This is a genomic window from Pseudomonas sp. NFACC08-1 (assembly GCF_900106735.1).
Classification (GTDB): domain Bacteria; phylum Pseudomonadota; class Gammaproteobacteria; order Pseudomonadales; family Pseudomonadaceae; genus Aquipseudomonas; species Aquipseudomonas fluorescens_Q.
Genome location: NZ_FNNL01000015.1, coordinates 50,781 through 160,775 on the forward strand (window position 1 = coordinate 50,781; position 109,995 = coordinate 160,775).

Below are 109,995 nucleotides of genomic sequence, written 5' to 3' on the forward strand. Positions count from 1 at the left end.
GCTTTTGAGCTTTTGAGCTTTTGAGCTTTTGAGCTTTTGAGCTTTTGAGCTTTTGTGGCGAGGGAGCTTGCTCCCGCTGGGCTGCGCAGCAGCCCCCTCTCAAGCTCACTCAATCGACCTGATCCACCGCGTCGCCGGGTTCTAGGGCCGCTGCGCGCCCCAGCGGGAGCAAGCTCCCTCGCCACAGGGGGCTTCGTTTACCTGCTGGGTTATTCGTTGTCCAGGTCCTTACGCCGATACGGGAACACGTCGATCACCTTCCCCGCCCGGATTGCCTCTTGCAGGCCTTTCCAATAGTCGGCGTTGTACAACTCGCCGTGCAACTGGTCGAACAGCTTGCGCTGCCCGGCGTCGGCGAACAGGAACGGTGGAAATTCCTCGGGGAACACGTCCAGCGGCCCGATGGAATACCAGGGCTCGGAGGCCATTTCGTCTTCCGGTGTACGGGGCTGGGGGATGTGGCGGAAGTTGGCTTCGGTCAGGAAGCAGATTTCATCGTAGTCGTAGAACACCACGCGGCCGTGGCGGGTCACGCCGAAGTTCTTGAGCAGCATGTCGCCGGGAAAGATATTGGCCGCCGCCAGTTGCTTGATGGCCAGGCCATAGTCTTCCAGCGCCTCGCGCACCTGGTCCTGGTTGGCGTTCTCCAAATACAGGTTCAGCGGTGTCATGCGGCGCTCGGTCCAGCAGTGACGAATCAGCACCGTGTCGCCTTCCACCGACACCGTGGACGGCGCCACTTCCAACAGCTCCTCCAGGCACGCCGGCTCGAACTTGCCCAGGGGAAAACGGAAATCGGCGAACTCTTGGGTATCGGCCATGCGCCCGACCCGGTCGACGCTCTTCACCAAGCGGTACTTCTCGATCACCGTGGCCCGGTCAACGTTTTTCGACGGCGAGAAGCGGTCCTTGATGATCTTGAATACGGTGTTGAAGCCCGGCAGGGTGAACACGCTCATGACCATGCCACGCACACCCGGGGCCATGATGAACTGGTCGTCGGTGTTCGCCAGATGGTTGATCAACGCTCGGTAGAACTCGGACTTGCCGTGCTTGTAGAAACCGATGGAGGTGTACAACTCGGCGATGTGCTTGCCCGGCAGGATGCGCTTGAGAAAGCCGATGAATTCCGCCGGCACCGGCACGTCCACCATGAAGTACGAGCGGGTGAACGAGAAGATGATCGACACCTGCGCCTCGTCGGTGATCAGCGCATCGATCTGGATACCCCGGCCCTCACGGTGCAGCAGAGGAATCACCAGCGGCCATTGGTCGTCGCGGGTAAAGATCCGGCCCACCAGGTAAGCGCCCTTGTTGCGATAGAGCACTGAAGAAAACAACTCCACGGTCAGCTCCGGGTCCTTGCAGACCCAGTCCGGCAGGTTCTCGCGCAACTGCGCTTCGAGGCGCTGCAGGTCGCCTGGCAAGTCGCCGTAGTCCTCGCTGAAACGGTAATCGGCGAACACGCTCGCCAGCATCCGGTCCAACTGCCCCAGGGGTTTGTAGGTGCGGGTCTGGGCGGCACGGGCGCGGCGCAGGCTGGGCCGGGTGGTGTGGATGAACATGGTGCCATCGCTGATCAGGTCGTGGCTGAACAGCCCGCAAAAGATCGAGTTGTACCAGGTTTCCGACAGCTCATCGTCGAAGCGCAGGTCGATCAGGCTGATGTAGGCGCTCTTGACCAGCGGCCAGCAGCTCACGTCCATCAGGGTTTCGTCATCGAAGGCCTTGTGCAGCTTGGCAACGGTTTCGAAGACTTTTTCTTCATACAAGTTGATGCGCGCCGCCGAAGCCGCTTGCGCCTCCAGCCACAGCGCCTGTTCGAACCGGGCGCGGGCGCCGTCGGTGATCTGCCGGAAATGCTCACGATAATCGTCGAAGCCGTCGAGGATCGAACGGGCGATTTCGATGGCGGGCCATGGCTGCGGCATAGGGTAAACCTCGGCGGGTCATGCTTGTTATTGGCGACTGAGCTTAGAGGCCAATCACGCGCCAACGCAACCATTGCCATCGCTATTCAGGACGGCGACACTTGCCGCCCAATCAAGGAAGGAATGACTCGTGAACCTCGTCAATATCCTGCGCTTACTGTCACTGGCCGCTATCTGGGGCGCCAGTTTCCTGTTCATGCGCATTATCGCCCCCGTCATTGGCACAATCCCCACTGCCTTTTTTCGCGTGTCCATCGCCTTCGTCGGGCTGTTGGTGATCCTGGCCCTGATGCGCATCGACTGGAATTTTCGCGGCAAGCTCAAAGTCGTGATGGGGCTGGGCCTGATCAACTCGGGCATTCCGGCCACCTTCTATTCGTTGGCCGCCCAGGTGCTGCCGGCCGGTTATTCGGCGATCTTCAACGCCACCACGCCGTTGATGGGGGTGCTGATCGGCGGCTTGTTCTTCAGCGAAAAACTCACCCCAGCCAAGGTCAGCGGTGTCTGCCTGGGGTTGTTCGGCGTCGGCATCCTGACCCGCGCCGGCCCGGTGGCGTTCGACCTGCAATTGCTGATGGGCGCCCTCGCCTGCCTGCTGGCCACGACCTGCTATGGCTTTGCCGGTTTCCTCACCCGTCGCTGGCTCGATCAGCAAGGTGGCTTGGACAGCCGTCTCTCGGCCCTGGGCAGCATGTTCGGCGCCACGGTGTTCTTGCTGCCGCTGTTTGGCTACAGCGTCATCAGCCAACCACCGGCCAGCTGGGGTGGCTGGAGCGTCTGGTTGTCACTGTTGGGGCTGGGCCTGGTGTGTACCGCGCTGGCGTACATCCTTTATTTCCGCCTGCTCAGTTCCATCGGCCCGGTCAAATCCATGACCGTGACCTTCCTGATTCCGCCGTTCGGCGTGCTGTGGGGGGCGTTGCTGCTGGATGAGCCGTTGGGGATGGCGCATTTGTATGGCGGGGTGTTGATTGCGGCGGCGTTGTGGTTGGTGTTGAAACCTGGGGCGGCGAAACCGGTTCAAGCGTCCGCCCGGTAGTTCATCGGCGCGGTTAAAAATGCCTTCGCGAGCAAGCCCGCTCCCACAAGGCCTGTACATAACCTGTGGGAGCGGGCTTGCCCGCGAAAGCAATGGTGCAGTCACTAAATATCTAAGGGCTAACGGCTTTTACGAAACACAAACACCAACCCCACGATGATCAGCACCATCCCCAACAAGCTCAACAACGCCAGCCGATTGCCAAACACCAGGTAGTCCATGATCGCCGTCACCGCCGGCACCAGGTAGAACAGGCTGGTGACATTCACCAGGTTGCCCCGGGCGATCAGTCGGTACAGCAGCAACGTCGCCAGCACCGACACCACCAGCGCCATCCACAACACCGGCACGATGAAACCCGTGTTGTACTCGAAGTGGAACGGCTGGAAGGGCACGAACACCGCGCACAGCACCAGCCCGGCCAGGTACTGCACCGGCAGCGTGCCCAGTGGGTTGTCGGTGATGCGCTTCTGCATGATCGAACCGGCCGTCATGCTCACCAGTGCCAGCAACCCACAGAGCATCCCGGCCAGGGACATGCCGGCCAGGCCGATGCCCTGGTACACCACCATGACCAACCCGACCAACCCCAGCGCCAGGCCGAACAGCCGCGACCAGGAACGCTGCCGTTCCATGAGCACCACGGTCAGGATCGGCTGCACGCCCATCAGGGTGGCCATCACCCCGGGGGTGACGTTCATTTGCAGCGCCAGCAGATAAAAAATCTGATAGGCGCCCAGCAGCACCAACCCGGTGGTCGCCGCGTACAGCATCGGCTTGCCAGTCTTGGGCAGCTTGAACTTGAGCAACGGAATCAACAGCACCAGCGCCGACAGGGCGATGGCAAAACGGATCAGCAGAAAAGCGAAAGGTGAAGCATGGGCCAGGCCCAGCTTGGAAAAGATCGCCCCACTGCTCCACAGCAAAACGAACAGGCTCGTGGAAGCCGCCGCCAACAAGGCGTTTTTAGAAAGGGAAAACATGAATACCACCTGTAGTCAGGCAAAAAGCCAACTCAGCCGAAGCTGAAGTCCAGTAGTTTTTTCAGGCAGGCACAGGGGACGGCAACCGTTGCCGATCAGCCCTGAACGCCAACACCCGGCGGTGATACGACGGCGTACACCGGTGGGCTACTGACAGGTGGAGGGTATTGACCGATCTGCGCAGGCTGCTGACTCCCACACGGCACGACGCCAGCGTTGAACGCTGGAACCACGACCGCGATGACAGGGGATGCAGGCATGAGCCGATCTCTTGAAGGGTGGGTTCGAAAACCCGAAGAGCGCCGACTATAACCAGCGCTCGATGGACTACGCAATATTTAAACGAACAACCAGTAGCCAAGCGCCGTCAGCACCGCCACCGCCAACACTGGCCGCATCACCCGGTAGGCCTTGGGATGCTTGCGCTTGAACTGCTTGACCCGGCCGCTGATGCCGTCACTGAACGACTTGCTCCAGGCATAGGCCCGGTTGATACCACCGACGTGTTCTTCCTCCAGGTTCTGCGGCGCGGTGGCGCGCCCGAGGAACGCGCTGATGCTGCGGTTGAGGCGGGTCATCAACCGGCTTTTCAGGGGCCGCTCGACATCGCAGAACAGGATCACGCGGGTCTGCGGGGTTTCGTTCTTGACCCAGTGCACATAGGTTTCATCGAACATGACGTCTTCGCCGTCGCGCCAGGCGTAGATCTGACCGTCGACGAAGATCCGGCAGTCGTCGGAATTGGGGGTGGACAAGCCCAGGTGATAACGCAACGAACCGGCGAAGGGGTCTCGGTGGGGATTGAGATGGCTGTCACCCGGCAGCAGGGCAAACATCGCGCCCCGGACATTGGGGATCTGGCTGACCAGCGCGACCGTCCTGGGGCACAACAGCTCAGCCGACGGCAGCGGTTTGTCGTACCACTTGAGGTAAAAACGCTTCCAGCCCTTTTTGAAGAACGAGCCGAAACCCGCGTCGTTGTTCTTCTCGGCAGCGCGAATGTAGCCCTCGTCGAACAGGTGCATGGCCTCGTCGCGGATGACTTGCCAATTGTCCTTGAGCACATCCAGTTCGGGGAACTTGCTGCGGTCCAGGTAAGGTCTCGAGGGCACGCCGGAGAACAGGTACATCAAGGCGTTATAGGGGGCAAACAGCGCCGAATGGTTGACGAACTGGCGCAATACCGGCAAACGCGCCTTGCCACGCAGGTGCACGTACAGCGTACTGCCCAGGAACAGCAGCAACACCGAGGCCTTGGCGACAAACGAAACGGTCATTTTTACAACTCCTTGTCCAAAAACAACTGACGCAACGCCTACTGCCCGACGTAGCCGAAGGCCATGTTAACCACTCCAGGCCCGGGTAAAAACCATCTGACGCAACATTCTCTGTTGAGTGAAACGCAATAAACACTTTCTAACATGCGCCGCCTGAACCTTGGCTGACGCTGATCAACTTCCTGCTCACCACCCTGTGGCGAGGGGATTTATCCCCGTTGGGTTGCGAAGCGACCCTGAAACCTGACGGCCCAGCTATCGAGCCGGCTGAGTTGCTGGGGGACTGCTGCGCAGTCCAGCGGGGATAAATCCCCTCGCCACAACAAGATCCCTCTACCATCAAGGTCCCTCCAACCTCGCAGTCCACTCACCGTTACTGCTGAATCTCCTGCTCGGTAAACAAATCACTGAACAACATGCTCGACAAGTACCGCTCGCCCGAATCCGGCAGGATCACGACGATGGTCTTGCCCTGCATCTCCGGTTTTTCCGCCAGGCGCACGGCCACGGCCATCGCCGCGCCACAAGAGATCCCGCAGAGGATGCCCTCCTCCTGCATCAAGCGCAGGGCCATGGCCTTGGACTCGTCGTCAGATACCCGCTCGACCAGGTCAACGATCGACAGGTCAAGGTTCTTCGGCACGAACCCAGCGCCAATCCCCTGGATCTTGTGGGGGCTGGGCTTGATCTCCTGGCCCGCCATCGCCTGGGTAATCACCGGCGAAACCTCGGGCTCGACCGCCACCGACAAAATCGGTTTGCCGCAGGTGTTCTTGATGTACCGCGAAACGCCGGTGATGGTCCCGCCGGTGCCCACACCCGCCACCAGCACGTCCACCGCGCCGTCGGTATCGTTCCAGATTTCCGGGCCGGTGGTTTTTTCGTGAATCGCCGGGTTCGCCGGGTTATCGAACTGCTGCGGCATGAAGTATTTGGCTGGATCGCCGGCCATGATCTCGGCGGCTTTGTCGATGGCCCCTTTCATGCCCTTCGCCGGTTCGGTGAGCACCAGTTCCGCGCCGAGTGCCTTGAGTACTTTGCGGCGCTCGATGCTCATGGAGGCGGGCATGGTCAGCATCAGCTTGTAGCCACGAGCGGCGGCGACGAACGCCAGGCCGATCCCGGTGTTGCCCGAAGTCGGTTCGACGATGGTCATGCCCGGCTTGAGTTTGCCCGAGCTTTCAGCGTCCCAGATCATGTTTGCGCCGATCCGACACTTGACCGAATACCCTGGGTTCCGCCCCTCGATCTTGGCCAGGATGGTCACGCCGCGCGGGGCAATGCGGTTGATCTGCACCAGCGGCGTATTACCGATGGAATGGGCGTTGTCAGCGAATATACGGCTCATGGCTGGGTCCTTGATGCAGCGGGAATGTAAGCCTTTAAAGGTATGCCTCTTGCCCATGGGCGTCCAGTTGCACCGAACGTTCCCATTGTTGCGACAGTCAATGGCATTAGAAGGCGCTCCCTCAACAAACGCTGGAGACTGACTGACATGAAGCGTCGATATCGCTGGCCATTGTGGGTGTTCGCCGCCCTCGTCGCGGTGCTGGTGGCCCTGCATTTCGCCCTGCCTTACCTGGTACGCGACTACCTGAACGACAAACTGGCCAACATGGGCGATTATCGCGGCCAGATCACCGACGTGGACCTGGCCCTGTGGCGCGGTGCCTACCGGATCAACGGCCTGGAAATCGTCAAGGTGGACGGCAAGGTTCCGGTGCCGTTCGTCACCGCACCGCTGGTGGACTTGTCGGTGAGCTGGCACTCGCTGTGGTACGACCATGCGGTGGTCGCCGAGGTGGAGTTCACCCGCCCGGAAGTGAACTTCGTCGACGGCGGCGCCAACCGACAGAACTCCCAGACCGGCCGGGGCACCAACTGGCGCGAGCAATTGGGCAAACTGCTGCCTATCACCTTCAACGAAGTGCGCATCCGGGATGGCAAGGTCACCTTCCGCAATTTCAACTCCAAGCCACCGGTCAACCTGCGGGCCACCGACGTCAACGCCAGCTTCTACAACCTGACCAACGTGGTCGACACCGAAGGCAAGCGCGACGCCCGTTTCGAGGGCAAGGCCCTGGTGGCCGAACACGCGCCATTGGAAATGCAGGCCACCTTCGACCCGTTGAGCAACTTCGAGGATTTCGACTTCCGCCTGCGAGCCAGGAACATCGAGCTCAAGCGCCTGAACGATTTCGCCGCTGCTTATGGCAAATTCGATTTCAATGCCGGTCACGGCGACCTGGTGATCGAGGCCGAAGCCGACAACGCCAAGCTCAGCGGCTACATCAAGCCATTGCTGCGCGATGTCGATGTGTTCGACTGGCAGCAGGACGTGGAAAACCAGAACAAGAACATCTTCCGCTCGGTCTGGGAAGCGCTGGTCGGCACAGGCGAAACGGCCCTCAAGAACCAGCGCAAGAACCAGTTCGCCACCCGGGTGGAACTCAGCGGCAATGTCCACCAGCAGGACATCAGCGCCTTCGAGGCCTTCCTGCAGATCCTGCGCAACGGTTTCGTCCAGGCCTTCAACGCCCGTTATGAACAGCCACCGCCTTCGACCGACTAGGGTTTGCGCGTGACGGTGTAGCGGCCGATCGGTTCCGCCGCCGCGATGCCCGCGCCACGCTGCAGCGAGTCCCATCCCAAGCACGCGAGGGCCAGCGAACGAGGTACAGCCTCGCGCCCACTGCTATAGCGGCTGATGCTGCGAGCGCTGACCCCCAGTGCTTCAGCCGCCTGGTTCAGCGGTAGGCCGGTGCGGGCACGCCAACCAATGAAAATGCGGGTATTTTCATCCACGGCATTCTGCGCCAGCGCATCCAGATACAAGGTATCGGCACCGATCTGGATATCCAGTTCGGGCCATTCCACGCTCCAACCATCATCCCCCACGCTCGCGCCTCCAAACGCTGCCTCTTTCAGCAAAGGCTGCAAGCCTGGGTAACGTTGCACGTCGGCACTCAAGTCCAGCGTCAATTGCTGCCCGTCGATGAACGTCAGTTCAAGACTGAACGGTAATAAAGCCTGCACGGCCAATAGCCGCGGCCGTTTCATGGGTAACATCGTTTCCAATCCTCCAACAGTTGCGCCTGGTGGACCCTGACCCAGTCCAGCGCTTCCTTGATGATCAACGGCGGCGCACGGCCCATCATCACTTTCCACGGTTTCCAGGCTCAACATCACATCCAGCCCACCACCCGTCAGGTGTACATGGGGCGGTGGATGGTCTCGTTCACGCAGTTGAATGCGGTAAGTATTTTTAAATCGATATTTAGTAGACATACACCAAACATATCGCCAAATTGGCGATATGCAATACTGGCAAGCCGCCGAGACTGAGTCAACATGTGACGCTCCATTCAGAGACTGAATACAGCGTCTGCGTTCACAGTCGGCGGGGCCTCGCGGTATAGTCGGGCACGCTCTTTATTTTCGCGCGCCCCGCCTCGCCAGGCCGGCGACACCGTTCGAGGAATTGCAGATGAAGTTCGAAGGCACCAGCGCCTACGTGGCCACCGATGACCTGAAACTGGCCGTGAACGCCGCCATCACCCTGGAGCGGCCGCTGCTGGTCAAGGGCGAACCGGGCACCGGCAAGACAATGCTCGCCGAGCAACTGGCCGAGTCCTTCGGCGCGCGCCTGATCACCTGGCACATCAAGTCCACCACCAAGGCTCACCAGGGCCTGTACGAGTACGATGCGGTCAGCCGCCTGCGGGACTCGCAATTGGGCGTGGACAAGGTCCATGACGTGCGCAACTACCTGAAGAAGGGCAAGCTCTGGGAAGCGTTCGAGTCCGAGGAGCGGGTGATCCTGCTGATCGACGAAATCGACAAGGCCGACATCGAGTTCCCCAACGACCTGTTGCAGGAACTCGACAAGATGGAGTTCTACGTCTACGAGACCGACGAAACCATCAAGGCCAAGCAACGGCCGATCATCATCATTACCTCCAACAACGAAAAGGAACTGCCGGACGCGTTCCTGCGCCGCTGTTTCTTCCATTACATCGCCTTCCCCGACCGCGTCACCCTGCAGAAAATCGTCGACGTGCATTACCCGGACATCAAGAAGGACCTGGTCAGTGAAGCGCTGGACGTGTTCTTCGACGTGCGCAAGGTGCCGGGCCTGAAGAAAAAGCCTTCCACTTCCGAACTGGTGGACTGGCTCAAGCTGCTGATGGCCGACAACATCGGCGAAGCGGTACTGCGCGAACGTGATCCGACCAAGGCCATCCCGCCGCTGGCCGGCGCCCTGGTCAAGAACGAGCAGGACGTGCAACTGCTCGAGCGCCTGGCGTTCATGAGCCGTCGCGGCACCCGCTGATCCTCTTCGTCTAACAAGAGCGAGGGCGATTGCCATGCTGCTTAACCTGTTCAATGAGATGCGCGCCGCCAAGGTGCCCGTGTCGGTGCGTGAACTGCTGGACCTGATCAACGCGTTGAAACAGCGGGTGATCTTCGCCGACATGGACGAGTTCTATTACTTGTCCCGGGCAATCCTGGTGAAAGACGAACGGCATTTCGACAAGTTCGACCGGGCGTTCGCTGCCTACTTCAACGGCCTGGAAAAACTCGACGATCACCTCCAGGCGCTGATTCCCGAGGACTGGCTGCGCAAGGAATTCGAGCGTTCGCTGACCGATGAAGAGCGGGCGCAGATCCAGTCCCTGGGTGGCCTGGACAAGCTGATCGAAGAGTTCAAGAAACGCCTGGAAGAACAGAAGGAACGCCATGCCGGCGGCAACAAATGGATCGGCACCGGCGGCACCAGCCCGTTCGGCTCCGGCGGCTTCAACCCCGAAGGCATCCGGGTCGGCGACGCCGGCAAGCGCCAGGGCAAGGCTGTGAAGGTCTGGGACCAGCGCGAGTACAAGAACCTCGACGACCAGGTGGAATTGGGCACCCGCAACATCAAGATCGCCCTGCGCCGCCTGCGCAAGTTCGCTCGCCAGGGTGCGGCCGAAGAGCTGGACATCGACGGCACCATCGACCACACCGCCCGGGACGCCGGCCTCTTGAACATCCAGATGCGCCCGGAACGACGCAACACCGTCAAGTTGTTGCTGCTGTTCGACATCGGCGGCTCGATGGATGCCCACGTGAAAATCTGCGAAGAACTGTTCTCGGCCTGCAAGACCGAGTTCAAGCACCTGGAGTATTTCTACTTCCACAACTTCGTGTACGAGTCGGTGTGGAAGAACAACCTGCGCCGCACCTCGGAACGCACATCGACCCAGGACTTGCTGCACAAGTACGGCGCCGATTACAAAGTGATCTTCATCGGCGACGCGGCCATGGCCCCTTATGAAATCACCCAGGCCGGCGGCAGCGTCGAACACTGGAACGAAGAAGCCGGTTATGTGTGGATGCAGCGTTTCATGGAGAAGTACAAGAAGCTCATCTGGATCAACCCTTACCCGAAAGACACCTGGGGCTATACCGCCTCGACCAATATCGTGCGCGAGCTGGTGGAAGACCGGATGTATCCGCTGACCTTGCGCGGGTTGGAGGAAGGGATGCGGTTTCTTTCCAAGTGATCTTTGGCGCCCTTTAGGGCCTCATCGCAAGCAAGCTCGCTCACACAGGGGATCTCAGTGTGACGAAGATCCAGTGTGGGAGCGAGCTTGCTCGCGATGCTTTTAGCGGTCGAGAAAACTACGCAAACACTCCACCTGCTGCCGATGCGCAACCTCCTGCACCACCGGCCGCAACCGCACCTGCGCCCCCGGCAAGCATTGCGCCAACCGGGCCAGGGCCAACGGAGTCAAGGCCCCCAGGCGTGGATAGCCACCGATGGTTTGCCGGTCGTTGAGCAGCACGATCGGTTGGCCATCCGGCGGCACCTGCACCGCACCGAGCGGAATGCCCTCGGAAATCATCGCCGGCCCCTGATACGCCAACGCCGTGCCCAGCAAGCGGATGCCCATGCGGTCGGCGCGACTGTCCAGTGTCCACGGGGTGTTGAACGCGTCGAACAGACTCTGCCCGCTAAATGCGCCATTCTGCGCCCCCAGGATCAGGTCCAGCGGCTGCGCTTGCTGGAAGTCCAGAATCCGCGTGTGTGGCATGGGCCGAGGCGTCGCCGCGCCTGAATAGCTCAGGCGCTCGCCACGACTCAGCGCTCGCCCTCGCCCATCCAGGCCACCCAGTTCCTCGCGCACTACCGTCGCCCGGCTGCCCAGTACCGCAGGCGCATTGAATCCGCCAGGGGCCGCCAGATAGGCCCGGGCACCGAGCACGGGCTGGGTGAGCGCCAGCACCTGGCCCTTGCGCAGACTGAAGAAGCGCCACGATGCCACGCCCTGGCCGTCTATTCGCGCGCCCAGGTCCGCCCCAGCCAGCGCCAGCACGCAATCCTCTTCGGCCACTACGGTAAAGCCGCCGAGGGTAATCTCCACCACCGCCGCGTCCAGGCCATTGCCGAGCATCCAATTGGCCCAGGCCATCGACAGCCAGTCCGCCGCCCCGCCCTGGGTCACACCCAGGTGCCTCACGCCGAAACGGCCGGCGTCCTGCAACAGGCACAGCGGTGTGCTGGCCTCGATCAACAAGCGGCTCATGCCTGGGTCTCCAGCGGTGTGTCGTCGCCACCCAGCGCGATGAATTCGGCATGGTCCACGGGGGCGAAACGCACCGTGTCCCCCGGCTGCATCAGGCTGTAGCCATCGCGCTCGCGATCAAACAGTTTGGTCGGGGTGCGACCGATCAGGTTCCAGCCACCGGGCGACACCACCGGATATGCCGCGGTCTGGCGCTCGGCAATGCCGACACTGCCGGCGGCCACGCGCTTGCGCGGCGTGTCGAGGCGCGGTGAAGCCAATTCTTCATCCACCAGCCCCATGAAGGCGAAACCGGGGGCGAAGCCCAGGGCAAACACCTGGTACTCGCGTTCACTGTGGCGACGGATCACCTGGGCGACCGTCAGCCCGCTGCGGCTCGCCAGCAGCTCCAGCTCCGGCCCGACACTGAGGTCGTACCACACCGGCAGCACGTGGCATTGGCCGGCGGACCGGGCATCCGGTGAAAGGTTATTCAACGCCTCATCGATCAATTCACGAGCCTGCACCGGGTTCAGGGCGAGCAAATCGTAGTGCACCATCAACGTGGTATAGGACGGCACCAGGTCAATCAGATGCTCGGCAAACACCGCTCGCAGGCGCTCGCTGGCGGCGAGCATCCAGGGCATGTTGGCCTCGGCGATCTCATCGAACAGGCGCACCATCAAGCAGTCCACCGCCACCACTTCCAAGCGTGGTCTCATGGTGCACTCTGCCGGTCCAGGGCTTCGCGGATGCGTTGCACGGCCGCCACGGAGCTGGCGTTGTCGCCGTGTACGCACAAGGTGTTGGCAACAAGGTGCAAGGCGCTGCCGTCACTGGCGGTCAACGCATTGCCGCGGGCGATAGCCAGGGCCTGCCCGACAATCACCTCGGGATCGTGGTGCACGGCACCCGGTGCTTGCCGCGAAACCAGGCGACCGGCACTGTCGTAGGCGCGGTCGGCAAAGGCTTCAAACCACAGGGTCAGGCCGTACTCATCGCCCAGGGCCTGGGCGGCGCTGTTGTCCCGGGTCGCCATGAGCATCAGCGGCAGTTGCCGATCATAGGCCGCAACAGCCTGGATCACCGCGCGCAGTTGCGCCGGGTTGGCCATCATGTCGTTGTACATCGCGCCGTGGGGCTTGACGTAGCTGACCCGTCCGCCTTGCGCCCGGCAGATGCCGTCGAGGGCACCGATCTGGTAATGCAGCAGGTCCTGCAATTCCTGGGCGCCGTAGGCCATGGAACGGCGGCCGAAGCCCGCCAGGTCCTGATAGGCCGGGTGCGCGCCGATTCGCACGCCATGGCTCAGGGCCAGGCTGACGGTCTTGCGCATGATGCTCGGGTCGCCGGCATGAAAGCCGCAGGCGATGTTGGCGCAATCGATGAAGGGCATCACCTCGGCGTCCAGACCCATGGTCCAGCTGCCGAAGCTTTCGCCGATGTCGCAATTCAATAGCAGGCGGTTCACGGTGAACGCTCCTGTAGGTTCTTTCTTTGTTTAACTGTGGGGCACGCGCACCACAGGTTATCAGTTACTCGGCTTCCAACTGCTTGCCTTGGGTTTCCGGCAGGCTCAGGGCCGCCAGGATCACCACGCCATAGGACACCGCGGCGAACGCTCCGATACCCACGCTCAGCGGCACCTTCTGGCTCAAAATACCAATCAACAGCGGGAACAATGCCGCCACCGCCCGGCCAATGTTGTAGCAGAAGCCTTGGCCCGAACCACGAATGCGCGTAGGGAACAGTTCGGTGAGGAACGAGCCCATGCCGCTGAACATGCCCGACGCGAAGAACCCCAAGGGAAAGCCCAGCCAGAGCATCACGTTATTGCTCACCGGCACCTGGGTATACAGCAGGACGATGGTGAAAGAGCCGACGGCGTACAGGACAAAGTTCTTTTTGCGCCCCAGGATGTCCGACAGGTACGCACTGATGACATAGCCCACGTAGGAACCGACGATCACCATCGCCAGGTAGCCGCCGGTACTCAATACGCTCAGGCCACGCTCATTTTTCAGGAACGTCGGCAGCCAGGACGTGATGGCGTAGTAACCGCCCAGGGCACCGGTGGTCAGCAGCGAGGCGCGAAAGGTGGTGAAAAGGATGCCGGGGGCAAAAATCTCGTAGAACTTCGCTGGGTTTTCCGGCGTCAGCCGGGCCTTGGTCTGGTTATAGACGTCCGGATCCTTGACCAGCCGGCGAACGAAAATAACGAACACCGCCGGCACGATGCCGAGGATGAACAGTGCGCGCCAGGCGTCCTCCGGCGGCAGCACCGAAAACAGCAGCGCATACAGGATCGCCGTCATGCCCCAGCCCAGGGCCCAACCCGACTGCACCATGCCCACCGCCTTGCCGCGATCCTTGGCGCGAATCACTTCACCCATCAACACGGCGCCGGCGGTCCATTCGCCGCCAAAACCGAAGCCCATCAATGTGCGGGCGATCAGCAGTTGTTCGTAGTTCTGGGCAAAGCCGCACAAAAAGGTGAAGAAGGCGAACCACAGCACCGTCAGTTGCAGGGTGCGCACCCGCCCGATGCGGTCCGAGAGAATGCCGGCCACCCAGCCGCCAATGGCCGAAGCGATCAAGGTACTGGTGTGAATCAGGCCTGCCTGGCCAGTGGTAATGCCCCACATCGCGATCAGGGTCGGCACCACGAAACTAAGCATCTGCGTGTCCATGCCGTCCAGGGCGTAGCCGATCTTGCAGCTCCAGAAGGTGCGACGTTCCTGCTGGTTGATGTTGCGATACCAATCGAATGGGCCGGAACGGGCCTGGGGTTGGGGGACGCCGAGCGTGTCGGGTGCACTCATGGTGGTTCTCCGCAGTTTTATTGTTGTAAGTCTCGACGACGCTGACGTGGAGACCGATGCGTCGATTCTTGAGCGCGCGGCCGATCCCGTCCAACGAATAAAACCTCGGTTGGGTCATAAGAAAAATTTGATTGGGTAACACGCAAGGCCTGGCTGAACACCGTTGTGGCCTAGCTGAACACCATTGTGGCGCGGGAGCTTGCTCCCGCTGGGCTGCGAAGCAGCCCCAAACCTGCTGGATACCATCTACCTGACACTGCGCGGTGTCTGGTTTTGGGGCCGCTTCGCGGCCCAGCGGGAGCAAGCTCCCTCGCCACGGGGTTTGTGTTTGGCGATGGGCTGGGTGAGTCAGACCGTTCGAGCCACTTTACCAACCACGAACCTGTGGCGAGGGGATTTATCCCCGCTGGGCGTGAAGCAGCCCCAAACCTGCTGGATACCATCTACCTGACACTGCGCGGTGTCTGGTTTTGGGGCCGCTTCGCGGCCCAGCGGGAGCAAGCTCCCTCGCCACAGAAGCCGGTTGCGGTTTCGATCAGTCGTGCAATCAGAGCCCGCGCAAATCCCGCTCTTCAATCGGCCGGCTCTGGCGCAGGCGCTTGCCGCCCAGCACCACCCAGTCGATCAGGCGGAACAGGCACTCCAGGCCGAACGACAGCAACAACGCACCGCTGATGCCCCAGATCATGGCCTCGGGAGTCAACAGGATCTGGTAGCTGTAGCCGTTCCAGGTTTCCTTGCGGATGTCCGGATCGGCGGCCAGCGCCACTTGCAGCAAGCGGATGTACCACGGGCCTTGCATGGCCTGGAATTGCTTGTCGAGGGCCTGCTGGCGCACGAGCAAGGTGTTCAGGCTGTCGGCGTCGCTGCGAAAGATCGGGTCTTCGCTGGCGCGGTAATGGGCCACCAGGGCTTGCATGTCGCCCTTGAAGAACTGGTTGGCGGTGCCCTGGAACCCTTGCAGGCCGGTCTGCGCCTCGATCAGGTGGGCCTCGACCCGCTTGGCGTAATCATTGATGAAGCCCGGCACCTGGACCCCAACCAACAGGCCCACCGCGAACAACACCAGCCGTAGATAACTGAGCAACATAACGTGACGTCCTTATTCGGTCCGGCCGTGGCTGACGCATTCGCCGCGTCGCCACAGGCTCCATTGGCCCGGTTCGTAGCGGGTCCAGGTTTCGTTTTCGGTCAACGGTTCGGTGGCGATCACCGTGACCACGTCGTTGGGCGTGGTTTCAGCCTGGAAATCGACTATCACATCCACATCCTTGAGCCGAGCCGGGCCGAACGGCGCGCGACGGGTGATCTGGGCCAGTTTGGTCGAGCAATAGCAGAACAGCCAGTCGCCATCGCTGAGCAAGCAATTGAACACGCCTTTGCTGCGGTATTCGGCGCAGGCCTCGATCAGCGACGGTAGCAATTGTTCCACCTCCACCGGTTCGGGGAAGGCCTGGCGCACACGGTTGAGCAGATCGCAGAAAGCCGCTTCGCTGTCGGTATCGCCCACCGGGCGGTAGAAGCTCACGCCCGGCTGGAAATCGGCGAGTTGGCCATTGTGGGCAAAACACCAGTTGCGGCCCCACAACTCACGCACGAACGGGTGCGTATTGGACAGACAGACCTTGCCGACGTTGGCTTGGCGAATATGCCCGATCACCACTTCGCTCTTGATCGGATAGCGCTGCACCAGGTTCGCCACTTCCGATTCGCTGCTGGCGGCCGGGTCCTGGAACAGGCGCAGGCCACGGCCCTCGTAGAAGGCGATGCCCCAACCGTCCCGATGCGGCCCGGTCTTGCCGCCGCGCTGCATCAGCCCGGTGAAGCTGAACACGATGTCGGTCGGCACATTGGCGCTCATGCCCAATAACTCACACATGCTCGAACTCTCGCTTCAAGGGGCAGGCCCGGTTACAGGCGCGGTTCGATACGCGAACGCTGGGGGTTGCTCGGCACGGGCGGGCGACCGTAACGGTCATCACCGGCCACGCCAAACGGTGGCTCGTCCTCCGGCTCATCGACCGCAGCGGCGGCTTTTGCGGCGGCGGCCCGTTCCTTGCGAGCGTTGGCGGCCCGCTCGATGGGAAAGCGGATCAGCACCAAAATGAAGTAGAGACCGAAGGCGATCATGCCGTACATGAGCAGATCGGAAGCCGCCCGCCAGACGTTGTTGCCGACTTTGAACAGCACGTCCAGGGCAACAATAGCCAGGGCCGGGGCGACCTTGTCCTTCACCGGATCTACGATGGTAGGGCAAAACAGCAGCACCGCCAGCAGCAACCGCAGCGATTCGCGCAACCAGCGCCACATCCAGCGGGTCATGCGCATCCATACCAACAGGCAGCCCAGGGCGGCGAAGGCGTAGAGGCCCCAGGCGATCAGATAGTCATTCTCGGTCATGGTGTCCATGGCAAGGCAGGCAAAGAGGCGCTTATAGTAACGGCTTTTCGCTCGTCAGGCTGCCCCGGCGTCTGGCGAATGGCCTGTGTGGTTGGTTCTGTCCAGGCCATGTGTCCCTTTTCGTACAACGTTCGAGAGCCTTTCATGTCCCTATCTGCCCACGTTTCCAACGCCCCGATTGCCCGCAAGGACCCCGGTGTTGACCCATACGCCTGGCTGCAGGAACGCGACACCGACGCCGTGCTCGACTACCTCAAGGCGGAAAACAGCTACCAGGAGGCGCAACTCGCCGACCAGGCCGAACTGCGCGAAACCCTGTTCCAGGAGATCAAGGGTCGGATTCTCGAGACCGACCTGTCACTGCCCTCGCCTTGGGGCCCGTACCTGTATTACACCCGTACCACGGCCGGTGACGAATACCCGCGCCACTACCGCTGCCCGCGTCCGGCCGATGACAGCCTGAACGTGGATGAAAGCCGTGAACAACTGTTGCTGGACCCGAACGTGCTGGCCGGCGGCGGCTTCTTTTCCCTGGGCGCTTTCAGCATCAGCCCTGACCACCAGCGCCTGGCCTACAGCCTGGACACCACGGGCGATGAGATCTACACCCTGTTCGTGAAGGAATTGTCCAACGACAAGGTCAGCGAACTGTCCTTCGCCGATTGCGACGGCAGCATGACCTGGGCCAACGACAGCCTGACGCTGTTTTTCGGCGAGTTGGACGACACCCATCGCCCCCACAAACTCTGGCGCTATCGCCTGGACGGCACTGCCGCCGAAGAGGTGTTCCACGAGCCGGACGGGCGTTTCTTCCTGCATTGCTATCGTTCGAGTTCGGAAAAGCAGTTGATCCTGTCCCTGGGCAGCAAGACCACCAGCGAAGTCTGGGTACTGGACGCTGCGCAACCGCAGCGCCCCTTTACCTGCCTGGCGCCCCGCGTGGAAAACCATGAATACGACGTCGACCACGGCCTGCTCGATGGCCAATGGACCTGGTTGATCCGCAGCAACCGCGACGGAATCAACTTCGCCCTGTACCAGGCCGCCGACACAGGCGTGGCGCCGACCGAGGCCGACTGGCAGAACCTGATCCCCCACAGCGACATGGTGATGATCGACGGCCTGAGCCTGAACGCCGGGGCCATGACCTTGAGCCTGCGCGAAGGCGGCCTGCCGATCATCGAGGTTCACCCGCAAGGCTTGCCGGCCTATCGGGTGCAACTGCCGGACGCGGCCTACAGCCTGCATGTGCAAAACAGCCTGGAGTTCGTCAGCGAGCGCATTCGCCTGCGCTACGAGGCCCTGAACCGTCCGGCGCAGATCCGCCAGTTGGACCTGGCCAGCGGCGCACAGGTCGTGCTCAAGCAAACCCCGGTACTGGGCCCGTTCGATGCCGATGCCTACGTCAGCCAACGGCTGTGGGCCACGGCGCCAGACGGCACACAAGTGCCCATCAGCCTGGTGGTCAAGCGCGAAGCCCTCGGTCGGCCGGTACCACTGTACCTGTACGGCTACGGTGCCTATGGCGAAAGCCTCGACCCGTGGTTTTCCCATTCGCGGCTGAGCCTGCTTGACCGCGGCGTAGCGTTTGCCATCGCCCATGTGCGCGGCGGCGGCGAGCTGGGTGAAGCCTGGTATCGCGCCGGCAAGCAGGAACACAAGCACAACACGTTCGGCGATTTCATCGCCTGTGCCGAGCATTTGATCGCCAACGGCTTCACCACCGCCGAACAACTGGCGATCAGCGGCGGCAGCGCCGGTGGCCTGCTGATCGGCGCGGTGCTCAATCAACGCCCGGAGCTGTTCAAGGTTGCGATTGCCGAGGTGCCGTTCGTCGACGTGCTCAACACCATGCTCGACCCGGACTTGCCGCTGACCGTCACCGAGTACGATGAATGGGGCAATCCAGAGGAGCCGGACGTTTATGATCGGATCCGAGCCTACGCCCCGTACGAAAACGTCAGCGCCCAGGCGTACCCGGCGCTGCTGGTGATCGCCGGTTACAACGACAGCCGTGTGCAGTACTGGGAAGCGGCCAAGTGGGTGGCGAAATTGCGCGCAACCAAGACCGACGACCACCCCCTGCTGCTCAAGACCGAACTGGGCGCCGGCCACGGCGGAATGAGCGGGCGTTACCAGGGATTGCGTGACGTAGCGCTCGAATATGCATTTGTCTTGAAGGTTTTGGGGGTGGTCTGAGGAACTCTGTGGGATGGCCGGGTCTTAGCTCCATGCGCCGGGCATCCCGGATCAAATAACGGTGGGAGCAAGCTCGCTCCCACAGGGGATCTACCATGGATCTTTTTACACCCGGGCCAAACTGAACCTGCAACACACACAAGAAAAAGACCGTGCCAACATGTCAGAACCGACCTTACTGAACAAAGAAATCCGCGACTGGCTGATGGACTGCGGTCTGTTCGACCAGTTGCTACCTGTGGACTTCGCCGCGGCGTCGGGCTATTTCAGCATCAGCGCCATCGCCCAGGGCGAAGCGATTTTCCACGAGGGCGATGCCGGCAGCTTCATGTGCATCATCCACACCGGCCAGGTGGCCGTGCAGAAAACCGGCCCCGACGGCCAACCCGTGACCATCGCCACGCTGCGCAGCGGCCGGGCATTCGGCGAAATGGCCGTGCTCGACGGCGAACGGCGCTCGGCCAGTTGCATCGCCGCCAGCGATTGCCAGTTGCTGAACCTGGGCAAGGACTCCCTGGAAAAAATGCTCAACGACGCCCCCAAGATCGCCGCCAAGATCATCCGCGCCCTCGCCGTCTCCCTGTCCAAGCGCCTGCGCATGGCCGATGGTCAGTTGCTGTCGCAGCAGGTCTGACAGCCAAACCACAATACCTGTGCGAGCTTGCTCGCGATGGCGGCGGATCAGCCAGCATTGAAGCCGACGGACACACCGCTATCGCGAGCAAGCTCGCCCACAGGTTAATGCGTCGTCTTGTCGATTTACCCCCCCGGCGACTTGGCCTTCACTGGCTTGGGCTCCATGCCCGGTATCGGCTGGTCCTTGGGCGGCTTGGGCATTTCGATGGGGGGCAGCAAGGGCGGTCCGCCGCTTCCGGGGCCAACCTTGGGCACCCCGTTGGGCGTGACCGGCGGATAGGGCATGGGAGTGGCGGTGCCAGGCGATCCGGGGATGCTGGGCGGGTTGACTGGAATCGTCGGTTGTTGAGCCTGGGCGCAACTTATTGAGAGCGCCGCCAGGGCAATGGCCGTTAGAATGATGCACTTCATCAATGGCTCCGTGGCTATTGTCTGCTTTAAGGCTAGTCGTTACCGCGCGGTTTGCCCTCCTACGAGATTTCCATGAAACGTTTCGTTCTACTCGACACCACGCCCATCCCTGATAACGGCGGTGCCCTGTGCCTATTCGAGTACGGGGAAGACTTCGTCATCAAGATCCAGGGCGGTGACGGCGGGCAGTTGATGAACACCCGCATGCACGGTTCCGAAGATGCCCTGGCAGAGATTCCTTGCCGCAAGGTCGCCGGTCGTCCCGGCTCGCGCGTGCTGATCGGCGGCCTCGGCATGGGGTTCACCCTCGCCTCGGCCCTCAAGCACCTGGGCAAGACCGCCGAAGTGGTGGTGGCCGAACTCGTGCCCGGCGTGGTGGAGTGGAACCGTGGCCCCCTGGGTGAAAAGGCCGGGCGGCCGTTGTCGGATCCACGCACAGTGATCCGCATGGAAGACGTCGCCAAGGTGCTGCAAGCCGAGCCCCAGGGGTTCGACGCGATCATGCTGGACGTCGACAACGGCCCGGAAGGCCTGACCCAGAAAGCCAACAGTTGGCTGTATTCGGCTGGAGGCCTGGCCGCCTGCGCCAAGGCCCTGCGGCCCAAGGGCGTGCTGGCGGTGTGGTCGGCCAGCGCTGACCGGCAGTTTTCCGACAAGCTGAAGAAGGCCGGCTTCAAGGCCGAAGAGGTGCAAGTGTTCGCCCATGGCAACAAAGGCACCCGCCACACCATCTGGATTGCCGAGAAGCTCAAGGGCTGAGCTAAACTCTGTCCAACCGTCATCCGTCTTGTCTACAAAGGTGAACCCATGAGTTCGTCAACGCCACCGTCCAACACCGCCAAGCTGGACCGCATCCTCGCCGATGCCCAGCGCGACCGGGAGATGGGCTACCGCGACAAAGCCCTGAAAATGTACCCCCATGTCTGTGGCCGCTGCGCCCGTGAGTTTTCCGGCAAGCGCCTGAGCGAACTGACCGTTCACCACCGCGACCACAACCACGACAACAACCCGCAGGACGGTTCCAACTGGGAACTGCTGTGCCTGTACTGCCACGACAACGAACACTCGCGCTACACCGACCAGCAATATTTCGGCGACGGCTCCCTGAGCACTCCGAAAATCGCCAAGGCGACCCACAACCCCTTCGCCGCACTGGCCGGGTTGATGAAGAAGGACGAGTAATTAGCCGTTGTGCGAGTGGGTTTATCTTGCGCTGCAAAGTGTTGCTCCACAGATCAAATCCCCTCGCCAAAAGTGGCCTGCTCGACTGTGGGGCGGCTGCCTGTGCCGCTTTCATGGTCCAGCTGACAAATCTGCAATGCCCCCGTCAGGTCGCTGACAGCTTCGCACCTTTAGCATGCCCGCTACTTCCCTCATTTGCAGGTCAAGTAAGCCAAGGTTGATGAATATCAATCTGCCAAAGCCCTCCCTGCCTATTCTGTGGTTATCGATGGCGGTGGCTCGCCCGGCCTGAAGGAGCGACACCATGAACACTCATCAACCCCCTGCGGGTGCTACGCCATTCTGGCGGGGCAAGACCGGCATTGTATTGATCATGTTGTTGGCCATCGGCCTCTTCTATCTGGCGCGAGAACACTTCAGCCACATCGCGGCGAATTGGCCGTACCTGATTCTCCTGATATGTCCCTTGATGCATATCTTCGGCCACGGCCATGGCGGTCATGGACGACATGGCCAACCACCCGTCAACCGCAGGGATCAGGAAGGCCCCTAGCCATGCCAGACGTTCCAGCGCACCTTCACCACAGTGCTCCAGCGCCCAGCGGCGACATGGCGACTGAATACACCTGCCCCATGCACCCGGAAATCCGCCAACCCGGCCCCGGCACCTGCCCCAAGTGCGGCATGACGCTGGAGCCGGTGATGCCCGCGCTGGAAGAAGAGGACAATCCAGAACTCAAGGACTTCACGCGCCGCTTCTGGTGGTCACTGCCGTTGACGGTGATCGTCACGGTGCTCGCCATGGCGGGGCACGCTTTGTCGCTGTTTCACGGTGCAACGCAAAATCTCGTCGAGTTTTTCCTGGCGACACCCGTGGTCCTGTGGGCAGGGTGGCCGTTTTTTGTACGGGCAGTGGCCTCTGTTCGCCAGCGTAGCCCGAACATGTGGACCCTGATTGGCCTGGGCACCGCGGCGGCCTATCTCTACAGCGTCGCCGCCACGTTTTGGCCGGGAGGATTCCCCACCACATTCGTGCAAGAGGGGCGTATCGGCGTCTACTTTGAAGCCGCCGCAGTGATCATCTCCCTTACCTTGCTGGGGCAGATGCTGGAGCTCAAGGCACGCTCGCAGACGTCGGCCGCCATCAAGTCGCTGCTGGGGCTGTCCCCCAAAACCGCGCGCCGGATCAATGCCGATGGCCAGGAACAAGACATTCCCTTGGCCCACGTCCATCAGGGTGACCACCTGCGGATCAGGCCCGGTGAAAAGGTCCCGGTCGATGGTACGGTACTCGAAGGAGAAAGCGCCGTTGACGAGTCGATGCTCACCGGCGAGCCGGTTCCGGTGAGCAAACGCGCCGGGGACAACCTGATCGGCGCCACGATCAACTCCCACGGTAGCTTGGTGATGACGGCGCAGAAGGTCGGCGCCGAGACCGTCCTGGCGCAAATTGTCCAGATGGTCGCCCGGGCCCAGCGCTCGAAAGCGCCTATGCAGCGCATGGCCGACGTGATCGCTGGCTATTTCGTCATGGGCGTGATTGCCATCGCCGTACTGACCTTTTTCGGCTGGGGGCTGTTAGGCCCCGAACCTGGCTGGGTCTTCGGGCTGATCAACGCCGTCGCCGTGCTGATCATCGCCTGCCCCTGCGCGCTGGGACTCGCAACCCCCATGTCGATCATGGTGTCCACCGGCAAGGCTGCCAGCCTGGGCGTGCTTTTCCGGGACGCCAGCGCCATCGAGAACTTATGCAGGATCGACACGCTGATCGTCGATAAGACCGGCACCCTGACCGAAGGGCGCCCGGCCTTTCACAGCGTGAAAGCCACCCAGGGCTTCGACGACCGCCAGGTGCTGCTGTTGGCCGCCAGCCTCGACCAGGGCAGCGAACATCCCCTGGCCCACGCCATCGTCGATCACGCACGAGCCGAGCATCTTGAACTGATCAAGCCGGCTTCATTTGAATCCGGCAGCGGCATCGGTGTCAGTGGCCAGGTGGACGGCAAACAGATCCACTTGGGCAATACCGCCCTGATGAACGCCGCCAGCATCAGCGTCAGCCCACTGCAACAGCAGGCCGAGCAGCTACGCGCGCAAGGCATCAGCATTATCTACATGGCGGTCGACGGAGTACTGGCCGGGCTGCTGGGCGTCTCGGACCCGATCAAGCCAACCTCCAGGGAAGCGGTCAGCCGGCTCAAGGCTCACGACATCACAATCATCATGGCCACCGGCGACGGCCTCACCACGGCACGCGCCGTGGCCAGGGAGATGGGCATTGAAGAGGTCCATGGCGAAGTCAAACCCGAGGACAAGGAACGTCTGGTGGCGGACCTGCAGCGCGATGGCCGCCAGGTCGCGATGGCGGGTGACGGAATAAACGATGCGCCCGCCCTGGCTCGGGCGAACGTAGGCATTGCCATGGGTACAGGCACGGACGTGGCGATGAACAGCGCCCAGCTGACCTTGGTAAAAGGCGATTTGATGGGGATCTTGCGGGCCCGCACCCTTTCGGTGGCAACCGTTAGAAACATGCGCCAGAACCTCGGCTTTGCCTTCCTCTATAACTCGATGGGTATTCCGTTGGCGGCCGGCCTGCTGTACCCCCTGACCGGTCACCTGCTCTCGCCCATGATTGCCGCCATCGCCATGAGCGTGAGTTCGGCATCGGTGGTGTTCAATGCCTTGAGGTTGCGTAACACGCCAGCACAATAATCCGGCGCCCATAAAAAACAGGCGCCACCAGGGCGCCTGACCGTCTCAAAACCAAAGGAGAACAAACGAGACGGTAATCAGCCGCCATTCGGACAGTTATCACCCAGGAGCCTATATTCCAGGGTATTGAGCTTGCCGTTCGAGTCTTCGTAGGTCATGCGCGACGGTCCGACACCACAGCCTTTATTGGCCGGTGTAATGCTCACCACTTTTTTAACATCGAGTTTCATGCCGTATTCGTAATGAACGATTTCGGCGATGGCTTTGCCGTTTTCGACGGCGTATTGCGCCATGGCTTGTTGATTGTTCTGGATCATCTGGCCATAAACCCGGTCACCTCCGCCTTCCGCCAAGGCAAGGGAAGAAAGGGACAGGATCGAAACGGCGAGCAAGGCATCAAGGGTTTTCATGAGGAACTCCGGCAGTCATTTGTCAGGCAAACCATAACGACTGGTGCCTGTCACGACGCTGGCGGGGACGTTACCGATTGGTCAGGTTCGTGAACAGGTAACCGACCATCACCCCCCACTCACAAACTGAACACGCAGCCCCATTCCCCGTATAATCGCGCCTTTTCCCCAAAGGCACCCCGCCCGTGGCCAACAAACGCTATAGCTGCATCGGTCTGTTCAACCCCAAGTCACCGGAAAACGTCGGTTCGGTCATGCGTGCCGCCGGCTGCTACGGCGTGGCGTCGGTGTTCTACACCGGCAAGCGCTATGAGCGAGCCGCCGACTTCGTCACCGACACCAAGAAAGTCCACTACGACATTCCGCTGATCGGTATCGACGACCTGAAGAAAATCCTGCCCCTGGGCTGTGTGCCGGTGGCCGTGGAACTGGTGGAAGGCGCTCGCCCACTGCCGGAATACACTCACCCGGACCGAGCGCTGTACATTTTTGGCCCGGAAGACGGCTCGCTGGACAAGGACATTCGCGATTGGTGTGAGGATGTGGTGTACATCCCCACCACCGGCTGCATGAACCTGGCCGCCACCGTCAACGTCGTGCTGTATGACCGCATGGCCAAAGGCAACAACACCCGTTCGGGGCCGCAATTCCGCTGATCGGTGCAACATTCGATTGAACAAGGCAATCGCTCGGGCAGTCAGCTTTATACCAATCCCCATACTGGAGACAGATCATGAGCGATAACAATCCGTTCGAGCCGATTGAGACCACCCCTTTCCAATCCCATCCGCCACAAAACGTGCATGGTTGGGAACGCATTGGCTCGCTGGCCGGCGGTGTGCTGATGATGGGCAAGGGCTTGCGCCGTGGCGGTGTGCTCGGCCTGGCTCAACTGGCGATCGGCGGCATGGCGCTGGCGCGGGGGATCACCGGGCATTGCTCGGCCAAGGCCTTGTTGGAAAAGAACCGGCAGAACCTCAGCAACGCCCGCGCTCGCATCGAACAGGCCGGTGATGAGCTGAGCCGCCTGAAGGCCAATGCCGAGGCGGCAACTGGCACGGCTACGGTGACGGGGAATGATTCGTTGGATTCGCCGAAGGTTGGGCTCTGATTTTTGCAGCGCCGCTGATGGCCCCTTCGCGAGCAAGCTCGCTCCCACATGTTTTGTGAACGCCGAAAACCCAATGTGGGAGAGCTTGCTCGCGATGGCGGTGTCACTGAAGTAACCGGGTATCCAGCACAGTAGAGGCCCCACCCAGAACGCTCTCACTGAGCTGCACAAACTCTTTGGTATCGACCGTTTCCAACCGCATCGCCGCCTGCAACACATCATCCAGCGAACGTTTGTTACGGGTTTTCAGGCGAATCTCGCGGTCCAGTTCCTGCAACAGCAACACCGCCTGGGCCACCGCCGCCGAGCTGATCTGTTCGCCGCGCAAGGTGGTGATGCCCTTGCTGTCGCGGGCGAGCCGGTCGTTCAAGGTCTGATAGCGCTCATCACTCAGGCCGCCGGCGCGGCGCAGCAGTTCGATGGCGTAGTACTCGGTCAGCCCTTCGCTGATCCAATCGCTGCGATCATGATCGTTGACCCGGGCGAGCGCCTGCACCAACTCCCGCAGCAATGGGCTACTGCCCCGCTCGCTGACCAGCGGCGGACGGCTGTGCAGGTAGATCGAGTCATGACCGGCCTGGGCGCCACGCCACAACGGATCGCCGGCGCCGACAATCAGCAACTTGGCCGGATGGCGCGGCACCAGTGCTTGTACCTGCGGCCAGACGAATGTCAGCAGCGTCAGCACATCCATCCGGCGCATGCCTTGGCCCTGGGGCGAGGCGACCGTCACCTCAGTTTCGCCCAGGCGGGTGCGGCGGCTACCCAGTTTGCCGGCGAGCATCCAGCCCGTAGGGCGGTCGAACAGGCGCGAGGGGTTGTCGATGCGAAAGCGTTGCTTGCCGATGCGCGGCCAGGGCGTCTCGATGCTTTTCCAGCCATTGGGCAATTCAACTTCAAGACGGGCCACCAGTTCGACGCCGTCCTGCTGGTCGAGCCTGGCCGACGGCACCAGGTCGTCGCCGCGCAGCAACGCCCACGTCGGGGTCATGCGGGTTTCGAAGGTGGCGTTCTTGCGCGCATGGCTGATGCGCACGCGGTAGCTCAGGCTGGCCTTGTCCGCTGCCGGCCGCCAGACACCTCGCGCCTCTTTGCCGGGAGTGAGTTGCCATTGGCCGTCGGCCTTGAAATCGCTGTAGCGACTGCCGTCGCCGAGGTCGAAATCCAGGCTACGCACCGCCGCCCCCCGGGCCAGGGTCAGACGCACCTCGGCCTGATCGCTCAGGGGCAACAGGTGCACGTGATAATCCAGATCGACTTTCTGCGCCGCCCACAGCGGCCCGCACATCGCCAGCAGCCCGGCGGCCAGCATCCGTTTCAATCCTGCAGCCATGGGTTCTCCCTGGGGCGCGCCGCCCGACGGCTCAGCCGGCGCGGAAAATCAGATGATCTTCCCAATCGTCTTCCGGCACGCTGCCTTCGGCCAGCATACGCCCGGACTGGGAAATGCGTTCGTGGTGCACCGCATCGCGATCACCGCAGACCAGGTGGTGCCACAACGGCAAGTCCTTGCCCTCGCTGACCAGCCGATAACCACAGGTCGGCGGCAGCCATTTGAACTCATCGGCCTTGCCCGGCGTGAGCTGGATGCAATCGGGGACAAAGTCGCGGCGGTTGGGATAGTCGGAGCACTGGCAGGTTTTCAGGTCCAGCAGTTTGCAGGCGATGCGCGTGTAGTAAACGCTGTTGTCGTCTTCGTCTTCGAGTTTTTGCAGGCAGCACAGGCCACAGCCGTCGCACAGCGATTCCCATTCCTGCAGATCGAGCTGATCGAGGGTTTTGCGTTTCCAGAACGGTTCGACTTTGGCGGCCATGGCTCAAGCATCAACATCAGGTGGTGAAAAGGCCGACAGTCTAGTGCCCGGGCCTCTTCAGGCCAAGCATTGGCGACTGTCGGTAGGCCGGGACTTGTCAGCCCGGGCGGCGGGACGTAGGTTGTTTCATTGACTTTCCAAACCCCAGCCAGGTAAGCCCATGAGTGCCAATCCCCGCATTGCCGATTACGCGATTCACCCTCAATTCATCGAGCGCTGGTCGCCCCGTGCCTTTACCGGCGAGACCATTGCCGAAGAAACCCTGCTGGGCTTCTTCGAAGCTGCACGCTGGGCGCCGTCGGCGTACAACTCCCAGCCATGGCGCTTCCTGTATGCGCGTCGCGACACGCCGAATTGGGAGCGTTTCCTGGGCCTGCTCAATGAATTCAACCGCAGCTGGGCCCAACACGCCTCGGCACTGGTGATCATTGTTTCGAAAACCACCTTCGCCGTTCCCGGCGCCACCGAAGAAACCCCTGCGCAGTCCCACACTTTCGATACGGGGGCGGCCTGGGGCCACCTGGCGCTGCAAGCCAGCCTCAGCGGCTGGCACACCCATGGCATGGCCGGTTTCGACCAGGCGTTGACCCGCAAGGAACTGAAGATCCCGGAAGGCTACGCCCTGCACGCCGCCGTGGCGATTGGCAAGCTGGGGGACAAATCGACACTGGCCGAATACCTCCAGGCCCGCGAAACCCCAAGCCCGCGCCGGCCGTTGAGCGAACTGGTGGCTGAGGGCGACTTCACCCTGTAACCCTGCCCCTTCATGTGAACAAACTATTCACATAAGAACGGCACTTCCCGTGGCGAGGGAGCTTGCTCCCGTTGGGCTGCGCAGCAGCCCTGAATCAGCCGGCTCGGACAATCTGATGCACCGCGTGCTTAGGTTTTGGGCTGCTGCGCAGCCCAGCGGGAGCAAGCTCCCTCGCCACAGGGTTGGGTTCACACAAACCTTAAGTGAACGGCGTAACCCGGAGCGGGAAGAAAGTCAGTAACCCCGGCTGAAATCCACTTCCCCGCGTAGCGCCTCACCGGCCTGATAGGCCCGCAGGTTTTCCAGGAACAACTGCACCATCATCGGCGGCGAGGTCGGTGCCGAGCTGTGGCCGGTCAGCAGCAGGCCCCAGGCGGTCCAGAAGGGGTGGCGCTGTGGCAATGGCTCCTGACGGCAGACGTCAATCACCGCACCGGCCAGGTGCCCATCCTTCAGGGCTTGCACCAGGTCCGCATCCACCACCGCCACGCCACGGCCGACGTTGATGAACAACCCGGTCGGCTTGAATTGCTTGAATAGCGCCGCGTCGTACACATCATGGGTATCGGGTGTGTTGGGCAGCAAATTGATCACGTAATCCGCCTCACCCACCAAGCGCGGCAGATCCTTCAGCGCCCCGACTTCGATGAACGGCGCCAACGCTCGCGCTTCACTGGCCACACCGTACAGTTGCACACCAAACGGCACCAGGAACTGCGCTACCCGCTGACCGATATCACCGGTCCCGACGATCAACACCTTGCGCCCGGCCAGGCTTTGCCCCTGGCGGTTGTCCCACTTGCGCTCGACCTGGCTGACCAGCCGCGCCAGCACCTCACGCTCGTGGCCGAGCATGTAGGTCAGCACGTATTCGGCCATCACCTGGCCGAAAATGCCCACCGCACGGGTCAGGCGGTAGTTGCGCGTCAAGCCTTCGGCCAACAACGGCGTGATACCCGCCCAGGTCGATTGCAGCCAGCTGGGTCTATGGCCCTGACGCAACAAGGTGGCCAGCAGATCAGGCTGGCCGAGCCAGACCGGGCAATCGGTGGCCAGTCGCGACAATTCGGCGGAGTCGCCGCTGGTCAGGACTTCAATATCGGGTGCCGCCTGACGCAGAAGCTGGGCGTACACCGGGTGGTCGTGTTCGGCAATCAGAACGCGCATGAGTCAAACCTTTCAAAAACAGTGCAGACAACCGCCGATAGAGTGTCGCTCCATCCATACGATCGTCGTCAATAAACCCTTCCAGTGTTTTTCCAGAGGCACCCAGAACAGGTGCCTCAGAGACCTTCAGACCGGGTCGTTGCGGCGCAACAACTCTTCGGGCAAATGCTCGATGTACTCGTCTTCGGCCGGCGGCATTTGCAAGTGATAGCCCTGGGTGTCGAGGTTTTCCAGCACTTTGTTGATGTCCTCCCGTGACAGCGCCCGCTCGGGGCTCAGGACCAGGTCGAAGGCATGGATCGCCTTGCCAAAGGCGGCCATCAACGGCTCAGGCACGCGCTCCAAGGCATCGCTCTTGAGCACATACAGGTACATCTCGTTTTTCTTCGAGCTTCGATAGATGGAGCAGATACGTTTCAAGGCTGTTCTCCGGCAGTGGCCAGGCTGTCGAGCAGCGCCTGGCCCATCAATTCGCGGCGCCAGCCACGCAGCGAATCGGGCAATTGGTAAGGGCCCTCGGGGAAGCCGCTCTTGATCAGCGCTTCGAGGGTTTTCTTGCGCAGCATCAGCTCCGGGGCGATTTCCAGGCGCTCGGCTTCAGCCTGCCCCAACGCCCGCAGACGCTTGACCAGGGCCGAGGCCTCGATGGGCAGTGGCTCGGCCACGGCCGGCGGCCATTGCTCGGGCGGCACGCTGGCGGCGCGCTGGATCAGGTCCAGCAGAAACTGGCCGTCCTGGCGCACGGTGCGCGGGTGCATGTCTTCGATCTTCGCCAACGCGCCAAGGTTATCCGGCTGGGTACGGGCCAGGGGCCACAGCGAATGCTCGCGAATGATGCGATTGCGCGGCAGGTCACGGGCCCGCGCCTCGCGTTCGCGCCAGGCGCACAGCTCGCGCAGCACGGCCAATTGGGCGCGGGACAGTTTCCAGGCGAGCTTGGCCTCGCGGTAGACCTCGTACGGGTCGACCTCGCGACGCAGGTTGGCCACCAGTTCGGCGCCGTCTTCCAGGACCCAACGGTATTTTTCGTCGGAAAGCTTCGGGCGCAGCAGTACGAAAACTTCTGCCAGGTGCACGGCGTCCTCTGCCGCGTAGCTGATCTGCGTCTCGGACAGGGGCCGTTGCAGCCAGTCGGAACGGGTCTCGCCCTTGGGCAACTCGATACCCAGCACTTCCTGCACCAGCCGCGAATAGCCCATGGAGAAACCCAGGTTCAGGTAAGCGGCGGCCAATTGCGTATCGAACAGCGGCGCAGGCAGGCTGCCGGTCAGGCGCAGCAGCACTTCAAGGTCTTCGCTGCAGGCGTGCAACACCTTGAGCACCGCCGGGTTTTCCAGTAGTGCGGCCAAGGGTTGCCAATTGTCGATGGTCAAGGGGTCGATCAGGTAGGCACGCTTGCCGTCGCCGATCTGCAATAAACCGGCAATAGGGTAAAAAGTGTCGACCCGCATGAATTCGGTGTCGAGGGCGACGAATGGCAACTGCTGCCACTCGGCGCAAAACTGACCGAGGCTATCGTTGTCGCGAATCCAGTGAATATCGATGGCCACACGGCTCTCCCTTGAAGAATGGCGCGCAGTATATATCGCCGCCGGCGATTGCGAGCATCCATAGAGCAGCCGCCTGAGAGAAATCGCCTGCGAAAAAGCAAGAATAGTCCTACATCAAGACTTAACCGGTCTTACGCAACACATAAACACGCGTCAGGGCAAAACCGGGCAGGAAATCCTGGTACCAAAGCACGCTGAAACCGGCCTGGCGGAACTCGGCTTCCACATCAGCCTTGTCGGCCAGGTTCCGTCGCGGCGCCTGGCCGATCTTGAGGCGGCCTTCGATTTGCACCGAAACGATCACCGTGTCGCGACTGACCCGATGAAATTCGCGCAACAGCGCCAGGCGATGCTCGCTGGTGCTGACGTGGCGAAACAGTTGCAGACAACAAATACAATCCACCGCGTTGGCCGACAGCCCGATGGTGAACGCTGAACTCGGGAAGGTCTTGACCCGTTGGAGCAACGCACCGCCATGGTGAGTGAGCGCATGTTCGAGCATGTCCGGCGACGGGTCCGCCGCCAGGATCACCCGGTTGGCGTGCTCGGCCAGCACCGGCCAGAATCGTCCCGCGCCACAGGCCACATCCAGCACCAACCCGGGCTCGCCCGCCACCTTCAGGGCATTGCGTACCATGTGCTCGTCGCGCCAGAACGCCAGGCGCAATCGTCGAGGCGTCGGCCCACAGCAGACCTGTGCATGCTCCTGGTCATGCTGCCTGGCGAACTCAAGCTCGACGGTGGATGGGGGTAGCCCGGACATACGAACGGCTCTTGGAAAAGATTGAATGACAGGTTAACCAACACTGCGTGAAAAAAAGGTCCAGGCCATCACTCTCGTGCCAGGACACCGTCAATCACCGCGCCGCGACAGCTGGCGAACAGGTCCAGGTCCCGGTTGTAGACCTGGCTGTTGACTTCCAGCAGCCCGAGCATCGAATGAAACAGGTTGTCCTGGCTCAAGGGCTTTTGCCGACTCAGTTGCAGGCAATGGGTGTCGACCGAGAAAGATTTCTGATAGCTGTCGGAAAACCAAGCAAGCATTGCCACGTGTTTCTGTTGCTCCGGGGCGAGCATGTAGGGCGTGCCATGGAGAAACAGGTTGTATTCGCCCAGGGACTCGCCATGATCCGACAGGTACAGCATGGCCGTGTCGACCTTGTCCTGGTTGGCCCGCAACAGATCGATCAGGGTCGAGAGCACATGATCGGTGTACACCAGCGTGTTGTCGTAGCCGTTGACGATGCTCTCGCGGCTGCAATTGTTCAGCGCGTTGCTTTCGCATACCGGGGTGAAATGCTCGTATTCCTTGGGATAGCGCTTGAAGTATTCCGGCCCGTGGCTGCCCATCTGGTGCAGTACCAGCACCGTGTCCTTGTCGAGTGTGTCGATGAAATGCTGCAAACCCTGGAGCAGGATTTCATCACGGCACTCACTGTTGGCGCACAGGGCCGGGTCCTTGAGATTGCTGACATCCTGCAGCGTGACCCGATCACAAGTGCCCTTGCAGCCGGATTGGTTGTCCCGCCAGATCACCTCCAGCCCGGCGTGCTTGAGCACGTCCAGCAAACCCTCTTCATTCTTGGCCTTGCTGGCGTCATAGTTCTTGCGCCCCATGTTGGAAAACATACAGGGCACCGACACGGCGGTTTCCGTGCCGCAGGAATGCACATCGGTAAAGGCGATCAGGCCGGCCTCTTTGTCCAGTGTCGGTGTGGTATCGCGGTCATAGCCGAGGATGCCGAAGTTCTCGGCCCGGGCACTCTCGCCCACCACCAGTACGGTCAGGGATTTGCGGCCGTGGGTTTGCCAGGCCGGGTTGCGGCTCGCGTCCTCGCCCAGGGTGATGAACGGCTGCTTGGCCGACGCGACCTGCTCACGCAAATAGCCGAGCGACGCACCGATGTAGTTGCTCGGCACGACCATCAAACGCAACTCGTGGTGGTTGCGAAACAACGAAGACAAACCTTGGTAGTTGGCCAGGGCGACCATGCCGATTACCGCGGCCGACGCCACGCCGACCAGCAACTTACTTAATAACTCTTTGGGCCAGCGACGGTAGCTGATCGGGGTCTTGAATAATAACCAGCAAGGCAACACCCCCAATAACCCGAGGTAGATAAACAACTTCAGCGACAACAGATCACGAACTTCCGTGGCATTGGTTTCAGCAAAGTTGCGCAACATGCCCGCATCGATCAATACACCGTATTGGGCCATGAAATACGCCACGCCAGCACTGATCAGGAACAATAGCATCAGCACGGGCTTGAGCAGCGGACGGAAGGCCACGAGCGTCAACACCAGGTTGAACGCGCAGAAAATCATCAGGCCAAACGCCACGCACATCAGCAGGCCACGAGTGTCAGCCGTGGTGATCGCCAGCAAGTGTTGCCAGAGAACGAGGTTGAAACCCACTAACAAAAAGGCACTGGCGGCCAGTGTCACCCACTCGGGGCGCACGGCTTTAAGGGTCAGCATGATGGTTGACGACTTCCTGAAAGTTGCTCTTTGAAAAAGAAGTGCCGCAGGAAAATGTGAAAAGTTCATTTCCTACGGCAACACAAACTTTAGGTAGTCCACCATCAATTTTTCGTGAAAAAGTTGCTATTAAATAATTATTTAAGCGGCAAGCTCGACCCAGCTTGCAGTGCTAAAGAAAAGTGATGCGTGGCGAGGGAGCTTGCTCCCACTGGGCTGCGTAGCAGCCCCTTTTTGTGAGTGCTTCGCACTCAAGCGGGAGCAAGCTCCCTCACCACGTTTTTTCGGCTGCCCTAAGTGAACAGTCTTTCTTTGCCAATCAGCTTGCAGCTTGAAGCTGTTCTTAAGCCTGATTCAGATACCAACGCCAGTCCTGCTCCCCGACTTCCGCCATGAATTGGCGGTATTCGGCGCGCTTGACCGCCAGATAAACGCCAAGAAACTCATCGCCAAACGCTTCCCGCGCCCAGGCCGATGCCTCAAGGGCACGCAGGGTAGTGAGCCAGTCGGTGGGCAGCAACTCGGCCGCCTGGGCGTAGCCGTTGCCTTCGACAGGTTTCCCGGGATCGCACTGTTCACGTAGGCCGCGATGAATGCCGGCCAATATCGCCGCCGCAGCCAGGTAAGGGTTGGCATCGGCACCGCAGATACGATGCTCGATGTGCCTCGACAACGCCGGGCCGCCCGGCACCCTCAGGCTCACGGTGCGATTGTCCACGCCCCAGGTCGCCGCCAGCGGTGCGTAGCTGTTGCTTTGGAATCGCCGGTAGGAGTTGGCGTTCGGACAAAACATCAACAGCGAATCGAGCAAGGTGTCGAGCATCCCACCCACCGCATGGCGCAACAGCGGCGTGCCGTCGGCGGCTTCACTGGCAAACAGATTGTGGCCATCGCGGTCCGCCAGGCTGACATGCATGTGCATGCCGGAGCCCGCCAAGTGATCGAACGGCTTGGCCATGAAGCAGGCCTGCATGCCGTGCTTGTGGGCCACGCCCTTGACCAGTCGCTTGTAGCGCACCGCTTCATCCATGGCTTGCAAGGCATCGCTGCGGTGTTCAAGGGTGATCTCCACTTGTCCCGGTGCGTATTCGGAAATGGCGGTCCGGGCCGCAATGCCTTGCAGCTTGCACGCAGCGTACAGGTCGGCCAGGAACGGCTCGATCTGCTCCAGCTCGCGCAAACCGTAGACCTGGGTGGCACGCGGTCGGCCACCGTCGGCGTCCCGCGCTGGCTGTGGCCGGCCTTGGCTGTCGCGTTGCGCGTCCAGCAGATAAAACTCCAGCTCCGCCGCCATCACCGGGTAATAGCCGTCGGCCTGTAAAGCCTCGATCACCTGGCTGAGCAGATAACGCGGATCGGCGATGGTCGCCGGCATGCCCTCCTGGGGATGCATGCTGACCTGCACGGCGGCCGTAGGAATCAATCGCCAGGGCATACGTTGCAAGCTGCCGCTGAGGGGGTAGGCACGGCAATCGATGTCGCCGACGTCCCAGACCAGTCCGGAATTTTCCACATCATCGCCATTGACGGTGAGCCCGAGAATCGTACTGGGCAGTGGCCGGCCACTTTCGAAAACCGCCAGCAACTCGTCCCGATGCAACAACTTGCCCCGGGGCACGCCGTTGTTGTCGAGGATGAACAGCTCGAACAGTTCGATATCAGGGTTCTGCGCAAGGAACGCCTCGGCGTGTTGCACGGGAGCGAAAGAAATCTTGGCAAGGCTCATGAGAAGGCTCGTATTTCCATGTCGGACGGGCGACAAGGCACCGTCAGTCTGTGCTCGCCATTGAGCGAGCACTGCGAATGATCAACAGGTAATACGAGTATCTGGAGGACGGGCGTGACGGCAATGCCAGAGCGCCCAAAAGGCCAGCTCGGAGGGCAACGCACTGAGGGTTGGGGCCATGGCAGGCGTGAACCGGCCGACCGGATCGACCGCGGCAGATGAAGGGTATTGGAATGCCAGGGGCCAACCGTTCATGAGCGCATCACAGGAAACACATCGGACAAGCGTCCCACGCTACCCTGGGAGGTTAAACCTGGATTTGATGGAGCTTGGATCGCAGCCAACTAAACATAGGCAAACCAAACAGTCGTTGATCGACACGTCGTGTTCCCTACATTATCTGTCCCGTTCCCGACCATGAAAGCGCCTGCCTGGCATTCTCTTGGCACGATCGTTCCGTTAGGATCATCGGCCTGGTTTGCGCAAAATCCGCGCAAGGAGCACAGCGAGAGACAGAACGGATGCTGAACAGTAACTCCCTCAGAAAGCTCGACATGCAAGACCTCATGGTGTTTAGCGCCGTGTACGAGCAAAGCAGTGTCACCGGCGTGTCCGAGGCATTGTGCGTCAGTCAGTCAACCGTCAGTTATTGCCTCAAGAAACTGCGAACCTGTTTCGAAGACGAGCTATTCATCAACACCCGCACCGGCATGCGCCCCACCTATAAGGCCGAGGGCATGTACGAGCATGTGCGCGCCATTTTGCAAAGCATCAACCTGTGCCATGCCGGTACACCCACCTTCGATCCGACCCGGCAAGCCATTACCTTCAATATTTGCGCACCGGAATATTTCGAACAGTTGATCCTGCCGCAACTGCTGCAAGGCTTCGATTACGCCAATCTGCCGGTGGTGGTGAACGTGCACAAGCTCGAAGCCGACATCCCCGCCGAAGAGTTGCGCGACGGCAGCCTGGACCTGGTGATCTGCTTCGGCCCGAACTTCCACAGCAACCATGCCGATTTCAAATCCCGGCAGTTGCTGGAGGAGGACCTGGTTTGTGTCGTGGATAAACGGGCGACGCCACTTGAACCGCAACTGAGCCTTCAGTCTTTCGTACGGCGCCGACACGTGTTTCCGACGCCCTGGTCGTCAGCGACCAACATGGTGGACGGCTGGCTGTCGCAGCAGGCACAACAACGCCAGATTGCCGCCCGCGCCAACAGCTACAGTGCCGCACTGAAGATGATCACCGGCACCGACTTCATCCTGACCCTGCCCCGCCGCATCCAGAAATTGCTGGCCAACGAGGCAATCTTCAATCATCACGAAGCGCCCCAGGGCCTGCCGGGGTTCACCCTGAACATGCAGTGGAGCCTGGCCGTCGATCAGGACAGTGCCAACGCCTGGCTGCGCGAACAGATCATCAAGGCCTGCGCCGCCCGCGACACCTGAACGTCATTGACCGATCAAGGCCTTGGCATACGGGCCTCGATCGATGTCGAGGATTTCCACGCACAGTTGCACGCTAACGTCGGCCGGCCATGGCCCCAGTTCCTGGATCACGGCCAGCAGGCTATCGGCCAGTTGCTTCTTGATTTCCGTCGAGCGACCGCTTAGCAAGGCCAGCTTCACATGCACGAAACCTCGCTCGCCCAGCCCCGTGCCCACCCGGAACGTCTCGAGCTTCACGGCCCGGCTCTTGATGTCCAGCTCGGCCGCGAATTGACCAGAAGCCACCAGCGCATTGTTCAGGCGCAGCAATGCAACATCGGCCTTCAGCTCGGGCAGGTTGGCGGTGTACTCCATGTGCAGGTGAGGCATGTGTTCGACTCCGATTCGAAAATATGACAAGGGGATTTCAGCCGTCACAACCTTACCCCGACTTTAAACGTTGGGGCAGTTTTTGTTTCGCTGCGGGCCGGTGTCAGGGTTGTACCGAGCGCCCACGCTCGCCCATGAAGGCCTCCAACCGCGACCGCAACCAGCGCTCGGCCGGGTCACTGTCGACATGGCTCAGCCAGACCATGGACAAATCCAGGGTCGGGGTCTTGAAAGGAAAGGGTTCGTTGAACAGTTGCCCCGAAGCCGCCATGGCGGCGGCGGTATAGTCCGGCAAGCTGGCGATCAGGTCAGTGCCGGCCAGCAATGCCGGCAATGCGCTGTATTGCGGCACCGACAGCACGACCTGGCGTGTGCGTCCGATCTCGGCCAGCCATTCATCGACAAACCCGGCGACGTTCGCGGTATGGGACACCAGCACATGAGGTCGCGCGCAATACTCGTCCAGGGTCAGCGGCGTGTCCGACGCATCGGCGCGCAACACGCGGGGCTGGATGTGTCGCAACAATTTGCGCTTGGCGTTGGCCGGCAGGCCGCGAGTCTGGCTGATGCCCACGGTGATGTCGCCCGATGCCAGCAAATCGGGGATGCGCCAGTAATCGACGTGCTGGACCACGAACACAATTTTCGGCGCCTCTTGCCGCAGGCTGCTCAACAGGGGCGGCAAGAGGCCGAACTCGACGTCGTCGGACAGGCCGATGCGAAACGTCATGGTGCTGCTGGTGGGGTCGAAATCGTGGGTCAGGCTCAAGGCCACCGACAGCGAATCGAGCGCCGGAGACAGATGCCGAATGATTTCTTCAGCCCGGGCCGTCGGCTCCATGCGGTGACCGACGCGAATGAACAACGGGTCGTTGAACATTTTGCGCAAACGATTGAGGGCCGAGCTGATGGTCGGTTGGCCCAGGAACAGTTTTTCCGCCACCCGTGTCACGTTACGCTCAAGCATCAGCGTTTCGAAAACCACCATCAGGTTGATGTCGGCCTTGCGCAATTCGTTGCGGTTCATCCACTGCCCTCCATCCCTTGATTGGCTGCAGTGTAGAAACGCCAGGGGTTGTGCGTCTATGCGCAAAAAGGTTAAGCGCCTGCGCAATACCGTCGAAGAAATTGGGAGCGGCACCCTGCTTTTGTGGCGAGGGAGCTTGCTCCCGCTGGGCTGCGAAGCGGCCCCAAGATTTTGCGGTTGCTGCGCAACCGAGCGGGAGCAAGCTCCCTCGCCACAATGAAAAAGCCCTACCTCACGATCAGCGATTTCAGCCCCAGCGCCATGACTCGCTCATCACCTCCCAGCCCCAGCGCCTTGGGGCTGATGGCATCGGGTAAATGAAAATGCACGCGCAACGACCCATCCGTGCCCATCGTTTCACGAATAGCCGGTGTCAGGGGCAGTTCAAGGGTGTTGTCTTGCAGGCGCGTGAACTGCGTCGACAACGCCGCCACACCGTTGATCGAGACGTCCACTCGCTGGCGCGTATGCAGGGGGGGCTGCACGAACGCCGCCGCGTCTATCGAGAGGACGCGCGCTTCTGGCGCAATGCGCAAGACAATCTCAGCCTCGGTCCCTTCCGACCAGGTGCCCCAATCCTCGACGCGTCCCCAGCCACTGGCCAACATCGGGTTGATTCGGCTGAACACCTGGCGCTCGCCGATCTTCACCTGCACGTCCAGCGTCTCATCGGCAAACGATGGGCATTGGGCACATGACTTCCAACCCGGCGCCAGCACCACGAGGCCATCGATACGGGTCAACAGGTCGGTCTGGCGATTGACGGTCTTCGCCGCCTGGAGCGCGGCGCCAGGGTCGAGGATGTACAGCGAATCCGCTGCATACTCGCCGCTGGCAAGCATCTGCGCGGCGCGTCGCTGGGCTTGTTCGATCTCCCGGGTGCCCATGCGCCCCAGGTACACGCCATCGGTTTCCAATCCATGCTTCAGGGCGTATTGGCTGGTCAGCAGCCAGTTGTCCGGCTGGTTCTGCGGCAGCAGCGTCCGGACTTTCGAATAGTGGCTGGCCGCACTGGCCCAGAATGGATCATTCATGGAGGTGGACCAACTGGAGGCGGCCGGCATCATCCGGCTCTGGCGCAGGCCTGCCCATCCAGCGCGGGTATCCAGGACTTGCACCAGCAGGGCGATGGCCAACAGACACGCCGCCGCCCGTGGTTTGTTGCCGCGGATCACCAGGAAAATGACGGCAAATACGATGGCGTAGAACGCTGGCCAGAACATCCGGCCAGACGCGCGAAAGACATTCGCCAGCTTCTCCAGGCTTCCGGGCAGCCAGTAATGCACATCCAGCACGCCGATACCGAGGGTGTTGGTCAGCGAAAACAGCGTTAACCCGAACAGCGCCCACAGCAACAACCCTCTGTGGCGCACGGCACTCACCAGACCGGTATTGCCTTGCAGCAGTGCCACAGCGGCACAGATCGCCAGGATCAGGACTCCCAGTCCCAGGTAATTGAACCCTTCATAGTCCCCGGGCCCCTCGGGCAGGTCCCGCACGATGTAGGACCAGCCACTGGGGTCGACCAACGACAGTACATTCAAGCGGTACAGGCCATAACCACCCGATACGGTCCCGCCACCCACACTGAAATAACCGGCCTGCCAGCAACAGAACGCAACCAGCAAAAACAAACCGCTCAGCTCGATCAAGGCATCGCGTCGGGACAAGCGACCCTTGATGGCCTGGTTGGCGAGGTCGGCCAGCCAGATCAACGCCACCATGGCCAACAAGTAGGCATGCACCAACGCTGTCGCAGCCAATAGCACGCCCCAGGCCAGCCGTCGCCTCTGCAAACCAGGACGCAGCGCCAGGTACAAGGCCGCCAGAATCAGGAAATGCCCGGACAACGACAGATGCCCGCCCATGCGCAGAAACATCGGCGGCGAAAACACAAACAACCCGGCGCCCAACAGCCTGATCCACAGTGACGGCGTCAGCAGGCCGAGCAGTTTCCAGGCGAACCAGGCTTGCAGGATGAAACAGGCCAGCAACCACAGGCCAAAATACTGGAACGTCTCGGGCAGCCAGCCGCTGAAGGGCTTGAACAGGAACGCCAGAAACGGATTGGAATCGGAAAAAATGATGCCGTTGCCCAACTCCAAACCATAGGAAGGGTTCATGCCCAACGGAAAGGTCCAGGGTGAACTGCGGAAAAACGCCCAGCCCAAGTAATGGGTTGTCGTATCGCCCTCCCCCAGCCAGGCGATGTTCGTGGGGTCCAATACCCGTGGCCCGATCACCAGCAGGAATGCCAGCGCGCCCAACAGGATGGGCAATAAGCAGCCCCAGTAACGCTCACCACGAACGGTCATCGATACGTCCAGAAATTATGCAGGATGAAGGTGAACACCGGGATAATCAGCGCCACGGCTGCGATGCCCGCCAGGTAATCCAGGCCGACGCGCTGGGCGCCCCAGGCCACCAGCATCGCCAGCCCGAACCCGCCGATCGATACCACCACGAAACGGCCAAGGGTACGGCCATGCAAGCGACTGGAAAAGCTCCATAGGGTGTTGACCAGGTACGACACCACGGTCGCCACGACAAAGGCGAAACCATTGGCCAGTGGCGGGTTTGCCAGGATCAGGTGCACAAACAGCACGGCAGCCACCACATGGACTACGGTGACAACCAAGCCCGTCATGGCAAAGCGCAAGGCACGGCGCAGCAACGGCGAGTGCGTCCAGGTCACAGCTTCTGCGCCAGGCAGAACACCGTCAGGCCGACCATACGATTGGCGCCCATGAACGGACGCTCCAGGCTGCACAGTGACCTCAACACGCCATTGACCAGCGGATGATGACGCGCAAGCTGCGACTTGGCCGGGGCGCCGGACGCCTTGCGCTGCAACAGGCGCAGGGCGGCGGCAATGGGAAATACCAGGCCGAAGTAATACGCACCTTGCTGGACCTGCAAACCCGCCTGCGCCACGACACTTTCCAGCTGTTTGAGGGTGTAGCGGCGCTTATGCTCGAGAAAATCATCATGCCCGCTCCAGAGAAACTGGAACGCCGGCACGGTGATCAGGAAACGGCTGCCCGACGGCACTTTGTCGACGTAGGCCTTGAGCAGCCCCACGTCATCATCCACATGCTCCAGCACGTCCATCAGCAACACCAGGTCAGCGTCCAGCGTGTCGATGGCACGGCGGTAGCGGACCGGTTTACCGGCGGTACTGGCGTCGGAGTCGGCCGGATAACTGATGTCCACGCACCAGGCCTGGGCCGTTGCGGTATGGGTCAGCAGGTGATGGGAAAAAAAGCCCGACCCGGCCCCCACGTCCAGCAGCGTACTGGCCGAGGTGCCCTTGAGCATGTGCAGCATGGCGCGCGCTTTCGACCGGTAGTACCAATGCTGCTCGATATCGGGACCGAGGATATCGGTTTCCTTGAGGTCCATGGTCAGTCCTTGGCGTCATAGAGGCGCCGCACCAGGAAAATCGGTCGGCGCTTGGATTCGATGTAGGTGCGGCCCAGGTACTCACCCAGCACGCCGATGCCGATCAGTTGCAACCCACCCAGGAACGTGACCGCCACCATCAGCGAAGCATAGCCCGGCAGGTCCACCCCGGAAATCAGGGTTCGCAGTACGATGAAGATGGCGAACGCAAAAGACACCAGCGAGACGCAAAGCCCCAGGTACGTCCAGATACGCAGCGGTTCGGTGCTGAAGCTGGTGATGCCTTCAAGAGCAAAATTCCACAGGCGCCAGCCATTGAACTTGCTTTCACCGGCGGCCCGTTCAGGCCTGACGTAATCCACGTAGGTGGTGCGGAATCCTACCCAGGCAAACAGCCCTTTCATGAAGCGGCGAGATTCAGGCAGGGTTTGCAGGGCATCGACCACGCAGCGATCCATCAAGCGAAAATCGCCGACATTCTCCGGCAGCTTGTGGTCGGCGATCTTATTGTGCAGCCGGTAGAACCCGTTGGCGGAAACCTGCTTGGCCCAGGAGTCGGAGTCGCGGTTGATCCGATGGCCCAGCACCACCTCGGCACCGTTGCGCCAGTGGGCAATCATTTCCAGGATGACTTCGGGAGGGTCTTGCAAATCGACATCGATCGGCACCACCGCCTGGCCACGAGCGGCTTGCAGGCCGGCACTCAACGCCGCCTCCTTGCCGAAGTTGCGACTCAGGTCGACGACTCGGATGCGCGGATCGGTCTTCTGCCGTTCCAGCAGCAGCACCAATGTGTCGTCCACGCTGCCGTCGTTGACGAACACCAGCTCCAGGCTCACCAGCGCTTCATGGGCAAAGACCTGGTCGATCCTGGCCATGAACACATCGATGGACTGGACTTCGTTGTAGACCGGAATGACAAGCGAAAGCGCTAGACGACCTTGCAGATCCGTTCCTGGATATTCAGTCACTTGATAGCTCTTTTTCTTATAGTGTTTTCAGTCCCATCGGCTTGCGGCCCTAGGCGTCGAAACGTATTAAGCAGGACCGAGCAGGGCAACGCAAGGATCAAACCGGAACTTCATCGGACCGTGTGTTCGCAACATGACTTTTTTCCTACAGAAAGTCGAACCCTCTTTCCAGGCTCATGCCCAGCAATATTTAATAACCAATGGAAACGAATTTCCCGTAGCCAAAACCCGCCACTTGGCTAGGCTGGCAGCCACATGTCCAACGCATGTCTTGACTGAATGAATCGCAGGGAGCGAACCGATGTATTTTGAAATCTATCGACAGACCCGAGGCACCCCGAGCACTGGAAAAGGCCAATGGCGCTGGCGCTTGAGAGCCGGCAACCACGAAACGATCGCCAGCGGCGAATCCTATGTGAACAAGAGTGACTGCCTTCACGTCATCGGGCTGATCAAGAATGTCCAGGGCGAAACGCCTGTGAAGGAGATCTGAGCCGAATCATTGTGGCGAGGGAGCTGGCTCCCGCTGGGCTGCGAAGCGGCCCTATGATTTTGCGGTTGCTGCGCAACCGAGCGGGAGCAAGCTCCCTCGCCACGGGTTCAATCGCCTCAAGTGAGCTGTTTGCAGCCTGAGCTTTTTTTGCTGTAACGAAGGTTTTCAGGCAGGTAGGGTATGCGGACAAAAGGAGGCTGGTGCAATGACTCGATCAAACCATAATCGCGACTGGCTGGTGCGGGCGCCCGAATCGAGGAAAATGGAACGCATCGAGGCCTATTTCAGCGGGCATGGCTACACCACCCATCGCCACGACACCTACGCCATCGGAATCACACTTTCCGGCGTGCAGAGCTTCAACTATCGCCACAGCAAGCGCCACAGCCAGCCTGGCGGCACCATCGTCCTGCATCCGGACGAGGCGCACGATGGCGAAGCCGGGACGAACGAGGGTTTTCGCTACCGGATGTTCTACATAGAACCGTCGGTGATCCAGCAAGTGCTGGGGGGCAAGCCATTGCCCTTCATCGAAGGAGGATTGTCCAACGACCCTCGCCTCAACATCGCGACCCGTCGACTATTGAACGGCCTGGATCATCCCCTCGATCCGCTGGAGGAAGAGGACGCCATCTACGATGTGGCCCAGGCACTCGACATCGCAGCCGGCAGCCGACGTGGGCGGCTGATCGACTACCCCGCGGCAGAGCGTGCCCGCCTGTTCATCCATGATGCCCTCCAGCAGACGATCACACTGGACGACCTGGTGCAGGCCAGCGGCCGGGATCGATGGAGCCTGTCCCGGGATTTCCGGGCACTGTATGGCACCAGTCCCTATCGCTACATCACCCAGCGCCGCTTGAACGAAGCCCGGCGCCTGGTATTCCATGGCATGCCGCTGAGCGAAGTAGCCCTGGCCTGTGGTTTTTTCGATCAGAGCCACATGACCCGACTGCACACCCAGGCCTTCGGTATTTCACCGGCACGCTGGCTGAAAATGCTGCGCTGAAGGCACAGGCTGGGCACGACAAAAAGCTGCACGATCATCCAATACGACACCCAGGCCCCGACAGTAAGGTACAGCTCACCACCCACCCGAGGAGCATGCCTCGATGACCCACTACGCCCCCATCAACTTCGCTCAGAAATACGCACTGTTCCACGAACAATGGGCACCGAAAGTCGTGGCCGAAATGAATGACTACCAATTCAAGATCGCCCGGCTCGAAGGCGAATTCATCTGGCACACCCACGCCGACACCGATGAAACCTTCATCGTGCTGGAGGGCCAGTTGCGTATCGATTTTCGCGACGGTGCGGTGACCATAGGGCCAGGCGAAATGTACGTGGTCAAAAAAGGTGTCGAGCACAAGCCCAGCGCCGCGCACGAAGTGAAACTGCTGCTGATCGAACCACGTGGTGTCCTCAATACCGGCGAACAGACCAATGAGCGAACGGCAGTCAATGATGTGTGGATCTGACTGAGCCAGGCTCAATCGTATTCAGCTTCCTGGTGATCGCCCAACAACCGCCGCTGACGAGGGGTCGCGGCGACCAAGACCACAGGATTGAACTGCCAATGCAAATAAGGTGAGAACTTCTGCGCGACCATCCGCCGACCATAGTGCACCTGAAGCATGTAACGCGTGCGGTCGGCGGTCCGGTTATCGCTACCGGCGTGCCATAGCTCACTGCGCAGTATCAGCACATCGCCCGCCCGGCACAGTACGGGCTGCGCGGGGCGCCCTTGCCACTGCGTTTCGCCCTTCACTGGGGCCCGGCCGGCTTTGTGGCTGCCCGGAATGACCTGGGTCGGGCTCAAGTCGGCGTCGATGTCATCCAGGTAAAACTGCGCGGTAAAGACCTGCATCGGCAGTTCAAAGGCAGGGTCGGCCAACAGCCCTGGCGGCAATTGCATCGCCAGATAATCCAGGTGTAACGGTGCCCCGGTAAAACCGGGATGGCAGCGCCAGGCCGTTTGGCCGATGACATGGCAATCGTCGCCCAGGGCTGCCTCGGCCAGCTCGATCACCCCGGCCACATCCAGGAACGGCAGCCAGAACGGATCGCGATTGAACACACATTTGTAATGATCGATGACACCGCTGTAGTCCCAATGCTGGGGCTTCAATTGGTCGATGGCATGGCGCAGGTCGGCGATCTGTCGGGCATCCAACACGCCGGGCATCAGGACAAAACCGTCCTGATGCAGCGCACGGAGCTGATCGTCAGTGGACACGACACCCTCCTGCTTCAGGTGCGGAAGCGGCCGATCAGTTCTGCCAGGTTTCTCGACAGGCTGGAAAGCTGTTGGCTGGCATGCATGCTCTGGGCAGAGTTCGCTGCCGCTTCGTTGGACAAGTCGCGGATATCGGAGATGTTGCGGGCGATCTCTTCGGTGACGCTGCTTTGCTCCTCGCAAGCACTTGCGATTTGCGCGGCCATGTCATTGATCTGCTGGATCGAACCGCCGGTACCGCTAAGCACCTGATCGACACCCGCGGCACGTTCGACGCTATCGCGGGCCTTGGTGCTGCCCACGTGCATGGCTTGTACAGCCTTGGCGACACCGCTCTGCAACCGCTCGATGCGAACCTGAATGTCCTTGGTCGAATCCTGTGTGCGCGCCGCAAGCGCCCTCACTTCATCGGCCACCACGGCAAAGCCACGGCCCTGCTCACCGGCCCGCGCGGCTTCGATGGCAGCGTTCAGCGCCAACAGGTTGGTCTGTTCGGCAATGCCACGGATCACCTCGAGCACGGCGCCAATACTGGAGGTTTCCTGGGCCAATGCCTCGATCGTGCCCGAAGCGCTCTCCACTTCCTGGGCCAACTGACGGATCGATTCGATGGTACTGCTGACCACCTCGGCACCGTCACGAGACTGGCTGCTCGCCTGTTGCGCGGCGCCCGAGGCGTTCGCCGCGTTATGCGCGACTTCATGCACCGCTGCGCTCATCTGGGTCGCAGCGGTGCTGACCTGATCGAGCGCCGCATGTTCGCTGCTGATCAACCGGTCATTCGTCGCGGCCATATCGGCCATGGCGCGGGCGGCGGAATCTACTTCACCTGTCACCCGTCCAACCTCGGCGATCAACGGCTGCAACTTGTCGAGAAAGCGGTTGAAGGCGCTGCCGAGCTGGCCCAACTCATCGGCCGAGCGTACCTCCAGACGCCCTTTCAGATCGCCGCCGCCCTCGGCAATCTGCTCGACGCGGTGCAGCAGTCGACGCATAGGGCTCAGCACCACAAGTGGCAGAACGACAAGCACCAGGATGCAACCAAGCAAGCCGACCAGCAGAATCACGCCTTGATGCACGCCGACCGTCTCACCGTTTTCAATCGCTGCGTCGCCTTCGCGATGCGACGCCGCATCCTCTAGCTCACCCAGCTTGTCGATAGAGTCGCGCATGGTTTCGAACAGGCGCTCACTGTCACCAAAACTCAGGGCACTGGCGCCCTGCGGATCGCCTACAGACAGTTCGAGGACCCGCCGCGACACCTGCATCCATTTCCCGAAGCTGTCATTGAACTGACTGACCAACGCCTGCGCCTCGGCACCGGGCTGCATCGCGGCATATTTCTGCACGCGGTCATAAGCCTGCTTCGCATTCTCGCCATGACTGGTGCTCAGCGCTTTCAAATGCTCGTTTGCATGACCATCCAGCAGGCTGCGCTCGGCGACGAAAGCCTGATAAAGATCACGGTCGGCGTTGAGCAGCAGGCTGATCGCCGGCAGATAACGCTTGGTCAATTGCATACTGGATTCAGTCACCTGACCGATACCGCGCATGCCCGCCCACCCCATCAGCACCAGCAACACAGCCAGGAATGCGATCGGAAGGGTGATTTTCCAGCGAAAGCCCAGATCGGCAAAAAACCGCAGCATGGGGTGTCACTCCTTTCATGGGGATTAACCTACCTATCGGCAGCCATGCCTTGAGCTATAGACCATTAGTCCAATTGTTACAAAGCTTTGGGTCTGGCAGACACCGGGGTTATGCAGGTCGCTGAGGGGAGTTGGCGGGATAAAAAAAGGCGGGGGGAGGCAATAGCTGCGGGAGTTTTCTGACACTTCCCGCCCACATAATTTAGGGAGTTTTCTGACTCATCATCTGATTGATGATTTTTCCAGAAGGGCTCTATAGTCCAAGCGTCGTTCGTAAGAGCGGCTTGGGTTTGGCGACGATCGGGGTTCCTCGGGATTCGTACAGAGTCTAGCGCTTGGCGGACGCAATACCTCCCGCGTCTCACTCGATCCAATGGTCTCGGCCCGCGAATGCCTGGGCTGCCAATACTCTATTGGCAAACAAAGCCGGCACCCAGATCGCTATGGGCTGTACCACTTTCGTCGCTCACCCGAACGGATGGGATCAGATGGCTGAGCCGCATCGAGCGGTTGAAAATGGTGGGGGGTCTCGGACTGGATGCGACCACCCTTGCGAAGGCTTTCAGTGCCCGGAACGCCCGTTGATACGCGGGTCGCGGAGCGGGTTTGACGGGGTTGCCAGCGGCGCAGCCCGTATAGCCAAACGATACACGCGTATAGACAATAGCTACACGCTGATATAGTGTTAACCACGAAGCCGACTCAACGGCATCGAATCTAAATCGATAGATCTTTCCAACGACTGATCACATTAAGCGAAGCACCGAGGCACCTCCAAGGCGGGAATCAACATGACCGTAAATATTGAAAAAATCGAAAGATCCAAGCCCGTCCCCATCAACATGAGGGCGGATGAAAAAAAACGGAACCTGATCGATTTGGCAGCTGCCCTGTCTGGTCGTGATCGAACCAGCTTTATCTTGGAAGCTGCTTGTCAGAAAGCAGAGGAAGTCATCCTTGATAAGCGGCTGTTCCTTCTCGATGACGTTGCATTTGACGCATTTGAACAGGCCTTGGAAGCCAATCCGATTCAAGGTAACAAATGTCTGCTTCAACTTCTCGAAAGGCCCAAACCGTGGAGCTGAGGGCTCCAGAAAAGCTGAACGACGACCACATCCTGGACGAATTCGATTCAGGCGTAGCGTCGATCAACGATTATCTTCAAAAAACGGCGCGTGAAGCCCAAGCCGCCAAGCAAGCCGTTGTGTACGTTGTCTGTCGCAAGAACACGTTGGTCGTCATGGGCTATTACACACTGTCGAGTGGATCGATTGCTCGGGAGAATGTCGTTCCGAAAAGCCGTCAGCGCAATTCCCCAAGTGTGCACCCAGTGACCTTGTTGGGACGCATGGGCGTCACTGAGGCAGCACAAGGCCGGGGCTTCGCTATCGGCTTGCTTCAAGATGCGGTTGAACGAGCAATTATCGCGTCTGAAGCCATCGGCTCTACTGCAATGATTGTCCACCCGCTTGACCAGCGTCTGTCGGACTTTTATGCCAAGCACGCAGGATTTATACCGTGCCCAGGGCTTTCACCTATTACGCTGATGTTGCCACTCCGATAGCTTTTTGACGGACCACGCCCCATCCCAAGGTCCACAGTATATCGACGGCTTAGCATGTTCATCCGCACCGCATCAGAGTGCCGGGGATCGGCGCTTTTGCGAATTGCTCATGCTGTCCAAGCGAAACAGGGCCTGTCCCCGTTTTCCCGATGGGTTCCAGTCATGCCCCGGACCAAACGCCAGAAACGAAAAAGCCCCTGAAATGTTCAACCATTTCAGGGGCTTAGTCGTATTCAATAATGGCGGAGAGATAGGGATTTGAACCCTAGGTACTGTCGCCAGTACAACGGATTTCGAATCCGTCCCGTTCGGCCACTCCGGCATCTCTCCAGTGGCGCGCATCATACCAGCACATTCGCCGGAAGCGAACCCCCGAGCGAAATTTTTTCCGTGCTATCAGATGCTTGCGTCGATTACAGCGGCACACCCAGACGCTGGGCGACTTCTTCGTAGGCTTCGATGACGTCACCGAGGCCCTGGCGGAAGCGGTCCTTGTCCATCTTCTTCTTGGTGTCCTTGTCCCAGAGGCGGCAGCCGTCCGGGCTGAACTCGTCGCCCAGGACGATGGAGCCGTCGCTGAACACGCCGAATTCAAGCTTGAAGTCCACCAGCAGCAGGCCGGCGTCGTCGAACAGCTTGGTCAGTACTTCGTTGACCTTGAGGGACAATTCCTTCATGCGGGCCAGTTGCTCGGCGGTGCCCCAACCGAATGCCACGACGTGGGATTCGTTGATGAACGGGTCGCCCTTGGCGTCGTCCTTCAGGAACAGCTCGAAGGTGTAGGGGTTGAGTTTCATGCCCTCTTCCACGCCCAGGCGCTTGACCAGGCTGCCGGCGGCGTAGTTACGCACGACGCATTCGACCGGGATCATGTCCAGCTTCTTGACCAGGCATTCGTTGTCGCCCAGCAGCTTGTCGAACTGGGTCGGCACGCCGGCGGCTTCGAGCTTCTGCATGATGAAGGCGTTGAACTTGTTGTTCACCATGCCCTTGCGGTCCAGCTGTTCGATGCGCTTGCCGTCGAACGCCGAGGTGTCGTTGCGAAACAGCAGGATCAAGCGGTCAGCGTCGTCGGTCTTGTAAACCGACTTGGCTTTGCCGCGGTAGAGTTCTTCACGTTTTTCCATGATGGGCTCCGCTTGCTAAGTAGTGGGCTAGGCGATATGTCGCCAGTCGAGCCCTGAATCTTGATCGGCCAGTTGCAGCCAGTCCGGGTCGCACCCGAGGGTGTCGACAAAACATTGCCGGGCCAGCTGCGGCAGGTTGTTCTTGCTGCTCAGATGGGCCAGGACCAGGTGTTGCAGGCCTTGCCAGCCCAACTCGGCCACCAGGAACGCTGCCTGGTGGTTGTTCAAATGCCCGTGTTCCCCGCCTACCCGCTGCTTGAGGAAGTACGGGTAGTAACCACGCGCCAACATGTCGCGGCAGTGGTTGGACTCGATCATCAACGCATCGAGGTCCCGATAACTGTCCATCACCCTGTCGCAATACGACCCCAGGTCGGTCAACAGCCCAAAGCGCCGCTCGCCGTCGCTGAACACATATTGCGTCGGTTCCCGGGCATCGTGCGCCACGCTGACCACGCTGATATCCAGGCAACCGATGCGCAGTTGCTCGCCACCGGCCACGAAACCGGCCGGCTCGATGGGCTTGCGCAGGCCTGCCAGTGTCCCACGGCTCAGGTACACCGGCAGATTGTAGCGCCGAGACAGCAAACCCACGCCATGCACGTGGTCGGCATGTTCGTGGGTCACGAGTATCGCGCTCAGTTGCGCCGGGTGCACACCCAGGCGCAACAGGCGCTTCTCGGTTTCCCGCAGGGAGAAACCACAATCGACCAACACATACGTGCCGGCGCTGGCTACCAGCGTGCCGTTCCCTTGGCTACCGCTGCCGAGAACGGAAAAACGCATCGGATCAGCCCAGGTTGTCCTGAATCACGCCCAACACCTTGCGGGCCACATCAGCCGGCGCCACGGTATTGATGTTCTTCTCGACGGTGACCTGGACGTTGTCGCCGACCTTGCTCAGGCGAACCTGATAACGCTCGGCGCGCGCCTCGATTTCTTCCTTGTCCGGCTTGCTGCCGAACAGGCCACTGAAGAAGCCAGGCTTCTCGTCTTTCTTCTCGGCCTTTTCAGCGAGGTTGATGTAGTACAGGCCCAGGCTGCGGTTGATGTCTTCAACGCGCCACTCGCCCTGCTCCAGCGCGCGACCAACGCTCGACCAGGCACGGTCCAGGTCGGAGCCGACGTTGAGCACCGGGTTGCCGCTGCCGTCTTCGCTCAGGCTGACGCGACTCGGCGCATCGAACTCCTTGGACGCCAGCATCGAGACCGAACCGCCCTGCTCCGCGTTACGACTCATGCTGGCGAGCATGTCGTCCACCAGCGCAGCGTCGAGGCCGGTATTGACCGAGCGGTTGGTGAAGGCCACGTCGGCGGTGCTGCCGGCAGGTCGCTCGGCGCTGACCACATAGACCTCACTGGTGTTGCGCTGCACGCCCGGCTCGATACGCACCCGCACGCGGGTTTCGCTGTCGGCCGCAACACCGGCGGCGCTCATGCGCTTGGCCATGGCAGCAGACAGTTCATCGGAGCGCTGCCAGGTGGTGGTGAATTCGCCAGTTTGTGGGCGCTGTTCGTCCAGGCGGAAACCGTTGTCCTGGAAGAACTGGATCGCCACTGGCCAGACTTCGGCCGGTGGATGCTGGCCCATGACCCAGCTGGAGTCGCCGCTCTTCTGCAGGGTGTAGTCGCTGGCATCGGCCACGGCCGACAGCGGCTGTGGACGTGGGACGATGTATTCGCCCTTGACGCTGTCGTCAGCGACGTTGCGCGGGATCGGCAGCAGCGGATCAAGGCGCTTGGCGACGCTGACGTCTTGCGGCAGTTGCATCGGTGCAGTCTGTTGCGCCTGCAGGTAATCGCTACCACGGTCGCGGAAGTAACCTTCCGGTCCCCAGATCCATCCGCAGCCGCTGGTGCTGGAGATAATCAAGGCAAGTGCGGAAAGTCCGGCCATTCGCTTCATGCGTTGTACTTCCTCAATTAAACCAGGACGCCGGACCGGCGCATGGCCTGCCGCAGCGGTTCGTGACAGGGGGTGCTCAGCCAGGTCAGTGGCAGGCGGATGCCTTCGTGCATCAGGCCCATTTCAACCAAGGCCCACTTCACCGGAATCGGGTTGGCCTCGATGAACAGGTCCTTGTGCAACGGCATCAGTTTTGCGTTGATTGCCCGCGCAGTCTCGGCGTCGCCCTTGAGCGCGGCCTCGCACAGGTCGGCCATTTCGCGCGGAGCAACGTTGGCGGTGACGGAGATGTTGCCCTTGCCGCCCAGCAGGATCAGCTCGACCGCTGTCGGATCATCACCGGACAGCACGATGAAGTCCTTGCTCACGCCATCGAGGATGGCCTTGGCGCGCTTCATGTCGCCGGTGGCTTCCTTGATGCCGATGATGTTCGGCACGGTGGACAGGCGGATCACGGTCTCGGCCTGCATGTCGCAGGAGGTGCGGCCGGGAACGTTATAGAGGATCTGCGGGATATCGACGGCTTCGGCAATGTGCTTGAAGTGCTGGTACAAGCCTTCCTGGGTCGGCTTGTTGTAGTACGGAACGACCAGCAGGCAAGCGTCGGCACCGGCTTCCTTGGCGTTGCGGGTCAGCTCGACGGCCTCGCGGGTCGAGTTGGCGCCGGTGCCGGCGATGACGGGGATGCGACCGTTGACCTGCTTGACCACGGCACGGATGACTTCGATGTGCTCATTGACGTCGAGGGTTGCCGACTCGCCGGTGGTACCGACAGCGACAATGGCATGGGTGCCGTTCTCAAGGTGGAAGTCCACGAGTTTGCTGAGGCTGGCCCAGTCAAGATGCCCTTGTGCATCCATGGGTGTGACCAGTGCCACCATACTGCCCGCAATCATGAAACCGCTCCTGCCGGAAAAAGAGAGCGGTAATGGTACTGGCGCCAAGATGCTTGTACAAGCGAACTACCATTCCCCTTGGCGATGGTTTTCGCTACCCTTCAGGCTTTGATCGGTACCGACAAGCTCATATGCCGGTTTCCAGCCTCCGTTTTCGTCGCCGCAAGCCCCGATCCCGGGTTTGTCCCGGTGCGTTCCAGCTGTCGTGGAATGCAGCGCAACCCCGGGCACAAGGCTTGAGCCGTTCGTTTTTCCGGGCCTGGCGCTGTATCGAGCGGCAAAAGTACCGACCGCTCATCGCTTTAGGAATGCTGCATGTCCACCCCCACAGTCCGCGAACAATTCCTTGTTATCAGTGCCCTTGGCGCCAACCCCATGGAGCTGACTAACGTCCTGTGCCGCGCCAGCCATGAAAATCGCTGCGCCGTCGTGACCTCACGCCTGACCCGTCACGGCGAATGCAGTGCGCTCGTGCTCGAGATCTCCGGCAGCTGGGACGCCCTGGCTCGCCTGGAAGGCAGCCTGCCGGTGCTGGCCAAGAAGCATGCCTTCACCGTCAACGTGGTGCGTAGCGCCGCGCTGGAGAACCGTCCCCAAGCCCTGCCCTACGTGGCCTATGTGAGCTCGGCCTACCGTCCGGACATCATCAACGAGCTGTGCCAGTTTTTCATGGACCATCACGTCGAGCTGGAAAACCTGACCTGCGACACCTACCAGGCCCCGCAGACCGGCGGCACCATGCTCAATGCCACGTTCACCGTGACCCTGCCGGCCGGCACCCAGATCAGTTGGCTGCGCGATCAGTTCCTGGATTTCGCCGATGCGATGAACCTGGACGCGCTGATCGAACCGTGGCGCCCACAAAACCCAATGTAAGGAAGCGTTCATGGCCGTTGCAGTCGACCAGCCGGTTACCGATTTCCAGGCACCCGCCACCAGCGGGCAGACCATCAGCCTCGCCGCCCTCAAGGGCAAACAGGTGGTGATCTACTTCTACCCAAAGGACAGCACCCCGGGCTGCACCACCGAAGGCCAGGGTTTTCGGGACCAGTATGCGCAGTTCCAGGCCGCCAACACCGAAGTGTTCGGCGTCTCCCGGGACAGCCTCAAGTCCCACGAGAATTTCAAGTGCAAGCAGGAGTTCCCGTTCGAGCTGATCAGCGACAAGGACGAGGCCGTCTGCCAGTTGTTCGACGTGATCAAGCTGAAAAAACTCTATGGCAAGGAATACCTGGGCGTTGATCGCAGCACCTTCCTGATCGACAAGAACGGCGTGCTGCGCCAGGAATGGCGTGGCGTGAAGGTGCCGGGGCATGTGGATGCGGTGTTGGCGGCGGCTCAGGCCCTCGACAAGGGCTGAAATTCTCGCTGCCTGTACTGGCGCCATCGCGAGCAAGCTCGCTCCCACATGGGATCTGTGATGTTCAATAGAACCCTGTGGGAGCGAGCTTGCTCGCGATGAGGCCATCAGCCCCAACCGATGGATCAGCTACAACAACGGCGCGACAACCGGCTCCTTGCTCGGCCACGCATCCAGCACCGCCTTGAACAGGGTCGCCAGGGGGATCGCGAAGAACACACCCCAGAACCCCCACAGCCCGCCAAACAACAGCACCGCACAGATGATCGCCACCGGGTGCAGGTTCACCGCCTCGGAGAACAGCAGCGGGACCAGCACGTTGCCGTCCAGCGTCTGGATAATCCCGTAGACCGCCATCAGGTAGATGAACTGATCGCTCCAGCCCCACTGGAACAGCGCAATCAAGGCCACCGGCACGGTCACCACTACGGTGCCAACGTAAGGCACCACCACTGAAATGCCCACCAGCAGCGCCAGCAGGGCGGCGTAATTGAGCCCCATGGTCACGAAACCGATATAGGTCACGCCGCCGCAGATGAAAATCTCGATGACTTTTCCGCGAATGTAATTGGCGATCTGCCGATTCATCTCCTGAGCCACTCGGGTAATCAGCGCCCGCTCACGCGGCAGGTAGCCTCGGACCCAACGACCGATCATTTCCCGGTCCTTGAGGAAGAAGAACACCAGGATCGGCACCAGCACCAGGTAGATCATGATGTTGACCAGAAGCGGCAGGCTGGACAGCGAAAACGTCAGCGCCCATTGGCCGAACTTGCCGATCTGGCCGCGCACGACTTCAATGGCTTGCAACACCTGCTCGTCGGACACCAGATGCGGATAACGCTCGGGCAACAGCAACAGCACGGACTGCCATTTGGCAAGCATCCCCGGCAACTCGTTGAAGAGCGTCACCAACTGGTGCCAGAGCAGCGGCACGATCACGATTATGAACACCAACAACAAGCCCATGAACAGGGCGAACACCAAGCCCACCGCCACCGCACCCGGCAACCGCAAGCGCTCCAAAGTCGTGACCAAACCTTGCATCAGGTACGCCAGCACCATCCCCGCCAGCACCGGCGCGAGCATGCCGCCCAGGGTGAGCACGGCGGCAAAGGCCAGGAACAGCAGCACCGCCAGGACCACAGCTTCTTCATCGGAGAAGTAGCGCTGGATCCAGTCGCGTAACACTTTGAACATTAAAAATCCTTAAGAGACGCTGTGGGTTTTCAGGCCTTTTTCAGCCAGTAACGGTAGACGCCGTTATCGTCTTCTTCACGCAGCAGCGTATGACCGGCCAATCGGGCGAAGGTGCGAAAATCACGTTGCGAGCCCGCATCCGTGGCGATCACCTTGAGCACACTGCCGCTGGCCAGGCGATTGAGTTCCAGCTTGGCCTTGAGCAACGGCAACGGACAGTTCAGGCCGCTGGCGTCCAGTTCGGCATCGTGGGCTACAGCATCGGTCATGGGTTCACTCCGCGGCAGATCGTTGAGCGGCCTAGAATATCTGGTCCCGGGCCCGGTGTCCGGCTACAGTAAGGTCTTTGTCGACTAAGGCTTCGTGCATGACATTTCTGCGCCCCACCCTGCTGACGCTCGCTTGCCTGCTTGCCTCACCGGGCTTCGCCGACGACCTGCCGTCACTTGGCGATGCCAGTTCTGCCATCGTCTCGCCAGAACAGGAGCACCAACTGGGCCGCGCCTGGCTGGCCCTGCTGCGTAGCCAGGTTTCACAGCTCAACGATCCACAGCTCAAGGACTACGTCGAATCCAGCGTCTATAAACTGGTGGAAACCAGCCAGGTCAACGACCGACGCCTGGAGTTCATCCTGATCAACAGCCCGCAGCTCAACGCCTTCGCCGCACCTGGAGGAATCGTCGGGGTCAACGGCGGCCTGTTCCTCAATGCGCAGACCGAAGGCGAATACGCCTCGGTCATGGCCCACGAACTGGCGCACTTGTCACAACGCCACTTCGCCCGCGGCGTCGAAGCCCAGCAGCGCATGCAAGTGCCAATGATGGCCGCACTGCTGGCCGGCATCGTGATTGCCGCCGCCGGTGGCGGTGACGCCGGGATCGCGGCCATCGCCGGGACCCAGGCCGCGGCCATCCAGGAACAACGGCGTTTCTCGCGCCAGAACGAACAGGAAGCCGACCGCATCGGTATCCAGAACCTTGAAAAGGCCGGCTACGACCCGCGGTCCATGCCGACCATGTTCGAGCGCCTGATGCGCCAGTACCGGTTCGACGCCAGGCCCCCGGAATTCCTGCTGACTCACCCGGTGACCGAATCCCGGATCGCCGACACCCGCAACCGCGCCGAACAGGCCAAGCCGGGCGGTATCGAGGACAGTGTGCGCTATCAACTGATTCGCGCACGGGTCCAGTTGATCTATGAAGAAACCCCGGGCCTGGGCGCCAAGCGCTTCCGGGCGCAGCTGGATGAGAACCCGAAGAACGACGTGGCGCGCTATGGCCTGGCGATCGCGCAGATCAAGGGTGGCCAGTTGAATGAAGCACGGGAGAACCTCAAGCCGTTGCTGGCCAAATCGCCCAACGAGATCATCTACAACCTCGCCCAGGTGGACCTGGACATCACCAGCAACAAACTGGCCGACGCTCAATCCCGCGTCGACCGGATGCTGGGCCAATACCCGGGCAACTATCCGCTCAACCAGGTGCGCGTCGACCTGCTGCTCAAGCAGAACCGCCCCGCCGACGCCGAGAAGGCCCTGGAAAACTTGCTCAAGACCCGTCCGGACGATCCGGATGTCTGGTACATGGTGGCCGAGACCCGCGGGCTGTCGGGCAATATCATCGGCCTGCATCAGGCTCGTGCCGAGTACTTCGCACTGGTGGGCGACTACCGTCAGGCCATTCAGCAGTTGGACTTCGCCAAACGGCGCGCCGGCACCAATTTCCCCCTGTCGTCACGCATCGACGCCCGGCAGCGGGAACTCATGGAGCAGGAACGCATGGTCAAGGACATGATGGGCTGAGCATTTGCCAGACAATAAAAAACCGCCTCTATCGAGGCGGTTTTTTTGAGCCGCTAACCGGTCATTCGGCCAGCTTGAAGGTGATGAAGCTCGCACGCCCCTGGCGCAGGACCCGCATCGAGACCGAACGATTCTTCGGCAACGCCTTGGCGATGTCGGTGAACTCCTTGGCGGAACCGATGGCCTGGTTGTTCAGGTGCGTAATGATATCGCCCGGCTGAAGACCGATCAGGGCGGCAGGACCATCCTGCACCTCCTTGATCACCACACCGCCCTGAAGCTCCAGGGTGCGCTTCTGCTCTTCGGTCAGCTCGGCCACAGCCACGCCCAGACGGTTGCTGCTGCGCTCGACGCCAGACTTGGGCAGCGAATCCAACTCCTTGCCTTCTTCAGGAATGGCGCCGACGGTCAATTCGACGTTCTTGCGCTTGCCTTCACGAATCACTTCCAGATTGGCCTTGGCACCGGCCTTGAGGGCACCTACCAAGTGCGGCAGGTCGGCGGACATGACGATCGGCTGACCATTCATGCTCAGGATCACGTCACCCACTTGCAGGCCGCCCTTGGCAGCCGGGCCACCTTCCTGGATCTGCGCCACCAGCGCACCGGCCGGTTTTTCCAGCCCGAACGACTCGGCCAGATCCTTGTTCACTTCCTGAATGACCACGCCCAACCAGCCGCGGCTCACCTTGCCTTCGCTTTTCAGTTGATTGGACACGTCCATGGCAACGTCGATCGGAATCGCGAAGGACACGCCCATGAAACCACCCGAACGGGTATAGATCTGGGAGTTGATGCCGACGACTTCACCCGCGAGGTTGAACAGCGGGCCACCGGAGTTACCTGGGTTGATCGGTACGTCGGTCTGGATGAACGGCACGTAGTTTTCGTTCGGCAGGCTGCGACCGATGGCGCTGACAATACCCTGGGTCACGGTGTGGTCGAAGCCGAACGGCGAACCAATGGCCACGACCCATTGGCCGGCTTTCAGGTCCTGGGATTTGCCCAGCTTGAGCACGGGCAGATCCTTGCCTTCGATTTTCAACAGCGCCACGTCGGAACGCGGGTCGGTGCCGATCAGCTTGGCCTTGAGCTCACTGCGATCGGCCAGGCGTACCAGGATTTCGTCGGCATCGGCGATCACATGGTTGTTGGTCAGGATGTAGCCATCAGACGAAATAATGAAACCCGACCCCAGGGATTGCGCTTCGCGCTGGCGACCACCGCCAGGCGAACGGGGTTGTTGCGGCATGCCGCGTTCGAAGAACTCACGCAGCATCGGCGGCAAACCTTCCAGGTCTGGCATTTGCTGGTCCGACACGCGGCGATCCGGCAGCTTCTGGGTCGTGCTGATGTTCACTACGGCGGGCGACGCCTGCTCGACCAATTGCGTAAAGTCGGGCAACTCGACCGCCACGGCAGGAACGGCCTGGCCGAGCACAAGCACGGTGGCAAGGATAGAGAGATAGGTTTTCAAGCGTGGTATCGACATACGGCTCCCGTTACGACGAGCATGGTTAAGCGATATGGAGCAAGGAATACCAGGAAAAGATACGCCGGTATTTTTGTTCCGGAAACAGACAAGGCCAGGGCCGAGCGGCTCTGACCTATAGAAAAAAAGCTGGGTTTTTGCAAATGAAAATACTGACAGGAAGTTTCGGCATTTCGATCAAGCCCTGGCATCATCAGCCTCTCGCACAATCGAACCACCCATCCAGCCAGCAGGCTATTGAGTTGCCGTGACGTCGGAACGCATGGAAAGCGCAATCCGTTCCGCCGTACCGATAGGAATCTCACCGACCACCGTGACCATCATCTCACCCTGGGGCGTCGTGAGCCTGCGGGAGACGGCAGCCGTCGGGCCGAGCTGAGTACGGGTATCAGTGGCGTTGGCACCGTTCAACGGCTCCAGGAACACCGAGAAGCGCGCCAGGCCATCGTCGTACATCAAGCTGTTGACCTGGACCTGAGTGTCCGGGTCCTTGCGCACGGCACTGCTGGACAGCTCGAACCCAGGCGGAAGCCAGTCCGAGTGCCAGGCGGCTTTCACTGCGACGACCTTGGCGGAATCCTGCGTGACAGCCTTGCATTCGGCGCTGGCTTGCAGATCACCGTCTGTCGGCGCGGCGACATTCAAGCGGGTGAACTGGAAACGTTCGAGCAACTGGCCCTTGTCATTGAGCAACAGGGACTTGAGCGGCAAGCCGGTCTCTTTATCCAGGTGCAGCTCGAAACCATAGCGATGCTGGTCCTTTGGCGTCATCGCCACAATGACCGCTTGACGCCCGGCCACGCGCGACTTGCCAATGACGGCCAGGTCATACCAATTCTTGAGTTTTTGCGGATCGAGCGCACGTGAGGTGCCGTCAGGCGTATTGCCCAGCCCCGCGATCAAGGAGCCACTGACGCATTGAGTATGCCCATCAATGCGCAGGACTTCCTGTGCCGAGCCGTCGAGCTGGAGTAACCGCTCGCGGACTTTGCCATCCTGGACGCGATGCCAGATGTTATGGGTAGAAAAACTACCGTTGCGCTCGTAAACGAAAGTGCCCTGGAAGCTCTGCTGCTGCTCGGCTTGACTCAGGCGATTCAACCAATCCTGAGCCTCATCGGCATGGGCTGGAATCGCACACCAGCCACCAAGCAGAAGCGTGAATAGAGGTATGGCGCGCAATGGTTTTCCTTATTAACGATTTTCCATGCTGGCTGCACGGGCGTAAGGCAGTGCGCTTTCAGTACCTTTCAGGGCAGCTTGCTGAGCATGCTGACGCAGGTAGTTGGGCAGACGCTGATCATGCCAGCCAGGTTGGCCTTGCAGAACACCATTGACCATTGGGCCTGCGGTTTCCGAGCCTTCGCTGTAACCGGCCAGTACCGCTGGGCCCTTGACCTGTGGAGCGGCCAGGCCAGGCTGGTTGGATTGCTGCGCCATCTGCACGCCGGCAATCTCATCCTGGTTGTACAGGCGCACACCGGCCAGTACGGCCACGGTGACCGAAGCGGCTACTGCCAGGCGACCCAGGCTGCGCCATGGTCCGCGAGAGGCTTTAGCCGGTACGGCTTCGTCAGCCAATGCAGCGGAAACGGCCGCAGCGATGTCCAGGCGTGGAAGCAACAAATCCTTGTGCATCACGGCCCGGGCGATCTGGTAACGAGCCCAGGTCTCACGGGTTTCAACATCGTCGAAGGCATTCAATACCCGACGCAATTCCAGTTCGTCCGCTTCGTTATCCATCACTGCGGACAGCGATTCCTGCAGGGCTTCACGACTCATGGCGTTCCTCTCTTGGCTGTCGCCGCTGTCTCTAGTTTTCCTGCAACAAAGGTTGCAGGGCTTTATCAATGGCCTCCCGGGCGCGGAAGATCCGGGAGCGCACGGTGCCTACAGGACATTGCATGACGCTCGCAATGTCTTCGTAACTCAGACCGTCGAACTCGCGTAAAGTTAAAGCCGTACGCAAATCTTCGGGCAATTGCTGGATGGTTCGATGGACGGTGCCTTCGATCTCATCCCGCAGCAACGCACGTTCTGGTGACTCGAGATCCTTGAGGCCATGATCGCCATCATAGAACTCGGCATCCTCAGAACTTACATCGCTATCCGGCGGCCGGCGGCCGCGTGAAACCAGATAGTTTTTCGCCGTGTTGATGGCGATGCGGTAAAGCCACGTATAAAACGCGCTGTCCCCGCGAAAATTACCAAGTGCGCGGTAGGCCTTGATGAAGGCTTCCTGAGCGACATCCTGCGCTTCATGGGTGTCGTGCACGAAACGCACGATCAACCCGAGAATTTTGTGCTGGTATTTAAGCACTAGCAGATCGAAAGCTCGCTTGTCGCCGCGTTGGACGCGCTCGACCAGCTGCTGATCCTCTTCCTGGGTTAGCATGAACACTCCTCGATAAGCTCGAAGGAGGCTTGCATTACTAATTGACCGGGCTTGCAAACATAGACTCGGGCTTTTCGCAAAAGTTCTCCCCCTTCCAAGCAAGTTTCCGGCGCGCTCTGATCTCGGCACGCACGAAAAACGCAGCAGGAGATTCCCCGGCTGCGCGAATAATCTGTCACCGGGCCTGACGGCAGAGACTCCAATCGAAATCTTGCACCAACCCGACGCTGCTCCCTTTTGCAGACAACCGTCTATTGAACGTAGGCGCTTGGCAAAAGTTCCCGCTATCTATAGCGCTGTACACTGAATATCAGGCAACCGTGACGAGATAAACAGCGTTCTATCCTCGAAACGGCGGCCTTATCGACGTTGTACCCAAACCGGCAATCCGACGAAGCGTGTCGCTTTTCCGTCACGCTGGTTTCACATTGCCATGAATGCCCGGCTATTGTGCCGATCCCCCCCTCTATATACTAGTGGGCTGCGTGGCTGCCTGACCCGTTGAAGCGGTGTCTTGCGCCAACCCCGACCCGGGTCGCCTTGAGCGGAAACCATTCGAATGAGCCAACAGTTTCAACACGATGTTCTGGTAATCGGCAGCGGAGCCGCCGGATTGAGCCTTGCGCTGACTTTGCCTGCGCATTTGCGCATTGCAGTACTGAGCAAGGGCGACCTGGCCAACGGTTCGACCTTCTGGGCCCAGGGCGGCGTCGCAGCCGTACTGGACGATACCGACACCATTGAGTCCCATGTCGACGACACCCTCAACGCCGGTGGTGGCCTTTGCAATCCACAGGCGGTGCGTTTCACCGTGGAACACAGCAGGGAAGCCATCCAGTGGCTGATCGACCAAGGCGTACCGTTTACCCGTGACGAACAATCGGGCACCGAAGACGGCGGTTTCGAGTTCCACTTGACGCGCGAAGGCGGTCACAGCCATCGACGCATCATCCATGCGGCTGACGCCACCGGTGCAGCGATCTTCAAGACCCTGCTCGCCCAGGCGCGACTGCGGCCGAACATCGAGTTGCTGGAGCAGCGCGTCGCGGTCGACCTGATCACCGAAAAACGCCTGGGCCTGGACGGCGATCGCTGCCTCGGTGCCTACGTGCTCAATCGCGGCACCGGTGAAGTCGATACCTACGGTGCGCGCTTCGTCATCCTGGCGTCCGGCGGCGCAGCGAAAGTCTACCTTTATACCAGCAACCCCGACGGCGCCTGCGGCGATGGCATTGCCATGGCCTGGCGTTCGGGTTGCCGGGTGGCGAACCTGGAGTTCAACCAGTTTCACCCCACCTGCCTCTATCACCCGCTGGCCAAGAGTTTCCTGATCACCGAAGCCCTGCGTGGCGAAGGGGCCCACCTGAAACTGCCCAACGGCGAACGCTTCATGCAACGCTTCGATCCGCGCGCCGAACTGGCGCCGCGCGACATCGTCGCCCGGGCCATCGACCACGAAATGAAGCGCCTGGGTATCGATTGCGTTTACCTGGACATCAGCCACAAGCCCGAAGCGTTCATCAAGAGCCACTTCCCGACGGTGTACGAACGCTGCCTGGAGTTCTCCATCGACATCACCAAGCAGCCGATTCCGGTGGTGCCGGCAGCGCATTACACCTGCGGTGGCGTGATGGTCGACCAACAGGGCCGCACCGACGTGCCTGGCCTGTATGCCATTGGCGAAACCAGCTTCACCGGCCTGCACGGCGCCAACCGCATGGCCAGCAACTCGCTGCTGGAATGCTTCGTCTACGCCCGCTCGGCGGCGGCAGACATCCTGGCGCAATTGCCGCAGATTGCCGTTCCAGCCGCCCTGCCCTCGTGGGACGCCAGCCAGGTCACCGATTCGGATGAAGACGTGATCATCGCGCACAACTGGGACGAACTACGGCGATTCATGTGGGACTACGTGGGCATCGTGCGCACCAACAAGCGCCTGCAACGAGCACAACATCGGGTGCGCTTGCTGCTGGATGAAATCGACGAGTTCTACAGCAACTATAAAGTCAGTCGCGACCTGATCGAACTGCGCAACCTGGCCCAGGTGGCCGAACTGATGATTCGCTCGGCCATGGAACGCAAGGAAAGCCGGGGGCTGCATTACACCCTCGACTACCCGAACCTGCTGCCCGAGGCACTGGACACTATCCTGGTGCCGCCCACCTACGCCGACTGAACCTGAGCTGCACCCGCAGGCGCCGATGAACATCCGGCGCCAGCGCGTCGCGCGGCACACACACCGACCGGACCCGCCGTTCACCCTGCACGCGAAAACGCAGCACGACGATCATCGGCAGCGCCAGGCTATCGGGGCGCAGTTGCACAGCCCGCCACCCATCGGCCCGGCTCCAGAGTTGCCAGCCAGCGGCATTACGACGCAACCCGCAGAAAGCCCGGCGATGGGTCAGCACGACATATCGGGGGATCACCCAGGCACCATGGGCCAGGCACAATACAATGCCAAGCGCTGCGAACGAGGATGGGACGGACAACAGGCACAACGAACCCAGGGCGAACACCTGGGCCAGCAGATAAGCCGCCAGCAGTTGCCCGGAGGCCTGCCAGCGGCATTCGAAGCGATTACTTGGGCTGGACACGGTCCAGAATCATCCGGACCATGCGCTGCAACTCAGGGTCTTCGGATTCACTGCGCTCCATGAACCAGCCGAACATGTCCTGATCCTCGCATTCGAGCAGGCGGACATAGCACGCGCGGTCCACTTCATTGAGATGGGGATAGACCTCTTTGACGAATGGCACCAGCAACACGTCCAGCTCAAGCATGCCGCGGCGGCTGTGCCAGTAGAGGCGATTCAGTTCAACATCTTCGACCATGGAGCGCTCCTCAAATAGAGCGCAAGTATACAGGCCCCGCCGCAGTGGAACAGACAGCTTTGGTCGGGCACCACCGATCCTTTGTGAACTACCCATTTCAAGGGCGCCCCCTTATGATGTCTACCAGACCTTTTATCCTGCGATGACCCATGGCTGATTCCGCTTTTTTCTGCACCCTGTCCCACGAAGGCGTCCTCGCGGTCCGCGGCGTGGATGCCAGCAAATTCCTGCAAGGCCAATTGACCTGCAACCTCGACTACTTGAGCGACAGACGAGCCAGCCTCGGCGCCCGCTGCACCCAGAAAGGCCGGATGCAATCGAGTTTCCGCATTCTGCTTGAAGGTGACGGTGTATTGATGGCCATGGCCACCGAGTTGCTCGAACCGCAACTGGCCGACTTGAAAAAATATGCCGTGTTCTCCAAGTCCAAGCTCACCGATGAAAGCGCGGCCTGGGTTCGCTTCGGCCTGGAAAACGCCGACAAGGCGCTGACCGACCTGGGCCTCGAACTGCCGAGCGACACCGACAGCGTGGCTCGCCATGAAGCCTTGATCGCCATCCGCGTATCTCCCGGTCGCGCCGAATTGTGGGCCCCTGCCGAACAGGCACAGACGCTGCGAACCCGCCTGGGCGCAGAACTGGCCGAAGCGGACCTGAACCCCTGGCTGCTGGGCCAGATCCGCGCAGGAATCGGCCAGGTCATGCCGGCCACCCGCGAACTGTTCATCCCACAGATGCTCAACCTGCAAGCCGTCGGCGGCGTGAGTTTCAAGAAAGGCTGCTACACCGGCCAGGAAATCGTCGCCCGCATGCAATACCTGGGCAAGCTCAAGCGACGCCTGTATCGCCTGCAACTGGACGCCAGCGAACTACCGGAGCCCGGCACAGCGCTGTTCTCCCCCACGCATGGCAGTTCCATCGGCGAAGTGGTGATTGCCGCCCGCGGCGAAGGAAATATTGAACTGCTGGCAGTATTGCAGGCCGAAGCAGCAGAAGATGACAATCTGCACCTCGGTGCCTTGGAAGGCCCACGCCTTCAACTGTTGGACCTGCCTTACGAACTGGATCGCGACCGCGAAATCCAGCGCTGATCGCAGCATTTGCCGCAATACCCTAGAGAACCGAAATGAGCGATTTGGCGGATAAGGTCCAACGGGATTTGGTGCAAGCCATCGATAACGATGACTTGGTTCTGCCGACATTACCGGAAGTGGCCCTGCAGATTCGCCGGGCCGCCGAAGACCCGGAAATCAGCGTCAGCAACCTGAGCAAAGTGATCGGCCGCGATACGGCCCTCTCGGCACGCCTGATAAAGGTGGTCAACAGCCCACTGCTGCGCGCCACCCAGGAAGTCACCGACCTGCACACGGCCATCACTCGATTGGGCGTCAACTACAGCAGCAACCTGGCCATCGGCCTGGTCATGGAGCAAATTTTCCACGCCCGCTCCGAGGTGGTGGAACTGAAGATGCGCGAGGTCTGGCGCAAGAGCCTGGAGATCGCCGGCGTCAGCTATGCGCTGTGTCGCGGTTACACCCAACTCAAGCCCGACCAGGCCGCGTTGGGTGGGCTGGTGCACCAGATCGGCGTGTTGCCGATCCTGACGTATGCGCAAGACAACAATGAATTGCTGTCGGACCCGGTCAGCCTCAACCACGTCATCGAAACGATTCACCCGGTGCTGGGGGACAAACTACTTAGCGTCTGGGAGTTTCCGGAGCGGTTGGTGAAGCTGCCGGGGCTGTATCTGGATTTCACCCGGGATTCCAAGCAAATCGATTATGTCGACCTGGTGCAGGTCGCTGCGCTGTATTGCTACAAGGACACCGATCACCCGCTCAGCCGAATTGATGTGTTTTCAGTCCCGGCTTTCAAGAAACTGGGGATCGACCCGGACAACAAGGCCCGCTGCGTGGATATCGAAGAAGCGCGGTCGATGTTTTATTAAGCCCAGCCTGACAAGCAGGAAATCTGGGCCAGATGCTGACCTGTGGTGAGGGGATTTATCCCCGTTGGGCTGCGAAGCGGCCCCCATCGACCGAACAGACACACCGCAGTGATAGCAAATCCTGGGGCGCTGCGCGCCCGACGGGGATAAATCCCCTCGCCACAACAGTGTTCGGCCTTGGCTCAATCTGAACCTGGGATAAAACTCACCCGCACCTTCAACCCCCGCTCAAGCCCATCATGCAAGGTAATCTGCGCCAAGTGGGCACGGCAGATTTCACCCACGATCGCCAACCCCAGGCCGGAGCCGGCCACTTGCTGGTTGCGTCGATAGAAGCGCTCGAACACCCGATCCCGCTCGTGCAGCGGAATGCCGGGGCCATCGTCCTCGACCTCCAGCACGGCCGGCGCAGAAACCCGCAAGATTACATTGCCGCCCGACGGGGTATGGGCCAGGGCGTTGTCCACCAGGTTGCTCAACAACTCGTTCAACAAGGTCGGCTCGCCCCGCAACCACACAGGCTCGTCGGCTTCCAGGGCCAGCGCCACCCCTCGGGCATGGGCCAGCGGGGCCATGGCCATGCCCAACTCACGAGCCAACTGGCTGAGATCAAGCAGTTGCGCGCCGCCCTCGGCAATGGCCCGGGCGCCGTTTTCCACACGCGCCAAGGACAGCAATTGGTTAGCCAGGTGGGTTAACCGGTCAGTACCTTGGGCCGCAGTTTCCAGGGTTTCACGCCAGGTCGCCGGTTCGCTGGCTCGCAAGCCCAGCTCAAGGCGGGCCTTGAGTGCAGCCAGGGGCGTGCGCAATTCATGGGCGGCATCGGCAATGAATTGCGCCTGGCGTTCGAATTGCCCGCGCAGACGCTCGGTGAAATGGTTGAGGGCGCGCACCAACGGCCAGAGTTCATGCTGCACTTCCACCAGGGGCAATGGCCGCAGGTCATCCGACTGGCGCTCTTCCACCGCCGTGCGCAAGCGTTCCAACGGGCGCAATGCCGCGCTGACTGCAAACCACACCAACAGCAGCGCGCCCACGGCCAGCATGCCCAGGCGCAACAGCGTGTCGGCCATCAGCCCGCGGGCCATGCTGACCCGCGCCTCTTCAGTCTCCGCTACACGAATTTCCGCCATGCCGTTCATGTTCGGCTCGCTCACGGCCTTGAGCAGGCTCACCACCCGCACGTTCTGGCCCTGATAGCGAGCGTTGTAAAAGCGCGCCAGGGCTGGGTAATCGTCCGTGCGCGGCGTGCCGGGTGGCGGACCGGGGAGGTTTTCATAGCCGGAAATCAGCTTCTTGTCGATGTCATTGACCTGGTAATAAATGCGTCCGGCGCTGTCGTAGGCGAAAGTATCCAGGGCCACGTAGGGCACATCCGCACTGAGGCTGCCGTCACGCGCCGAAAGGCCCGCAGCGATGGTCCGGGCCGAAGCCAGCAGGGTCCGATCGTAGGCGGTGTCGGCAGCCTCGCGACCGTTCCAATAGGCGCTCAAGCCGCTGGCGAGCATCAATACCACCAGCAGCAGCGCGAGGTTGCGAAGCAGCCGCCAGCGCAGGCTGTCGGGCTTATGCATTGCGATTTTCCAGCAGGTAGCCCAGGCCGCGGAACGTCACGATCGCCACCGCATGACCATCGAGTTTCTTGCGTAGGCGATGAACGTAGATTTCGATGGCGTCGGGGCTGGCCTCTTCGTCCAGGCCGAACACCTGGGCCGCCAGTTGCTCCTTGCTCATCACCCGCCCCGGCCGGGCGATCAACGCCTCCAGCACGGCTTGCTCACGGGAGGTCAGCGTCAACAGTTCATCGTCGAGGGTAAACCGGCGGGTGTCCAGGTCATAGACCAGCCCGCCACAGCGCTGCTGGCGCTCGCCGCCCAGTACGCTGCGGCGCAGCAGGGCCTTGACGCGGGCCTCCAGCTCAGTGAGCTCGAATGGCTTGGCCAGGTAATCGTCGGCGCCGAGGTTCAGGCCATGGACGCGGTCCTTGACGTCGCTGCGAGCGGTCAGCATCAGTACCGGCAAGGTCTTGCCACGGGCCCGCAGACGCGCCAACACCTCGAAGCCGTCCATGCGCGGCAGCCCGACATCCAGGACCGCCACGGCGTATTCCTCGCTGCTCAAGGCCAGGTCGGCCGCGACGCCGTCGTGCAGCACGTCCACGGTCAAACCGGCACTCTTGAGCGCTTGGGCAACGCTTTCGGCGAGCTGCAGATGGTCTTCGACGAGCAGAACACGCATGGGTTATTCCTCGATTCAGGGATGGCCGACGCCATTCTTTGGCGCGGAGTTTACAGCCGCATCCGCCAGTGTGAAGCCAAAAAACACGCTGAAAGCTTTTGAAAGGTTAGCGAAAGGTTGGGCCGTTAGAGTCCCTTTACGGATAGTTTCGACTGACCGTCGCGGCGCCCGATCGCGAATGAAAAATGCCACGAAGCATTTTCGTCCTGAATAAGAAGAATAAAAGCGGAGTATTCACCATGCTGTCCATGCAGCTACAGGCCCCAGCGCCTGCTCGCCCTTCTCGCTTCAACCAGACCGCCTTGGGCGGTGTCGCCCTGCATTCAATCCCGGTAATGACCTGCGCGCCCCGTCAGCGATGACTTGGGCGGGATCTGTCAACGACACATTTTCACCACGCATAACAACAATCCTGTGGAGACAACAATGAACCTTTCACTGCGTAAAGTAGCCCTGGCCGCCGGATGCCTGATGTTCGCCGGGCAGTTGCTCGCCGCTGATCCATCCAAGGAGCCCAAGCGCCCCGAATGCATCGCCCCGGCGGCACCGGGAGGCGGCTTCGACCTGACGTGCAAACTGGCGCAAAGCGCGCTGGTGAACCAGAAACTGCTGACCAAACCCATGCGTGTGACCTACATGCCCGGCGGTGTCGGCGCGGTGGCGTACAACGCAGTGGTCGCCCAACGCCCGGCCGACGCCGGCACGCTGGTGGCCTGGTCCAGCGGTTCGCTGTTGAACCTGGCGCAAGGCAAGTTCGGTCGTTTCGATGAAAACGCCGTGCGCTGGCTGGCGGCCGTTGGCACCAGCTACGGCGCCATCGCGGTAAAGAGCGATTCGCCCTACAAGAACCTCGATGATCTGGTACAGGCCCTGAAGAAAGATCCAGGTTCCGTGGTCATCGGTTCCGGCGGCACCGTCGGCAGCCAGGACTGGATGCAAACCGCCCTGATCGCCAAGGCTGCCGGCATCGACCCGCGCAAACTGCGCTACGTGGCACTCGAAGGCGGTGGTGAAATCGCCACAGCCCTGCTCGGCGGCCATATTCAGGTCGGCAGTACGGACATTTCCGACTCCATGCCGCACATCCAGAGTGGTGACATGCGTCTGTTGGCGGTGTTCTCCGATAAACGCCTGGACGAGCCGGAAATGAAAGATATCCCGACCGCTCGCGAACAAGGCTACGACATCCTCTGGCCAGTGGTCCGTGGCTTCTACCTCGGGCCAAAGGTCAGCGACGAAGACTACGCCTGGTGGAAAGACGCGTTCGACAAACTGCTGGCTTCCGAAGAGTTCGCCAAGTTGCGCGACCAGCGCGAGCTGTTCCCGTTCGCCATGACCGGCCCGGAACTGGATGCCTACGTGAAGAAACAAGTGGCTGATTACAAGGTGCTGGCCAAAGAGTTCGGCCTGATCCAGTAACCGTCTCTGTTCTCGCGGCGGCGCCGGCACTGTCGGCGCCGCCCAGGAGTTAGTCATGCTCACCATCCAACGTATTTTTGCCGCGGTGCTGCTACTGGCCTGTATCGGCCTGGCACTGATGGCCTGGCCCTATCAAGCGGCCTTTTCCTACGAACCGGTCGGCCCGCGCGCCTTCCCCTTGCTGATGCTCGGGCTGATGGGGCTGGCATTGCTGTACATGCTGTTTCGCCCGACGCCCATCGTGCATAGCGACGAAGACCCGCACCTGGACCGCGAAACCTTGCAGAAAATCGGTATCTGCGTGGTGCTGCTGCTGGTCTTCGCCGGCACCTTCGAACCCTTGGGCTTCATTCTTGCCAGCATCCTGATCGGCGTGCCGATGGCGCGCCTTTACGGCGGTCGCTGGGTGCCCAGCGTGGTGATCATCAGCCTGATGGCCATCGGTCTTTACCTGTTGTTCGACAAGCTGATGGACGTGCCGCTGCCCCTGGGCCTGCTCGACGTCCTGGAGAATTGATATGGATACCCTGAATTATCTCGGCCAGGGTTTTGGCGTTGCACTGACCCCCTACAACCTCGTCACAGCACTGACCGGCACCCTGATCGGCACCGTGGTCGGCCTGCTGCCGGGCCTGGGCCCGATCAACGGCGTGGCGCTGCTGATCCCGATTGCCTTTGCCCTGGGGCTGCCGCCGGAATCGGCGCTGATCCTGCTGGCCGCGGTGTACCTGGGTTGCGAATACGGCGGACGTATCAGCTCGATCCTGCTCAACATCCCGGGTGAAGCTTCCACCGTGATGACCACCCTCGATGGCTATCCAATGGCCCGCCAAGGCCTGGCCGGCGTGGCATTGTCGCTGTCGGCGTGGAGTTCGTTCATCGGCGCGTTCATCGCCACCTGCGGCATGGTGTTGTTCGCACCGTTGCTGGCCAAATGGGCGATTGCCTTCGGGCCGGCGGAATATTTCGTCCTGATGGTGTTCGCCATTGTCTGCCTCGGCGGCATGGCCGGCGACCGACCGCTCAAGACCTTCATCGCGGCGCTGATCGGCCTGTTCCTGTCCAGTGTCGGAATCGATGCCAACAGCGGCGTATACCGCTTCACCGGTGACAACATCCACTTGACCGACGGCATCCAGTTCGTCGTGCTGGTGCTGGGCCTGTTCTCCATCAGCGAAATCCTGTTGCTGCTGGAAAAAACCCATCGCGGCCAGGAGGCAGTGAAAGCTACCGGGCGGATGATGTTCAACTTCAAGGAAGCCGCGTCGGTCTTCACTGTGAACCTGCGCTGCGGCGTGCTCGGTTTCATCATGGGCGTGCTGCCGGGTGCTGGTGCGACCCTGGCCAGTGCCGTGGCCTACATGACGGAAAAACGCATTGCCGGCGCCGGTGGCACGTTCGGCCAGGGCGACAAGCGCGGCCTCGCCGCCCCGGAAACAGCCATCGGTGGCGCGGCCTGCGGTGCGCTGGTGCCAATGCTGACCCTCGGTGTTCCCGGCTCGGGCACCACCGCGGTGATGATCGGCGCGCTGTCGCTGTACAACATCACGCCCGGTCCACTGCTGTTCCAGCAACAGCCGGACATCGTCTGGGGCCTGATCGCGTCGTTGTTCGTCGCCAACGTCATGCTGGTGATCCTCAACATCCCGATGATCCGCATCTTCACCCGGATCCTGGCGGTGCCGAACTGGGCGCTGGTTCCGGTCATCGCGATCATCACCGGAATCGGTGTCTATGCGGTGCATGCCACCACGTTCGACCTGTTCCTGATGATCGGTATCGGCATCTTCGGCTATATCCTGCGCAAGCTGGACTTCCCGCTGTCGCCAGTGCTGCTGGGCTTCATCCTCGGTGGCCTGATGGAGCAGAACCTGCGGCGTGCGCTGTCGATTTCCAACGGTGCACTGGAGATCCTCTGGTCGAGCCCGATCACGTTCGGCTGCTGGATCCTGACAGCGATCATGCTGTTCATGCCATTGCTGCGAATCTGGCGTCGCCGCGCCGCTCAACGTCGCGCCCTGGCCAATGTCTGAGGCGACATTCAGACAATGGTGGGGAACACCGCTGGTCGGCCTGGCCGGCGGTTACCTGGCCAGCCTGATCGGCTGGCCTTTGCCCTGGATGGTCGGCTCGTTGCTGGCGATCATCCTGGTGCGCTGTCTTACGCCGTGGCAACTGATGGAAATCCCCGGCGGCCGTAAGTGCGGCCAATGGGTGGTGGGCATCGGTATCGGCCTGCACTTCACTCCTGTGGTGATGGAGCAGGTGCTGAGCCACTTCGGCCTGATCTTCTTCGGTGCGCTGATCACCAGCGTGTCCAGCGTGGTGAGTGTCTGGCTCATGCGTCGCACTGGCGAGGAGCGCGCCACCGCGTTCTTCTCGAGCATGCCGGGCGGTTCCGGCGAAATGGTCAACCTCGGCGCCCGCAACGGCGCGGACCTTAGTCGTGTTGCAGCAGGCCAGAGCCTGCGGGTGCTGGTGGTAGTGTTGTGCGTGCCGGCAGCCTTCAAGTACCTGTTGGGCGAAGGCTCGCCGGTGCAACACGCCACGACGGTGGACTGGCTGTGGCTGGCGATCCTGTTCCCGGCGGGCGCCCTGCTCGCCTGGGTCTGGGAGCGATTGCGCCAACCCAACCCCTGGTTGTTCGGACCCTTGCTGGTAAGTGCGGCGGTGAGCGTCGGTTGGGACCTGCACATCGGCCTGCCCAACGGCGCCAGCCAGGTCGGCCAGTGGTTGATCGGCAGCGGATTGGGTTGTCATTTCAACCGGCAGTTCTTTCGTCGGGCGCCGTCGTTCATGGGGCGTACCCTGATCGGCACGGTGTTGACGATGCTGATCGCCACGCTTGCAGCCCTAGGCTTGAGCACCTTGACCCATCTGGATCTGCGTTCACTGACACTCGGTATGATGCCCGGCGGCATCGCGGAAATGAGCCTGACGGCGGAAACATTGCAACTGTCAGTGCCATTGGTGACAGCGTTGCAGGTGATGCGATTGCTGTTTGTGTTGTTTCTGGCGGAGCCGTTGTTCAGGTATTGGATGCGCAAGCCGGGTTCGGACTTATAGACCAAGTTGCCTTCATCGCGAGCAAGCTCACTCCCACAGGGACTTTGGTCGAGCTCCAATTTCGGCTTCACACAATGTGGCGAGGGAGCTTGCTCCCGCTGGCCTGCGAAGCAGGCCTCTGCATTTTTTCAGCCGGACCGCATGATCCGATTTTGCGACTGCTGCGCAGCCGAGCGGGAGCAAGCTCCCTCGCCACGGGTTGTGGGTGGTTTGGGCTCGCGATGGGGCCCTGACTGCCGACCACTTAAAGCGGCGGCAACCGCCAATCAATAGGCGCCTCGCCATGTTGCTCGAGGAACTTGTTGGCCCGACTGAAATGCCCGCACCCCAGAAAACCCCGATAAGCCGACAACGGTGACGGGTGAACCGAGGTCAGCACCAAGTGCTTGGTAGCGTCGATCAGTTTCTGCTTGCTCTGGGCATGGGCGCCCCATAACAGGAAGACCAGGTTCTGCTGGTGTTCGCTGACCACTTCGATGACCCGGTCGGTGAAATGCTGCCAGCCCTTGCCTGCGTGGGCGTTGGCGTTGGCACGCTCCACGGTCATGGTAGTGTTGAGCAGCAACACGCCTTGGTCGGCCCAGCTTTGCAGATAGCCGTGGTTGGGAATATCGATGTTCAGATCGCGCTTCAACTCCTTGTAGATATTGACCAGCGACGGCGGCGCCGGCACACCCGGTTGCACCGAGAAACACAAGCCATGGGCCTGGCCCGGGCCGTGATACGGATCCTGGCCGAGGATCACCACCTTGACCTTGTCCAGCGGTGTGGAATTGAGGGCATTGAAAATCAGCGGTGCCGGTGGATAAATTTCCTTGCCGGCGGCGTACTCCCGACGTAGGAATTCGCGCAACTCCGCCATGTAGGGCTGGTCGAACTCGGCACGCAGTGCCTGCTTCCAGCTCGGTTCGAGTTTGATACGGTCGTCGGCAGTCATGGTTGCATCCGGTAAAAACAATGGGCGCACCCTAGGAAAGCCTACATGGCTTGTCAATTGATCTGACGCAGAACCAGCACTTTCCCACGCAGCGGTCATACTGATTATTCAAATTTCTGATCGAGGTCACGATGAATCTGCACTTCGAAGAGCTCACCGGCATCGACGGTGCCCGTATCGGCATCGCCACCCTGGACGCCGAAAAATCCTTGAATGCCTTGTCCCTTCCGATGATCAACGCCTTGCGTGATCGTCTCGATGCCTGGGCCCGGGAGCCGCAGGTCGTTTGTGTGCTGTTGCGCGGCAATGGCGCCAAGGCCTTCTGCGCCGGCGGTGAAGTGCGCAGCTTGGTGGAAGCCTGCCGCGCCCATCCCGGCGAAGTGCCGCCGTTGGCGGCCCAATTCTTCGCGGCGGAATACCGCTTGGACTTCAACCTGCACACCTATCCAAAACCCCTGCTGTGCTGGGGCCACGGTTATGTACTGGGCGGCGGCATGGGCCTGCTGCAAGGCGCCAGTACCCGCATCGTCACGCCAAGCAGTCGCCTGGCCATGCCGGAAATCAGCATCGGCCTGTACCCGGATGTCGGCGCCAGTTGGTTCTTGTCGCGCCTGCCCGGCAAGCTCGGGCTGTTTCTCGGCCTGACCGGCGCCCACATGAATGCCCGGGACGCCATCGACCTGGACCTGGCCGACCGCTTTTTGCTGGATGAACAACAGGACGACCTGATCGAAGGCCTGCTGCAACTCAACTGGCAGGAACAGACCGCGGTGCAGCTCAACAGCCTGCTCAAGGCCCTGCAACAGGAAGCGGTCGGCCAAATGCCCGAAGCCCAATGGCTACCACGTCGGCAGAAAATCGATGAATGGCTGGATGTCAGCGATGTGCGCTGCGCCTGGAAAGCGCTCAGTTTGTTGGTGGACCACCCGGACCCGTTGATCGCCCGCGCGGCCAAGACCATGAGCGAAGGCTCCCCGCTGACCGCTCATCTGGTCTGGGAACAGATCGCCCGTGCCCGGCATTTGTCCTTGGCCGGCGTGTTCCGGATGGAATACACCTTGAGCCTCAACTGCTGTCGCCATCCGGAATTCAGCGAAGGCGTGCGCGCGCGGCTGATCGACAAGGACCACAAGCCCCGTTGGCACTGGCCGGACATCAACCATGTGCCCGAGGCGGCGGTCGAGGCGCACTTTCACAAGGAGTGGGAAGGTCGGCATCCGTTGGCGGATTTGTCTAACGAGTAACGCGTCAGCAACTCCCACAAGAGCTATCCCATCGGGTTTATTGCAGGCACAAAAAAGCGGCGCTTTATGCGCCGCTTTCTGTTGCCCTGGGATCAGCGGTGACTGCCCCGTCCATCGTGATCGCCGCGTCCCCGATGATCACGTCCGCCTCGACCGCGTCGGTCGTCATTCCAGCCGCCCCGGTCATGGCCGTCCCAGCCACCCCGATTCGGATAAGACCGGTACGCCGCTCGCGGTGGCGAGTAGTAGCGTGGGCCTTGCTGGTAGTAACGCGGTGCCGAGTAATGGCGCGGCGCCGGTTGGTAGTAACGCGGTGCCGAGTAATAGCGCGGCGCCGGTTGGTAATACCGCGGGGCGTAATAGCCACGCGGAGCCGAATAATAACTCCCGCCACCGTAATAGACCGGTGCCGGTGAGGTATAGACCTCGGAACGGTAGTAGCTCGAGTCTCCGTCGTAGTAAGGCACGCAGGCCGAAAGAGTCAAACCGAGAAACGCAATGAGGAGCAGTCGTCGATACATGGCGGCCTCCTGGACCGCGAATGAGCCGCATCAGCGACGCTGATGGGCGGCAGCCAACTTTGTGTGACTGACGCATATTCAGACAGCAAAATCGGAATCTGGTGCGACCTGGCAACAACTAGAAACATGTCGCTCGTCGCCCTCTTCCGGTGCGCGACGGCACCACAAGCAAGCACAAATCCGCCCCCAAGCATTCTCTCCCCAACACCTGCCCTCTCTAACCCGGGCCTTTGCCCGAATTGGCACGGCTCTCGCTTTAACAAACCCCGTGCAGGAGTCATCACAGGTTCGCGGCACCACAATTTGCAATGGCTGACTAGGGTTCCGGCTCGCCTCTGGCGAGTGACTGGTCCGAGAGTTGGCGACCTCCAGTTGAGGTTACACGGCGGGACAAAAGCCCGGGAGACAAGCCACCGTTCGCGGTGCCGCGTTGCTCCTGTCCGCCCTTGATCAACTGGAGAACCACCATGTTCAAGCTTCGTCTGTCCGCCCTGCTCCTCGCCGTCCTCTCGGCCCTCGTGAGCTTCTCATCCGCCGCTGCTCAAAAAGACCACTTCAGCGTCTGCTGGACCATTTATGCCGGTTGGATGCCCTGGGAATACGCCGGTAGCCAAGGCATCGTCGACAAATGGGCGAAAAAATACGGCATCAAGATCGATGTCGTGCAGCTCAACGATTACGTCGAATCCATCAACCAGTACACCGCCGGTCAGTTCGACGGCTGCACCATGACCAATATGGACGCCCTGACCATTCCCGCCGCCGGTGGCGTGGACAGCACCGCGCTGATCATCAGCGACTTCTCCAATGGCAACGACGGCATCGTCCTCAAGGGCGAAGGCAAGAAAGTCACCGATCTCAAGGGCATGGACGTCAACCTGGTGGAACTGTCGGTGTCCCATTACCTGCTGGCCCGCGCCCTGGATTCGGTTGGTCTCGCCGAGAAAGACCTGAAAGTCGTCAATACCTCCGACGCCGACATCTCTGCCGCCTTCAACACCGACCAGGTCAAGGCCGTCACCACCTGGAACCCGATGCTCTCGGACATCAAGGCCCAGCCCGGCGTGAGCGAAGTGTTCAATTCCAGCCAGATCCCTGGCGAGATCATGGACATGATGGTGGTCAACACCCAGACCCTGCAGGACAACCCGGCCCTGGGCAAAGCGTTGACCGGCGCCTGGTTTGAAGTGGTGGCGCTGATGAACGCGAAAAACGCCGCGAGCAAGACCGCGTTGGAGCACATGGCCAAGGCCTCGGGCACCGACCTGGCCGGCTTCCAGGCGCAACTGGACACCACCAAGCTGTTCGCCACACCCAAGGAAGCCCTGGGTTTCGCCACCAGCGAACAACTGCCCGCCACCATGGGCAAAGTCGCCAACTTCTCGTTCCAGCACAGCTTGCTGGGCGAAGGTGCCAAGGACGCCAACGCAGTCGGCATGGCGTTCGCCAATGGCGTAACCCGCGGCGACAAGGCCAACCTCAAGCTGCGCTTTGACCCGACCTACGTACAGCTGGCTGCCGACGCCAAGCTGTAAACCGGAGGACCTGGCATGCGCCTGATCAACCGCTACCCGGATCGTCCCAGCCGCTTGTTGCTGGTGATCCTGCCCTTCGCGCTGGTGTTGCTCGCCTACTTCATGGGCTCGGCCGAACGGTTGACGGACAACCCCAACGACAAACTGCTACCCAGCGCCGTGCAAATGGCCGATGCGGTCAAGCGCCTGGCCTTCACCGCTGACGCCCGCAGCGGCGAATACCTGCTCTGGCAGGACACCGCGTCGAGCCTGCGTCGGTTGGCCATCGGCCTGGGCATCAGTGCCCTGGCCGGACTGTGCCTGGGCATCGCCGCCGGCACGTTGCCGCTGTTGGGCGCGCCGTTATCGCCGCTGCTCACCGTGGTGTCGATGGTGCCGCCGCTGGCCATCCTGCCAATCCTGTTCATCGTCTTTGGCCTGGGGGAATTGTCGAAAGTCATGCTGATCGTGATTGGCATCACACCGTGCCTGGCTCGCGACCTGGAACAGCGCGCCCGGGAAATTCCGCCCGAACTGCTGATCAAGGCCCAGACCCTCGGCGCTTCGACCTGGACGCTGATGCTGCGGGTGGTGCTGCCGCAATTGCTGCCGCGCTTGCTGATTTCCCTGCGGCTGATGCTAGGTTCGGCCTGGCTGTTTCTGATCGCCGCCGAAGCCATCGCCTCCACCGATGGGCTGGGCTATCGGATTTTCCTGGTGCGGCGTTACCTGGCGATGGACGTGATCTTGCCGTACGTGGTGTGGATCACCCTGCTCGCCTGGCTGATGGACTGGGGCCTCAAGCGCCTGACCCGGCAAGCGTTCCCCTGGTATGAGGGGGCGAAGGCATGAGCTTTATTACGGTGAACAACGTCTGGCAACAGTATGCCGATCAGGTGGTACTGGAGCGTTTGAACCTGAGGGTCGCCGAAGGTGAGTTCTGCACCCTGGTGGGTGCCTCGGGTTGCGGCAAGTCGACCTTCCTGCGGTTGCTGCTGGGCCAGGAGCGCGCCAGCCGCGGGCAGATTCTCCTGGACGGCGAGCCCTTGGCCGGCGAGCCGGATGCCAGCCGGGGCGTGGTGTTCCAACGCTATTCGGTGTTCCCGCACCTGACCGTGCTGGACAACGTGGCCCTGGGCCTGGAGTTGCCGCGCTCAGCACTTTTGGGGCGGCTGTTCGGCAGCGCCAAGCGCCAGGCCCGCGAAGAAGCTGCGCAACTACTGGACAAAGTCGGCCTCGGCCATGCGCTGGATAAATACCCGGCGCAACTGTCCGGGGGTATGCAGCAGCGGCTGGCGATCGCCCAGGCACTGATCATGAAGCCGCGGGTCCTGCTGCTGGACGAGCCCTTCGGCGCCCTCGACCCGGGCATTCGCAAAGACATGCATGCCCTGCTGCTGGAGCTGTGGCGCGAAACCCGGCTGACGGTGTTCATGGTCACCCACGACCTGTCCGAAGGTTTCAGCCTCGGCACACGCCTGTTGGTGTTCGACAAGGTCCGCGTCGATCCCCACGCCCCCGGCGCCTATGGCGCACGCATCACCTACGACATCCCATTGAACAGCGACCGCCGCACCGCCCGTGCCGCCGTCGACGCCCTGCCCGCCGAACTGGCCGGCACGTTGCGTATTGCTTGAACGGAGTTTTTTCATGACCGACTCGACCCACTTGTTTACGCCCTTCGCCGAAGAATTGCTGCCCGGTGGCGGCCACCGCTCCTTCGTGCTCAAGCGCGGCCAACTGCTGCGCCTGACCGACCTGCGTGGCGGGGCCAACGTGAGCCTCACGCTACTCAATGCCAACGAGAAAACCGAACGCCTGAACCTGCCCGACAGCCTCAAATGCCAACACACCGCCAAGCTCACCGCCGGCCACTGCCTTTACTCGGACATGGGCCGGGTGCTGGCGGCCATCACCGCCGACACCTGCGGCTGGAGCGACAGCCTGGGCGGCGTGCTCTGCGCCGAGGAAGTCGCGCAAAAATACGGTCAGGGCCGCTACCAGGAACTGCGCAACGGCTTCTTTCGCAACGGCACCGACAACCTGTTGGTGGAACTGGGCAAATGGGGACTGGGCCTGTCCGACCTGCTGATGACCCTCAACCTGTTCAGCCGGGTCGATGTCGATGAGGCCGGAAACTTTCACTTCGTCGAGGGCAATTCCCTGACCGGCGACTACATCGAGTTGTACGCGCCGATGGACACCCTGGTGGTGCTGACCGCGCTGCAACACCCGATGGACCCGAACCCGCAATACGCCCCGCAACCGCTCAAGCTCAGTTGGATGAATGCCGATGCCAGCGTCGCCGAGCACTGCCGCCTTTCGCGTCCGGAAAACCAGCGCGGCTTTATCAACACCGACCGCCTGTTCGCCTGAGGATCGCTGCCATGTCACTCGCCATCGCCACCGCACACAAGCAACCCGATACCGCCGTCTACCGTGCCACGATTCCCGCCGGGGAACCCTGGCTGGTGGAGGTCAAGAAGGGCCAGACCCTGCGCATCCTCGACCTGGAAGGCAACCAAGCGGTCGATACGCTGTTCTACAGCCTGGCCAATCCCAAGGAACGCTACGACGTGCAGCGCACCCTGCGTCGACAAAACAGCGTTTACCTGAGCACCGGCAGCGTGCTCTATTCCAACCTCGGCCACCCGATGCTGACCATCGTCGAAGACACCTGCGGGCGCCACGACACCCTCGGCGGCGCCTGCGCGCAGGAAAGCAACACCGTGCGCTACGCCCTGGAGAAACGCTACATGCACAGCTGCCGTGATAACTACCTGCGGGCCTGCGCCCACGACGGTCGCCTGGGCAAGGGCGATATCGGGCCGAACATCAACTTCTTCATGAACGTGCCAGTCACCGCCGATGGCGGCCTGACCTTCGAAGACGGGATCTCGGCGCCAGGCAAATACGTCGACCTGCGGGCCGAGATGGACGTGATCGTGTTGATCTCCAATTGCCCACAACTGAACAACCCGTGCAACGCCTACAACCCCACGCCTGCGGAGCTTTTGATATGGAACTGAAACTCACCCGCCTGCGCCGCTGGCTGTTCGCGTTGTGCCGGAGCCGGTCGGGGCAGTGCATCAAATAACGCCCTGATCCCTTGTGGGAGCGAGCAAGCTCGCACAAGGGGCGCAGTGATGTTTGGAAATTTCGCCACCTGGGACGACCCCGGCGGCCATCGAAAACTGCGGGACGGCCCGCATCCCAATTCAGGCAGACCTGCATGCCTGAGGGGTAATGCCATGTTCGAAAAAATCCTGATTGCCAACCGTGGCGCCATCGCCTGCCGCATCCTGCGGACCTTGCGTGAGCTGAAGGTCGAGGGCGTTGCGGTGTATTCCCAGGCCGACGCCGCCAGCTTGCATATCCTCCAGGCCGATGAAGCCCACTGCCTGGGCGAAGGCGCGGCGGCCGGTACTTACCTGGCGGTGGACAAGCTTTTGGCGATCGCCAAAAGCTGCGGCGCGACGGCGATTCATCCCGGCTACGGCTTTCTCTCGGAAAACGCCGCCTTCGCCGAAGCTTGCGAAGCGGCCGGTATTGCCTTCATCGGTCCGACGCCAGAGCAACTGCGTGTGTTCGGCCTCAAGCACACCGCCCGCGACCTGGCGCGCCGGCACGGCGTGCCACTGCTCGAAGGCACCGAACTGCTCGACAGCCTCGACGCCGCACTGTTGGCCGCAACCCGGATCGGTTATCCAGTGATGCTCAAAAGCACCGCCGGCGGCGGCGGCATCGGCATGCGCGTGTGTCGCAGCGCCGCTGAGCTGAGCGAATCCTTCGAAGCGGTCAAGCGCCTGTGCCAGAACAACTTCAGCGATGCCGGAGTGTTCATCGAGAAGTACATCGAACGCGCACGGCATCTGGAGGTACAGGTGTTCGGCGACGGCCAGGGCCAGGTGATCGCCCTGGGCGTGCGCGACTGCTCGGTGCAACGGCGCAACCAGAAAGTCCTCGAGGAAACCCCGGCGCCGAACCTGCCCGAGGGCATGGCCGACGAACTCTGCGCAGCGGCGATCCAACTGGCCCAAGCCGTGAACTACCGCAGCGCCGGCACTGTGGAATTCGTGTTCGACAGCGACGCCGGGCGCTTCTATTTCCTGGAAGTGAACACCCGCCTGCAAGTGGAGCACGGCGTCACCGAGCAGGTGTGGGGCGTGGACCTGGTGCGCTGGATGGTGCAATTGGCGGCCGGTGATTTACCGCCACTGAACGAGCTGGGCCAAGGTTTGAAAGCCGAGGGCCACGCGATCCAGGCGCGCTTGTATGCCGAGGACCCAGGCCGGGATTTCCAGCCAAGCCCAGGGCTGCTGACCGCCGTGAAATTTCCCCAGGCCGACGGCAAAGCACTGCGCATCGACACGTGGGTCGAGGCCGGTTGCCAGATCCCGCCCTACTTCGACCCGATGATCGCCAAGGTCATTCGCTGGGCGCCGACCCGCGAGCAAGCGCGCCTGGGCCTTTATCAAGCACTGGATGAAAGCCTGCTGTACGGCGTCGAGACCAACCGCCAATACCTGCAACAAATTCTCCTCGACACACCGTTTGCCAACGGCCAGCCCTGGACCCGTTGCCTGGAGACGTTGGTCTATCGTGCCCACACCGTTGAAGTGCTCAGTCCAGGCACCCAGACCAGCGTCCAGGACTATCCCGGCCGCCTCGGTTATTGGGCCGTGGGTGTACCGCCGTCAGGGCCGATGGACAGCCGTTCGTTGCGCCTGGGCAATCGCCTCTTGGGCAACGAAGAAGGTGCGGCGGCATTGGAAATCACCATGAACGGGCCGCTGCTGCGTTTCAACTGCGCCGCCCGAGTGGCGGTGACCGGTGCGGTGATTGCCCTCACGCTCGACGGTGAAGCGGTGCCGATGAATACACCGTTGTCGATTGCTGCCGGCGCCACCCTCGCGATCGGCAACATCTCTGGCGCCGGGGCACGCAGTTACCTGTGCCTGCAAGGCGGCGTGCAAGTGCCGGATTACCTGGGCAGTAAAAGCACCTTCACCCTCGGCCAGTTTGGCGGCCACGGCGGACGAGCGTTGTGTACCGGCGACGTGTTGCACCTGGCACCGCTGGATGAGCACACGACACTGCCGCCAACGAGCGCACCGGACCTGGAACTGCCGAGCGTGCGCCAGATCCGCGTGATCTACGGCCCCCACGGCGCGCCCGAATATTTCACCGAGCGCTACATCCAGACCTTCTTCGACACGGCCTGGGAAGTGCATTTCAACTCCAGCCGCACCGGCGTGCGCCTGATCGGGCCGAAACCCGAATGGGTCCGCGCCGACGGCGGCGAGGCCGGGCTGCACCCTTCCAATATCCATGACAACCCCTACGCCATCGGCGCCGTGGACTTCACCGGCGACATGCCCGTCATCCTCGGCCCCGATGGCCCGAGCCTGGGCGGTTTCGTCTGCCCGGTGACGGTGATCGAGGCGGACCTCTGGCAGTTGGGGCAACTCAAGGCAGGGGACAAGGTGCGGTTTGTGCCGGTGGACATATCCACCGCCCGCTCACTGGCGACACACATCCCTTGTGGCGAGGGAGCTTGCTCCCGCTCGAGTGCGCAGCACTCGCCAGACAATGATCCTACCGATAAAGAGTTGGGGCCGCTTCGCGACCCAGCGCGAGCAAGCTCGCTCGCCACAGGTTCTGGGCACACACAGAAATGGGGGTCGCCTGTGGTACTGGATATCGGTCAGGACGATACGCGCCTGGTGGCAAGGCTATCCGGCGACACCCACCTGCTGCTGGAAATCGGCGCCCCCGAACTGGACCTGGTGCTGCGCTTTCGCGCCCACGCCTTGATGCAAGCGTTGCAACACAAACACCTGCCCGGCGTGATCGACCTGACGCCGGGCATTCGCTCGCTGCAAGTGCACTATCAACCCGAGCAATTACCCCTGGCCGATCTACTGTCCATCGTCGCCGGGGAATGGGACGCCGTGTGCGCCGCGCAGGACCTGCAAGTGCCGTCGCGCATCGTCCACCTGCCACTGTCCTGGGACGATCCGGCTTGCCAACTCGCCATCGAAAAATACATGACCACGGTGCGCAAGGACGCGCCCTGGTGCCCAAGCAACCTGGAGTTCATCCGACGCATCAACGACCTGCCCAACCTCGATGAGGTGCAACGCACGGTGTTTGACGCCAGCTACCTGGTCATGGGCCTGGGGGACGTCTACCTTGGCGCACCGGTCGCCACGCCGCTCGACCCACGCCATCGCCTGGTGACCACCAAATACAACCCGGCCCGCACCTGGACCGCGGAAAACTCGGTAGGCATTGGCGGCGCCTATATGTGCGTGTACGGCATGGAAGGCCCGGGCGGCTATCAGTTCGTCGGGCGCACGTTGCAGATGTGGAATCGTTATCGGGACGTCGCCGCCTTCGACGGCAAGCCGTGGCTGCTGCGGTTCTTCGACCAGATCCGCTTCTACCCGGTCAGTGCCGATGAACTGTTGCGCATCCGCCGGGACTTCCCCCTGGGCCGCTTCGACCTGGCGATCGAGCATAGCCAGCTCAATCTCGCTGAGTACCAGCGTTTCCTGGCGCAGGAGGCTGACAGCATCGCTGCGTTCCGTCACCAGCAACAAGGCGCCTTCGAGGCCGAACGCGAGCGTTGGATCACCAGTGGCCAGGCGCACTTCGACAGTGAAGAGCCGGCCATCGCCCCGAGCGAGGATTCGCCGCTGACTGACGGTCAACTGAGTGTCGACAGCCACATCGCCGGTAACCTCTGGCAGGTCCAGGTGGAGGTTGGCGCTCGGGTCGCCGCTGGCGATGTGCTGGTCATCCTGGAGTCGATGAAGATGGAAATCCCGGTGCTGGCACCCGTGGCCGGCATGGTACGCGAGGTGCGCGTGCAGCCCGGTTCGGCGGTGCGCGCCGGACAGCGTGTCGTGGTGCTGGAACGTGACTGAACTCAATCAAAGGATTAACCCCATGAACCTTTCGCTTCGCTTGGACGACCTGCGCAATGCCTACCGCAGCGGCGAACTGACGCCGCGTAAATTGCTGTTGGAGCTGCGGGAAAAAGCCGCGGCGCTGAACCCGGACTATCACCTGTTCATCCACCTGCTGACGGCCGAGGAACTGGAACCCTACCTGACCGCGTTGGAAGGCCGCGACCTCGAGAGCCTGCCGCTGTACGGCGTACCTTTTGCCATCAAGGACAACATCGACCTGGCTGGCATTCCCACCACTGCCGCCTGCCCTTCGTTTGCCTACGTACCGCCACGTTCGGCCACCATCGTCGAACAGTTGCTGGCACTGGGCGCGATCCCCCTGGGCAAGACCAACCTCGACCAATTCGCCACCGGGCTCAATGGCACTCGCTCGCCCTACGGCGCCTGCCGCAACAGCGTGCTGCCCGACTACCCGGCAGGCGGTTCGAGCGCCGGCTCATCGCTGGCCGTGGCCCTGGGCGTGGCGAGCTTTGCCTTGGGCACCGACACCGCCGGCTCCGGTCGGGTGCCCGCAGCGTTGAACAACCTGGTGGGATTGAAAGCCACCCTGGGGCTGATCTCCACGGCGGGCGTGGTCCCGGCCTGTCGCACGCTGGACTGCGTCACGACCTTCACGGCGACGGCCAAGGAAGCCAGCCAGCTGTTGGCGCTGACGGCCCGTCCAGACCCTCGTGACGACTACAGCCGCCACAACCCGCAGTGGAACGATGGCACCGCGTTCGGCGCGCCCCGGCGCTTTCGCTTCGGTGTGCCGCGCCAGCAAGACTTGGAGTTTTTCGGCTGTCCTGAAGGTCCGCAACTGTTTCTGGATGCCATCGAGCGACTCGAACGCCTGGGCGGCGAAGCCGTGGAACTGGACCTGTCGCCGTTCCTGGAAGCCGCACGGCTGCTTTATGAAGGCCCGTGGGTGGCCGAACGCTACAGCGTTGCCGGCCCATTGATGGAGCGCGAGCCCGGCGCCGTACTGCCCGTCATCCGTGCCGTATTGGCGAAAGCGCCTACGGTGGATGGTGTACAAACCTTCCGTGCCCGCTACCGTTTGCAAACGCTCAAAGCCCAATGCGACCGGGCCATGGAGGCGCTTGATTGCGTACTCACACCGACCATCGGCCGACCGGTGCCCCTCGCCGAACTGGCCGCCGAACCGGTGCTGCGCAACTCGGAGCTGGGGTACTACACCAATTTCATGAACCTGCTGGACTACGCCGCCGTCGCCGTGCCCAGCGCATTCATGGCCAACGGCTTGCCTTGGGGCGTGACGCTGTTCGGTCGAGCGTTCACCGATCAATACCTCTTGAGCGTGGCCGATGCCTTGCAGCGTCAACAGGACAAGACCTTGCCTGTTCCCGCCCACCCGGCGCGCCACGACCGGGCACGGCTGGTCGTGTGCGGCGCACACCTGGACGGGTTGGCGTTGAACTGGCAGCTCAAGCAACGCGGCGCGCGGCTGATCGAGGCCACCCAGAGCTCGCCGGACTACCGTCTCCATGCCTTGGCCGGCGGCCCACCCCTGCGCCCCGGCATGCTTCGGGTCAGCGAGGGCGGCGTGGCGATCGAGGTGGAAGTCTGGGAGCTGCCGAGCAGCGAACTGGGTTCGTTCCTGACCGGCATCCCCGCACCGTTGGGGCTGGGCAAGGTGCAACTGGCCGATGGGCGCTGGGAAAGCGGATTCATCTGCGAGGCCTATGGATTGGAGGGCGCGCAGGACATCAGCCATCTGGGGGGATGGCGGGCTTATCTGCGTAGCCTGGAATAAAGCTGAACCTGTGGCGAGGGAGCTTGCTCCCGCTCGGCTGCGAAGCAGACGCTTTCGGGGCCGCTTCTCGGCCCAGCGGGAGCAAGCTCCCTCGCCACGGTCCCACAAACCTGCAAATTCGACTGTCTTTTCCCACAAGGCCACTAAACTGACTTCATTGGGTCTGCGCCAAGGGAATCGCCATGTCGCTCCGTTCGCCGTTGTATTCCCAGCGCAAGCCGCTCCTGGCCGTGGTGGCGCTGCTGGGTACCGGATTCCTGATCATTGCCTTGCTGGGCTATTACGCAGCCCATGCCTCGGTACGCGATAACATCCTCAAGACACTGTATCTGAACCTGTTGATCGGCATACTCGTGACGCTGGCTGTCCTGGCAATCCTTTATCGGTTGATCAACAGCTACCAACAACGCATCGACGCCCAAGCCACCCTCGACAGCCTGACCGAATTGCCGAATCGCCGTGGCTTCGACCTGCTGGCCGTGCAAGCCCTCCATGAAGCCCAGCGCGAACCCAAACCCTTGACTGCGCTGCTGATGGAACTGGACGATTTCAAGCGGTTGGACACCACCCATGGTCATGTCGCCACCGATCAACTGCTGGCCGGGTTCGCCCGCGACCTGACACAAAACCTGCGGCATTCGGACATCGTGTGTCGCTGGAGCACTGAAGCCTTTGTCGTCCTGCTCAAGGACATCGATGGACAGACCGGTCTGAAGATCGCAGAGAAAATTCGTCAGCACATCGAAAAGCAGCGCTATTTCTGCAGTGGAAAACAATTGCTGGTCACCGTCAGTCTCGGCCTCACCACCTTGCAGGACGAAGACACCTTGCACAGCCTGCTGTCGCGGACCGATCATGCGCTACAACGCGCCCGGCAGACCGGGCGCAATCGAACCTGCGTGGAAATGCCTCATTCCAGTTATGAATAAACCCGATCTTTGCCCGGCCTGCGGCGGTGCCAATGACTGCACCCTGGCCGACCCACGAACCGCCGACCGCGCCTGCTGGTGTTACGGCGTGAGCATCGACCCGGCCGTGCTTGAAGCATTGCCAGCCGAGCTGCGTGATCAATCCTGCCTGTGCCCACGCTGCGCCCAGGTCCAAGCCCAGTTGCGCGCCAAGCCTCAGCCGATCGCGTAAGATGCCCGCCCTCCGTTGCCTTGCCTGAACTGCCCATGCGCGTCGACCGTTTCCTCAGTAATCTGCCGCGATTCAATCGCCAACAAGTGCGCCTGTTGCTGGTGGAACGCCGGGTGCGGATCGACGGACAGACCGTCAGCGATCCCCATGCACAAGTCCGCGAATTCAGCCGTGTAGAAGTCGACGACGAAGTGCTGCAAGCTGGCCGGCCAGCGCGCTACTTCATGCTGCACAAGCCGCCCGGCTGTGTCAGTGCAACCCGCGACCCGCAACACCCCACGGCGCTCGACTGGTTGGACGAACCGGACAAGGACGACCTGCACATCGCCGGACGCCTGGATTTCAACACCACCGGGCTGATGCTGATCACCAATGACGGCGCCTGGTCGCGGCGCCTGACCCAACCGCAGACCAAACTGCCCAAGGTCTACTACGTTGAAACCGAGCAAATCATCACGGCCGAATACGCCGACACTTTCGCCCGGGGCCTGTACTTTGCCTTCGAAGACCTCACCACCCAACCTGCTGAGCTGACGCTGCTGGGGCCCAGATCGGCGCGCTTGAGCATCGTTGAAGGGCGCTATCACCAGGTCAAGCGCATGTTTGGCCACTTCAACAACAAGGTGCTGCGCCTGCACCGCGAGCGCATGGGCCCACTGACACTGGACGCCCGTCTCGAGCCGGGCCAGTACCGCGCCTTGAGCCTTGAAGAAGTCCATCTCATCTGAACCTGCTACCGCTGGGCAGAAGTGTCGAACAATTTTCCGATAGGTACTTGCGCAACGCTCGCCCCCCTGCTTGAATCAAACCGTCGGCCGAAATGTGACCGATGAGTCACAACATACTTCCAAGAAACTTTTTGCCGGCTGGAACCCTCAGGTTCCGCCTTGTCCCGCCGGCGAACTGCCCGCCTATAACAACACCCGTCGACCTTTTTTTTGGATCGACATGGGCCTTATCTTCCAGGCGTATGCCTACCTGTCACATTGCCCGTGCAATCTCATTGCGCGCATACCCGCTTGCCAGGAGTCTTATGACATGAGGCCAGAAATCGCTGTGCTGGATATACAGGGTCAGTATCGGGTTTACACGGAGTTCTATCGCGCAGACGCCGCACAAAAGACCATCATCCTGGTCAACGGCTCAATGGCCACCACCGCGTCGTTTGCACAGACCGCCAAAAACCTCTACCCGCAATTCAATGTTGTGCTGTACGACCAACCCTACGCGGGCAAGTCCAAAGCCCACAACCGGCATGAGACCATGCTGACGAAAGAGGTCGAAGGCCAGATCCTCCTGGAACTGATCGACCACTTCGCCGCCGAGCACGTGCTGTCGTTTTCCTGGGGCGGCGCCGCCACACTGACCGCCCTGGCCCAGCGCCCACGGCGCATCGAAAAAGCCGTGATCAGCTCGTTCTCACCGGTACTCAATGCGCCGATGCGTGACTACCTGGAGCGCGGCGTGGATTACCTGAGCAGCCTGGACGGCGACCGTGTCGGACACTTGGTCAACAGCACCATCGGCAAACATTTGCCGCCGCTGTTCAAGCGTTTCAACTATCGCCACGTGAGCAGCCTGGCCGAGCATGAATACGGGCAGATGCACTTCCACATCAGCGATGTGCTTCACAGCGACCAGTTGTGCTACGTCAACGCGGCGAAGAAAATCAACGTGCCGGTGCTGTTCCTGAACGGCGAATGGGACGAGTACACCGCGGCCGCTGACGCCAAGCTTTTTGCCGAGCATGTACAGCAGAGCAGCTTCAGCACCCTGCAAGCCACCGGGCACTTCCTGGACATGGAACACAAGGCCGCCTGCCGGGACAGCCGCAACGCTTTAATGGACTTCCTGCAACCGACCCACCACGAAAGTCGACCTCGCTACAACTACGTGCAGGGCTACCATGCACTGGCTATCTGAAACCGAGTCTTCGCGAGCAAGCCCCACCCTGCGCTTTTGGCAACGGGGTTTGCCCGCGAATGACCGCTCTGGTTTGAGGCTTGCGTAGACGGGTGACCTCGCCGTACGTAAAGAAAAACTTCAAATCCGTGGCCACATCTGGTACAAAGTCAGCCGCTCTGAGCGGGTGTCGTATAATGGCATTACTCCAGCTTCCCAAGCTGATAACGAGGGTTCGATTCCCTTCACCCGCTCCAATCGAATTCTGGTCCCGCGTTGTATATTTTTTGGCGAGGGATTAAAAAAAACCGGCTCATGGTGGCCGGTTTTTTTATGGCTGATGTTTGGGGAAGTGTGAGGTGATCTCCGAGCGTAGATAGATGGCTCCCCATCTCCGTCCAAAATAATACGCCCCCATTTCCACATCCTCGACGTTATCGAGAAAGCACCCTCTTGCAAGCCGAAGACGCCTTGAGCCGGCTACCGCCACGGCATCGCCGAAAAAAGGTATCTCAGCGATAGAGCATCAAACATGCTTAGCGACAAAAGCGACGACGACAAACACGGTCAGAGCGAACGCTGCACCGATGCTGAACGGCAACCACGTAACGCGGAATGTGGTCGGGGCCGGGCGCCTCATTTCTTCTGCCAAAGCCTCTACCTCTCGATGCAATTGCTCAATGCTTGCTTGATGACTTCGATGTGTGGACATGTCATTTCTCCTCCGAGGTCGCGGGGCCCTGTCTGTCCATCAACAGCATCTGATCCCTGGGTCTGGAGAATCAGCGCAATTAAAATATCGTATGGCTACCATGAAGATTTGTAGGCAAAATCCGAAAACTGCGTAGGGGGTGCGCTTACCTTACTTTTTGGCGAGTTTTCGCCTTGTCGCCCTTGTCCTTCGATGGCTACTCTCCAGACGTCGCTGCAAATCAGCGATCGGGCTTGGGAACCCGTGAGTCATGCAACCGCGCTTCACGGGAGCTAGACAATGCGTACCTCGCAGCAAAACAGATCATTTTTAAACCAGCCAAATCTCAGGCCTCGAATTTACTGCTTCTCGATCAACGGAGGCAGACCATGAACGAAAACACTGAGCTCAAAACCATCGGCTACACCCCCTTCAACTATTCCGCTGATCGAGCACTGTTCCGAGTCAACGGCGGCGTCCCTATCCAAGAGGCATTGGAACGGGCGTCGGATCTTTTGCATCTCGCCCACCGGCTTGCCGAAGACGCGGCGTTTGAGAAGAGCACCGACCGCTACGCCTGGGCTGCGCATTTTTTGTTGGAGATGAGCAAGGCAGTAATTGATGACGTTGTGAAAGTCATTACGCCTAGATCGGAAGTTGAAGTTAGAAAAAAAGCCGAGAAACAATAGATAGACCGTACGTTTGAGAATGGGAGCCGCAAGACTCCCACCTAACGACAAACCAAAAAGCCCCGGCGGTTTTTCGCAGCGGGGCTTTTTGTATGTTGGCTGCCTACTTGTGTCGTTCATTGCTCAGCCGCCAGGCAAATGCCCCAACGGCAACGCCCCCGGCGTCTTCACCGTATGAATCGCGAAGTTGCTGCGGATGTCACTTATGCCCGGCAGCTTCAACAAATGCCCGGTGACGAAGCGGTCATAGGCACGCAAGTCCGGCACCACGACTTGCAACAGAAAATCCGACTCGCCTGACACCAGGAACGCCGAAATCACTTCCGGCAATGCCGTGACCGCCTGGCGAAATGCTTCGGCTCGTTCGTCGTTGTGCCGCTCAACTTTCACGCCGACAAAAATCGTCAGCCCGAGGCCCACTTCGTCGCGATCCAGAATGGCTTGATAACCACGAATCACACCGGCGTCTTCGAGCATCCGCACGCGGCGCAGGCAGGGTGACGGGGACAGGCCGATTTCTTCGGCCAGTTGCACGTTGCTCAGGCGACCGTCCCTTTGCAGTGCGGCGAGGATTTTGCGGTCGAAGGCATCCAGTTTCATGAGTTGGCATTTTCCGATGGAATGACACGAATATATGGCAGGTTATGCCAATTTCCTTAGCTTTAGAAGCTGACTTCGCAACCACCTGCCCTGCCCCTCGGCCCTAGACTGGCACTACCGAATCGTCGATGAAGGGAGGTGTGGCATGGCAGAGCTCTGGTTGTTCCTGATGGCCTTGATGGTGGCGTATTTGCTGCCTGGGCCGGACATGATTCTGTTGCTGCAAACCGGTGCCCGCCAGGGCAAGGGCGCGGCACTGGCGACGGCGGTGGGCCTGGGCATCGCCCGGGGATGTCATGTCGCGCTGGCCGCATTGGGACTTTCGGCATTGTTCAAGACTGCGCCCTGGACGTTTGACGCGGTGCGCCTGGCCGGGGCTGCCTACCTGTTATGGATCGGTTTTCAATGCCTGAGGACCACGTTGTTGCCGAGTTTTGAAGGAGCCGGTATCGAGGCCGGAAAGCGGCGTTGGTATCAGGCGATTCGGCGCGGTCTGCTGACCAACTTGCTTAATCCCAAGGCATTGTTGTTTTGTTCGGTTTTACTGCCGCAGTTTATTGATCCACAGGGCGGACCGGTGTTGGGACAGTTTGCGACCCTGGGCGTGGTGTTGGTCAGCGTGGGTTTGTTGTTTGATAGCGGCTACGCGCTGGTAGGTGTCGCGCTTGGGCGCTGGCTTCAACGCTCCCCTTCGGCCCAGCGCGTGCAACAGTGGTTGTTTGGCAGTCTTTTGATTGGGTTTGCGGTGCGGCTGACGTTTGTGCAGCAGGCCTAGTGCCTGTGGATAAGCTGATCGGACGGACACCTGGAGCGAGGCGAACTGGGCTGAAACCGGGGGCTGCTGCGCAGCCCAGCGGGAGCAAGCTCCCTCGCCACGGTCGTATTTTTTACCCTCCCTCACATTCCGAAATAACCCCACCCACCTAGCCGCTCCCCTTGCCGGGCGCGGCTTCTACACTTCGGTGCAATCAGCTCACCCACCCGCTAGTGTCATCCCGGTGGTTATGGTGTTGATCATTAAATTTCAGTAGATATAGTACCCACCAAGCACACCACACGGAGGTGTTGTGAATAGCCGATTTTTGATAAGCCAGATCATTGCGGACGGTTGATATGTGGTGCGGGTTCGGGGCAGCCACCATCACTTCAAGCACCCGACCAAGCCGGGATTGGTCACGGTTCCTCATCCGAAGAAGGACCTGCTCAAGAAAACGGCCATCAGTATTTTGCAACAGGCGCTGCTTCAGCCGCCCCGTTGCCCTGCGTTCCCGGAGGACGATGAATATGCTTTACCCGATTGCGATTTCCATGGGCGATGACAAGCACGCCTGGGGTGTTGAAGTGCCGGATATTCCCGGATGTTTTTCCGCAGGCGATGACCTGGACGAGGCCATGGCGATGGCGCGTGAGGCCATTGAGGGACACTTCGAGATTTTGGCCGAGGACGGTTCGGCGATTCCGCCAGCCAACACCGTCACCCTGCATGCAGCTAATCCAAAGTATGCCGGCTGCACTTGGGCGCTGGTGGACATCGATGTCACCAAGTACCTGGGCAAGGCGCAGAAACTCAACATCACGTTGCCCGGTTATCTGCTGAATCGCATTGATGAATATGTGTTGCACCATCCTGAAGAGAAGAGCCGGTCAGGGTTCCTCGCTTCTGCCGCTCTCAAGGTATTGCAGCAAGGGCGGTGAACGTTTGTGGGAGCGAGCTTGCTCGCGATGGCGTCAAATCAGCAGCATCCATGTTGGCTGACAGGGCGCCATCGCGAGCGAGCTCGCTCCCACAGGGGTTTGCAATCGCCCCTCCGATGGCTGCGGGCCGTCTATTTTTTCTCAGCCCCGGACTCCTGCATCTGCACCGAAGACTTGGTGCCGTCGGTGTTGTCCTTGGTCTCGTTATCCGAGTTATCGAAACAGCCTTGCAGGGTGAACAAGCAGCAGGCAAGGCAAAAAGTGCGGGCGAGATTCATGATGTACTCCAATGCCGAGGGCTTTCAGCAGTGACCTGCGAGAGCGGCAATGGTTGCGACTGTCATCGTGCCGAACGATGAACGTCGACGGATGTTGGGGACTGAAATGTAAGTAGAATCTTCACCGCCTCGTTGCTGTCACACCAGACAGGTGCATCCAATAAGGAAACACGGCAATGACGTTCGCAAAAATCGCTCAAAAACTGGCCCTCTGGGCGGGGAGCCCCAAGACATTCCTGGGGGCCATCGTATTGTTGGCACTGTGGGCAGCCAGCGGACCTTTCTTCGGTTTCAACGACACCTGGCAATTGATCATCAACACCTCAACCACGATCATTACCTTCCTCATGGTGTTCCTGATTCAGAACACGCAGAACCGCGATACAGACATCTTGCACCTGAAGATCGATGAACTGTTGAGAGCGACCAAGGAGGCACAAAACGCAATGCTCGGACTCGAATCCCTGGACCTCAAGCAACTGGAGGCGCTGAGGAAACACTACCAGGCCATGGGCAACGACGAGGTCAGAAGCCTTGAAGGCCTGGAAGCGAAAAGCAAGATCGACCTGAACCAGTGCTGAGAGATGCGCGAGTGGGTGACATGCCCACTCGCGCGGTTCGGCCAAGCGTCAAGGCAGTGGGTTACCGCCCGTCACGCCAAACACTTCCCCAGTGATGTAGCTCGACTCCTGGGATGCCAGCAATACATAGAGCGGCGCGCATTCGGCCGGTTGGCCTGGACGTTTCATCGGCACCTGCGCGCCAAAGGAAGGAATCTTCTCCTGCGGTTGGCCGCCACTGGGTTGCAGCACGGTCCAAATCGGTCCCGGTGCCACGGCATTGACCCGGATGCCCTTGCTGATGACTTGTCCGGCCAACGCCTTGGTGAACGCCACGATGGCCGCTTTGGTCGTGGCGTAATCCAACAGCGTCGCGGACGGGTCGTAGGATTGGATCGATGCGGTGTTGATGATGGTCGCCCCCGCCGGCATCAGCGGCACCGCTGCCTTGCAGATCCAGAACATCGCATAGATGTTGGTTTTCATGGTGTCGTCGAATTGCGCAGTGGTGATGTCGGCAATGTCTTTTTGCGCTTCCTGCTTGCCGGCAACGTTCACCACAATATCCAGGCCGCCCAATTGCTCGTGGGCACTCTTGACCAATTGCACGCAAAAGGTTTCGTCCTTGAGGTCGCCGGGAATCGCAATCGCCTTGCGGCCTTCGGCTTCGATCAGCTCGATGACTTGCCGCGCATCCCGCTCTTCGCTGGGCAAGTAGTTGATCGCGACATCCGCGCCCTCGCGGGCATAGGCGATGGCGGCGGCACGACCGATGCCTGAGTCACCACCGGTGACCAGGGCCTTGCGCCCTTCCAGACGCCCGAAGCCCTGGTAACTGTTTTCACCATGATCGGGCTTGGGCACCATGTCCTGGTCAATGCCCGGTGGCGACTGCGGCTGGTCGGGAAAGGGTGGGCGCGGATATTGGGTCAATGGGTTCTGCATCGCGTATTGGTTGGGCTCTCGGCGTGTGGACATCGAGGTTCTCCTTTTCGGCGGGCAAAAACAGCCGGGACGCTGACGCCCCGGTCCTGAATGCAAAAGCAGATGCGGCAGATCAACGGCTGGCTTGCAGCGCCCTGGCCATTTCAAGATGGGTCTGCAATTTAGGCAGGGTTTCATCGGCAAACGCCTTGATCTCCGGCACTTCGGTGGTCTGGGCCTGCTGCTGGATCTGCGCGATGGCCTCCTCGGTGGCCTTGACCTGGGTGGCGGCATACGCAGCCTCGAACGACTCGCCTTCCTTGACCTGCGGCATCAGGGCCTTGGCCTTGTCCGCCACCTCCTCCCGGGGGGCGACAGGCAAGTCGAGCTTCTTGGCGATCTTCGCCAAGTGTTGATTGGCCGTGGTGCGGTCGTTGATCACCATGATGGTGTAGTCCTTGACCTCCCTGGATTCGGCTTTCCCATGGGCCATGCGACTTGTCTCGATGTCGGCTATGCCTTTGGCGGAAGCATCGTTGATGAATTCGGCAGGCGATTGGGCCCAGGCACTGTTGGCGCCCAGGCCCATCAACACGACAACACTGGTGGTGCGAAAAAAACTGGCCATACGGCTCATGATCGCGCCCTCCTCTGATGAAAGTTCTGGCGGTTTATCCACCGTTGAATCAGAACCAGCCATGAATACAGCGAAACGTGCGACCCGGCTTTCGACGGTTTCTATCGACGCTCGTGATGGTGGTTCTCCCACTTCTGCGACCCGCTTCGGACACCTTCGTTCGATCATGAGCAATGTTTGCCAGATAAATACCGCTTGAACCGGGCATGGTCCGGCCCCCCCTATTCGTGGATGCAGGGCGCGCAGCCCCCTTCTTATATTCGAATTGGATACGGGTTGAAGGTTTGAGAAAGGTGCTCGTGCCACGACGAACGGTGGCGTGCTTTCAGATGCCGAACGCCCTGTGATTCTGGCGTTTGGCGGCATACATCGCCTCGTCGGCGTGGCGGAACAGGGCAACATCTTCAGTGCCATGGTCGGGGAAACAGGCCACGCCGATGCTCGGTTCGATGCTTAGGCAGTGCCCGTCCAGGCGCAGTGGCTGGGCCAATGCATGGCGGATTTTTTCCTGCACGCGTTGGGCATCCGCCAAGGCCTGGATGCTGTGCAGCAGCACCACGAACTCGTCCCCACCAATACGTGCCACGGTGTCGGTGTCGCGGATACAGCCCTTGAGACGATTGGCCACCGCTTGTAACAGCATGTCGCCAACCCCGTGGCCGTAGGTGTCGTTGATCTGCTTGAAACGGTCCAGGTCGATGTACAGCAAGGCCATGCGCCCGGACGCCGCACGAGCGGTCGCCAATGCACACTTGAACCGTTCACGGAGTAATTCGCGGTTGGGCACCTGGGTCAATTGATCGTACTGAGCCATGTGCTGCAACCGGGCGTGCAACTGCTTGCGCTCGATGGCGACGGTGATCTGTGCGCAGACGTATTGCAGCAGTTCCTTGTCCTGCTCGGTGTAGCGCTCGTTGTGCGGCGCACTCTTGACGATCAGCGCGCCAATCGTACCGCTCTGCGAGTTCAGCGGCACGCCCAGCCAACACGGCGCATCCGGCCGCGCTACAAGGTCATCGAACCCCGGCGGCAAGTCGTTACAACCAGGCGTCAGCAGGATCGGCTGGCCGCTGCGAATCACCTCGGCGCACAAACGCCCGGTGACCGTGCCTGGCAACTCGGGCTGCCCTTCCCGATCGTCGACGTGATAGGGGAAGTTCAGCTGCGAACATTGTTCGTCATACAGCGCCACCGAGAAATTCAGCGCCGGCAGCCACTCGCCAATAATCAGGTGGATGCGCTTGAACAGCGCCAGCAGGTCTGCCGCGGCATGGGCCGCCTCGGAAATCGCATACAACGCCGCCTGTCGGGACTCGGCCTGCTTGCGCTCGGTGATGTCTCGGGCCACGGCAATGCGCAGCTGGTCCGCCGGCGACCAGCGCGCCGACCACAGGATGTGCACCACCCGCCCGTCCTTGCGCACGTAGCGGTTCTCGAAATTGAGCTTGGGCTCGCCGTCCATGATCTCCCGCGCCGCCTCAAGGGTCCGCTGGCGGTCGGCGGGATGCACCAGGTCGATCATTAGCTGGCCGATCAGTTCCTGCGGCGTGTAGCCAAAGATCTGTTCGCAGGCAGCACTGACGAACACGAAACGCCCTTGGCCGTCGACGGCACACACGGCGTCCAGCAGAAGATCGATGTAGCTGGCCAGCGGCGCGGAACTTCGAGTGTCCATGGGGCTGGAGGTCATCCGGATAATGCAGCGGTGAGCGAAGCGGGTGATCGTCAGTTCGTGACGCCGATACAACGAGCGAGAACGACTCGCCCCCTGTAGCGATGAGGATAGCGCAGGGGATCAGACTGTAGAGGATGAGCCTCGATATCGGGGCGAACATTCACACAAACGATGGAGACCAACGGGACTGGCCACACTTCAAGGACGATGTAGTATGTTGTATTACAAACCACTACATCGAGATCATCATGTCCATCATGTCATTGCGCTTGCCCGATGATGTCGCCGAAACCCTGGCGGTATTGGCCAAGGCTACCGGGCGCAGCAAATCATTCCTGGCCGTCGATGCGCTACGCGAATACCTAGCCCGTGAAGCCTGGCAGATCAAGGAAATCCAAGAAGCCTTGCATGAGGCAGATGCAGGTGACTTCGCGAGTCCCGAGGATGTCAGCACGATTGCCGAAAAATGGATGAACAATGCAGGTTGAGTGGCTGCGTACTGCCCTCAAGAATCTGGACGACGAAGCCGCTTATATTGCGCTGGACAATCCAAAAGCAGCAGCGCACTTCGTCAAGGCAATCCTCATGAGCGTCGAGCAACTTGCTCAATTCCCTGCGTCCGGTCGTGAAGGCCGCCTGGCTGGCACCCGTGAATGGGTTGTCCCCGACCGCCCATACCTGATTCCCTATCGCGTTCGCCACGGACGTGTGCAAATCCTGCGACTGTTCCATATGCGACGATTGCCAACGCCTGGTAGGTGCAGCCACTCGCTTCAACGCAACCCCGTCATTCCGTAAAAAACGCCATACCGGCATACGGTGCCTGCCGACAAGCCTTCAACCGCGACGCCAGGTCGCCCACATGCACTTCAAGCTTGTGCCCGTCCGGGTCGAGAAAGTAGAACGAATCACCCTCGCTGCGGTTGTCGCGCCATGATGACACCTGGGCCGCGTTCAGCCGCGCCACCAGTTCCGGGAAATCCTCGGCAGTGATGGTGAAAGCGTAATGGGTGTAGTCCGCCGCCGGCTGGGGCCGGCGCAATGGGTCGAAAGCCAGGCACAACCACAAACCCGGCAGCGACAAATAGGCCCCGCGGTCCCACTTGGCTTCGAGACGCAACTGTAATAGCTCGCCATAAAAACCCACGCTGCGATCCAGGTCGGTGACGGCAAGGGTCAGATGATTGAAGCCTGAGAGCATCAGCAAACCACCTTCAGAAAAGAGTGATAACCCAGTGGGCGTGGGGCGAACCCAGGGTACTTCCAAGCTCCGACATCGCCGACGGATTCCCCGTCCAAGGCCCTAGGCAAAGTCCTACGCAGAACTCTCCAGTGACACTCAAACACGCCAGAAACAGCCGATTCAAAGCCCTGCACAACAATCTGTAAAGTCTGGAAACACACCGCTATCGAAACACCCCACGGACAGCACCATTCACCAAGGAATGTAATCGCACCATGAACCAGACCGCTCAAGCACCCCATCACTTCACCCACTACCGCAAGGTGATTTCCCTGGCAGACCAGAACTGGCAGGGCACCGAGGCCGGAAAGGTCTCAGGGCTGAATGTCGAGGTCAAGACACCCAATGTGCTGGTCGACCAATACGGTCGTACCTTTCATCATTTCTGTACCACGTCCTACCTGGGCCTGGACTATCACCCCGCATTGCTGGACGGCGCCATGACGGCCCTGTGGGAAACCGGGACCCTGCGGGTCGCCAACTCAAGGAATCGCTGCAAACTGGCGATCCTGGACCAGTACGAAACCCAATTGTCGGAGCTGTTTGGCGCCAGTTGCCTCAGTGCCCTGTCGTGCAGTGCGGCAAGCGCCGGAATCCTGCCGCTGCTGGCCAGCGGTGCATTCACCAACCATTGTTCGCCGGTCATGGTGTTTGACAAACACGCCCATTACTCGATGAACCACAGCAAGGCCGCCTGTGCCGATGAAACCCAGGTCGTCACGTGCCCGCACAACGACATGGACTTCATCGAAGACCTGTGCAAACGCCAGCGCTGCGTGGCGTACGTGGCCGACAGCGCCTACAGCATGGGCGGATTGGCGGACCTGGACAGCCTGATGTATCTCAAGCAACGCTATGGCCTGTTTCTTTATCTGGATGACTCCCACGCGCTGTCTGCGGTCGGGGAGTCCGGCGCAGGCCTGGTCCGTTCGCGCGTCCCGGCCGTGGATGAACGCACCCTGATCGTTGCGTCCTTGGCCAAGTCATTCGGGGCCAGTGGCGGGATGGTCATGTTTGGTAGCGAGCGGCACAAAGCGCTGGTGCAGCGTTACGGTGGGCCGAGCAATTGGTCCCAGAGCCTGAACGCAGCGGCCATCGGCGCCGGTATGGCGTCGATACGCCTGCACCGCAGTCGAGAATTCAGCGCCCTGCAGGAACGTTTGCAAGCTAATATCCGCTTCTTCGACAGCCTCGTGCGCACTGAACAGCGTGGCAATCCCATGGCAATCCGCATGGTGCCCTGCGGTGAAGCAGCCCTGGCCAACAGCCTGGCCGTCGAACTGGCCGAACTGGGGTATTTCACTTCAGCGGTCTTTTTTCCCGTGGTGCCGCAAGGCAAAGCCGCCATTCGCATCACCCTGCGCGCCGACATGGAGCCGAACGTGATTCGCTCGTTTTGCGAAAAGATCACCGAACTGCTGCTGACCCACGGGCGTGACATCCGCCCTTGAGACAGGACGCTCGATGAAGAACCGTACAACCCTGATCGTCACTTGCACTACCGTTTTCCTGGCCCAACTGGGCATGAGCATCTACTTGCCGGCCCTGCCCGATATCGCCCGGGACCTGGGCGCCGATGCGTCCCGGGTTTCCTGGGGCTTGTCGGTGTACCTGATCGGCATGGCGCTGCCCATGTTGCTGTGGGGCAGCCTGAGCCAACGGCTGGGGCGCAAGCCGGTCTTGCTGGCGGCCTTGGGGTTGTACGGCTTGGGCAACCTGGCCCTGCCGCTGGGCACAACCGTGGAGGCGTTCCTGACGCTCAGGTTGATCCAGGGCATCGGTGCCAGCGGTATCTCGGTGATGGCGCGGGTACTGATTCGGGACAGTTTCAGCGGCGACCTGTTGGCCAAGGCACTGTCATGGATATCGATCGCCTTTGTGATTGCCCTCGGTATCGGCCAGTACCTGGGCTCACTGATCCAGGCCGTTTTCGGCTGGGAAGCGATTTTCCAAGGCTTGGGCGCCGTCAGCCTGGCCATGGCAGCGGCGGTGTCCCGGGCCAGGTTCCCGGTGCTGGTGCAAACCGGCAACGGGCAATCGGCGTGGGGCATCTACGGGCACATCCTGCGACAACCCGCGTTCATGCTGCCGGCCTTGGCCGGTGGGCTGGGTTACGGCGTGATCGTCGCCTTCAACACCGCCGCGCCACTGATCCTGCAGGAGAGCTTCCACTGGTCACCCATTGAATACGGCCTGCTGGGCTGGCCGGTCAGTGCGGCGTACTTGCTTGGGGCGCTGGTGGTGAATGCTTTTGTATTGCGTACCGGTCAACGGCGAATGATGGGCTGGGGCATTGCCCTGGTGCTGGGCGGGAGCATGAGCATGCTGGCAGGCAGCCTCACCTTGAGCAGTATAGCGCTGCTCTTCTGGCTGCCGTATTGCTTCGCGGTGTTTGGCCAGTCGTTGATCTACCCCATCAGCCTGTCCCTGGCCAACGAAGGCTCGCCGGTGGCCGGCGCTTATGCCATGGCGTTGAGTGGGTTCCTGCACCAACTGATGGCCTCGGTGATCGGTGCCATGGCCAGCCTGTTGTTGAGCCAACAGGCCTGGCCGCTGGCGGCGTTATGCGCACTGTTGGGGGCGGCGGCGATGCTCTGTGTGAAGTTCGTGCCACCCCGGGTCGCTTAGGCTTTGTACGAAAAGTGCCTGCGCGACGATCATGCTGCGTTGAAAACAGGCTCGGAATGCTCATTGACAACCAGTCAACTCCGCTTCCTCGCCTGTTTTCGCCTTGCCTGATCGCCGCTCGGCGACTTTTCATACAAAGCCTAGAACGCGCTGCGGAAAATCTCTTCGATCTGCCGCTGGTCCGCCGCCCGTGGGTTGGTCAGGCCGCAGGCGTCTTTCAAGGCGTTGGCGGCCAGCACCGGTACGTCGTTGAGGCGTACGCCCAGGTCACGTAAACCGGCCGGAATGTCCACGTCAAGGGCCAGTTTGCGGATCGCCGCAATGGCGTCCCGGGCTCCCTCTTCCGGGCTGAAACCGCGTGTATCGGCGCCCATGGCATGAGCCACGTCGGTCAGCCGAACGGCGCATACCGAAGCATTGAAGCTCTGCACATGAGGCAACAGCACCGCGTTGCACACACCATGAGGCAGGTCGTAGAAGCCACCCAACTGGTGCGCCATCGCGTGCACGAAACCCAGCGATGCATTGTTGAACGCCATCCCCGCGAGAAACTGCGCGTAGGCCATGTTCTCCCGCGCGGTCAGGTCATTGCCGTCACGCACGGCCAGGCGCAGGTTGTTGCTGATCAGGGTGATGGCCTTCAGGGCGCAGGCATCGGTGATGGGGGTAGCGGCGGTGGAGACATAAGCCTCGATCGCGTGGGTCAGTGCATCCATGCCGGTGGCGGCCGTCAGGCCCTTGGGCATCGCCACCATCAGCGCCGGGTCGTTCACCGACATCAATGGGGTGACATTGCGATCGACAATCGCCATTTTCACGTGGCGTGTCTCGTCGGTGATGATGCAAAAACGGGTCATTTCGCTAGCGGTGCCCGCCGTGGTGTTGATGGCGATCAGCGGCAGCTGCGGCTTGCTCGAACGGTCGACGCCTTCATAGTCACGAATCTGCCCGCCATTGGTCGCACACAGGGCAATGCCCTTGGCGCAGTCGTGGGGCGAACCGCCACCCAGCGACACGACGAAATCACACTGGCTCTCCTTCAGCAGCCCCAGCCCGAGCTCGACGTTGGCGATGCTTGGGTTGGGCTTGGCGCCGTCGAAAATGACCGAGTCGACGTCCTGTATCGCCAACAATTCGGCCACCTTGGTGGCGACGCCGGCCTTGGCCAGCCCCACGTCGGTGACGATCAGGGCTTTGCGAAAGCCGTAGTTGCGGATAGCGGTCATCGCTTCATCGAGGCAGCCCAGCCCCATGATGTTCACGGCGGGAATGAAAAAAGTGCTGCTCATGGGGTCACGCTCCTGGTTGAGGCCGGATCGGCAGGGCTTACAGAATGACCGACTAGTCATGACGCATCTTGATCTGGCTCAAGACTGGGTCGTGATAAAGTCGCGCCCTGCCTTTGCCACGTTTTGAGATGATCCTTGCGATGACCGATTTCCAGGAATACGACACCCGGCTCGAAGACTGGGAGGCCTTGCGCGCCGACACCGCCTTCAGCGGCCTGTTGGTGGGCAATGGGGCCAGCCGCGCAGTGTGGGATGATTTCGGCTATGACTCGCTGTTCGAAAATGCCCGCACCGTCGAGGAGAAACCCCTGAGCCCGTCGGAGCTGAGCGTGTTCGATGCGATGCAGACGCGCAGTTTCGAGCAGGTACTCGCTGCGCTTAAAACCACCAGTCGGGTCAACAAGGCCCTGGCCGTCAGCTCCGCCGCGCCGCGCAATCGCTATTACGCGATCAAGGAAGCACTGATCAACACTGTGCATGCGGTGCACATCCCATGGCGCCTGGTGCAACCTTCGACCCTGGCGACGCTCAACCAGGAGCTGAGCCGCTACCGCACGGTGTTCACCACCAACTACGACCTGCTCAACCATTGGGCGATCCAGCAGGCGCCCGAGAGCATCAGCGACCTGTTCTTCGGCGATGATCACAATTTCGACCTGAGCCAGGCGACCACCGACAAACCACGCCTGTTGTACCTGCACGGCGGCCTGCACCTGGTGCGCAACCAGGACGGCACGGCGCGCAAGCTCACCTCCACCGAAGGCACCTTGCTGGGCAGTTTCGCCATCAACAACACGATCAAGACCCTCGACGACGTGCCGTTGTTCGTCAACGAAGGCCCAAGCCAGGACAAGCTCAAGACCATCCGCAGCAGCGATTACCTGTCGTTCTGCTACGACCAGTTGCTGCAGCACGGCGACAACCTGTGCCTGTTCGGCCATGCCCTGGGCGAGCAGGACAAGCACATCGTGCAAGCCCTGCGCCTGGCCGCACCGAAGACCGTGGCGATTTCGATCTATCCCCGTAGCCAGGCGTTCATCCAGCATCAGAAGCGGCATTACGCCAAGGTGTTCCAGGGGCTGGAGGTGCAATTGCGCTTCTTCGATGCAAAGAGCCACCCGCTGGGCGATCCGAAGCTGTCGGTGCCGGTGGAGGTTTAACCAGAGCTGGCATGACCTGGAAACCCGACGTCAGTGAATGGTGGCGAGGGAGCTTGCTCCCGCTGGACTGCGAAGCAGTCCCATCGTGCAAATGACGGCTGCTTCGCAGCCGAGCGGGAGCAAGCTCCCTCGCCACAGGACGCTCGCTGCCACAGGGATGAATTCAAAGCGCCGCCACGGTCTTGTCCTTGATCACCGTCGTCGGTCCGTTGGACTTGACGCTGGCAATGCCTTTGTCCCGGGCCGCATCCGATGAATAAGCTTCACTGCTGCCAATCACTTCATGGTTGGCCGCTTTGAGGTTGAAGTACGGATGGCCGTCCTTGGTGTTCTTGAGTTCATAGCGCTCGGCCAACGGACTGTTTTTCTGCACCGAAGCAATGCCACCATCGACACCGCTGCGGGTGGTGTACAGCTCACTGGTCAGAATCGTTTCGGCGTTGGCCGCTTTGAGTACAAACCGAAACTGGCCGCTGCTGCTTTTGCTGATTTCGTACCATCCGGACATGATTTTTCTCCTGGCAATGAAGACATGCCCCGAGAGTAAAGACCCGCCGCGCTTGCCCTGCCAGTCCGCTGTGCAGCGTTATTACAATGTGATGGCCGTGCCCAGCAGCGTCAGGAAACCCGCCAGCCAGCTCGGGTGCGCAGGCCAGGCCGGTGCAGTGGCGAGGTTGCCCTGGACATGGCCTTGGGTCACGGGAATGTCGATATAGGTCCCGCCCGCCAGTCGGACTTCCGGAGCACACGCCGGATAGGCGCTGCATTCACGCCCTTCGAGAATGCCCGCCGCCGCCAGCAATTGCGCACCGTGGCACACCGCGGCAATCGGCTTGCCCGCCAGATCGAAATCGCGCACCAGTTGCAGGACGGTTTCATTCAGGCGCAGGTACTCCGGCGCTCGTCCCCCCGGCACCAACAGCGCGTCGTAGTCGGCGGCCTGGACGTTGGCGAAGTCATGGTTGAGGGCAAACAAGTGCCCCGGTTTTTCACTGTAGGTCTGGTCGCCTTCGAAATCGTGGATCGCCGTGCGCACCGTCTGCCCGGCGGTTTTGTCCGGGCACACGGCGTGCACGGTGTGGCCAATCATCTGCAGGGCCTGGAACGGCACCATGACTTCATAATCTTCGACGTAATCGCCGACCAGCATGAGGATTTTCTTGGCGGCCATGGGAAGGGCTCCTTTGGGGGGCTGCGTGGGTGGTTAACGCATTAAAGGTAGCCCGCTACGTCAATAGATGAGGGATAAGCGCCGATTACCTGACGGGATGCACCTCGCTCCCACAGGATGTCAGTGATGTCAGGCGAGGTATCCATCCGCTCGCAGCAGCGTTTCGAGGCAATGCTCGGTAACGTGGTAGAAAGCCTTGAGCTCCTGGATCTTCGCCAGCAGCTCGGTGGGGTCCGCCGGTTCGGCGCGTTTGACCGCGAGGATCATCTTGTTCTTGTTGGTGTGCTCAAGGGAGATGAACTCGAAGACCTTGGTCTCGTAGCCGCACGCTTCCAGGAACAGCGCCCGCAAGCTGTCGGTGACCATTTCCGCCTGCTGGCCAAGGTGCAGGCCATATTGCAGCATTGGCTTGAGCAAGGCCGGGCTCTGGATCTGCAGGCGGATCTGCTTGTGGCAGCACGGCGAGCACATGATGATCGAGGCGCCCGAGCGAATGCCCATGTGGATCGCGTAGTCGGTGGCGATGTCGCAGGCATGCAAGGCGATCATCACGTCCACCGCGCTCGGCGCCACGCTGCGCACGTCGCCGTGCTGGAAGCTCAGGCCCGGGTGTTCCAGGCGCGCGGCGGCTTCGTTGCACAGCTTGACCATGTCTTCGCGCAGCTCGACACCGGTCACCACGCCTTCGGCCTGCAAGGTGTTGCGCAGGTAATCGTGGATGGCGAACGTCAGGTAGCCTTTGCCCGAGCCGAAATCCGAGACCCGCACCGGTTTGTCCAGGGCCAGCGGCGAAGACGTCAGTGCATGGCTGAAGACCTCGATGAACTTGTTGATCTGCTTCCACTTGCGCGACATCGCCGGAATCAGCTCGTGCTTGTGGTTGGTCACGCCCAGGTCGGCCAAAAATGGTCGGTTCAGGTCGAGGAAGCGATTTTTCTCACGGTTGTGCTCGGCAGATGGCACTTCCCGCAGTTGCTGGGGCTTGCTCTTGAACAACGAGCTCTTGCCCTTCTTGCTGTACTCCAGCTGCGCCTCGTCGGTGACCGCCAGCAAATGTGCGTTCTTGAACGATGCCGGCAACAGCCCGGCAATGGTTTCCACCCCTTCGGCTACAGGGAAATTCTTGGTGATGTCGCGGGTCTTGTAGCGGTAGACGAAGGACAGGCACGGCTGGTCCTTGACCGTCAGTTGCTTGATGATCAGCCGCTGGAGGTCCGCTTCGTCACCCACGTACTTGGCCAGCACCAGTTTGATGAACGCATTCTGTTCGAGACTGGTTTTCAGCAACTCGATGAACTGGGCGTGGTGATCCGGCGCGTGATGGGCGGGGGTTGCGGTGGCGGACATGAACAAACGGCCTCGGGCGGGCGAATCGGAGAATGGCGGGTATTTTAGGGGGGATGGGGTGCGAGGGCACGGAGAATTTCCCGGACGGTGCGAATTCGGCTAATGCCCCCTCCGCGATGACCAACGTTGTTGCAAGCAGCGGGGTTCATGTGGCGAGGGAGCTTGCTCCCGCTCGGCTGCGAAGCAGTCGCCTGGAAAAGTTGATGTCCGACAGAGAACCGATGGGGACCGCTTCGCGGTCCAACGGGAGCAAGCTCCCTCGCCACACAAGCGCTCTTGCCATGACCGAAGTTTTAGCCCAGCACCACCAACCTATTCGGCAGTTCATTGCGCTCCTGGGTCACCGGCACGTGCTCCTTGAGCAATTCGCCGCAAGCTTCGATGCAGGTCACGAAACCCTGCAACGTCTGCCCCTGGCGAACCTGCTGGGTGAACGCTGCGACGATGGCATCCCAGCATGTGTTGTCCAGGCGCTTGGAAATGCCTTCGTCCACCAGGATTTCCACGTACCGCTCAGCCTCGCAGACAAAGATCAGCATCCCTGTGCTGCCCACGGTGTGGTGCAGGTTCTGCTCGAGGAATTGCCGGCGCGCCAGGTTGGAGGCCCGCCAGTGACGCACGGAACGGGGGATCAGATGCGTGGTGATCCTGGGGATGCGAAACACCAGGCACAACACAATGAAACTGACCCACTGCACCAGCAACAGGCTGTGCATCGTCAGCCAGCCGGAAAGGTAATGGACCACGCCGGGCACCACCAGGGCCAGCAGGCTGGCCCATAACAGCGGGATATAGGCGTAGTCGTCGGCGCGGGCGGCCAGCACCGTGACCAGTTCAGCGTCGGTATGCCGCTCGACCCGGGCGATGGCCTCGGCGACCTTGCGTTGTTCGTGTTCAGTCAGTAATGCCATGGTTAGAAATGCCTGCTCATTATTATTGTCACCAGCCGCCCGACGAACCGCCGCCCCCGAAACTGCCACCGCCACCACTGAAGCCCCCGCCGCCCCCGCCGCCGAAGCCTCCACCGGATCCGCCCGAACGGCTGGAGCCACCACTCCCGGTCGGCAGGATACCGAGCATCTGGCAGACCAATATCGTCAAAATAAACAGTATCACCAGGAAGATGAACAGCCCGGGATGGCGCTCGACAAAATCGCCCTGCTCCTGCTGCCCGTCCGCACTGTACGCCGGCGCCGGCTCGTCCAGCGGGCTGCCGCCCAGCACCACCAGCATCGCCGCGACGCCGTCGCTGATGCCTTTGTTGAAGTTGCCGGTCTTGAAAGCCGGGGTGATCACCTGGTTGATGATCACCGAACTCTGCGCGTCGGTCAGGCGATCCTCCAGGCCGTAGCCCACCTCGATGCGCAGTTTACGGTCATCCCGGGCGACGATCAGCAGTGCGCCGTTGTTTTTATCCTTCTGCCCGATGCCCCAGTGGCGCCCCAGTTGATAACCGAAGTCTTCGATGCTGCTGCCTTGCAAGTCCGCCAGCGTGACCACCACCACCTGTTCGCCGGTGGCCTGTTCATGGGCCTTGAGCTGCGCTTCCAGTTGCGCGCTCACCGACGGTTCGAGCATCTGGGCGGCGTCCACCACCCGCCCGGTCAATGCCGGAAACTTCAGCTCGGCCTGGGCCGTGATGGCAAACACCCAGAGCAACAGCACAAAGGCGCAGCTGCGAGCGGCTAGCTTCATGCCGTAAGCAAAAGCAGTGCGCAGGACCTGTGCTTGCGGCTTGTAGCTTGGAGCCTGTAGCTGCTCCATCAAAACTTCACTTCCGGCGCTTTCTCGGCATTGGGGCTGGTGGCCTCGAAGGTTTCGCGGATCGGCAGGTCGCTGTACATCACGCTGTGCCACAGGCGCCCCGGGAATGTGCGGATTTCGGTGTTGTACTTCTGCACGGCCAGGATGAAGTCGCGGCGGGCCACGGCGATGCGGTTCTCGGTGCCTTCGAGCTGCGATTGCAACGCCAGGAAATTCTGGTTGGCCTTGAGGTCCGGGTAACGCTCGGACACCACCATCAGCCGGCTCAACGCGCCGGTCAACTGGTCCTGGGCCTGCTGGAACTGCTTGAGTTTTTCCGGGTTGTCCAGGGTGCTGGCGTCGACCTGGATCGACGTGGCCTTGGCCCGCGCTTCAATCACCGCAGTCAGGGTTTCCTGCTCGTGCTGGGCGTAGCCCTTGACGGTTTCCACCAGGTTGGGAATCAGGTCGGCGCGGCGCTGGTACTGGTTCTGCACCTGGCCCCAAGCGGCCTTGGCCTGTTCGTCCAGGGTCGGGATGTTATTGATGCCGCAACCGGCCAGTAACGTGGTGAGCAGCATCAGGGCCAGCATCGGCAAGCTGCGAAGGTGGTTCAGTCGTGGATTCATCGGGTGGAGCTCTCCCTTGCATGACATTGGAAAAACACGGCCACCTATCTCACCGGCACCTGGGGCATAATCTGCCGCCGCACTGGATTGAAACGGGTCGATGGGCTAAAAGATGCGCAGTGCGAAACTAAGTTCAGCCCAATGGGTTCGAAAGTGTGCTGCATTTAACTGAACAACAATAGCCGCTCCTTATATTTTGGCCGACCGGCGTGGCCTGATCACCGCCCTTTTAGGCTTGCGAGAAAATTATTCATGAAGAAGCTGTGTTTGCTGGGCCTGTTTGTCAGTCTGGCCAGTCAATCCGTATTAGCCGACAACCTGCCAGCCCCCATAGAGAACAAGGATGCGTTCATCAGCAACCTGATGAAGCAGATGACCCTCGAAGAGAAGATCGGCCAATTGCGCCTGATCAGCATCGGCCCGGAAATGCCCCGGGAGATGATTCGCAAGGAAATCGCCGCCGGCAACATCGGCGGTACGTTCAACTCCATTACGCGCGATGAAAACCGTCCGATGCAGGACGCGGCCATGCGCAGCCGGTTGAAGATCCCGATGTTCTTCGCCTATGACGTGATCCACGGCCACCGCACGATTTTCCCGATCCCCCTGGCCCTGGCCTCGAGCTGGGACATGGACGCGATCTACCACTCCGGCCGCATCGCCGCCCAGGAAGCCGCGGCCGACAGCCTGGACATCACCTTCGCGCCGATGGTCGATATTTCCCGTGACCCGCGCTGGGGCCGCACCTCCGAAGGTTTCGGCGAGGACACCTACCTGGTGTCGCGCATCGCCGGGGTGATGGTCAAGGCTTTCCAGGGCAACGGCGCCAACGCAGCCGACAGCATCATGGCCAGCGTCAAGCACTTCGCCCTGTACGGCGCGGTGGAAGGCGGCCGGGACTACAACACCGTGGACATGAGCCCGCTGAAAATGTACCAGGACTACCTGCCACCCTACCGCGCCGCCATCGACGCGGGTGCCGGTGGGGTGATGGTCGCGCTGAACTCCATCAACGGCGTGCCGGCGACCGCCAACACCTGGCTGATGAACGACCTGCTGCGCAAGGAGTGGGGTTTCAAGGGCCTGGCGGTCAGTGACCACGGCGCCATTTTCGAACTGATCAAGCACGGCGTCGCCAAGGACGGTCGCGAAGCGGCAAAACTGGCGATCAAGGCCGGCATCGACATGAGCATGAACGATTCGCTCTATGGCAAGGAACTGCCAGGGTTGCTCAAGGCCGGTGAAATCGAGCAGAGCGACATCGACAACGCCGTACGGGAAGTGCTCGCGGCCAAATACGACATGGGCCTGTTCAAGGACCCGTACCTGCGCATCGGCAAGGCCGAGGACGACCCGGCCGACACCTACGCCGAAAGCCGCATGCACCGCGCCGACGCCCGTGACGTGGCGCGCCGCAGCCTGGTCCTGCTGGAAAACCGCAACCAGACCCTGCCCCTGAAGAAGACCGCGAAGATCGCCCTGGTCGGTCCGCTGGCCAAGGCACCGATCGATATGATGGGCAGTTGGGCCGCCGCCGGGCGTCCTGCGCAATCGGTCACCCTGTTCGATGGCATGACCCGCGCCCTGGGCGCTGACTCGAAGCTGATCTATGCCCGTGGCGCCAACATCACCGGCGACAAGAAGGTGCTCGACTACCTGAACTTCCTCAACTTCGATGCCCCGGAAGTGGTAGACGACCCGCGTCCGGCCCAGGTGCTGATCGACGAAGCGGTAAAAGCCGCCAAGGATGCCGATGTGGTGGTGGCCGCCGTAGGCGAGTCCCGTGGCATGTCCCATGAATCGTCGAGCCGTACCGAGCTGAACATTCCTGCCAGCCAACGCGAGCTGATCAAGGCCCTGAAGGCCACCGGCAAGCCGCTGGTGCTGGTGCTGATGAATGGCCGTCCGCTGTCGTTGCTGGAAGAAAAGCAGCAGGCCGATGCGATCCTGGAAACCTGGTTCAGCGGCACCGAAGGCGGTAACGCCATCGCGGACGTGCTGTTCGGTGACTACAACCCATCGGGCAAACTGCCCATCACCTTCCCACGCTCGGTGGGGCAGATTCCGACCTACTACAACCACTTGAGCATCGGTCGGCCATTCACGCCGGGAAAGCCGGGCAACTACACCTCGCAGTATTTCGATGACACCACCGGCCCGCTCTATCCGTTCGGCTACGGCTTGAGCTACACCGAGTTCAGCCTGTCGGACATGGCCCTGTCGTCGACCACGCTGAACAAGACCGGCAAGCTCGATGCCAGCGTGACATTGGAAAACACCGGCAAGCGTGACGGCGAAACGGTGGTGCAGCTGTACATCCAGGACGTGACCGGCTCGATCATTCGCCCGGTGAAGGAACTGAAGAACTTCCGCAAGGTGATGCTCAAGGCCGGCGAGAAGAAAGTCATCCACTTCACCATCACCGAGGACGACCTGAAATTCTTCAACGCCCAACTCAAGTACGCGGCTGAACCGGGCAAGTTCAACGTACAGATCGGCCTGGATTCCCAGGACGTGAAGCAGCAGAGTTTTGAGTTGCTCTGACCTTCAGAACAGGAGCGAGCTTGCTCGTGATGGCGTCAGATCAGCCGCATCGACATTGGCTGACACTCCGCTATCGCGAGCAAGCTCGCTCCCACAGTTGTATCTGGGGGTTCGGGCTAGCCGCGTCGATCCAAAAGGTTCACCACCACCCGATCCACCAAGCCCCACACCCGCTGCTTGAAGCGCTTCCACAGCGGCCGACGCTGCCAGGCGTCGAGGCTGACTTGCAGGCTCTGGGCGAAGTCCCGCTCGAAACTGGCGGCCACTGCACTGCTGAGCCTGGAGTCCAAGGCTTCGAGGTTGGCTTCCAGGTTGAAGCGCAGGTTCCAGTGATCGAAGTTGCAGGAGCCGATGCTGACCCAGTCGTCCACCAGCACCATCTTCAGGTGCAGGAAACACGGCTGGTATTCAAAAATCTGCACGCCGGCCTTGAGCAATCGCGGGTAGTAACGGTGCCCGGCGTAGCGCACGGACGGGTGATCGGTGCGCGGGCC

111 protein-coding genes, 2 tRNA genes, 4 pseudogenes and 1 riboswitch (1 of these 118 cut by a window edge) are annotated in these 109,995 nt (G+C 61.0%); of the genes and pseudogenes, 53 read left to right on the forward strand and 64 right to left on the reverse strand.

Features of this window, described 5'->3' with window-relative positions:
- Positions 1-209 precede the first annotated feature (209 nt).
- Entirely contained in the window at positions 210-1,931 is a 1,722-nt protein-coding gene (aceK, locus tag BLU76_RS25015) for a bifunctional isocitrate dehydrogenase kinase/phosphatase (protein WP_092224851.1), read from the reverse strand.
- Positions 1,932-2,061: 130 nt separating this feature from the next.
- On the opposite strand from aceK, the gene BLU76_RS25020 reads away from it, so the two are divergent.
- Positions 2,062-2,970: a DMT family transporter gene (locus tag BLU76_RS25020; protein ID WP_092224853.1), complete on the forward strand. Its 909-nt coding sequence runs from the start codon at positions 2,062-2,064 to the stop codon at positions 2,968-2,970.
- Positions 2,971-3,089: 119 nt separating this feature from the next.
- Here BLU76_RS25020 and BLU76_RS25025 read toward each other — a convergent pair whose 3' ends face one another.
- The 3 genes from BLU76_RS25025 to cysK form a co-directional block, all read right to left on the reverse strand.
- Positions 3,090-3,953, reverse strand: coding sequence for a DMT family transporter (locus BLU76_RS25025; RefSeq protein WP_092150807.1), 864 nt, complete (start codon positions 3,951-3,953; stop codon positions 3,090-3,092).
- 338 nt (positions 3,954-4,291) lie between these two features.
- Complete coding sequence (locus BLU76_RS25030) at positions 4,292-5,230, reverse strand: aspartyl/asparaginyl beta-hydroxylase domain-containing protein (protein ID WP_092150804.1); 939 nt, start codon at positions 5,228-5,230, stop codon at positions 4,292-4,294.
- Between the two features lie 373 nt (positions 5,231-5,603).
- Positions 5,604-6,578: a cysteine synthase A gene (cysK, locus tag BLU76_RS25035; RefSeq protein ID WP_092150801.1), complete on the reverse strand. Its 975-nt coding sequence runs from the start codon at positions 6,576-6,578 to the stop codon at positions 5,604-5,606.
- Positions 6,579-6,725: 147 nt separating this feature from the next.
- Here cysK and BLU76_RS25040 point away from each other — a divergent pair, with 147 nt between their 5' ends.
- On the forward strand, positions 6,726-7,802 hold the full coding sequence (locus tag BLU76_RS25040; protein ID WP_092150798.1) for a DUF748 domain-containing protein: 1,077 nt from the start codon (positions 6,726-6,728) through the stop codon (positions 7,800-7,802).
- Here BLU76_RS25040 and BLU76_RS25045 read toward each other — a convergent pair.
- Together BLU76_RS25045 and BLU76_RS32005 are read right to left on the reverse strand one after the other, a co-directional pair.
- Positions 7,799-8,299, reverse strand: coding sequence for a DUF2442 domain-containing protein (locus BLU76_RS25045; protein ID WP_092150795.1), 501 nt, complete (start codon positions 8,297-8,299; stop codon positions 7,799-7,801). The genes BLU76_RS25040 and BLU76_RS25045 overlap by 4 nt on opposite strands.
- Positions 8,287-8,518 (reverse strand): annotated as a pseudogene (locus tag BLU76_RS32005) (DUF4160 domain-containing protein). The gene BLU76_RS25045 and the pseudogene BLU76_RS32005 overlap by 13 nt, the downstream one beginning before the upstream one ends.
- Positions 8,519-8,717: 199 nt before the next feature.
- Between BLU76_RS32005 and BLU76_RS25055 the strand changes: the two are divergent.
- Positions 8,718-9,563: an AAA family ATPase gene (locus tag BLU76_RS25055; RefSeq protein WP_003184225.1), complete on the forward strand. Its 846-nt coding sequence runs from the start codon at positions 8,718-8,720 to the stop codon at positions 9,561-9,563.
- Between the two features lie 34 nt (positions 9,564-9,597).
- Positions 9,598-10,776 (forward strand): vWA domain-containing protein, encoded by a 1,179-nt coding sequence (locus tag BLU76_RS25060; RefSeq protein ID WP_003198888.1) that lies wholly within the window; start codon positions 9,598-9,600, stop codon positions 10,774-10,776.
- A gap of 102 nt (positions 10,777-10,878) precedes the next feature.
- Here the strand turns inward: BLU76_RS25060 and BLU76_RS25065 are convergent, their stop codons facing one another.
- The 7 genes from BLU76_RS25065 to BLU76_RS25095 all read right to left on the reverse strand — a co-directional run bounded on the left by BLU76_RS25065 (position 10,879) and on the right by BLU76_RS25095 (position 17,009).
- Positions 10,879-11,799, reverse strand: a complete 921-nt coding sequence (locus tag BLU76_RS25065) for a 5-oxoprolinase subunit C family protein (RefSeq protein WP_092224855.1) — start codon at positions 11,797-11,799, stop codon at positions 10,879-10,881.
- Positions 11,796-12,500 carry a 5-oxoprolinase subunit PxpB gene (pxpB, locus tag BLU76_RS25070; RefSeq protein WP_092224857.1) on the reverse strand — a complete coding sequence of 235 codons (705 nt, stop codon included), beginning with the start codon at positions 12,498-12,500 and terminating at the stop codon, positions 11,796-11,798. Before pxpB ends, BLU76_RS25065 begins: the two co-directional genes overlap by 4 nt.
- The gene (locus BLU76_RS25075; RefSeq protein ID WP_092224859.1) at positions 12,497-13,249 is read right to left on the reverse strand and encodes a 5-oxoprolinase subunit PxpA; all 753 of its coding nucleotides are present in this window, start codon (positions 13,247-13,249) and stop codon (positions 12,497-12,499) included. Before BLU76_RS25075 ends, pxpB begins: the two co-directional genes overlap by 4 nt.
- Positions 13,250-13,313: 64 nt before the next feature.
- Positions 13,314-14,600, reverse strand: coding sequence for an MFS transporter (locus tag BLU76_RS25080; protein WP_092150784.1), 1,287 nt, complete (start codon positions 14,598-14,600; stop codon positions 13,314-13,316).
- A 547-nt stretch (positions 14,601-15,147) separates the two neighbouring features.
- The gene (locus BLU76_RS25085) at positions 15,148-15,690 is read right to left on the reverse strand and encodes a DUF2937 family protein (protein WP_063322493.1); all 543 of its coding nucleotides are present in this window, start codon (positions 15,688-15,690) and stop codon (positions 15,148-15,150) included.
- A gap of 12 nt (positions 15,691-15,702) precedes the next feature.
- The gene (locus BLU76_RS25090; protein ID WP_003198875.1) at positions 15,703-16,479 is read right to left on the reverse strand and encodes a class II glutamine amidotransferase; all 777 of its coding nucleotides are present in this window, start codon (positions 16,477-16,479) and stop codon (positions 15,703-15,705) included.
- A 32-nt stretch (positions 16,480-16,511) separates the two neighbouring features.
- On the reverse strand, positions 16,512-17,009 hold the full coding sequence (locus tag BLU76_RS25095) for a hypothetical protein (protein WP_063322494.1): 498 nt from the start codon (positions 17,007-17,009) through the stop codon (positions 16,512-16,514).
- A 135-nt stretch (positions 17,010-17,144) separates the two neighbouring features.
- Between BLU76_RS25095 and BLU76_RS25100 the strand changes: the two genes are divergently transcribed.
- On the forward strand, positions 17,145-19,199 hold the full coding sequence (locus tag BLU76_RS25100) for a S9 family peptidase (RefSeq protein WP_092224861.1): 2,055 nt from the start codon (positions 17,145-17,147) through the stop codon (positions 19,197-19,199).
- Positions 19,200-19,359: 160 nt separating this feature from the next.
- Entirely contained in the window at positions 19,360-19,833 is a 474-nt protein-coding gene (locus BLU76_RS25105; RefSeq protein WP_063325148.1) for a cyclic nucleotide-binding domain-containing protein, read from the forward strand.
- Positions 19,834-19,958: 125 nt separating this feature from the next.
- On the opposite strand, the gene BLU76_RS25110 is transcribed toward BLU76_RS25105, so the two are convergent.
- Positions 19,959-20,246, reverse strand: coding sequence for a hypothetical protein (locus BLU76_RS25110; protein WP_063322496.1), 288 nt, complete (start codon positions 20,244-20,246; stop codon positions 19,959-19,961).
- Between the two features lie 72 nt (positions 20,247-20,318).
- On the opposite strand from BLU76_RS25110, the gene BLU76_RS25115 reads away from it, so the two are divergent.
- From BLU76_RS25115 to BLU76_RS25135, 4 genes are all read left to right on the forward strand, one after another.
- Positions 20,319-21,005: a spermidine synthase gene (locus tag BLU76_RS25115; RefSeq protein ID WP_003184244.1), complete on the forward strand. Its 687-nt coding sequence runs from the start codon at positions 20,319-20,321 to the stop codon at positions 21,003-21,005.
- A gap of 48 nt (positions 21,006-21,053) precedes the next feature.
- On the forward strand, positions 21,054-21,428 hold the full coding sequence (locus tag BLU76_RS25120; RefSeq protein WP_003184246.1) for a YajD family HNH nuclease: 375 nt from the start codon (positions 21,054-21,056) through the stop codon (positions 21,426-21,428).
- A gap of 304 nt (positions 21,429-21,732) precedes the next feature.
- Positions 21,733-21,981: a DUF2933 domain-containing protein gene (locus BLU76_RS25130; protein ID WP_092224865.1), complete on the forward strand. Its 249-nt coding sequence runs from the start codon at positions 21,733-21,735 to the stop codon at positions 21,979-21,981.
- Between the two features lie 2 nt (positions 21,982-21,983).
- Positions 21,984-24,143, forward strand: coding sequence for a copper-transporting P-type ATPase (locus BLU76_RS25135; protein ID WP_092224867.1), 2,160 nt, complete (start codon positions 21,984-21,986; stop codon positions 24,141-24,143).
- 77 nt (positions 24,144-24,220) lie between these two features.
- Here BLU76_RS25135 and BLU76_RS25140 read toward each other — a convergent pair whose 3' ends face one another.
- On the reverse strand, positions 24,221-24,553 hold the full coding sequence (locus BLU76_RS25140) for a DUF2790 domain-containing protein (RefSeq protein WP_063322500.1): 333 nt from the start codon (positions 24,551-24,553) through the stop codon (positions 24,221-24,223).
- A gap of 185 nt (positions 24,554-24,738) precedes the next feature.
- Between BLU76_RS25140 and BLU76_RS25145 the strand changes: the two genes are divergently transcribed.
- Together BLU76_RS25145 and BLU76_RS25150 are read left to right on the forward strand one after the other, a co-directional pair.
- Positions 24,739-25,209, forward strand: a complete 471-nt coding sequence (locus tag BLU76_RS25145; RefSeq protein ID WP_003198862.1) for an RNA methyltransferase — start codon at positions 24,739-24,741, stop codon at positions 25,207-25,209.
- Between the two features lie 77 nt (positions 25,210-25,286).
- Entirely contained in the window at positions 25,287-25,664 is a 378-nt protein-coding gene (locus BLU76_RS25150) for a YgaP family membrane protein (RefSeq protein WP_003198860.1), read from the forward strand.
- Between the two features lie 103 nt (positions 25,665-25,767).
- Here the strand turns inward: BLU76_RS25150 and BLU76_RS25155 are convergent, their stop codons facing one another.
- Positions 25,768-26,997, reverse strand: coding sequence for a hypothetical protein (locus tag BLU76_RS25155; RefSeq protein ID WP_092224869.1), 1,230 nt, complete (start codon positions 26,995-26,997; stop codon positions 25,768-25,770).
- Between the two features lie 31 nt (positions 26,998-27,028).
- On the reverse strand, positions 27,029-27,478 hold the full coding sequence (locus BLU76_RS25160) for a YcgN family cysteine cluster protein (protein ID WP_063322504.1): 450 nt from the start codon (positions 27,476-27,478) through the stop codon (positions 27,029-27,031).
- Between the two features lie 160 nt (positions 27,479-27,638).
- On the opposite strand from BLU76_RS25160, the gene BLU76_RS25165 reads away from it, so the two are divergent.
- Positions 27,639-28,232 carry a nitroreductase family protein gene (locus tag BLU76_RS25165; protein WP_063322505.1) on the forward strand — a complete coding sequence of 198 codons (594 nt, stop codon included), beginning with the start codon at positions 27,639-27,641 and terminating at the stop codon, positions 28,230-28,232.
- Between the two features lie 234 nt (positions 28,233-28,466).
- Here the strand turns inward: BLU76_RS25165 and BLU76_RS25170 are convergent, their stop codons facing one another.
- The 6 genes from BLU76_RS25170 to BLU76_RS25195 form a co-directional block, all read right to left on the reverse strand.
- Positions 28,467-29,399, reverse strand: a complete 933-nt coding sequence (locus tag BLU76_RS25170; RefSeq protein ID WP_092148557.1) for a D-2-hydroxyacid dehydrogenase — start codon at positions 29,397-29,399, stop codon at positions 28,467-28,469.
- Positions 29,400-29,525: 126 nt separating this feature from the next.
- Positions 29,526-29,819 carry a YcgL domain-containing protein gene (locus BLU76_RS25175; RefSeq protein ID WP_003198853.1) on the reverse strand — a complete coding sequence of 98 codons (294 nt, stop codon included), beginning with the start codon at positions 29,817-29,819 and terminating at the stop codon, positions 29,526-29,528.
- Positions 29,816-30,949: a ribonuclease D gene (gene rnd / locus BLU76_RS25180; RefSeq protein WP_003198851.1), complete on the reverse strand. Its 1,134-nt coding sequence runs from the start codon at positions 30,947-30,949 to the stop codon at positions 29,816-29,818. Before rnd ends, BLU76_RS25175 begins: the two co-directional genes overlap by 4 nt.
- Positions 30,950-31,070: 121 nt before the next feature.
- A complete protein-coding gene (locus BLU76_RS25185) occupies positions 31,071-31,712 on the reverse strand; it encodes a class I SAM-dependent methyltransferase (RefSeq protein ID WP_092224871.1) in 642 nt (213 codons plus the stop codon).
- A gap of 68 nt (positions 31,713-31,780) precedes the next feature.
- Positions 31,781-33,430, reverse strand: a complete 1,650-nt coding sequence (locus BLU76_RS25190) for a phosphoethanolamine transferase (protein ID WP_092224873.1) — start codon at positions 33,428-33,430, stop codon at positions 31,781-31,783.
- Positions 33,431-33,773: 343 nt separating this feature from the next.
- On the reverse strand, positions 33,774-35,141 hold the full coding sequence (locus BLU76_RS25195; protein ID WP_170862030.1) for a glutamine synthetase family protein: 1,368 nt from the start codon (positions 35,139-35,141) through the stop codon (positions 33,774-33,776).
- Between the two features lie 536 nt (positions 35,142-35,677).
- On the opposite strand from BLU76_RS25195, the gene BLU76_RS25200 reads away from it, so the two are divergent.
- Positions 35,678-36,610 (forward strand): LysR family transcriptional regulator, encoded by a 933-nt coding sequence (locus BLU76_RS25200; protein ID WP_092224875.1) that lies wholly within the window; start codon positions 35,678-35,680, stop codon positions 36,608-36,610.
- 3 nt (positions 36,611-36,613) lie between these two features.
- On the opposite strand, the gene BLU76_RS25205 is transcribed toward BLU76_RS25200, so the two are convergent.
- From BLU76_RS25205 to BLU76_RS25230, 6 genes are all read right to left on the reverse strand, one after another.
- Positions 36,614-36,979, reverse strand: a complete 366-nt coding sequence (locus tag BLU76_RS25205; protein ID WP_063322511.1) for a 5-carboxymethyl-2-hydroxymuconate Delta-isomerase — start codon at positions 36,977-36,979, stop codon at positions 36,614-36,616.
- A 103-nt stretch (positions 36,980-37,082) separates the two neighbouring features.
- Entirely contained in the window at positions 37,083-38,006 is a 924-nt protein-coding gene (locus BLU76_RS25210) for a LysR family transcriptional regulator (protein ID WP_092224877.1), read from the reverse strand.
- Between the two features lie 227 nt (positions 38,007-38,233).
- Positions 38,234-40,321, reverse strand: coding sequence for a DUF6311 domain-containing protein (locus BLU76_RS25215; protein ID WP_092224879.1), 2,088 nt, complete (start codon positions 40,319-40,321; stop codon positions 38,234-38,236).
- The gene (locus tag BLU76_RS25220; protein ID WP_063325150.1) at positions 40,318-40,653 is read right to left on the reverse strand and encodes a GtrA family protein; all 336 of its coding nucleotides are present in this window, start codon (positions 40,651-40,653) and stop codon (positions 40,318-40,320) included. The genes BLU76_RS25215 and BLU76_RS25220 overlap by 4 nt, the downstream gene beginning before the upstream one ends.
- 44 nt (positions 40,654-40,697) lie before the next feature.
- Positions 40,698-41,408, reverse strand: coding sequence for a class I SAM-dependent methyltransferase (locus BLU76_RS25225; protein WP_092224881.1), 711 nt, complete (start codon positions 41,406-41,408; stop codon positions 40,698-40,700).
- A gap of 2 nt (positions 41,409-41,410) precedes the next feature.
- Positions 41,411-42,379 carry a glycosyltransferase family 2 protein gene (locus tag BLU76_RS25230; RefSeq protein ID WP_092224883.1) on the reverse strand — a complete coding sequence of 323 codons (969 nt, stop codon included), beginning with the start codon at positions 42,377-42,379 and terminating at the stop codon, positions 41,411-41,413.
- Positions 42,380-42,680: 301 nt separating this feature from the next.
- On the opposite strand from BLU76_RS25230, the gene BLU76_RS25235 reads away from it, so the two are divergent.
- The 3 genes from BLU76_RS25235 (at position 42,681) to BLU76_RS25245 (ending at position 44,353) form a co-directional block, all read left to right on the forward strand.
- Positions 42,681-42,872 carry a YegP family protein gene (locus tag BLU76_RS25235; RefSeq protein WP_014337049.1) on the forward strand — a complete coding sequence of 64 codons (192 nt, stop codon included), beginning with the start codon at positions 42,681-42,683 and terminating at the stop codon, positions 42,870-42,872.
- 205 nt (positions 42,873-43,077) lie between these two features.
- Complete coding sequence (locus BLU76_RS25240) at positions 43,078-43,881, forward strand: helix-turn-helix transcriptional regulator (RefSeq protein ID WP_092224886.1); 804 nt, start codon at positions 43,078-43,080, stop codon at positions 43,879-43,881.
- Between the two features lie 103 nt (positions 43,882-43,984).
- Complete coding sequence (locus BLU76_RS25245) at positions 43,985-44,353, forward strand: cupin domain-containing protein (RefSeq protein ID WP_092224888.1); 369 nt, start codon at positions 43,985-43,987, stop codon at positions 44,351-44,353.
- Positions 44,354-44,364: 11 nt separating this feature from the next.
- Here the strand turns inward: BLU76_RS25245 and BLU76_RS25250 are convergent, their stop codons facing one another.
- The 3 genes and pseudogenes from BLU76_RS25250 to BLU76_RS32420 form a co-directional block, all read right to left on the reverse strand.
- Positions 44,365-45,111: a phytanoyl-CoA dioxygenase family protein gene (locus tag BLU76_RS25250; RefSeq protein WP_092224890.1), complete on the reverse strand. Its 747-nt coding sequence runs from the start codon at positions 45,109-45,111 to the stop codon at positions 44,365-44,367.
- 14 nt (positions 45,112-45,125) lie between these two features.
- Positions 45,126-45,914 carry a methyl-accepting chemotaxis protein gene (locus BLU76_RS32415; RefSeq protein ID WP_371914654.1) on the reverse strand — a complete coding sequence of 263 codons (789 nt, stop codon included), beginning with the start codon at positions 45,912-45,914 and terminating at the stop codon, positions 45,126-45,128.
- Between the two features lie 69 nt (positions 45,915-45,983).
- A pseudogene (locus tag BLU76_RS32420) lies at positions 45,984-46,760 on the reverse strand (MCP four helix bundle domain-containing protein); the annotation flags it as partial.
- A gap of 791 nt (positions 46,761-47,551) precedes the next feature.
- On the opposite strand from BLU76_RS32420, the gene BLU76_RS25265 reads away from it, so the two are divergent.
- Positions 47,552-47,845: a type II toxin-antitoxin system TacA family antitoxin gene (locus tag BLU76_RS25265; RefSeq protein ID WP_092148591.1), complete on the forward strand. Its 294-nt coding sequence runs from the start codon at positions 47,552-47,554 to the stop codon at positions 47,843-47,845.
- Positions 47,803-48,324 carry a hypothetical protein gene (locus tag BLU76_RS25270; RefSeq protein WP_092224894.1) on the forward strand — a complete coding sequence of 174 codons (522 nt, stop codon included), beginning with the start codon at positions 47,803-47,805 and terminating at the stop codon, positions 48,322-48,324. The genes BLU76_RS25265 and BLU76_RS25270 overlap by 43 nt, the downstream gene beginning before the upstream one ends.
- A gap of 240 nt (positions 48,325-48,564) precedes the next feature.
- Here BLU76_RS25270 and BLU76_RS25275 read toward each other — a convergent pair.
- The 5 genes from BLU76_RS25275 to dapA form a co-directional block, all read right to left on the reverse strand.
- Positions 48,565-48,654 (reverse strand) — tRNA-Ser (locus BLU76_RS25275).
- 83 nt (positions 48,655-48,737) lie between these two features.
- Positions 48,738-49,451 (reverse strand): phosphoribosylaminoimidazolesuccinocarboxamide synthase, encoded by a 714-nt coding sequence (gene purC / locus BLU76_RS25280; RefSeq protein WP_025212375.1) that lies wholly within the window; start codon positions 49,449-49,451, stop codon positions 48,738-48,740.
- Between the two features lie 27 nt (positions 49,452-49,478).
- Positions 49,479-50,237: an MBL fold metallo-hydrolase gene (locus tag BLU76_RS25285; protein ID WP_063322524.1), complete on the reverse strand. Its 759-nt coding sequence runs from the start codon at positions 50,235-50,237 to the stop codon at positions 49,479-49,481.
- 4 nt (positions 50,238-50,241) lie between these two features.
- The gene (bamC, locus tag BLU76_RS25290; protein WP_092148600.1) at positions 50,242-51,357 is read right to left on the reverse strand and encodes an outer membrane protein assembly factor BamC; all 1,116 of its coding nucleotides are present in this window, start codon (positions 51,355-51,357) and stop codon (positions 50,242-50,244) included.
- 17 nt (positions 51,358-51,374) lie between these two features.
- Positions 51,375-52,253, reverse strand: a complete 879-nt coding sequence (gene dapA / locus BLU76_RS25295) for a 4-hydroxy-tetrahydrodipicolinate synthase (protein WP_092148603.1) — start codon at positions 52,251-52,253, stop codon at positions 51,375-51,377.
- A gap of 315 nt (positions 52,254-52,568) precedes the next feature.
- Here dapA and BLU76_RS25300 point away from each other — a divergent pair, with 315 nt between their 5' ends.
- Both BLU76_RS25300 and BLU76_RS25305 read left to right on the forward strand, forming a co-directional pair.
- Positions 52,569-53,129: a glycine cleavage system transcriptional repressor gene (locus BLU76_RS25300; RefSeq protein ID WP_003184325.1), complete on the forward strand. Its 561-nt coding sequence runs from the start codon at positions 52,569-52,571 to the stop codon at positions 53,127-53,129.
- A 10-nt stretch (positions 53,130-53,139) separates the two neighbouring features.
- Positions 53,140-53,613, forward strand: a complete 474-nt coding sequence (locus BLU76_RS25305) for a peroxiredoxin (protein WP_092224896.1) — start codon at positions 53,140-53,142, stop codon at positions 53,611-53,613.
- Between the two features lie 129 nt (positions 53,614-53,742).
- Here BLU76_RS25305 and BLU76_RS25310 read toward each other — a convergent pair whose 3' ends face one another.
- Both BLU76_RS25310 and BLU76_RS25315 read right to left on the reverse strand, forming a co-directional pair.
- On the reverse strand, positions 53,743-54,813 hold the full coding sequence (locus BLU76_RS25310) for an AI-2E family transporter (protein WP_063322528.1): 1,071 nt from the start codon (positions 54,811-54,813) through the stop codon (positions 53,743-53,745).
- A gap of 29 nt (positions 54,814-54,842) precedes the next feature.
- On the reverse strand, positions 54,843-55,082 hold the full coding sequence (locus tag BLU76_RS25315) for a sulfurtransferase TusA family protein (protein WP_014337032.1): 240 nt from the start codon (positions 55,080-55,082) through the stop codon (positions 54,843-54,845).
- Positions 55,083-55,180: 98 nt separating this feature from the next.
- Between BLU76_RS25315 and BLU76_RS25320 the strand changes: the two genes are divergently transcribed.
- Complete coding sequence (locus BLU76_RS25320) at positions 55,181-56,614, forward strand: M48 family metalloprotease (RefSeq protein WP_063322529.1); 1,434 nt, start codon at positions 55,181-55,183, stop codon at positions 56,612-56,614.
- A 61-nt stretch (positions 56,615-56,675) separates the two neighbouring features.
- Here BLU76_RS25320 and BLU76_RS25325 read toward each other — a convergent pair whose 3' ends face one another.
- From BLU76_RS25325 to rpoE, 4 genes are all read right to left on the reverse strand, one after another.
- Positions 56,676-58,106, reverse strand: a complete 1,431-nt coding sequence (locus BLU76_RS25325; RefSeq protein ID WP_063322530.1) for a DegQ family serine endoprotease — start codon at positions 58,104-58,106, stop codon at positions 56,676-56,678.
- A gap of 234 nt (positions 58,107-58,340) precedes the next feature.
- Positions 58,341-59,288 carry a MucB/RseB C-terminal domain-containing protein gene (locus tag BLU76_RS25330; RefSeq protein WP_092148609.1) on the reverse strand — a complete coding sequence of 316 codons (948 nt, stop codon included), beginning with the start codon at positions 59,286-59,288 and terminating at the stop codon, positions 58,341-58,343.
- 12 nt (positions 59,289-59,300) lie between these two features.
- Positions 59,301-59,888 (reverse strand): sigma-E factor negative regulatory protein, encoded by a 588-nt coding sequence (locus tag BLU76_RS25335; RefSeq protein ID WP_039010798.1) that lies wholly within the window; start codon positions 59,886-59,888, stop codon positions 59,301-59,303.
- A gap of 31 nt (positions 59,889-59,919) precedes the next feature.
- Positions 59,920-60,501 carry an RNA polymerase sigma factor RpoE/AlgU gene (gene rpoE, locus BLU76_RS25340; RefSeq protein WP_003172477.1) on the reverse strand — a complete coding sequence of 194 codons (582 nt, stop codon included), beginning with the start codon at positions 60,499-60,501 and terminating at the stop codon, positions 59,920-59,922.
- A 559-nt stretch (positions 60,502-61,060) separates the two neighbouring features.
- On the opposite strand from rpoE, the gene nadB reads away from it, so the two are divergent.
- A complete protein-coding gene (gene nadB, locus BLU76_RS25345) occupies positions 61,061-62,677 on the forward strand; it encodes an L-aspartate oxidase (protein WP_063322532.1) in 1,617 nt (538 codons plus the stop codon).
- Here nadB and BLU76_RS25350 read toward each other — a convergent pair.
- On the reverse strand, positions 62,646-63,098 hold the full coding sequence (locus BLU76_RS25350) for a protein YgfX (RefSeq protein WP_092148611.1): 453 nt from the start codon (positions 63,096-63,098) through the stop codon (positions 62,646-62,648). The genes nadB and BLU76_RS25350 overlap by 32 nt on opposite strands.
- Positions 63,082-63,336 carry an FAD assembly factor SdhE gene (locus BLU76_RS25355; protein ID WP_003184348.1) on the reverse strand — a complete coding sequence of 85 codons (255 nt, stop codon included), beginning with the start codon at positions 63,334-63,336 and terminating at the stop codon, positions 63,082-63,084. Before BLU76_RS25355 ends, BLU76_RS25350 begins: the two co-directional genes overlap by 17 nt.
- Before the next feature lie 149 nt (positions 63,337-63,485).
- Between BLU76_RS25355 and BLU76_RS25360 the strand changes: the two genes are divergently transcribed.
- Positions 63,486-64,427 carry a CAF17-like 4Fe-4S cluster assembly/insertion protein YgfZ gene (locus BLU76_RS25360; RefSeq protein ID WP_092148614.1) on the forward strand — a complete coding sequence of 314 codons (942 nt, stop codon included), beginning with the start codon at positions 63,486-63,488 and terminating at the stop codon, positions 64,425-64,427.
- A gap of 35 nt (positions 64,428-64,462) precedes the next feature.
- Positions 64,463-65,284: an HDOD domain-containing protein gene (locus BLU76_RS25365; protein ID WP_092148617.1), complete on the forward strand. Its 822-nt coding sequence runs from the start codon at positions 64,463-64,465 to the stop codon at positions 65,282-65,284.
- Positions 65,285-65,466: 182 nt separating this feature from the next.
- Here the strand turns inward: BLU76_RS25365 and BLU76_RS25370 are convergent, their stop codons facing one another.
- The gene (locus BLU76_RS25370) at positions 65,467-66,858 is read right to left on the reverse strand and encodes a sensor histidine kinase (RefSeq protein ID WP_092148620.1); all 1,392 of its coding nucleotides are present in this window, start codon (positions 66,856-66,858) and stop codon (positions 65,467-65,469) included.
- Positions 66,851-67,522, reverse strand: coding sequence for a response regulator (locus BLU76_RS25375; protein ID WP_063322537.1), 672 nt, complete (start codon positions 67,520-67,522; stop codon positions 66,851-66,853). Before BLU76_RS25375 ends, BLU76_RS25370 begins: the two co-directional genes overlap by 8 nt.
- Before the next feature lie 426 nt (positions 67,523-67,948).
- Between BLU76_RS25375 and BLU76_RS25380 the strand changes: the two genes are divergently transcribed.
- From BLU76_RS25380 to BLU76_RS25395, 4 genes are read left to right on the forward strand one after another with little or no spacing between them, the layout of a single operon-like run.
- Positions 67,949-68,941 (forward strand): Bug family tripartite tricarboxylate transporter substrate binding protein, encoded by a 993-nt coding sequence (locus BLU76_RS25380; protein ID WP_003198777.1) that lies wholly within the window; start codon positions 67,949-67,951, stop codon positions 68,939-68,941.
- A gap of 55 nt (positions 68,942-68,996) precedes the next feature.
- On the forward strand, positions 68,997-69,458 hold the full coding sequence (locus tag BLU76_RS25385) for a tripartite tricarboxylate transporter TctB family protein (protein ID WP_063322539.1): 462 nt from the start codon (positions 68,997-68,999) through the stop codon (positions 69,456-69,458).
- A gap of 1 nt (position 69,459) precedes the next feature.
- Entirely contained in the window at positions 69,460-70,974 is a 1,515-nt protein-coding gene (locus tag BLU76_RS25390; protein WP_072347108.1) for a tripartite tricarboxylate transporter permease, read from the forward strand.
- Positions 70,967-72,007 (forward strand): AbrB family transcriptional regulator, encoded by a 1,041-nt coding sequence (locus tag BLU76_RS25395; protein WP_063322541.1) that lies wholly within the window; start codon positions 70,967-70,969, stop codon positions 72,005-72,007. Before BLU76_RS25390 ends, BLU76_RS25395 begins: the two co-directional genes overlap by 8 nt.
- Before the next feature lie 244 nt (positions 72,008-72,251).
- On the opposite strand, the gene ung is transcribed toward BLU76_RS25395, so the two are convergent.
- A complete protein-coding gene (gene ung / locus BLU76_RS25400) occupies positions 72,252-72,944 on the reverse strand; it encodes a uracil-DNA glycosylase (protein WP_063322542.1) in 693 nt (230 codons plus the stop codon).
- A 131-nt stretch (positions 72,945-73,075) separates the two neighbouring features.
- Between ung and BLU76_RS25405 the strand changes: the two genes are divergently transcribed.
- Positions 73,076-74,188: an enoyl-CoA hydratase/isomerase family protein gene (locus tag BLU76_RS25405; protein ID WP_092224898.1), complete on the forward strand. Its 1,113-nt coding sequence runs from the start codon at positions 73,076-73,078 to the stop codon at positions 74,186-74,188.
- 92 nt (positions 74,189-74,280) lie between these two features.
- Here the strand turns inward: BLU76_RS25405 and BLU76_RS25410 are convergent, their stop codons facing one another.
- A complete protein-coding gene (locus BLU76_RS25410; RefSeq protein ID WP_092148636.1) occupies positions 74,281-74,709 on the reverse strand; it encodes a hypothetical protein in 429 nt (142 codons plus the stop codon).
- A gap of 305 nt (positions 74,710-75,014) precedes the next feature.
- A riboswitch (guanidine-I (ykkC/yxkD leader) is annotated at positions 75,015-75,116 on the forward strand.
- A gap of 60 nt (positions 75,117-75,176) precedes the next feature.
- Between BLU76_RS25410 and BLU76_RS25415 the strand changes: the two genes are divergently transcribed.
- The 12 genes and pseudogenes from BLU76_RS25415 (at position 75,177) to BLU76_RS25470 (ending at position 88,255) form a co-directional block, all read left to right on the forward strand.
- Entirely contained in the window at positions 75,177-76,244 is a 1,068-nt protein-coding gene (locus BLU76_RS25415) for a putative urea ABC transporter substrate-binding protein (RefSeq protein WP_092224900.1), read from the forward strand.
- Positions 76,245-76,259: 15 nt separating this feature from the next.
- Positions 76,260-77,075: an ABC transporter permease gene (locus BLU76_RS25420; protein ID WP_092224902.1), complete on the forward strand. Its 816-nt coding sequence runs from the start codon at positions 76,260-76,262 to the stop codon at positions 77,073-77,075.
- On the forward strand, positions 77,072-77,860 hold the full coding sequence (locus BLU76_RS25425; protein WP_092224904.1) for an ABC transporter ATP-binding protein: 789 nt from the start codon (positions 77,072-77,074) through the stop codon (positions 77,858-77,860). Before BLU76_RS25420 ends, BLU76_RS25425 begins: the two co-directional genes overlap by 4 nt.
- Positions 77,861-77,873: 13 nt before the next feature.
- Entirely contained in the window at positions 77,874-78,599 is a 726-nt protein-coding gene (locus BLU76_RS25430; protein WP_063322547.1) for an urea amidolyase associated protein UAAP1, read from the forward strand.
- An 11-nt stretch (positions 78,600-78,610) separates the two neighbouring features.
- Positions 78,611-79,252: an urea amidolyase associated protein UAAP2 gene (locus tag BLU76_RS25435; protein WP_092224906.1), complete on the forward strand. Its 642-nt coding sequence runs from the start codon at positions 78,611-78,613 to the stop codon at positions 79,250-79,252.
- Between the two features lie 222 nt (positions 79,253-79,474).
- Positions 79,475-83,155 carry an urea carboxylase gene (gene uca, locus BLU76_RS25440; RefSeq protein WP_092224908.1) on the forward strand — a complete coding sequence of 1,227 codons (3,681 nt, stop codon included), beginning with the start codon at positions 79,475-79,477 and terminating at the stop codon, positions 83,153-83,155.
- 22 nt (positions 83,156-83,177) lie between these two features.
- Positions 83,178-84,956, forward strand: coding sequence for an allophanate hydrolase (atzF, locus tag BLU76_RS25445; RefSeq protein WP_092224910.1), 1,779 nt, complete (start codon positions 83,178-83,180; stop codon positions 84,954-84,956).
- 311 nt (positions 84,957-85,267) lie between these two features.
- Positions 85,268-85,885: pseudogene (locus tag BLU76_RS25450) on the forward strand (GGDEF domain-containing protein); the annotation flags it as partial.
- Positions 85,878-86,096: a cysteine-rich CWC family protein gene (locus BLU76_RS25455; RefSeq protein WP_072347095.1), complete on the forward strand. Its 219-nt coding sequence runs from the start codon at positions 85,878-85,880 to the stop codon at positions 86,094-86,096. The pseudogene BLU76_RS25450 and the gene BLU76_RS25455, both read left to right, overlap by 8 nt.
- A gap of 35 nt (positions 86,097-86,131) precedes the next feature.
- The gene (locus tag BLU76_RS25460; RefSeq protein ID WP_092148660.1) at positions 86,132-86,824 is read left to right on the forward strand and encodes a pseudouridine synthase; all 693 of its coding nucleotides are present in this window, start codon (positions 86,132-86,134) and stop codon (positions 86,822-86,824) included.
- 310 nt (positions 86,825-87,134) lie between these two features.
- A complete protein-coding gene (locus BLU76_RS25465; protein ID WP_092224912.1) occupies positions 87,135-88,019 on the forward strand; it encodes an alpha/beta fold hydrolase in 885 nt (294 codons plus the stop codon).
- A gap of 162 nt (positions 88,020-88,181) precedes the next feature.
- Positions 88,182-88,255: transfer RNA gene (locus tag BLU76_RS25470), tRNA-Gly, on the forward strand.
- 269 nt (positions 88,256-88,524) lie between these two features.
- Here the strand turns inward: BLU76_RS25470 and BLU76_RS25475 are convergent.
- Positions 88,525-88,710, reverse strand: a complete 186-nt coding sequence (locus BLU76_RS25475) for a hypothetical protein (protein ID WP_033046215.1) — start codon at positions 88,708-88,710, stop codon at positions 88,525-88,527.
- Between the two features lie 368 nt (positions 88,711-89,078).
- Here BLU76_RS25475 and BLU76_RS25480 point away from each other — a divergent pair, with 368 nt between their 5' ends.
- A complete protein-coding gene (locus BLU76_RS25480; RefSeq protein WP_092148664.1) occupies positions 89,079-89,378 on the forward strand; it encodes a DUF3077 domain-containing protein in 300 nt (99 codons plus the stop codon).
- Between the two features lie 123 nt (positions 89,379-89,501).
- Here BLU76_RS25480 and BLU76_RS25485 read toward each other — a convergent pair whose 3' ends face one another.
- A complete protein-coding gene (locus tag BLU76_RS25485; RefSeq protein WP_092224914.1) occupies positions 89,502-89,978 on the reverse strand; it encodes an Lrp/AsnC family transcriptional regulator in 477 nt (158 codons plus the stop codon).
- Positions 89,979-90,123: 145 nt separating this feature from the next.
- Between BLU76_RS25485 and BLU76_RS25490 the strand changes: the two genes are divergently transcribed.
- From BLU76_RS25490 to BLU76_RS25500, 3 genes and pseudogenes are all read left to right on the forward strand, one after another.
- Positions 90,124-90,753, forward strand: coding sequence for a LysE family translocator (locus BLU76_RS25490; protein WP_092224916.1), 630 nt, complete (start codon positions 90,124-90,126; stop codon positions 90,751-90,753).
- A gap of 340 nt (positions 90,754-91,093) precedes the next feature.
- Positions 91,094-91,222, forward strand: a pseudogene (locus tag BLU76_RS32010) (type II toxin-antitoxin system HicA family toxin); the annotation flags it as partial.
- Positions 91,223-91,262: 40 nt separating this feature from the next.
- The gene (locus tag BLU76_RS25500) at positions 91,263-91,673 is read left to right on the forward strand and encodes a type II toxin-antitoxin system HicB family antitoxin (protein WP_092148680.1); all 411 of its coding nucleotides are present in this window, start codon (positions 91,263-91,265) and stop codon (positions 91,671-91,673) included.
- 131 nt (positions 91,674-91,804) lie between these two features.
- Here the strand turns inward: BLU76_RS25500 and BLU76_RS31620 are convergent, their stop codons facing one another.
- Positions 91,805-91,951 (reverse strand): hypothetical protein, encoded by a 147-nt coding sequence (locus BLU76_RS31620; RefSeq protein ID WP_170862029.1) that lies wholly within the window; start codon positions 91,949-91,951, stop codon positions 91,805-91,807.
- 176 nt (positions 91,952-92,127) lie between these two features.
- Here BLU76_RS31620 and BLU76_RS25505 point away from each other — a divergent pair, with 176 nt between their 5' ends.
- Entirely contained in the window at positions 92,128-92,532 is a 405-nt protein-coding gene (locus BLU76_RS25505; RefSeq protein WP_092148683.1) for a low affinity iron permease family protein, read from the forward strand.
- A gap of 48 nt (positions 92,533-92,580) precedes the next feature.
- Here BLU76_RS25505 and BLU76_RS25510 read toward each other — a convergent pair whose 3' ends face one another.
- The 3 genes from BLU76_RS25510 to BLU76_RS25520 all read right to left on the reverse strand — a co-directional run bounded on the left by BLU76_RS25510 (position 92,581) and on the right by BLU76_RS25520 (position 95,747).
- Positions 92,581-93,489 carry an SDR family oxidoreductase gene (locus BLU76_RS25510; protein ID WP_092224918.1) on the reverse strand — a complete coding sequence of 303 codons (909 nt, stop codon included), beginning with the start codon at positions 93,487-93,489 and terminating at the stop codon, positions 92,581-92,583.
- A 79-nt stretch (positions 93,490-93,568) separates the two neighbouring features.
- A complete protein-coding gene (locus BLU76_RS25515; protein ID WP_092224920.1) occupies positions 93,569-94,072 on the reverse strand; it encodes a DUF4142 domain-containing protein in 504 nt (167 codons plus the stop codon).
- A 325-nt stretch (positions 94,073-94,397) separates the two neighbouring features.
- Complete coding sequence (locus BLU76_RS25520; protein ID WP_092148689.1) at positions 94,398-95,747, reverse strand: sensor domain-containing protein; 1,350 nt, start codon at positions 95,745-95,747, stop codon at positions 94,398-94,400.
- 248 nt (positions 95,748-95,995) lie between these two features.
- On the opposite strand from BLU76_RS25520, the gene BLU76_RS25525 reads away from it, so the two are divergent.
- Both BLU76_RS25525 and BLU76_RS25530 read left to right on the forward strand, forming a co-directional pair.
- A complete protein-coding gene (locus tag BLU76_RS25525; protein WP_063322563.1) occupies positions 95,996-96,235 on the forward strand; it encodes a CopG family ribbon-helix-helix protein in 240 nt (79 codons plus the stop codon).
- Positions 96,225-96,545 (forward strand): type II toxin-antitoxin system RelE/ParE family toxin, encoded by a 321-nt coding sequence (locus tag BLU76_RS25530; protein ID WP_092148692.1) that lies wholly within the window; start codon positions 96,225-96,227, stop codon positions 96,543-96,545. The genes BLU76_RS25525 and BLU76_RS25530 overlap by 11 nt, the downstream gene beginning before the upstream one ends.
- Here BLU76_RS25530 and fos read toward each other — a convergent pair.
- Positions 96,535-96,948, reverse strand: a complete 414-nt coding sequence (fos, locus tag BLU76_RS25535) for a fosfomycin resistance glutathione transferase (RefSeq protein WP_092224922.1) — start codon at positions 96,946-96,948, stop codon at positions 96,535-96,537. The two genes, BLU76_RS25530 and fos, sit on opposite strands and share 11 nt — an antisense overlap.
- A 257-nt stretch (positions 96,949-97,205) precedes the next feature.
- On the opposite strand from fos, the gene BLU76_RS25540 reads away from it, so the two are divergent.
- The gene (locus BLU76_RS25540; RefSeq protein ID WP_063322565.1) at positions 97,206-98,441 is read left to right on the forward strand and encodes an aminotransferase class I/II-fold pyridoxal phosphate-dependent enzyme; all 1,236 of its coding nucleotides are present in this window, start codon (positions 97,206-97,208) and stop codon (positions 98,439-98,441) included.
- 13 nt (positions 98,442-98,454) lie between these two features.
- The gene (locus BLU76_RS25545) at positions 98,455-99,618 is read left to right on the forward strand and encodes an MFS transporter (RefSeq protein WP_092148698.1); all 1,164 of its coding nucleotides are present in this window, start codon (positions 98,455-98,457) and stop codon (positions 99,616-99,618) included.
- Between the two features lie 140 nt (positions 99,619-99,758).
- On the opposite strand, the gene yiaY is transcribed toward BLU76_RS25545, so the two are convergent.
- The gene (yiaY, locus tag BLU76_RS25550; protein ID WP_063322567.1) at positions 99,759-100,907 is read right to left on the reverse strand and encodes an L-threonine dehydrogenase; all 1,149 of its coding nucleotides are present in this window, start codon (positions 100,905-100,907) and stop codon (positions 99,759-99,761) included.
- 140 nt (positions 100,908-101,047) lie between these two features.
- On the opposite strand from yiaY, the gene BLU76_RS25555 reads away from it, so the two are divergent.
- Entirely contained in the window at positions 101,048-102,067 is a 1,020-nt protein-coding gene (locus BLU76_RS25555) for a DUF4917 family protein (RefSeq protein WP_092148701.1), read from the forward strand.
- 163 nt (positions 102,068-102,230) lie between these two features.
- Here the strand turns inward: BLU76_RS25555 and BLU76_RS25560 are convergent, their stop codons facing one another.
- The 6 genes from BLU76_RS25560 to BLU76_RS25585 form a co-directional block, all read right to left on the reverse strand.
- Positions 102,231-102,575 carry a YegP family protein gene (locus BLU76_RS25560; RefSeq protein WP_092224924.1) on the reverse strand — a complete coding sequence of 115 codons (345 nt, stop codon included), beginning with the start codon at positions 102,573-102,575 and terminating at the stop codon, positions 102,231-102,233.
- A gap of 81 nt (positions 102,576-102,656) precedes the next feature.
- Positions 102,657-103,238, reverse strand: a complete 582-nt coding sequence (locus BLU76_RS25565) for a DJ-1/PfpI family protein (RefSeq protein ID WP_072347081.1) — start codon at positions 103,236-103,238, stop codon at positions 102,657-102,659.
- A gap of 129 nt (positions 103,239-103,367) precedes the next feature.
- Positions 103,368-104,585: a class I SAM-dependent methyltransferase gene (locus BLU76_RS25570; protein ID WP_092224926.1), complete on the reverse strand. Its 1,218-nt coding sequence runs from the start codon at positions 104,583-104,585 to the stop codon at positions 103,368-103,370.
- A 293-nt stretch (positions 104,586-104,878) separates the two neighbouring features.
- Complete coding sequence (locus BLU76_RS25575; protein WP_092148707.1) at positions 104,879-105,496, reverse strand: TPM domain-containing protein; 618 nt, start codon at positions 105,494-105,496, stop codon at positions 104,879-104,881.
- 28 nt (positions 105,497-105,524) lie between these two features.
- Positions 105,525-106,280: a TPM domain-containing protein gene (locus BLU76_RS25580; protein ID WP_092224938.1), complete on the reverse strand. Its 756-nt coding sequence runs from the start codon at positions 106,278-106,280 to the stop codon at positions 105,525-105,527.
- A gap of 68 nt (positions 106,281-106,348) precedes the next feature.
- Positions 106,349-106,957: a LemA family protein gene (locus BLU76_RS25585; RefSeq protein WP_003198691.1), complete on the reverse strand. Its 609-nt coding sequence runs from the start codon at positions 106,955-106,957 to the stop codon at positions 106,349-106,351.
- Between the two features lie 252 nt (positions 106,958-107,209).
- On the opposite strand from BLU76_RS25585, the gene bglX reads away from it, so the two are divergent.
- Complete coding sequence (bglX, locus tag BLU76_RS25590) at positions 107,210-109,501, forward strand: beta-glucosidase BglX (protein ID WP_092148710.1); 2,292 nt, start codon at positions 107,210-107,212, stop codon at positions 109,499-109,501.
- 116 nt (positions 109,502-109,617) lie between these two features.
- Here bglX and BLU76_RS25595 read toward each other — a convergent pair whose 3' ends face one another.
- Positions 109,618-109,995, reverse strand: the 3' end of a protein-coding gene (locus BLU76_RS25595) for a phospholipase D-like domain-containing protein (RefSeq protein ID WP_092224928.1). 780 nt of this gene lie beyond the right edge of the window; 378 of the gene's 1,158 nt are visible here — the last part of the coding sequence; its start codon lies beyond the right edge, outside the window; it ends in the stop codon at positions 109,618-109,620.

Excerpts from the sequence above, each read along its gene's own strand:
- BLU76_RS25515 (WP_092224920.1), bottom strand. The coding sequence starts at position 94,072 with ATGAGCCGTATGGCCAGTTTTTTTCGCACCACCAGTGTTGTCGTGTTG.
- dapA (WP_092148603.1), bottom strand. The coding sequence starts at position 52,253 with ATGATTGCGGGCAGTATGGTGGCACTGGTCACACCCATGGATGCACAA.
- BLU76_RS25480 (WP_092148664.1), top strand. The coding sequence starts at position 89,079 with ATGAACGAAAACACTGAGCTCAAAACCATCGGCTACACCCCCTTCAAC.
- BLU76_RS25435 (WP_092224906.1), top strand. The coding sequence starts at position 78,611 with ATGTCACTCGCCATCGCCACCGCACACAAGCAACCCGATACCGCCGTC.
- BLU76_RS25420 (WP_092224902.1), top strand. The coding sequence starts at position 76,260 with ATGCGCCTGATCAACCGCTACCCGGATCGTCCCAGCCGCTTGTTGCTG.
- BLU76_RS25140 (WP_063322500.1), bottom strand. The coding sequence starts at position 24,553 with ATGAAAACCCTTGATGCCTTGCTCGCCGTTTCGATCCTGTCCCTTTCT.
- BLU76_RS25105 (WP_063325148.1), top strand. The coding sequence starts at position 19,360 with ATGTCAGAACCGACCTTACTGAACAAAGAAATCCGCGACTGGCTGATG.
- BLU76_RS31620 (WP_170862029.1), bottom strand. The coding sequence starts at position 91,951 with ATGAATCTCGCCCGCACTTTTTGCCTTGCCTGCTGCTTGTTCACCCTG.
- BLU76_RS25025 (WP_092150807.1), bottom strand. The coding sequence starts at position 3,953 with ATGTTTTCCCTTTCTAAAAACGCCTTGTTGGCGGCGGCTTCCACGAGC.
- BLU76_RS25560 (WP_092224924.1), bottom strand. The coding sequence starts at position 102,575 with ATGTCCGGATGGTACGAAATCAGCAAAAGCAGCAGCGGCCAGTTTCGG.
- BLU76_RS25565 (WP_072347081.1), bottom strand. The coding sequence starts at position 103,238 with ATGGCCGCCAAGAAAATCCTCATGCTGGTCGGCGATTACGTCGAAGAT.
- BLU76_RS25410 (WP_092148636.1), bottom strand. The coding sequence starts at position 74,709 with ATGTATCGACGACTGCTCCTCATTGCGTTTCTCGGTTTGACTCTTTCG.
- BLU76_RS25530 (WP_092148692.1), top strand. The coding sequence starts at position 96,225 with ATGCAGGTTGAGTGGCTGCGTACTGCCCTCAAGAATCTGGACGACGAA.
- BLU76_RS25120 (WP_003184246.1), top strand. The coding sequence starts at position 21,054 with ATGAGTTCGTCAACGCCACCGTCCAACACCGCCAAGCTGGACCGCATC.
- BLU76_RS25580 (WP_092224938.1), bottom strand. The coding sequence starts at position 106,280 with ATGAAGCTAGCCGCTCGCAGCTGCGCCTTTGTGCTGTTGCTCTGGGTG.
- BLU76_RS25490 (WP_092224916.1), top strand. The coding sequence starts at position 90,124 with ATGGCAGAGCTCTGGTTGTTCCTGATGGCCTTGATGGTGGCGTATTTG.
- BLU76_RS25245 (WP_092224888.1), top strand. The coding sequence starts at position 43,985 with ATGACCCACTACGCCCCCATCAACTTCGCTCAGAAATACGCACTGTTC.
- BLU76_RS25270 (WP_092224894.1), top strand. The coding sequence starts at position 47,803 with ATGTCTGCTTCAACTTCTCGAAAGGCCCAAACCGTGGAGCTGAGGGCT.
- BLU76_RS25455 (WP_072347095.1), top strand. The coding sequence starts at position 85,878 with ATGAATAAACCCGATCTTTGCCCGGCCTGCGGCGGTGCCAATGACTGC.
- pxpB (WP_092224857.1), bottom strand. The coding sequence starts at position 12,500 with ATGAGACCACGCTTGGAAGTGGTGGCGGTGGACTGCTTGATGGTGCGC.
- BLU76_RS25510 (WP_092224918.1), bottom strand. The coding sequence starts at position 93,489 with ATGTCCACACGCCGAGAGCCCAACCAATACGCGATGCAGAACCCATTG.
- BLU76_RS25585 (WP_003198691.1), bottom strand. The coding sequence starts at position 106,957 with ATGAATCCACGACTGAACCACCTTCGCAGCTTGCCGATGCTGGCCCTG.
- cysK (WP_092150801.1), bottom strand. The coding sequence starts at position 6,578 with ATGAGCCGTATATTCGCTGACAACGCCCATTCCATCGGTAATACGCCG.
- BLU76_RS25520 (WP_092148689.1), bottom strand. The coding sequence starts at position 95,747 with ATGGACACTCGAAGTTCCGCGCCGCTGGCCAGCTACATCGATCTTCTG.
- BLU76_RS25325 (WP_063322530.1), bottom strand. The coding sequence starts at position 58,106 with ATGTCGATACCACGCTTGAAAACCTATCTCTCTATCCTTGCCACCGTG.
- rpoE (WP_003172477.1), bottom strand. The coding sequence starts at position 60,501 with ATGCTAACCCAGGAAGAGGATCAGCAGCTGGTCGAGCGCGTCCAACGC.
- BLU76_RS25370 (WP_092148620.1), bottom strand. The coding sequence starts at position 66,858 with ATGCATAAGCCCGACAGCCTGCGCTGGCGGCTGCTTCGCAACCTCGCG.
- BLU76_RS25085 (WP_063322493.1), bottom strand. The coding sequence starts at position 15,690 with ATGTTGCTCAGTTATCTACGGCTGGTGTTGTTCGCGGTGGGCCTGTTG.
- BLU76_RS25165 (WP_063322505.1), top strand. The coding sequence starts at position 27,639 with ATGAGTGCCAATCCCCGCATTGCCGATTACGCGATTCACCCTCAATTC.
- yiaY (WP_063322567.1), bottom strand. The coding sequence starts at position 100,907 with ATGAGCAGCACTTTTTTCATTCCCGCCGTGAACATCATGGGGCTGGGC.
- BLU76_RS25545 (WP_092148698.1), top strand. The coding sequence starts at position 98,455 with ATGAAGAACCGTACAACCCTGATCGTCACTTGCACTACCGTTTTCCTG.
- bglX (WP_092148710.1), top strand. The coding sequence starts at position 107,210 with ATGAAGAAGCTGTGTTTGCTGGGCCTGTTTGTCAGTCTGGCCAGTCAA.
- BLU76_RS25265 (WP_092148591.1), top strand. The coding sequence starts at position 47,552 with ATGACCGTAAATATTGAAAAAATCGAAAGATCCAAGCCCGTCCCCATC.
- BLU76_RS25130 (WP_092224865.1), top strand. The coding sequence starts at position 21,733 with ATGAACACTCATCAACCCCCTGCGGGTGCTACGCCATTCTGGCGGGGC.
- BLU76_RS25320 (WP_063322529.1), top strand. The coding sequence starts at position 55,181 with ATGACATTTCTGCGCCCCACCCTGCTGACGCTCGCTTGCCTGCTTGCC.
- BLU76_RS25080 (WP_092150784.1), bottom strand. The coding sequence starts at position 14,600 with ATGAGTGCACCCGACACGCTCGGCGTCCCCCAACCCCAGGCCCGTTCC.
- BLU76_RS25150 (WP_003198860.1), top strand. The coding sequence starts at position 25,287 with ATGAGCGATAACAATCCGTTCGAGCCGATTGAGACCACCCCTTTCCAA.
- BLU76_RS25380 (WP_003198777.1), top strand. The coding sequence starts at position 67,949 with ATGAACCTTTCACTGCGTAAAGTAGCCCTGGCCGCCGGATGCCTGATG.
- BLU76_RS25095 (WP_063322494.1), bottom strand. The coding sequence starts at position 17,009 with ATGGACACCATGACCGAGAATGACTATCTGATCGCCTGGGGCCTCTAC.
- BLU76_RS25465 (WP_092224912.1), top strand. The coding sequence starts at position 87,135 with ATGAGGCCAGAAATCGCTGTGCTGGATATACAGGGTCAGTATCGGGTT.
- BLU76_RS25030 (WP_092150804.1), bottom strand. The coding sequence starts at position 5,230 with ATGACCGTTTCGTTTGTCGCCAAGGCCTCGGTGTTGCTGCTGTTCCTG.
- BLU76_RS25430 (WP_063322547.1), top strand. The coding sequence starts at position 77,874 with ATGACCGACTCGACCCACTTGTTTACGCCCTTCGCCGAAGAATTGCTG.
- BLU76_RS25170 (WP_092148557.1), bottom strand. The coding sequence starts at position 29,399 with ATGCGCGTTCTGATTGCCGAACACGACCACCCGGTGTACGCCCAGCTT.
- BLU76_RS25310 (WP_063322528.1), bottom strand. The coding sequence starts at position 54,813 with ATGTTCAAAGTGTTACGCGACTGGATCCAGCGCTACTTCTCCGATGAA.
- BLU76_RS25300 (WP_003184325.1), top strand. The coding sequence starts at position 52,569 with ATGTCCACCCCCACAGTCCGCGAACAATTCCTTGTTATCAGTGCCCTT.
- BLU76_RS25060 (WP_003198888.1), top strand. The coding sequence starts at position 9,598 with ATGCTGCTTAACCTGTTCAATGAGATGCGCGCCGCCAAGGTGCCCGTG.
- BLU76_RS25390 (WP_072347108.1), top strand. The coding sequence starts at position 69,460 with ATGGATACCCTGAATTATCTCGGCCAGGGTTTTGGCGTTGCACTGACC.
- BLU76_RS25305 (WP_092224896.1), top strand. The coding sequence starts at position 53,140 with ATGGCCGTTGCAGTCGACCAGCCGGTTACCGATTTCCAGGCACCCGCC.
- BLU76_RS25135 (WP_092224867.1), top strand. The coding sequence starts at position 21,984 with ATGCCAGACGTTCCAGCGCACCTTCACCACAGTGCTCCAGCGCCCAGC.
- ung (WP_063322542.1), bottom strand. The coding sequence starts at position 72,944 with ATGACTGCCGACGACCGTATCAAACTCGAACCGAGCTGGAAGCAGGCA.
- BLU76_RS25205 (WP_063322511.1), bottom strand. The coding sequence starts at position 36,979 with ATGCCTCACCTGCACATGGAGTACACCGCCAACCTGCCCGAGCTGAAG.
- BLU76_RS25045 (WP_092150795.1), bottom strand. The coding sequence starts at position 8,299 with ATGTTACCCATGAAACGGCCGCGGCTATTGGCCGTGCAGGCTTTATTA.
- bamC (WP_092148600.1), bottom strand. The coding sequence starts at position 51,357 with ATGAAGCGAATGGCCGGACTTTCCGCACTTGCCTTGATTATCTCCAGC.
- BLU76_RS25575 (WP_092148707.1), bottom strand. The coding sequence starts at position 105,496 with ATGGCATTACTGACTGAACACGAACAACGCAAGGTCGCCGAGGCCATC.
- BLU76_RS25460 (WP_092148660.1), top strand. The coding sequence starts at position 86,132 with ATGCGCGTCGACCGTTTCCTCAGTAATCTGCCGCGATTCAATCGCCAA.
- BLU76_RS25395 (WP_063322541.1), top strand. The coding sequence starts at position 70,967 with ATGTCTGAGGCGACATTCAGACAATGGTGGGGAACACCGCTGGTCGGC.
- BLU76_RS25185 (WP_092224871.1), bottom strand. The coding sequence starts at position 31,712 with ATGTCCGGGCTACCCCCATCCACCGTCGAGCTTGAGTTCGCCAGGCAG.
- BLU76_RS25190 (WP_092224873.1), bottom strand. The coding sequence starts at position 33,430 with ATGCTGACCCTTAAAGCCGTGCGCCCCGAGTGGGTGACACTGGCCGCC.
- BLU76_RS25425 (WP_092224904.1), top strand. The coding sequence starts at position 77,072 with ATGAGCTTTATTACGGTGAACAACGTCTGGCAACAGTATGCCGATCAG.
- BLU76_RS25200 (WP_092224875.1), top strand. The coding sequence starts at position 35,678 with ATGCTGAACAGTAACTCCCTCAGAAAGCTCGACATGCAAGACCTCATG.
- BLU76_RS25100 (WP_092224861.1), top strand. The coding sequence starts at position 17,145 with ATGTCCCTATCTGCCCACGTTTCCAACGCCCCGATTGCCCGCAAGGAC.
- BLU76_RS25235 (WP_014337049.1), top strand. The coding sequence starts at position 42,681 with ATGTATTTTGAAATCTATCGACAGACCCGAGGCACCCCGAGCACTGGA.
- uca (WP_092224908.1), top strand. The coding sequence starts at position 79,475 with ATGTTCGAAAAAATCCTGATTGCCAACCGTGGCGCCATCGCCTGCCGC.
- BLU76_RS25215 (WP_092224879.1), bottom strand. The coding sequence starts at position 40,321 with ATGACCGTTCGTGGTGAGCGTTACTGGGGCTGCTTATTGCCCATCCTG.
- BLU76_RS25525 (WP_063322563.1), top strand. The coding sequence starts at position 95,996 with ATGTCCATCATGTCATTGCGCTTGCCCGATGATGTCGCCGAAACCCTG.
- BLU76_RS25385 (WP_063322539.1), top strand. The coding sequence starts at position 68,997 with ATGCTCACCATCCAACGTATTTTTGCCGCGGTGCTGCTACTGGCCTGT.
- BLU76_RS25475 (WP_033046215.1), bottom strand. The coding sequence starts at position 88,710 with ATGTCCACACATCGAAGTCATCAAGCAAGCATTGAGCAATTGCATCGA.
- BLU76_RS25065 (WP_092224855.1), bottom strand. The coding sequence starts at position 11,799 with ATGAGCCGCTTGTTGATCGAGGCCAGCACACCGCTGTGCCTGTTGCAG.
- BLU76_RS25285 (WP_063322524.1), bottom strand. The coding sequence starts at position 50,237 with ATGCGTTTTTCCGTTCTCGGCAGCGGTAGCCAAGGGAACGGCACGCTG.
- BLU76_RS25505 (WP_092148683.1), top strand. The coding sequence starts at position 92,128 with ATGACGTTCGCAAAAATCGCTCAAAAACTGGCCCTCTGGGCGGGGAGC.
- BLU76_RS25365 (WP_092148617.1), top strand. The coding sequence starts at position 64,463 with ATGAGCGATTTGGCGGATAAGGTCCAACGGGATTTGGTGCAAGCCATC.
- BLU76_RS25240 (WP_092224886.1), top strand. The coding sequence starts at position 43,078 with ATGACTCGATCAAACCATAATCGCGACTGGCTGGTGCGGGCGCCCGAA.
- BLU76_RS25315 (WP_014337032.1), bottom strand. The coding sequence starts at position 55,082 with ATGACCGATGCTGTAGCCCACGATGCCGAACTGGACGCCAGCGGCCTG.
- BLU76_RS25225 (WP_092224881.1), bottom strand. The coding sequence starts at position 41,408 with ATGGACCTCAAGGAAACCGATATCCTCGGTCCCGATATCGAGCAGCAT.
- fos (WP_092224922.1), bottom strand. The coding sequence starts at position 96,948 with ATGCTCTCAGGCTTCAATCATCTGACCCTTGCCGTCACCGACCTGGAT.
- BLU76_RS32415 (WP_371914654.1), bottom strand. The coding sequence starts at position 45,914 with ATGGCCGATATGGCCGCGACGAATGACCGGTTGATCAGCAGCGAACAT.
- BLU76_RS25555 (WP_092148701.1), top strand. The coding sequence starts at position 101,048 with ATGACCGATTTCCAGGAATACGACACCCGGCTCGAAGACTGGGAGGCC.
- BLU76_RS25210 (WP_092224877.1), bottom strand. The coding sequence starts at position 38,006 with ATGAACCGCAACGAATTGCGCAAGGCCGACATCAACCTGATGGTGGTT.
- BLU76_RS25335 (WP_039010798.1), bottom strand. The coding sequence starts at position 59,888 with ATGAGTCGTGAAGCCCTGCAGGAATCGCTGTCCGCAGTGATGGATAAC.
- BLU76_RS25415 (WP_092224900.1), top strand. The coding sequence starts at position 75,177 with ATGTTCAAGCTTCGTCTGTCCGCCCTGCTCCTCGCCGTCCTCTCGGCC.
- BLU76_RS25040 (WP_092150798.1), top strand. The coding sequence starts at position 6,726 with ATGAAGCGTCGATATCGCTGGCCATTGTGGGTGTTCGCCGCCCTCGTC.
- aceK (WP_092224851.1), bottom strand. The coding sequence starts at position 1,931 with ATGCCGCAGCCATGGCCCGCCATCGAAATCGCCCGTTCGATCCTCGAC.
- BLU76_RS25360 (WP_092148614.1), top strand. The coding sequence starts at position 63,486 with ATGGCTGATTCCGCTTTTTTCTGCACCCTGTCCCACGAAGGCGTCCTC.
- BLU76_RS25485 (WP_092224914.1), bottom strand. The coding sequence starts at position 89,978 with ATGAAACTGGATGCCTTCGACCGCAAAATCCTCGCCGCACTGCAAAGG.
- BLU76_RS25570 (WP_092224926.1), bottom strand. The coding sequence starts at position 104,585 with ATGTCCGCCACCGCAACCCCCGCCCATCACGCGCCGGATCACCACGCC.
- BLU76_RS25220 (WP_063325150.1), bottom strand. The coding sequence starts at position 40,653 with ATGACGGGCTTGGTTGTCACCGTAGTCCATGTGGTGGCTGCCGTGCTG.
- BLU76_RS25540 (WP_063322565.1), top strand. The coding sequence starts at position 97,206 with ATGAACCAGACCGCTCAAGCACCCCATCACTTCACCCACTACCGCAAG.
- BLU76_RS25500 (WP_092148680.1), top strand. The coding sequence starts at position 91,263 with ATGCTTTACCCGATTGCGATTTCCATGGGCGATGACAAGCACGCCTGG.
- BLU76_RS25090 (WP_003198875.1), bottom strand. The coding sequence starts at position 16,479 with ATGTGTGAGTTATTGGGCATGAGCGCCAATGTGCCGACCGACATCGTG.
- atzF (WP_092224910.1), top strand. The coding sequence starts at position 83,178 with ATGAACCTTTCGCTTCGCTTGGACGACCTGCGCAATGCCTACCGCAGC.
- BLU76_RS25160 (WP_063322504.1), bottom strand. The coding sequence starts at position 27,478 with ATGGCCGCCAAAGTCGAACCGTTCTGGAAACGCAAAACCCTCGATCAG.
- BLU76_RS25155 (WP_092224869.1), bottom strand. The coding sequence starts at position 26,997 with ATGGCTGCAGGATTGAAACGGATGCTGGCCGCCGGGCTGCTGGCGATG.
- BLU76_RS25115 (WP_003184244.1), top strand. The coding sequence starts at position 20,319 with ATGAAACGTTTCGTTCTACTCGACACCACGCCCATCCCTGATAACGGC.
- BLU76_RS25055 (WP_003184225.1), top strand. The coding sequence starts at position 8,718 with ATGAAGTTCGAAGGCACCAGCGCCTACGTGGCCACCGATGACCTGAAA.
- BLU76_RS25375 (WP_063322537.1), bottom strand. The coding sequence starts at position 67,522 with ATGCGTGTTCTGCTCGTCGAAGACCATCTGCAGCTCGCCGAAAGCGTT.
- nadB (WP_063322532.1), top strand. The coding sequence starts at position 61,061 with ATGAGCCAACAGTTTCAACACGATGTTCTGGTAATCGGCAGCGGAGCC.
- purC (WP_025212375.1), bottom strand. The coding sequence starts at position 49,451 with ATGGAAAAACGTGAAGAACTCTACCGCGGCAAAGCCAAGTCGGTTTAC.
- BLU76_RS25355 (WP_003184348.1), bottom strand. The coding sequence starts at position 63,336 with ATGGTCGAAGATGTTGAACTGAATCGCCTCTACTGGCACAGCCGCCGC.
- BLU76_RS25405 (WP_092224898.1), top strand. The coding sequence starts at position 73,076 with ATGAATCTGCACTTCGAAGAGCTCACCGGCATCGACGGTGCCCGTATC.
- BLU76_RS25110 (WP_063322496.1), bottom strand. The coding sequence starts at position 20,246 with ATGAAGTGCATCATTCTAACGGCCATTGCCCTGGCGGCGCTCTCAATA.